Here is a 115,343-nt window from a genome sequence, read left to right on the forward strand (position 1 = left end):
TGGCGATGAGACGTATCTTCATAGGGGGGCACGCTGCCGGGGCGGGGCCCCGGCTTTGGGATCATACGATTTCCGTGAGAACCGGGCTGGCCCGAGGGCCAGCCCGATTGCGGCATGGTGAGGCGCTAAGGCCTCGTTAAACAAAGTGCTTTGTTAGTCCTTGGCGTGGCACTTGTTGCACAGGGACCGCTGGTAGGTGGCGTAGACGGTAGCCGGCCTCTGGTAGAAGGTTGCCTGGACTTCGTTCATGGTGCGACCAAGGCCGTAGGACTGTGCCGAGGTGTTGGTGGAGTCGGTGCCGGGGTAGGCGCCTGCCACGGTGAGGAACTCGGTCTTGTTGGTCCAGCGGGTCATGCTGTCCCAGCCGGAGGCATGGGCCCTGTGGCAGGAGAGGCACATGACGTTGGAGTTGCTGTCGGCGCCACCTTTCTGGGAACCGTCGTTGACGGCGTGCAGGGCCAGGTTGGCGCGGTTGTTGGTCCCCTCTTCGAAGGGCACCATGGAGGTGTAGGCGCCGGCCACGGTGCCGCCGAAGTTGCCGGAGCTTACGTAGGCGTTGTAGTTGGCAAGGATGTTCGCACCCAGGGTGGAGTCGCTGCTGGCCGGGTGGATGAGGCTGGTGCCGCCGTCATAGTTGGCGGTGGAGTTGTGGATGTTGGTATGGCAGTTGGCGCACCACTCGGACATACCGGTACCGTACGCCACACGGGTGTCGGTGCTCGCCTCGGAGCGGTTGTAGGTGGCCGGTGCGACGGCATACGGAGGCAGTGCTGCAAACGGCTGGATGCCGGCGACGCCCGCCACGGAATCCGGGAGGTATCCCGGGCCACCCAGCAGACGGTAGACGCCGACCGCCTCGGTGGTGGTCGGAGCAGCGCCGTAGGAGCCGGAGCCGTTGATCGGCAAGGAGACCGCTACATCGTTGGCTCCGTTGTAGCCGGTGCCCGCGACGACGGGGCGCTGCACGGTGCCCGCTGCGTCGACGATGCGGTACTTGCCGTGGGGATCGTGGCAGCTCGAGCAGGCCAGGTTCGCCGCGGGGTAGTTGCCGCCCGGGGCGGTGGTCAGTGTGGAGTCGGGGGTGATGCCGAAGTCGGCGGCGACCACGTTGTGGCCGTGGCGCTCGCCAAGGCTGGTGGTCGGGGTACCGTGGCTGTTGTAGTTGAAGGTCTCCTTCACCCAGGCGAAGTCGCCGCCGGGGGTGTAGTTGGTGGGGACCGTGCCGCCCGCGGCGGCGTCGGTGGTCATGATGTGGTAGCCCCCCGCCTTAGCGGAGGTGGTGGCGTGGCAGTTGAGGCAGGTCGAGCTCTGGTCGCTGCCCTGGAGCAGGTAGGTGACCCCTTTGAGCTGGGTGGCGTTGCTGCCGGTGCCCATCGCCTTGTTGCCGGAGGAGTTGTGCATGGTGTGGCACCCGTCACAGTACGCCACGCCGCCGTCATGGTAGGCGAAGGCGCTGCCGGAGGCCAGAAGGGTAAGGACCGCTGCTGCTGTCAAAGACTTAGCTGCTTTCATTGTGTCTCCTTTTCAATCCAAAAAATGCAAAGATTAAGTTACCAACTGCACCGTTTTGAGTACTGTTCGCTTCTTCTCACCCCCCCTTCGTGCTGGTCGCTGACGGCTGGGTCTGGAATACCCGGTAGACGCTGACGCCCCTGGCCCGGCTCTGGGCCACGTAAACCCGGTCATGGTTGACGACGAGTTCCATAGGAGCAATGAGGTTACCCGGCTCCAGCCCCCTAAAGCCGAACTCGGCCTGGAAACTGAAATCCCTGTCGAAGATCATCACCACGCAGCGCAGGGTGTCCGCCACGTAGATGTTCCCCCGCTCATCGGAGGCGATGCCGCTTACTATGTTGAACTTCCCAGGCGTGCTGCCGCGCATGCCGAAGGAACGTACTTGGTGGCCGGGGGTGACCAGGTAGGCGGAGAAGAAGACCGGCACCGTGAAGAGGAGATCCCCCTCGTTGTCCACGCTGAAGCCGACCATCCCGGATTCGCTTATTTGTTTCTTGCTAAACCCGAGGATGGTTCCCAGGTCGTACCCGGAATCGAAGCTCCCTTCCCGGTCGGTCAGCGCCACCTTCATGGTGTTCCTGTCGACTAGGTAGAGGTGATCCCCGTGCCAGCTGATGGTGTCCGGTACGAAGTCGGTTGCGTACTCGGGGGGGAGCCCCTTCATGGTAAGCCTCGCCTTTGGTTCCCCCCGGTAGTCGCAACGTGTCACCGCGTAGCTTGCGTTGGACCGGGATAGGACGAAGATCTCGCCGCTGTCTGCCACCGCCACCGCGGTTATGTTGCCGAAATCGCCGTTGTCGCCGAAGCGGTACACTTCCATGCCGCTGTCATTGAAGACCCGTACCGACCGGCCGGCAGGGTCCGCGACGTAGGTCTCCTCGCCGCGCCGGTCGACCGCGAGGTTGACCCAGTTGTATGGGATCGCCCCGTTGAAGTCCGAAAGCGTGTAGAGATAGGCCGCTCTGAAGAGAGCCGCCGGGGCCGGGGACGCCATGGCGGTCAGCAAGATGAGAGAGAGCAGCATGCCGTGGTAAATCTTGTACATGTGGAACCGATGATCATCCTGGGGACGACGCATGTGGCGGAGCACCACTGGTGTCCGAAGCATACGACACGCGCCATTTCCGGAGTGTTGCCGCAACGTTGCCATTTGGTAATGTGTGTTCTTTACCTAAAGAGTTGGGTTTGGTGGGGATAATAGCTGAAGAAGCCTTACCGGAATCTGTTGCCGACATTACCATTTGGTAAGGTTGCTGCGGGGCATGGCCCCGACGCGCAGGCATTACGGGCAGGAAAGAAATGGTGCGGCAGGGCGAGGTTACGGCAGGGCGAGGTTGACTGGGGAAGGTCGGGGCGGAACTAGGCGTCGGGCGGGGGAGGGGGGAAGCGGAGCAGTATGGCCGTGCCGTGATCCGGGGAGCTTTTGACGGAAATGGTCCCGTGATGCAGCTCCACGATGGATTTCACGATGGACAGGCCGAGTCCGGAGCCGTCCGGATGCAGGGTCCGGTGCCGGTCCCCGCGGTAGAACCGGTCGAACACGCGATCCACTTCCTCGGGCTTCATGCCGTGGCCTGAATCGCGCACCTGGACCTCCTGAGAGCCGTCCCTGGTGGTCAGCGTCCGGACCTCGACTACGCATCCGGGCGGGGAATACTGCAGCGCGTTCCCGACCAGGTTGCTGACGGCCCGTTCCAGCATCTGGGGAGCGCCGTACATGAGTCCGCTGCCGCTGTGGCTGATCACGATCCCTTTGTCTTCGGCGACCGGTTCGTAAAAAGCGCAGACTTTCTCAATCTCCTTGGTCGGATCGAAAAGGACGAATTTGAAGCGCTGGGTGGGGTGATCCGCGCGGGCCAGGAACAGCATGTCGTCGATCAGGCGCGACAGACGATGATACTCCTCGACGTTTGACTCGAGAGCCTTTCTGTATTCCTCCGGGGGGCGGTCGCGGGTAAGGGCGACCTCGGTTACTCCGAGCAGGTTGTTTATGGGGGTGCGCAGTTCGTGGGCAAGGTTGGAGGAGCTCTGGGAGAGCTTGGTGAACGACTCCTCGAGCCGCCCCAGCATCTCGTTGAAGGCCGATGCAAAGTGCCTCAGTTCAACCGGCCACTGCAGGGGGTCGAGGCGCTCGCTGATCCGTTCTACCGTTATCTGCTTTGCCACTCCAGTGATGTCACGCAGGGGCGACAGCGCCTTGCGTGCGACGAGGACTCCGACGCCGGTTGCCGCCACTATCCCACTTATGAAGATGATCACCAACTGGACCTGCTTCTTGCGGATGGCCTTTATTTCGGCGGTGACGTCGAGGCCTATCTGTATGATGCCGCCCGTAGGATGCCCGACAGGCTCCAGATCGCAGCTGATCAGGTATTCCCGCCCGTTGGCCGCATGCAGGTAGCGGGTGGTTATCTGGCGGGGGTGGGTCAGGACGCAGTGGAAGAGGCTCGACGGGAGTACCTGCGACATCCCCGGCGTCTCAACCAGAAGCCGTCCGGAGCTGTCCTCGATGCGGATGTAGTACTCCGGGGTGGCGACGTTGATCCCCTCCCACTCGATGTCCTTGCGGATGGTTTCCAGATCGCCGGGACGGTCGGAAAAAAGAGTACGGTAGGTTTGCAGTCGCGCCTGGACGAAGTCACTGTCGGCCTGTTCCATCACCTGGTACATGGACCAGGTGATATAGGCGATACCGCCCAGGAGGGTTATCACCGCGGACAGGATGTAGAGAAGGGTGAGCCTGCCGGTGATGGATAACTTTTTGAAGAAACTGCAGGGGCTGCTAGTGCTCTTCCAGGACATAACCGACTCCACGGATGGTGTGAATCAATTTTTGCGGGAACGGATCGTCCACCTTGGTGCGCAAGCGCCGGATTGCCACATCCACCACGTTGGTGCCGCTATCGAAGTTCATGTCCCATAACTGATCGGCTATGACGGTTCGGGTGAGCACCTCTCCCGCACGGCGGGCCAAAAGGGAGAGCAGGGAAAATTCTTTGGGGGCGAGGTCGAGGCGGGTCCCGGAGCGGAAGGCCCGGTGCCGGTTCAGGTCGATGGTCAGATCGGCGATCTGGAGGGTATCCTCGTTGCGCAGGGGGCCGCGACGCAGGATAGTGCGCACCCTGACCAGCAGTTCGGCAAAGGAAAACGGCTTCACCAGGTAGTCGTCGGCACCCAGTTCCAGACCTTTGATACGGTCGGTGACGGTATCTCTCGCAGTCAAAAACAGCACCGGGAGTCCCTTGCCGTGCTGGCGTATCTCCGTCACGACGGACCAGCCTGAGCGCTCGGGGAGCCCGACGTCCAGGATGACGAGGTCGTAGGTTCCCGTGAGGACCAGATGCAGGCCGTCCTCACCGTTATGCGCGGTGTCGACGACAAATCCGTTTTCGGTGAGTCCTCTTTTCAGGAATGTCGCTGTTTTTAACTCGTCTTCTACGATCAAGAGGCGCATGGATTATCTCACTGCCACATTGAATGTGGCTCAATCACAGGTGCCCTCCATCTGGTTGAGAAAATTACATTGTATGTCAGCCTTGCAAAACGCAGATACAGTTCAATTCGATTCTATCCTTTAAACAATATTTTTTTCAACGTGTTTGGAGCAAACAATGGCAGAGAGGTGCTATCTCTGTAAGAGGTGGCTAATGTTGAGGCGCTGGATTTTGCCAGTAGCCGGAAGGTCACACATTCAAATTCAGTCCCGGCAACCAAGCAATTACATCCGCGCATATCAGTTTTTTCCATTCTTTCGATTTGGTGACCCTGTCGGCACCGTAACCAGCTAGTTCTCCCCCGCTTTCTATATCGTGCGATATAGGAATTCTTCCCCTTCTGGTGTAGGAAAATATGCCTATCGAGTAATTGTGCCTAACTTGGTTTTATTGTTAAATAACAGGCAAATGCACCAGTAGGTATCTGCACGGACACCCGCATTTATATTTTTTCGAAAACTTTATATGACGTATGACAGCAGGGGATGCCGACTTGAGTTTCTCAGAGCAACGGAAGGCAACGCGGTTCGACGGCGGGATACTCCTTGGTTGATCGGGCAATGGATCATTAGTATTTAATTTCAGGAGGGGAAAATGAAGAAAAGGGTATCGTTCCTGCCGATGGCTGCCATACTTCTAGTTGCGGCTCCGGCACTGGCTGCTCCATCGACCTGCCAGAAGGCACAGGCTATTATTAATCCAGGCAACCAAGTAGGCGTCAAACCAGGTTCAACGGTTTTCCTTGATGGCACCAACTCAAACCCCAAGGACAACGTCGCCTGCGCATGGCGCTCGCTGGATTCCCCGGCGATAACGATCAGCAATCAGAACACCTGCAACGCAACGTTCACGGCGCCAGAGGTAGGCCCATCCGGACAGACATACAATTTTGAGCTGAAAGTCACTTCGCTGGAAACCGGTTGCTCGTCCCAGGTTGACACTAAAACGACCAGCGTTTCGGTCCTCAACACCAACCATCCTCCCGTGGCCTCCGCCGCGGTTGTTGGCGGTGTTCTCCCATACAGCGTGAACGAGGGGGCCCTGGTAACACTGGACGCCAGCGGTTCGTCGGATCCCGACGGCGGCGCCTTGTCCTATTCCTGGACACAGATAATTGATCCGGCCAATCCGGTTACGGCTGTGACCATCAACAACCCCGGGGGCATCTCGGCCACCTTCACCGCTCCGCCGGAGCAGTACCCCAACGGCGAAACCCTGAGATTCCGCTTGACGGTTTCGGATGGATACCTTAGCAACGCGACGGACGTTCTCGTTCAAATCGTGTCGGTCAACGTTGCGCCCACCGCAAAGGTGTCTTGTCCGGAAACGGTGAACGAAGGGGATCCCATCACCCTCAAAGGCCAGGACTCTTCCGACCCCGACGGCGGTCCCTTGACGTACCAATGGAGTCAGTTGGAAGGGCTCCCCAATGCCGACCTGAGCCAGACGGATCTGACCGCTTCTCAAATGGCATTTGCCGCGCCCAAATTAAGCTCCTTCCCCTATGACAAGATGTCTTTTGGACTGACAGTGACCGATAACGGGAAACTCACTGCCGATGCCTCCTGTCAGGTGAAGGTCAATGACATCACGCCGCCGGTGATCAATGGGGTCCCTGAAGTTGAGGTCGTCAAGGAAGCAACCTCGGCGGCGGGAGCGGCGGCAACCTTTGCCCCCACGGCGCACGATGCCTACTACGGTGACGTGGATGTCATCTGCGACCCCGTAACCGGCAGCACCTTCCCTCTCGATGTTACGACTACAGTGAAATGCAGCGCCAGCGACTTGGCGACGCCTCCCAACAAGGCGGAGGCTTCTTTCACGGTCAAGGTGGTGGATACCACCCCGCCTGAGCTGACCTTGCCCGGCAATATCGGACCGACTGAAGGCAACACCCTTGGGGGTGCTACCATCAATTACGCCGATGCCGTCTCGGCACTCGACCTAGTCGACGGGAAGGACGCGGTGAGTTGCCTGCCCACATCCGGAGCGGTTTTCCCGGTTGGAGCAACTACGGTGAATTGCAGCGCCAGTGATGTCCACAAGAACCAGGCAAGCGGAAGCTTCTTGGTGACCGTAAAGGATACAACGCCGCCTGCCGTCGCATTTGCAGGGAACATCGCCGACGGCGACAGCTTTTATTTCGGGCAAGTCCCGGCTGCGCCGACCTGCACTGCGAACGACATCGTTTCGGGAGCGGTGGAGTGCCAAGTTTCAGGCTACAGCACCTTAGTCGGTTCGCACACCATGACCGCAACAGCCAAAGACAAAGCCGGCAACACAGGAACATCGACTCGAACCTACACAACTGAACCCTGGACTCTCAAAGGGTTCTACAACCCGGTTGTGATGACCAGCGGCACCCTAAACACCGCCAAAGGTGGGTCGACCATCCCGCTAAAATTCGAAGTGTTTATGGGCTCGACTGAACTGACCAATATCTCGTCAGTTTCCAGCGTCCAGACACAGGTAATAGGCTGCACTACTGTTGCGGGTACGGAAGACCCTGTTGAAGCAACCACCACCGGCAGCACTGCGCTCAGATACGACACCACGGCAGGTCAGTTCGTTTTCAACTGGCAGACACCAAAAACACCTGGCATCTGTTATGCCGTTACCGTCACCACGCTCGATGGCTCGAAGATTATTGCCAACTTCAAGCTGAAATAACCATCGCTGTATCGATTGTAAAAACAGGAAAGGCGGTCGCCGGTATGTCGGTGGCCGCCTTTCCTGTTGTGCGCCAGGCAGCCATAGGCTTCGAATAATGCCCCCCTATCGGCGCCCAAAGATGACCCAGCTGCAGCATCGTGTCACCCGTTAGAGGCAGCAGGTGGGGCTCGGCAATGCCTGGGTTAAAGTGCTTTTTGCACAGAGACGTGTGGCCGCACACATCAACAATGCTCATTCTACCCATCTCTTCTCAATGCATGATAGTCTCCAAGGTTCTACCGTAGCCGTCATATGCAGTCAGGCTGATCCAACGATTGGTTATGGTGAAGGATTGGCCGCCCTCTGTTACCGGATTCAACATGAATGACTTGCTGTGTTCCGATGTTCTTAGGGAGAACTGTGCCTCGGCGAAACTGTCGGTATCATTTGAAATACGAACATACAACCAACCATTGGTAAACCCGGTAGGCAGAGTCCAGGCTATGGTGACGTTTCCGCCGTTGAAGTTCTTTAGTTGTTCCAGGGTCGGCGAGCTGATCGCTGGGAAGTCCGCTACCTTCAACTCCGTTGAGAGGTATGGGCGTTTCATGATCTTCTCGGTGTAGGTGGCAACCAGTGTGGCATCTTGATAAAGTTGAATGGTGTAGACCGCGCCACTATCAGGAATTTCTTCGATTGCTTCATCCGACATCGGGAATAGTTCTTGGGTGGAGAGGAAACCACTCGTCTGGTTAGACAAGGTGATAGGAGTGGTGAGTCCCGCGCCGCTGACTACTGCTGAGGTGATTCCTCTTTCTCCACTGTCATCCACGTATATGCTCAATCCTGTGGTATCTGAGGCGGTAGAGACATCGTAGGATGCTCCCGCCATGACACCGACGTCGGCAATTCGCTGGTCCCCCTGCATGAGCCATACGCCGTTCTTTTTCGTGACGTGCCACGGTCTCGGACCATCAAATATGGGTTTGCCGTCAATCACGACTTCAAAAGCGACTACGCAATTGTCCTGGGCTTCATTCATCGACTGCAGTGAAATGTTGGTGAACGAGACACCAACCATTTTCTGGTCCGTGGTCCGCTCTGCAAGGAACGCCGCCAGATTCCGGCCGGAATGCAGAAAAGTGGACTGATCGAACAGGTTTACCATGCCTGGGTTTGTGGCGTTCGGAAGGCCGGTTGCAAAGAACTCGGAAAATGCTTTGAACTTGTCGCTAATGGCTTGAATGGCAGTTACTCCCGAGGCTACCCCGGTCGTATCGCTAAGGCTACCCGTATATGTGCCTGAAGTGATGTCGGAAGTCATCGTCTGCTGCGTTATTGCGTTCGTGATAGTCGCCACCTTGGTGTCAGGATCCGTTGAAACTCGGATCACATCCAGAGCAGCATCAAGACCTGAGTGATCGGTACTAAAGGAAGTTCGCAACAAGTCGATTGAGTTTGCAACTCCCACTGCCTGGAGTGTTGGCAGTAGTTTGGCCTTAAGGGCCTCTGTCTCAGCGGTCAACCCGGAAGCCGTAATAGTTGAGAAGTTGCCGCTCTCAAAATACGTCTGCGGCATGGAGCCCGCTACGTTGGCAACGATAAGGTCGGTGAGCGGCGTGACGTTGGTGTTCTTATTCACGTCTTCCGCCGTTGCAGCCGAGTAGAGGTGATATTCCTGTTTACTTGCATAGCCGTCGGCGCGGACCATGAATGGGGCCTTCATCCCTGATACATCCACCGAGTACTTGCCGTTAGCGGCAATCGACACAGTTTTGGTGACAGCTGTGCTGTCTTTCAATGTCACCGTTCCGATGATCGGCACACCCGCTGCGGCTGTACCGGATATTCTTTCTACCGTTTCGTTTCCGCCTCCGCCACCACACCCTGCAACAATTGCCACCACCGTTACCAGTACGAACCACCCCCACGTTCTTTTCAATAGTGTTCGCATGCTGTACCTCCTGTTGTTGGTCCTGAACAAAAAGAAAGCGAGTCTGTAGTTGTCTAAGCAGTGTACGCAAAATGCACTTGCACCGACACAGGCGATAAAAGCTGCCTCTGCTAGAGGACATCCGTCCCCAAAGGGTTGCGCTCGCCGACATGCCGGCGAGCCGGGTTGACGATGAGGTTTCCCGTCGCAGTAACAACCTCCTTTCCAAGAGATAGCGGGCGCCTTTTGGCGCGGGAAGAAAAAATGCAGATCGGTGTTGATTCGCGGTGGATAACGGGCACGGATGAAGGGAGATGTGAGGAGGGATGGGTTCGGCTGTCGGATGTGCCCGGCGTCATGTTTGCTGCGTGCAAGTACGTGTCGGGAGACGGGGGAATGTGCAAGCGCGGCTGCCAAGACCGTGGTTGGTCAAGCAATGACGAATGGGTTGCCGGGCGGTTGTCGAAGCTTTATAGAGGGAGCAGGAGCAGGCTGCTCAGGCATTGCGTTCCCTCGAAAATTACATTGGCAGCTAGACACATACTCAGCCATCCTGACTGCGCAACCAGGTAAGTCTTCCATGTGTCAAACATTTGTCAAGTGTCGCTGGAACGGGGAGAACTGATTCAGTAAAAAGGCGCCTGGTTTCCACCAGACGCCTTTTTATGCTTTGCGGCCAATTGCAGCTACTCCACCGACTACGGTGGAGGTGTCCTTTACGCCGGGACTAATCCTGCACCGGCACGGGGACTAGCAGTGCGTCTTCATCTTCCGCCGTCTCCGGCTCCGCTCCAAGGTCTCCCTCCCACTTCGCGACGACGGCGGTGGCGATGCTGTTACCGATCACGTTGGTGGCGGTGCGCCCCATGTCGAGGAACTGGTCGATCCCTATGATGAGCAGCAGGCCCGCTTCCGGCAGGTTGAACATGGGGAGCGTCGCGGCAACGACGACCAGGGAGGCACGCGCAACGCCCGCCATCCCCTTGCTGGTCAGCATCATGACGAGGAGCAGGGCGATCTGCTTGGAGATGGAAAGCTCGATGTTGTAAACCTGGGCGATGAAGATGATGGCGAAGGCCTGGTACATCATGGAACCGTCCAGGTTGAAGGAGTAGCCAAGCGGCAGCACGAAACCGGACACCTTTTCCTTCACGCCGAAACGCTCAAGGGATTCCAGGGTCTGGGGATAGGCCGCCTCGCTGCTCGCGGTGGAGAAGGCGATCATCATCGGCTCGCGGATCAGCTTGAGGAGCGTCCAGGTGGAGTTGCGCAGGAACAGGTAGCCTGCCCCGATCAGCACGGCCCAAAGCACGACGAGCCCGATGTAGAAGCTCCCGATGAACTTGCCGTAGGTGGTCAGCACGCCAAGCCCTTGCACCGTGATGCAGGAAGCCATTGCGGCAAAAACACCGAGCGGGGCGAAGCGCATGACGTAGTCGGTGACCTTCAGCATGATGTTTACCAGCTCTTTTACGAAGGCGACGACGGTCTTGGTGGCGTCATCCTTGAACGAGGCGATGGCAAACCCGAAGAAAACCGAGAAGATCAGGATCTGCAGGATCGAGTTCTTCGCCATGGCATCGAGGAAGCTGGTCGGGAAGATGTTGGTGACGAAATCCTTGAAGTTGAGCGCGGCAACGTTGAGATTGGTGGTGGCACCGGCGGCCGGGGCAGGGAGGGACGTGCCGACGCCAGGCTGGAACAGGTTGACGAACGTCATGCCAAGCACGAGGGAGATCACCGAGGCACACAGGAACCAGCCCATGGCGCGCACACCGATCCGCCCGATGGCTTTCGAGTCGCCGTTGCCTGCGATGCCGGAGACGATGGTCCCGAAGACCAGCGGCGCGATGATCATCTTGATCAGACGCAGAAAGACCGACGATATGATGTCGAAGTACCCTGCAATGGTTTTGGCGGCCTTGGCGTCGGGCGCGTAAAGGTTACAGAAGTAGCCGACGACGATGCCGAGGATCATCGCCACCATAATGTACAGGGTCAATTTGTTCTTTTTCATACCGCGGTCTCCTTCAGGTTGAATTGCATTGTTTGTCCCCATGTCACTGCTTTACATAAAATACTTTTCTAGATCCTGCAGTACCCCACTGATAGCAAGAGAACTGCCAATATGGCGTCTAAAAGGTAATTTGCCGTAATTGCAGGAGTTACCAGGAACAGGGGCAGGGTAGGAGGTGTTCAGGGGGGTATAACCTGTGCGCGGCAGGGTGGCGTTTGCGGCTGATTTTATTTGCGATTACAGGTGGTTGAGGCGTATTTTGGAAGGTTATAGGAAAGGCGCAGGTTATAGGGGTTTTCGGGGGGGGATGGCCGCGGACTCCCTCGCGGCCGCTGAGGCGGCGCGAGAGGGTAAAACCACGTTGGGTGATGATGATTACGGTGCGGAATCTCCTGTCTTTTTAAGACGTTTGCTCAGTGCGGGTTGTGAGATGCCTATGAGCCGGCAGGCGATGGACTGATTTCCCTCAGCCCGGCGCATCGCTTCGGCAACCAGAAGATCGCTTACCTCGTGCAGGGGCGGCAGCGGTTCGGTAGGGACGAAAACGCTCCGTTGTCCATGTGCGTCAAGGCGCACCGGCCGGCTCTGGTCTTTGCCAAGCACCCGTTTGAAGGTCTCCATGGAGAGCATGTGCGCCTCGTGGCGGCTCATCGCGTCGTACACCAGCGCCCGCAACTCGCGCACGTTGCCCGGGAAGGCATAGTTCGTCAGCAGAACTGGGAGTTCTTTCGGGACGGTGGGCTTCTTCTTGTTGAGCTCCCGGGCTGCCTCGTCCAGGAAGTGGTCGAAGAGGAGCGGGATGTCGTCCGGGCGCTCCCTCAATGCCGGGATGTGTATGTGGTGACCGCACAGACGGTAGTAGAAGTCCTTGCGGAACTCTCCGGCGGCCTGCTTGGTGGCCAGGTCGTGATGCGTTGCCACGACCACCCGTGCGTTCATCCGCTTCGGCACGTCGCTGCCGAGGGAGAAGTATTCGCCTTCCTGCAGCAGACGCAGCAGTTTGACCTGCGAGGTGATGGCGAGGTCCCCGATCTCGTCCAGGAACAGGGTTCCGTCCGCCGCGCGCTCGATCATCCCGCTGCGAGGAAGTTCAGCCCCGGTGAAGGCACCTCTTGTGTGGCCGAAGAGCGTGTCGCTGAAAATCTGGTCGTCGAGCCCCGCCACGTTCACCGAGACCAGTTGTCCGGGGCGGCGGCTTACCTTGTGGACCGCCCGTGCGACGAGTTCCTTCCCCACGCCGCTTTCCCCTGTGATCAGAATCGGCTGGCTGCTCCCGGCCACCGCTTCGATGTAGCGGAAGATGGAGAGCATGGCGCGATCGGCCGTAAGGATATCGGCGAAGGCCTCGGCGTGCTCCAGCCGGTCGCTTAGAATCCGGGACTTCATCTCGGAGTTTTCCCGCTGCAGGTCGATCATGCGGATGGCGCGGTGGATCCCCTGGATCAGGCGTTCCTCCTCCACGGTCTTCACGAAGAAGTCGAAGGCCCCCTTCTGCATGCACTCCACGGCGACGGAGACCTGGTTCAGTCCGCTCAGCACGATGACCGGGACGTCCGGATGCTGCTCGATGATGGTAGGAAGCAGATCCTGTCCTGTGAGGTGCGGCATGTTCAGGTCGAGAAGCACGAGGCCGATGGGGCGTGACCGTAGCAGCTCCAGGACCTTCCTGCTATCCGAGCAGCGCACTACGTTGTTGATGCCTCCGGACATGGCGAGTGTCATGCTGATGCTGCGCAGCCATGCCTCTTCGTCGTCCACGAGAAGGATCTCGAAGGATGGGGTGAGTGACTCGATCATGCTCATGCTCCTTGCAGGGCGGGAAGCGCCACCCGCACAGTGGTCCCTTCGCCCGGCCGCGATTCGAATATCATGGTCCCCTCGTGTTCCTTGATGATGGACGCCGAAACCGAGAGCCCGAGCCCGGTGCCTCCCGTCTCACGTTTTGTAGTGAAGAACGGATCGGCGATGCGGGAGAGGTCTTCCTTAGGGATGCCGACTCCCTCGTCCCGGACCAGCAAAAGGACCTCTTTGCGTTCGGGATCGTAACCGGTGGTGAGGACGATCCCCTTTGACGGATCGGGGAGCGCCTGGCAGGCGTTGAGGATGAGGTTCACCACCACCTGTTCGATGCGCTGGGCGTTGCCCCGGACGGCCGGAAGTCCGTCGGCAAGATTGGTGACGACGTTGCCGGTAGTCTTGCGGATCGAGTTGTCCACGAGCCTTAGCGCCGCCCTGACTACGTCGTTTAAGAGCACCGACTGGTCCATCTCCGAGGTGTCCTTGCGGGCGAAGTCCTTCAAGTCCTCCACGATGCGCTTGATGCGCGTCGCCCCGTCCTGCATCTCGTCTATGAGCAGCGGGATGTCCTCGCGGAACTGTGAGTAGCGTAGCCCGCCGATCATGAAATCCCCTTCCTGCCGGAACCTTTCCTCAAGGTGCTCTTCGGCCGAACGGAAGATCTTCTTCAGTACCGGGAGGTTGTAGAGCAAAAGCCCGGTGGGGTTGTTGATCTCGTGCGCTATCCCGGACACGAGGATGCCAAGCGACGCCATCTTGTCCGCCTGAATCAGTTGCTGCTGCTGCAACTGCATCTCGCGGGTGCGGTGTGCGATCTCCTTTTTGAGCGTGCGGTTGATGTAACCGATGGCGCTCAATAGAAGTAAAAGCGGCAGCGCCGTGATGGCGGCGTATGTGACGATTTTGCGCCAGGAGACGGGGCTTGGTTCCAGCGCGCCGAGCCACTTGTCGTGGATCTTCTCGTAGCGCCCGGTGTTTTTCAGGATGGTGAGCCCTTCGCTGAACTGCGAAAGGATCTGGTCGTTACCCCTTTTGACCGCATAGGCATACGGCTGACCGGCGAAGAGCCTCCCCACCGGGACGATATTGGAGAGGCCGAACTCGCGGCTCAGGTATAGCCCGGGAAGGTTGCCGACCAGGGCGTAGTCGTGCTTTCCGGCGGCTAACTGGCGCAGGGCGTCCACGTGGGTGTCGACCGGGAAGATCCTGGCGCCGATGTTCTTTTCCAGGAGGTAGTCGTGCATCATGCCGCCGTTTTGTACGAGGACATCCTTTCCCTTCAAGTCGTTCAGGTCGCGGACCGGCTTCGTGCCGCGGCGGGCGAACACCGATTGGTTGATGATGGAGTGGGGTGGCGAGAACTCGTAATCCTTGGCGCGCACATCCGCCTGGACCATCCCCTGGAGGATATCCACCTCGCCCGTCTGCAGCGCCCGGCGCATCTCCTCCCAGCGGCCCAGGCGGATCTCCACAGTCATCCCCATCACCTCGGCAATGGCGCGGGTCAGGTCTACGTTGAAACCGGCAGGGTGGCCGTCCTTGTCGATGAACTCATAAGGGGGATAGTTGTGATCGCCGCCGACGACGATGGTCCCGCCTGCCGCAGCCCATCCGGAGCACGGCACGAGCAGTAGCAGGGCCGGCAAGAGAAGGGCCGGCAAGAAGCGTCGCATGTAAGATAGGAGGTAAGCCATCGTGTACCGGGAACGAATCAAGTGGAGCTGGTTCTCCTGAGTGAGGTGGAGCAAACAGTTCGTCATGAAGAGATAGAGGCGCTGACGAGCGTACTATCAACCGACGCGTCTGCGCAAGTAGAAACAACGGGGATTTCGGTTCCAGACGGGCATGATCTTCCGCTTTCGACGTCCATAGTTCCGAAGGGAGAGGGGAGCCGCTGTGCGCCGACCGCGGTCCGCTTTCCGGTTTCCGCTTGACAAAATATAGCTTGCTATATATTTCTATAGCCCGCTATGTATTTGCTGCCGTCCGGATCGGAAGGCAACCAGAACGAACCTAAAGGGAGGATGCGTGCAAGACTTTGATGTTGTCATTATCGGCGGAGGGCCCGGTGGTATAAACGCGGGGATCATGTTGAGCAAGGCGGGGAAAAGTGTCGCGTTGGTTCAGGAGGAACCGGAATCTTTCGGCGGCACCTGTCTGAACCGCGGCTGCATGCCGACCAAGTCGCTGCTGAAGGCCGCCACCGCTTACCGATATGCCAAAGATGCTGCGAAGTACGGCCTGGAACTGCATGTGGGGCCGGTCGACCTGGAAAAAGTGCGCGCGGTCACCGATGGGGATCTCGGCATGTTGCGCGGCGCGGTGCAGGGGATGCTCGACCAGGCCGGGATAACCGGTTTTCGCGGCAAGGGGTCTTTCGAATCGGACCGCGTGATCGCCGTTACCCGCAATGACGGCAGCAGGGAAATGCTTCATGGTGAAACGATCATCATCGCCACCGGCTCCAGGCCTAAGGAACTCTCCATCGCGCCCTTCGACGGAAAGCACATCCTTTCCAGCGACCAGATGCTGGTCAACACGGAACTGCCGGAGAGGCTCCTGATCGTTGGAGGTGGCGCAATCGGGTGCGAGTTCGCCACTCTTTACCACACTTTCGGAAGTGACGTCATCATCGCCGAGGCGATGGAATCGCTGCTGCCAAGGGAGGACTATGAGGCCGGCAAGGCCCTGCAGGCCGCCTTTGAAGCGCAAGGGATCAAGGTGAAGACGGGCACGGCCATAGAGCGGTTCACCGTCAAGGACGGCAAGGTCAGCGTGGCGTTTAAAAACGGCGAGGTCATCAACGGCATCGACAAGGTCCTGGTCGGTATCGGACGCAGCGCCAATGTCGAGGGACTGAACGTGGAAGCTGCCGGAGTTCGGACGGAAGGGGGCGCCATAAAGGTCAACGATCTGATGGAAACCGAGGTCCCCGGTATCTACGCCGTCGGCGATGTGGCCGGTGGACTGACCTTGGCGCATGCCGCGGAAAAGGAAGCCCAACTGTTGGTGCAGAACCTCTTAAAGGGAAGCCGTCGCGCACTGAACCAGCAGGCTGTGCCCCGGGTTGCCTTCACTCATCCCGAGGTGGCCGCGGTTGGGGCCTCGCGCGAAGGGAACGGGGTGAAAGCCTACACGTTCCCGCAGGTGCCCAATGGACGCTCGGTGGTGGACAAGGTCGCCCCTGCGTTCGTGAAGTTTTTCGTGAAGGAGCAGACTTCTGAGATCGCCGGAGCGGTCATCATCGGAGAGGCTGCGACGGAAATGATCCACGAAATGGCACTGGCGGTGGAAAACGGCCTGACCCTGCAGCAGGTAGGCGCCACGGTCCACGTTCATCCGACCCACTCGAAGAACATCCTGCAGGCCATTCACGGCTGCGTGTGAGAAATTCAAACCGTATGTCTTTAGGAAGCGCTCCCGGTATGGACGACTGGGGGCGCTTCTGTCGTGGGGGATGGCGGCAGGGGCATTGCTGAGGAAACGTATGTGTGTTGTCAAAAGACCCGCAGCGTTGATGTACTGGCAGATGTCTTCATAAATCAGCTTTGAAAAGGCTCGGCAACATGTTAGAAGAGGCGCAGGACCTGCTTTGCGCCGCATCTAAGCCACCTTTTGAACGGGCAGGTGCTCTCAAAGCGCTGCTTTCATGACGACCGGGGTGAAGGAGAATGACTGTAGTGGATAAAAATCTCTGTTACAAGATCAACCGACTGGCAAGGATGCTCATGGCGAAAGTCAATGAGCAGACAAAGCCGCATGGCGTTACACAGGGACAGCTTCCGGTACTCTGTTGTCTGGACGACGAAGGGGGACAGACGCAGGCCGAGTTGTGCAAAAACATCCAGGTCGAGCAGCCCACCATGGCGAACACGCTGAGCCGCATGGAGCGCGACGGGCTCATCTACCGGGTGGCATGCGATCAGGACCGGCGGCAGTCCAAGATCTTTCTGAGCGAGAAGACCCTTCCGACCGTGGAATTGCTGCAAAGAAAAAGTGACGAAGTGGTGGACCTGATGACCCGTGACATGTCCGAGGCGGATGTGGTGGAGTTCAAACGCCTGGTCAATATCGCGATGCGCTCCTTGGAGCGCTGAGGACGCACCTTCGTTTGGAACCTTCCTCCGTCCCTGCTCTTGCTGCGGCGACCGGGACGGCGGGAGATATCGCTGGTTGCTGCGATCCTGTCAGGGACTGCTTCAGCTCCAAGGGGTCCTTCTGGATTCTCATATTGAAACGCGGACGCACTCGTTGTGGCCCGCGTTTTTTTTAATCGGCGTTTCGGTTGCTTATGTCTATGCGGAATGTGAGCGAACAGATTTCTGTTGAATGTTCCGTTACTTGCTGATATCAGAATATTTGCATGTCTTCTGGCGCCGCATAACTCCCCACCTCCATACCAGGCGATATCGTCGTTGAACAAATACCAGTAGGAAAAGGAAGGCAGCCCGGATGCACCTCGATTTTCCCATAGCGGTAACAAGTGCCTGCCGCACTCCAGGCAGGCGTTTCAAAGCTCTCTCCCTTCAAGTCGTTATGGCGGCGCTTTTCCTCACGGCCCATGCCCATGCCGAAGAACCGCTCTCCCTGGATGAGGCGGTAGCCACCGCACTGAAAAATCACCCGCAAATCCTCGAGGCGAAGGCGAACCTTGCCGGTGCCGAGGCACGATCCGGCCAGGCCTTTGCCGGCTATTACCCCCAGGTAAGGATTTCGTCGGACTGGAGCAAGGGACGGTCCTATTTTCCGGTGAAGCAAAGCACCCTGGAGTCGGACGTCACCACCGCAACGCTCTCCGCCAGCCAGACCATCTACGATTTCGGCAGGACGGCCGGGGCGGTAGAGGCCGGCAGGTGGAATCGCTCCGCCGCATCCGATGCGCTTGCCGTGACGCGGCAGGATGTCTTGTTCCGGGTAAGAAACGGTTTTTACCTGCTGCTCGCCGCGGGAAAACAGGTTGACGCGGTGAACGAAACGGTTCTCGCGCGCGAGGCGGTCTTCAGGCAGGCACAGGAATTTTTCAAAGAGGGGCTAAAGGCCAAGGTGGATGTGGCGCGGGCCGAGGCCAACCTCTACGCCGCGAAGACCTCTCTGATCAGGGCGCAGAATAACCGCGACCTGGCCAAGGTCGAGCTCGCCAACGCCCTTGGAATTGCTTCCTTGGGAGAGCGTAAACTCGCCGCTCCGCAGGTCGCCCCGGCTGAGACGCCTGAACTGGCGGCGGCACAAAATGATGCCCTCGCCAATCGTCCCGAGTTGAAGCGCTTGGGCGCACTGGAAAACTCCGCCCAGGCCTCCCTCAAAACGGCGAAAAGCGGTTTTCTTCCCGTTCTCTCCGCGACGGCAAGTTTTGGCTACGCGGATCGGGACCTTCCCCCCTCCAGCAACGTGTGGGGCGTTGGCGTAAACCTGACCGTTCCGCTCTTTTCCGGATTCGCTACCATGGAGCAGGTCAAGGAGGCTGTAGCGCTAAGAAGCGCCGTCGCGGCACAGCAGGAGGGCGAACGGCTGCAGGTCGCCAGGGAGGTGGAAGCGGCTTGGCTCGGGGTCAAGGAGGCCGATGCCCGCATGGTATCGACGGGAAAAGAGGTTGCCGCGGCCGATGAGAGCAAGGCATTGGCTGAAGGGAGATATCAGGAAGGCGTCGGGAACATCATCGAGGTGACCGATGCGCAATCGCAGGCACTCGAAGCGAGGACGGCGCAGATCCAGGCCCTTTACGATTATCAGATAGCCCTTGCGCGTCTGGACAGGGCGGTAGGTAAAGACTGAGAAGAATTTCGAGAAGGAGTGGTATATGGCGCTGATGAAAACACTGGCCGCAAGGAAAAAGTACCTCTTCTGGGGCGGCTTCCTGGTCGGAGCGGTGGTACTGCTGAAACTGACGCTGCTCGCCCCTCGTAAGGTGCACGCCGTGAAACTTGAAAGGCGTGATCTGACGGAAGAGGTCTACGGCAACGGCACGGTCGAGGCAAAGGTCGTCATCCCCGTTTCCAGCAAGATCACCGGCCGGATCGTCGAGGTTTTCGTCGACCAGGGTGACCATGTCCGGCGCGGACAACTGCTGGCAAGGCTTGAGGATGGCGACTTCGTGCAGCAGCAGAACCAGTCCGAGGCGGGCGTTAAAAGGTCGGCCGCCAACCTGGACGTGGAGCAGGCCACGCTGAAGAAGGCGAAGGCAAACCTGGTCCTCGCGGAAAAGAACGCCCAGCGCTACAAGGCGCTGGCCGAAAAGAACCTGGTTTCCAGGCTCGAGGCCGAACAGTACGAGAACGCCTTCCTCGTTGCCAGGGAGGAGGTGGCCCGCAGCACCGCCGCACTCGAATCGGCGCGGATGGAGCAGTCGGTTAACCGGGCGGGTCTCGGATTTGCCAAGAGTAAGGTGGGCGACACCATGATCTACGCTCCGCAAGACGGCGTCATCATAACCCGGGACCTCGAGAAAGGAGCCACGGTGACCCCGGGGATGGCCATCTTCACCATAGCCGATCCCGGGACCGTCTGGGTGAAGGCGAACGTGGACGAAGCGCTGCTGAAGGGTATCGCCGTCGGCAACAGCGCCCTCATTACGCTTCGCTCCAGTGCCGGTCACCCCTGTGAGGGGAAGGTGGCGCGCCTTGGGCGGGAAAGCGACCGCGTGACCGAAGAGCTCGAGGTCGACGTGGCATTCTGCGAAGCGCGGCGGAGCTTCCGTCTCGGCGAGCAATCCGAGGTCTACATCGTCACGGGAAACAAGAAGGGCGCGGCCTCGCTCCCCTCCGCGACCTTGGTCTCCAGGGAACAGAAGCGTGGCGTCTGGGTGATAGCCAACGGCAGGCTCGTCTTCAAACCGGTCAAGGTGGGCATTGAGGACCGCAAGGGATTCTCCGAGATCGTGTCGGGGCTCGACGGGAGCGAACTGGTTGCCCTGGCGCCTCAACCGGAGATGGCGCAGTTTGCTGACGGCCGGAAGGTGACGCCGCAATGAACCTGGCGATCCGTGACATACGGTTTCACCGGGGACGTTTCATATTAACCTCGATCGGACTAGGCCTGCTGCTCGGGGTCGTGATGAGCATGGGAGGGATTTACCGCGGCCTCTTCGCCGACGCCCTCGCCGTGCTCCACTCCACCAAGGCCGACCTCTGGGTGGTGCAAAAGGATACGAACGGACCGTTCGCCGAGAGTTCACGCATCCCCGAGGACATCAAGTACCGCATCAAGTCGGTTCCAGGTGTGGCGGAGGCCTCGCCGCTCTCCTTTCAGACCATCCAGATCGAACGGCAGGGAAAACCTTTCCGCTTTTTCCTCATCGGCTACGATCTGCGCGGCATCGGAGGCCCCCCCGCGATCCTTGCCGGGCGCAACATCCGTCAGAAGCATTACGAGATGGTTGTCGCCAAGGCGATGAAAATGGCGCTTGGCGAGAAGATCCGCCTCGGTCTCCATGAATACACCGTGGTGGGCATCACCGGCAAGGTTGTCTCCTCAAGCGGCGACCCGGCGGCGTACGTGAGCCTCGCCGATGCTCAGGAGATCCAGTTCAAAAAGGACAACGACGCCATAAGGAACAACAGGGAACGTGTTGCGGCCGATCTGGACAGGATGCAGAACCTGACCCAGGCCCAGGCGCAATTACTCCAGAGGAACGTAAGCGATCTCACCGAATCCACCCATACTGTGAACACCGTGGTCGCCCGGCTCGCTCCAGGGGCCAGCCTGTACGAGGTGCAGCAGCGGATAGAGCGCTGGAATCACTACCGCGCCATCTCCGATGAGGGGCAGACCAAGATCCTCACCAAGGGGATGATAGAAAAGGCGCGGATGCAGTTGGGGCTTTTCCGCATCATCCTGCTGGTGATCTCGGCGGTCATCATCTCGCTCATCATCTACACGTCGACCCTCGACAAGATCAGGGTCATCGCAACCTTGAAACTGATCGGATCGCAGAACCGGGTCATTATCGGGATGATCCTGCAGCAGTCGCTTCTCATGGGCGTGATCGCCTACGCGGTCGGCTACGCACTGATCTCCCTTACTTACGAAAAATTCCCGCGACGCATCGTCCTTGAGGCGTTCGACCTGCAGGTGTTGTTTGCCATCGTCGTGGTTATCTGCACGGTTTCCAGTTTCGTCGGCATCCGCAAGGCGCTCAAGGTCGAGCCTGCGGAAGCGCTTGGTGGGTGAGCATGTACGCAATCGAAGTGGACAACGTTACGAAGATCTACGGCAAGGGCGATACTGCCGTTACCGCGATATCCCAGGCCTCCTTCCAGGTCCGTCCCGGGGAGCTTGTGGCGATCTTGGGGCCTTCCGGTTCGGGAAAGACCACCCTGCTGACCGCCATCGGCCTCATCAACGAACCGACGCACGGCAGGATCATCGTCGACGGCGTGACCGTCGCCGACGACGGCTGGGTGCCTGGGCTGGACTTGAAGCGCATTCGCAGAGAAAAGCTCGGGTTCATTTTCCAGGCGCACAACCTGATCCCATTCCTGACCGCGCTGGAAAACGTCATGGTGGCGCTCGAGATCAACAAGTTCCCGAGCGGCGAAGCGAAGGGGAGGGCGGAGCAGCTTTTGAAATCCCTGAACCTCGGGCATCGTCTCGGCAGTTACCCGATGGCGCTTTCAGGCGGCGAGGCCCAGCGTGTTGCCATCGCAAGAGCCTTGGCGAACAAGCCGAGGGTCATTCTCGCGGACGAACCTACCGCCGCACTCGACACCGAGAACGGGAAGAACGTCATGGCGCTACTCAAGTCCCTGGCGGTGGAGAATCATTCCGCGATTCTCGTGGTGACGCATGATCATCGCATGGTGGAGGGGTTCGACCGGATCTTCGAAGTGCGCGACGGCTCCATCATCCGGGAGACGTGCGGGGCGGGGTAGTTTGATAGGACTACAGTGCGGGAGTCAGGTGCCCGCGCGGCAAGTGGTGTTGATACCGGTAAAGCAGTCACATCATTATCCCGGAGGCGGAGGACCGCCTCCGGGAAGACTCGTTTTCTATTTCAATAAGCCGAAGGTCGGCTTCAGCGCGTACACCTTGCCACCTCTCCCCTCAAAACGCTGGTCCTCGAGATGGGGTTCCGCGTCTCCGAAACACAAGAGCCCGCCAGATTTCAACATCCCGGCCATCCGCGCCACCAAGGCCTGCTGGGTCCTGGGATCGAAGTGATCGAACACCTCCCGGCAGAAGACGGCATCGTACTTCCCCTTCAGGACCCACTCCGCGGACGCGAGGTTGAAGGGAAGGAAGGAAACCATGCGCCTGATTTCCGGAGCTATCTGGTAAACCTCTTCACGACAGGCAAGACGGGTGAAATATTTCTGCCTGAAGTGCTGCGGGACGTTGCGGAGGCGCTCCGCCGGGTAGTTGCCGGCCTCCGCAAAGGCCAGGGCGGAAAGATCTATGTCTGTGGCGAGGATCTTTACCGAACGGACGTCGCCGTTTAGTGCGTCGTGCGCGGTCATGGCCATCGAGTACGCTTCTTCGCCGGTTCCGGCGGCACAGCTCCAGAGCAGGGCTCCCGGGATGTGCAGCCCTTTGAGGTGCTCTCTCAACGCTGCGAACTGATGCTGCGCCCTGAAGAAAGAGCCGGATTGCGCGGCAAGCGCCCTGGTGAACTCGCCCAACTCGTTCCCGTCGCCGATCAGCACCCGGTCCAAGTATTGGGAGAAATCACGGGAGTAGGTTGCGTCGACGCGCTGCGACATGCGGTTATACACCAGGTCTCTCGTGTGGTGACCGAGCATGACACCGGTGCTGGAGCGGAACATGGCGCGGACGCGGTGAAAATCGTTGCTGGTGAATTCGTATTGGGTAGTCATGGCCTTTCCCCCTTGGTCGGACGACCAGTTGCTGTCGCTTAGCTTCATGGATGGTCAAGCGGTGTTTGTCGAAATGTTTACAAGATGCGCTCCCATGTTTACGGTGGCCGCAAAAAAACCTGCCGCAGCTGTGGGCTGGAGCGGCAACTCGTTGTAATGACGGCTTTCGTACAGTAAAAAAGTAGGGTGGGAGAGGTGGAGTGACGGCAGGACGGCCTTTTAATGATGTAGGAGAAACTGTGGCATGCCACAGCTTGCTTGCAACACTTTTGTGGCATGCCACACCCAGTTACAATGACTCACGGTCGGAAGCAGGGGGGGGATTGGTCAGTCATGGGGGGGAGCCGCGCGGTCGCGTAGTACCTGCCAAGCGGCGGGCGCAAGTTCTTTCAGAATCCCGGTGCGGCATAGCAAACCGGCGCATCAACGGGCGCCAACAGCGCTTCTGTATTCTGCTGCAATGGCCTACGGTCCGATCACGGACGTAACGCTTGCATTCGGCTTCGGGGTCTGATATAGCTCCGAGTCCCGAAATCCTGCAGATGCATGCGGCAAGGGGCTGCCCGCGTTGGGCAACCCCTTTTTACTGCCCGCTCCATGGAAGTGAAGCATGTCGAAAAACGGCAAGTTGAAGAAAGCGAAGAACGTGGAAAAACGCAAGCTCCAGATGGAAGAAGCGCTGGAGTGTATCCCCCTCAAAGAGGCCGCCCAGAGCGAACCGGTCCATGTCGTCCCCGTTACCACCGAAGCGCCCGTAGCGCCAGCGGGGAGGCAGCCAAAACAGTGCGTTTTCGAACCCTGCCGGCGTTACGTCGACGCATCCTGCACCGTCTGCCCCTACTGCGGAACCCCTCTCCCCGGCTAACGCTCCGTTATTTCCTTTCTCCTTCGCGTCCTACACTCGGGGGGCGGCACACCTCTCAGGCGAGCATGGCCAGCGCGCCGAGTTCACTGTCCGGCTCCTGGTCCTGATCCCTCAGGTTTTCCCTGATAGCGGCAAAGGCGTCGATGTGGCTGATGAAGTGATCGAGCAGTACGGGGTCGAAAAAGGTCCCCTTTCCCTCGCTCATGATCTCCAGCGTTTTCTCTCTCGAGAACGGCGGCTTGTAGGGGCGTTCGGAGGAAAGGGCGTCGTAGACGTCGACTATGGATACGATGCGGGCGAAGATGTGGATCGCCTCCCCTGCCATGCCGTTCGGGTACCCGGTGCCGTCCCATTTCTCATGGTGCTGAAGGGCGATGATGTGTCCCATCTCCAGGGAGGGGTAGCTTTTCGCGTGGCTCAGGATCCTCCCCCCGATCACCGTATGCAGGCGCATGATGTCCATCTCCTCCCGGGTGAGCTTTCCTGGTTTCAGCAGGATGCGGTCCGGGATCCCTACCTTGCCTACGTCGTGCAGTGGGGAGGCGAAACGCAAAAGCTCGCAATCCTCATGGCTTATCCCGGCTAATTGTGCCAGAAGCTCCGACATCTCGCTGATGCGCCTTGTGTGCAGTCCCGTTTCCATGTCGCGGAATTCGGCGGCCCGCCCAAGCCTCAGAGTGATCTCGTATTCCGCCTCCTGAGCTATGGCGAGCGCCTTCCTGAGGTCTGCTGTCTTGCGCAGCACTTCCGCTTCGAGGTGCCCGCTCAGGTCCTTGTAGAGGTCCTGGAGCTTCTTGCTCTTTAGCTGGTTCATCGCGCGCAGGCGCAGTTCCTCACAGTCGTAAGGCTTTGCCACAAAGTCGTTCGCGCCAATGGCGAGGGTCTCCTTCACGTCGGCCCTGCTCGTCGTGACGATGATGACCGGTATCTCGCGCCATGTAAGGTGCTTTTTCAGGGTCCGTAGCGTCTCGAAGCCGTCCATCTCAGGCATGTGCAGGTCGAGGAGCACCAGGTCGAAATCGGGACTTTTCTCGATCTCCAGCAGGGCAAGCTTGCCGTTTCCTGCCGTGACAACTTGGCCGAGGTCTTCAAGCAGGGCGACTAGCAATTCCCTATTCATCTCCTCGTCGTCAACTATCAGTATTTTTACCTTGTCGTACAAGTGGCACTCCAGTGGTATTTTCTGTACGTTATCCGATGGGAAGAGACGAAAGCACAGTCGGTAGTTTTATCGACGTTACGTGCGGCTTTCTTTAATGGTTAATGAATGCTTCACCCTAAACCGACGCAACGCGGCGCCCACGGCAACAGGAACCGGTGATGACTCAACAAAAAAGGGGGCGCCGTTCGGCGTCCCCTTTTCTTCGTCACGACTTGGACAGGAAACCTTAGATCCTGCCTTTACGGCTTCTTTCCACGTCCAGATCATCCTCTATGTTCTTTTCGGCCTTGCCGATGTTTTTCTGCACTTTACCGGCTACTTTTTCCCCCTTGCCTTCGGCTTCCAGAGAAACGTTCCGGAAGGCGCTGCCGATACTTTCCTTTACTTTGCCCTTTGCTTCGTGCAGGGCACCCTTTGTTGTATCTTTTGTACTGGATCTCATGATCCACCTCCGGGCTTACGCCGTTCGTGGTGCTTGTTTGCGTCCGTTCTCTCTTTTGCTACAAGAAAATTTTATCACGGAAGAACCATGAAGATACAGACCAATATGTGGATGTTACTGCGACGATTTTTGCTGAAGCTCACTCCTCTTTTTCAAAAACAGGTGGGACGGTGAAGATACTCCTCCAGGGGCGGGGCTGGACCTTGCGGAGGTCCATCTTGTAGTCGGAAGGGGTGGGGTCGCCTGAGCAGTCGTACGTCCCGCTGTCGCTGTTGGGCGTGCAGCAGACCCAGAGGCAGGCCCCCGCGGCGTTTCGGTACCCTAACAGCAGTTGGTTCCGGCTGCAGCGCAGCACGAGTGGCGGGGCGTTGCCGGGGCCGCACTGGTTGAGCCCTGTCAGTGCATCTCCGTTTGCGGTGAATGTCGAGAGTATGATGACGGTCATAAGCGCGCTCCGTGCGATGCGGTGCATGCGATACCTCCCTTGGCCGCCGTGCCGTAGCGGGTCACGGCAAGTATAGGCACAGGACTGGGTTAGGCAACCCTGCCTCCGGGGTGGGGCAGTACGAGTGGCCGGAATCCAATTCGACCCTGAACATTCGAAAGATCCCGAAAAGTAATTTTGACATTGAACTCATGATCAATTATTATTTTTGTTCGTTAATTCTAGAAGTGATGTGTGTTTGTGCCCTCTGAGAGTGGGATTCTTGTAATGCATTGGTTGAAATCACTACCGATTCATCTTCTGATTGTGTGCATGTTGATGATCATGGCGCTCCCCTCGGTCGCCCTGATTATCCATGCCGGGCTGCAGGGGCGCGCCGACGACCTGCGCCTCTCCACCCGTGCGACCACCTACCTCCTTGACAACATAGCCTCAGAGCTCAACAGCAAGGTCGAGGCGGCAGAGCAGACGATGGAGCTCCTCTCCCTCATGCCGCAGGTGCGTAGCAAGGAAGCCGCCGCAGTTGACCAACTGCTCGCCGGGCTGCAGAAAAAGTTCCCTATGTACGCGAACATCATGATAGTGGATCGCCAGGGGATGACCTGGGCGACCGCACTGCCCAGTGGCAGGCCGGTGTCCCTCGCGGACAGGAAGGCCTTCAAGGACGCCAGGGACAGCGGCCATTTCTCGCCCGGGGAGTACACCGTGGGGAGAGCCAGCAAAAAACCCATCATCAACTTCGCCTATCCGCTCAAGGACGCGACCGGCGCCTTTGACGGGGCGATCCTCTTCGGCATCGACCTCACCAACGTCGGCAACCTGCTGGAGGCGGCCAAGCTCCCGGCCGGCACCTCGTTCGGCATTTTTGACCACAAAGGTACCTTTCTCTATAGAACCATCGACCCCGAAAAGTTCATCGGCAAGTCGGACCGGACCAACCACTTCGAGAAGATGAAGAACGGGCCGGAGGCGGGGATCATCGACATCGTCTCAAACGACGGCATCCATCGTCTGTCTGCCTACCGTAAAATCCGGCTCAGACCGGAGCTTCCCCCCTACGCCTACATCAGGGGGGGGACACCGGTCGACATCATGCTCGAGGGGGCGAACCGGGAGTTCATCCTCAACCTGGGGGTCATGTTCCTGATCCTGGTCTCGGTATTCTGGCTCAACATCTGGCTCAGCAAACGGCTCATCGTGAACCGGATCAGCGCCTTGGAGCACGCCTCGCGCGCCCTGGCCGGTGGGGACCTGGAGGTCAGGGTCGGACAGGATGCGGGAGGGGGGGAACTCGGGAGGCTTGGGCTTTGCTTCGACGAGATGGCCGAGGCGCTTTGCTTCGAGCTGCAGGAACGGATGAAGAAGGAAGATGTGCTGCGGGAGAAGTCCGATCTGCTTGACCTTGCCCACGACGCCATCGTTTTGCTCGATATGCAAGGAACCATCCTGTACTGGAACCAGGGGGCGGCGGCCATCTACGGATACGCGCCGGAAGAGGCGATCGGTAAGGTGATCCACCCGCTTTTGGCGACCCGCTTCCCGAAAGCGCAGGAGGAGGTCTACGAGGAACTGCGCAGCAAAGGGCGCTGGGAAGGAAGGCTCACCCACACCACGGCTGCGGGCGCCGACATCGTCGTCAACAGCAGGTGGGTGCTGCAGGTCGACAGGGAAAACCGCCCGTGGCGCATCATGGAGATCAACAGCGACATCACGGAGCGTGAGAAGTCGCAGCAGGAACTCCTGAAGATGCAGAAGCTGGAATCGCTTGGGGTACTGGCAGGCGGTATCGCCCACGACTTCAACAACATCCTGACCGGCATCATGGGGAACATCACCCTGGCCCAAATGACCCTCGATGAGCCGGAGCGCGGGAAAAAGCTCCTCCAGCAGGCGGAGAAGGCGTGTCAGCGAGCCTCTGAACTCTCCACCCAGCTCCTCACCTTCGCCAAGGGTGGGAAGCCGATCAAAAAGTGTGTTGCTGCAAGGCACTTGATCGAGGAGGCGGTGTCCCTCGCGCTGCGTGGGACGAGCGTGCTGAGCGTCCTGGATATTCCGGGCAACCTGCACCTGATAGAGGTCGACGAGGGGCAGATGCACCAGGTCCTCAACAATATCGCGATAAATGCGGTGCAGGCGATGCCGCGGGGAGGTACCTTTACCGTGAGCGCCATGAACATCTCCCTGGCCGACGAAAACCGTTTCGCCCTTCCATCCGGGGCTTACGTCAAGCTACTGTTCACCGACACCGGGTGCGGCATCTCGGCAGAGGATCAGAAGAGGATCTTCGATCCCTATTTCACCACGAAGGGGGGAGGGAAGGGGTTGGGACTCTCCTCAGCACACTCGGTCATCACGAGGCATGGCGGTTACATCACCGTGCACTCGCAGCCGGACCAGGGAACCACCCTTGAGATACTGCTGCCGGCCGCCAGGACGGAGGCCGCAGCGAAGAAGGAACCGGCACAGGCGCAGATGGCCACGGTAAAGCACACGGCACGCAAGGTCCTCGTAATGGATGACGAGCAGATGATCCGCGATCTCATGGCCGAGATCCTCGCTGCTTTGGGATGCACGGTCATTACCTGCTGCAACGGCAGCGAGGCGGTGGAGTTCTACACCGCCGCCATTGAGGACGCTGCACCCTTTGATGCGGTGATCATGGATCTGACCATACCCGGGGGAATGGGGGGGAAGGAGGCGGCCGGGCACATCCTGGAGATCGACAAGAACGCCTGCCTCATCGTCTCAAGCGGCTACTCCAACGACCCGATCATGTCCGATTACGCCGCGTTCGGTTTTAAGGCGACCATGGCGAAACCTTACCGCGCCTCGGAAGTCGCCGCTGTGTTGGCCGACCTTCTCCCGTCTCTTCCTCACTGAGTTTACGCCATACCCCGCTCCTGCCCCGTGCATGCCTCACCCCTTGCCACATCGCACTCCTCGCGCTCTTTTGCGCCCGATCTTGGCTCCCTTGCCTTTTTGTAGTTGAAAAAAGAAACGCTTCTGCAAAACTCTGTGGTTGGAAAATTCCAATCTTTCAAGGGAGGCGTAAATGGCAAGCGCGATGTTTTGTCGGCAATGTGAGCAGGCGGCCCGCGGGGTGGGGTGTGACGTGATGGGAAACTGCGGCAAGGACCCGCAGGTTTCGGCACTGCTGGACCTGATGATCCACGGGCTGCAGGGGGTTGCACTCTACGCGAGCGGGGCGAGGGAACTGGGGGCGAAAGACCAGGAGGTGGATCGCTTCATGCTGGACGGACTCTTCACCAGGGTCACCAACGTGAACTTCGACCCCGAAGACATCGCCCGGCGCCTGCAGAAGTGCTACCAGATGAAGGAGAAGGCGAAGTCCCTCTACGAACAGACCTACCGGCAGCAAAAGGGAGGAGAGGCACCGCAATTGACCGAGGAGGCGGCCCTGTGGCAGCCCGCAGCGGGGACGCAGGCGCTAATCGATCAGGGGAAGGAGCACGGCGTCCTCACCTGGCACCAGGATCCTAATCTTCTCTCCACCATCGAGATCCTCATCTACGGGCTCTTGGGCATGGGAGCCTTCGCGTGGCACGCCGCCGAGATGGGGAAGGAGGACGATGGCGTCTACGAATTCATCCACCGCTCCCTCGCCGCGACGACGAACGGTGCGACGCCCCTCGAGGAGTTCGTCAACCTCTCCCTTGAGTGCGGCAAGTGGAACCTGCGCACCATGGAGCTGCTCTACGACGGCCACGCCGAGAACTTCCAGGCTCCCGAGCCGATGAAGGTGAACCTCGGGACGCGCGGCGGGAAGGGGATCGTCGTCTCTGGGCACGACCTCCCGATGCTGGAGGAGATCCTGAAGCAGAGCGAGGGGAAGGGGATCTACGTCTACACCCATGGCGAGATGCTTCCCGCCAACGGCTACCCCGGGCTCAGGAAGTACCCGCATTTCGCCGGACACTTCGGCACCGCTTGGCAGAACCAGGCCCGTGAGCTCCCCGACTTCAAGGGGGCCATCGTCTTCAACACCAACTGCATCCAGAAACCGGACCCCTCCTACACCGACCGTCTCTTCACCTGGGGCGAGGTGGCCTGGCCCGGCATCCCGCACCTCGAAGGGCACGATTTCACCCCGGTTATCGACAAGGCCCTCGCGCTACCCGACCTGCCTGAGAACCCGGGGCAGGAGATCCTCGTGGGATTCGGACACGAGGCGGTGTTCAAGGTGGCGGGGACCGTGGTGGATGCGGTGAAAAACGGCCTGGTGAAGCGCTTCTTCCTGATCGGCGGCTGCGACGGGGCGAAGGCGGGAAGAAACTACTACACGGAACTGGCTGAGAAGGTGCCCAAGGACTGCGTGATCCTTACCCTTGCCTGCGGCAAGAACCGCTTCAACCGGCTCGAGTTCGGCGATATCGGCGGCATCCCCCGCCTGCTCGACGTCGGGCAGTGCAACGACGCCTACTCTGCGATCCGCATCGCCGTTGCACTGGCGGACGCCTTTCAGTGCGAGGTGAACGACCTTCCGCTCTCCATGATCCTCTCCTGGTATGAGCAGAAGGCGCACGTGATCCTGCTCACCCTGCTCCATCTCGGCATAAAGGGGATCCGGCTCGGTCCCACGCTGCCGGCCTACGTCTCGCCGGCAGTGCTCGACTTCCTGGTGCAAAATTACGATCTCGGCCCGATCACAACGCCGGATGAGGATTTGAGGCACGCGCTGGGGCAATAACGAGGTGAGAATAGAGACGGAAAAAGGCGTCCGGCATCCCCGGGCGCCTTTTTCGTGCGGCGCGGCGATTATCATTAACGTTTTATCCTCACCGGCCGATACGATAGGGGTGTCTGATCCTGTATCGCGTGAGACTTCCCTATGCAACTTTGGCTCAAACTCCTATTTAGCTACCTGGCCGTCATCTGTGCCACCCTCATCCTCGCCGTTGGAGGTATCAGCGGCGCCCAGCATGTCAAAGACAGCTTCAATAAGGTAAACCGCGAGGTGATCCCGCATCTGCTCGCCTTGAAGGATCTGCGCTACGCCGGGTTGCGCATCGTCTCCTCCTCGATGGAGTACGCCTTTCTCACGACGGTGACGGGGGAGGAGCACGGGAAGCGTCGCGGTGACGCACGGCAGGAGGAGGTCCGGCTCATCGAGGAGGGGAGAGAGCGGTTCCTTATTAGCCTCGCCGCCTGCAGGACCATGCTGGCGCAGGGGAGGAAACCGCACCCCATCGAGCGGACCGGAAAGGCCCTGCTCGCGGCGTCCCGGGACTACCTCGCCGTCGTCGATGCGCGTTCTTCGTCGCGGCGTTTGCTCGACGCGAAGGAGCGTTTCGAACGCGCGGAACAGGAGTTCCTGAAGGAGGTGAACTCCGCGCACGACCAAGAGATGGGAACCCTCGGCCGCCATGTGGCCGGCACCTTCGAGAGCCTCACCAGTGCGCTCAAGTTGTTAGCGGTCCTTTCGATTGTCGCCATTATCGGCGCCCTTGCCTCGGGACTCGCCATCTCCCTCTCCATCTCCCGCAGGATGCGCCTCCTCAAGGAGGCGGCACTCCAGGTCGCCGCGGGGCGACGCGACATCGTGCTTCCCGTGACGGCGCACGACGAGATCACCTCCGTCTCCATGTGCTTCAATGCGATGGTGGAGAGACTCAGGGAGTACGACTCGGAGCTTGATGCCGCCAACAGCTATCTCGACAGCGTCATCGCCACCATGCCGGAGGCCCTGACCGTCGTTTCCGGCGACGGCATGATCCTCGACGTAAACCGCGCAACGGAGCTGATGTTCGGTTACGCGCGGGAGGAACTGGTCGGACGTCCGTTTGCGGACCTGTTCCTGGAGCGGCACAGGGGCGAAGCCCTGGTCGCCACGGTGACGGCGAGTGCGGGGCTGGTCGAGGAGGAGGCGATGCTTTCTTCAAGGGACGGCCGGCAACTGCACGTGAGCCTCAGCGCAACCATGCTCGACCACAACGGGGCGAAGGAGCGCTTCCTCTGCCTGAGCCACGACGTCACGAAGCGCAAGCAGGCGGAACAGGAGGTGCATAACCTCGCCTACTTCGACCAGTTGACCGGCCTCGCCAACCGGACCCTGTTCTACGACCGCACCGCGCAGGCCCTTGCGCGCTGCCGGCGCTACGGTGAATTCTTCGCCATCCTCTTCTTCGACCTCGATCACTTCAAAGACGTGAACGACACCATGGGACACCACGCCGGGGACGCCCTGCTCCAGCTCGTGGTGCACCGTATAAGCGGCATCGTGCGTGCAAGCGACACCTTCGCGAGGCTTGGTGGCGACGAGTTCGCCATCCTCTGCTCCTCGGTAACAGGCCCCGAAGGAGCGGCAACACTCGCGGAGAAGCTCCTCGCGCTCGTGAAGGACCCCTTCGAGGTCGACGGCCGCCAGATATACACCGGGGCGAGCATCGGCATAGTGCTCTTCCCCGAGGACGGCTCCGACATCGCCACGCTCCTTAAAAACGCCGACCTCGCCATGTATGCGGCCAAGGGGGCAGGGGGGAACCAGTACCAGTTCTTCTCCGAGACGCTGAACATGAAGGCGCAGGAGCGGGCCGCCATCGAGCGGGCGTTGCGCGAGGCGCTCGAGAAGGAGCAGATCTCAGTGCACTACCAGCCGCAGATTCAATTGAAAACTGGGAGGGTGGTCGCCATGGAGGCGCTCGCCCGCTGGTACGATGAGAACCTGGGCGCCGTGGCCCCCGCCCGCTTCATACCGGTCGCGGAGCAGACCGGTCTCATCAGGGAGCTGGGGGCGTGGGTGCTGAAGACGGCATGCGCGCAATGCAAGCAGTGGCACCTGAACGGGCACCCCATCGCCATCAGCGTCAACGTCTCGATAAAGCAGGTCATGCAGGAGGATTTTTCGGAGATGGTGGTGGAGACCCTGCTCGAGACCGGGCTGGAGCCCAGGTTCCTCGACCTGGAGCTCACCGAAAGCATGCTGATGGACAACGCCGCGGAATCGGTGGCGCTTCTGCGCATGTTCAAGTCGCTGGGTGTGAAGATATCCATCGATGACTTCGGGACCGGGTATTCCTCCTTGAGCTACATGAAAAACTTCTCCGTGGATCGTATCAAGATCGATCAGTCCTTCGTCCGCGACATCACCATTCGCGAGGACGCCGCCGGCATCGTGAAGGCCATCGTCGCCATCGGTCACAGCATGGGGGTAACCGTGATCGCGGAAGGGGTCGAGTCGAAGGAGGAGGAAGCAAAGCTCCGTGCGTGTCACTGCGACGAGGTGCAGGGGTACCTGTACGCGAGACCGATGCCCGCGGCTGAGGCCGAGGCGTATCTGCGGGCGACGGATCGGTCCATCTCTTAATGGCGTCCGCGCCTGATGGTAAGGGGTGCTGGGGGTAGCTGCAGGGGGAGTGGTATTTCCCTGCGCCGTAAATGCCCCGGCGCAAGGACGGATGGTATTGCTGCAATAATGACAAAGGCACCCACGATGGCGGGTGCCTTTGTTGTTTTCGGAGATTGGTCCTTCAGTCAGCGCATCAGGAACCTACGGCTTCAGCACGCTCGGCTCGAAGTTGTAGGTGGCGAAGTAGTCTTCCAGGGTCTCGGCACGGCGGATCAGTTCGACGCTGCCGTCGGCGCGCAGCATGAGCTCCTTCGGGCGCAGACGCCCGTTGTACTGAAAGCCCATGGCGTGACCGTGGGCGCCGGAGTCGTGGATCACCACCAGGTCGCCGTCCTCGATCGGGGGGAGCTCGCGCTGGATGGCGAACTTGTCGTTGTTCTCGCACAGCGAGCCGACCACGTCGTACACCTCGCTGCGCTCAACGCCTTCTTTGCCGAGGACGTCGATGTGGTGATAGGAGCCGTAGAGCGCCGGGCGCATGAGCGAGGACATGCAGGCGTCGAGGCCAATGTACTTTCTGTAGGTGTCCTTGCTGTTGATGGCGGTGGAGACCAGGGCGCCGTGCGGGCCGGTCATGAAACGGCCGCTCTCCATGAACATGGCAGGTGCGTGGCCGTGGCGCTCGCGGAAGGCGTTGAAGAGCGCGGTGATCTCGGCGGACATTGTGTTCAGGTCGAGCGCCTTCTGATCCGGGCGGTAGGGGATGCCGAAGCCGCCGCCGACGTTCACGAACTCGAAGGTGATGCCGAGGGCCGCCTCGACCTCAGCCGCCACCTCGAGGACCATGCGCGCCGTCTCGACGATGTAGGTGTAGTCGAGCTCGTTGGAGGCGACCATGGTGTGCAGGCCGAAACGGGTGGCGCCGCGCTCCTTGGCCTTGCGATACGCCTCGACCACCTGCTCGTGGGAGACGCCGTACTTCGCCTCCTCCGGGTTGCCGATGATGACGTTGCCGGTGCGGCGCGGGCCCGGGTTGTAGCGGAAGCAGATCAGCTCGGGGAAGACCGGCACCTTGTCCACGAGGGAGATGTCGTCGAGGTTCAGGATGCAGCCGCCGTCCTTGGCCGCGAAATCGAACTCCTCACGGCTTGTGTTGTTGGAGGTGAACATGATGTCTTCGGGCTTTGCGCCGAGCTCACGGGCGAGGATCACTTCCGGGATCGAGCTGCAGTCGAAGCCGAACCCCATTTCCTTCATGAGCTTCAGGATCTCGCGGTTCGGGAGCGCCTTGACCGCGAAGAATTCGCGGAAACCGGGGATGCCGGAGAAGGCCTTGACGAGGCCTGCGCCTGTCTCCCTGATGCCGGTTTCATCGTAGATGTGGAACGGGGTGTTGAAGTGCTTGTCGATCTCGGGGAGCCTGGGGAACAGACGGTCTTTGAAAGAAGCGGACATCGGCATGATCGTGATTCTCCTTCGCAGTATTTAGATGGTTTCTGTTGCGTTCGATATATCAGTGACGGCCGTTGCCGTTGTGTTCGGTAAGATCCACCCGCCTGGTCTCCTTCACCGTTTCCAGGACCACCTGAGTCCTGATCGACCTGACTCCCTCGAGGGCTCTGATCTCCCCGAGTATCCTGGCTAGGGTGGTGTGGTCGGCGGTTCTAAGCTTGACGAGGAACCCGTCCGGGCCTACCACCTGGTGCACCTCCTGGACCGAGGGGACCTCGGCGAGCGCCTGTGCCGTCGCTGCGCCGTCGCTTTCCACCTGCACGAAGGCGGATAGCCCCTGGTGGAAGCAGGCGGGGTTCAGCCGCACCTCGTATCCCTCGATGATGCCGCGCTCCTCCAGCTTGCGGATGCGCTCCAGCACCGCCGACGGCGCCATGCCGACCTGCCTTGCGACTTCGGCGTTGGGTATCCTCGCCTTCTCCTGAAGGATTTCCAGTATGTGGATGTCTATTTCGTCGAACATTCTTGTTTACACCTTTCTGGACGAATTTTATTCATATTTGTGAGTAGTGTAAAGAATTATTTTCGGATAGGGGCACGGCAGGCGTTGGTCGTGTCGTTTTGTGTAGCGCGACGGGAGCCGCGGCCGGTAAAATGGGGATATGCAGGAGGAAAATCAGCGGTATACGGCTGTTGAGGAGGCAATAGGAGGACAACATGAAAAGGATGATGTTACTTCTGGTGGTGATCTTCTTTTCGCTGGCCGGAAGCGGTGCCGCGCACGAGAAGAAGATGGCGCAGTCGGCGGTAAAAACGATCATCGTCGTACCGAACGACATACAGTGGCAGGCAGGTCCCCCGGCCATGCCAGGCGCGCAGATGGCCGTGCTTGAGGGGGACCTGTCCAAGCCCGGATTCTTCGTGGCGAGGCTCAAACTGCCGGCGGGGGCGCGGATAGCGCCGCATTTCCATGACAACGTCGAGAGGGTGACGGTGATTTCCGGGACCATCAAGCTGGCAATGGGCGCGACGCAGGAAAATCCCGTCCTGCTCCCGGCGGGGAGTTACTTCTCGATCAAACCGAAGACGGTCCACAACGCCTGGGTCGAAGAGGAAACCGTTGTGCAGATCTCAACGCGCGGGCCATGGACGATGCACGCGGTGAAGGGGAGTAAATAGAAGACATAACCTCCATGGAGGCATGAATGAAGAAGGGACCAGCCTGCGGGTTGGTCCCGTGCTTCGTTACGCCTCGATCACAGTGTCCGCCAGGGGCAGATCTTCAGTCTCGGCCTCAGGGTCGGTGTCCTTCTGCTGCTTGCGCAGCACTTTTTCGTCCTGTTTCTTCTTCCGGTCCAATTCTTTTTGACGCTTCTGAAACTTGAAATTCGTGTGTGCCATGGGCGCTCCTTCACAAAAAAGATGCGCTTCGTGTCGCGCGGACAATGTTTTTTTCTGCACAGCTTTTGAATCAAGCCGTCGGGACATACTGAATTACCGTCATTGAAATAGCAAGCAGTTTCAATTTTTTCAGAATCGGATCATATGTTTATCTCTCAAGTTGCTGTTTGCATAGGGTATTATACAAGGCCAAGTCCGTATTACTCTTTATCGCTTCGTATGCAAAAGCATAAAAATGGTTACCGTTGACGAATTTATTTCGTAAACACAGGTATTAAATAGCTTGCTTAAGTTATCCATAGCTGTTACGGTGGCTTTTAAATTCGGCACGTTGCCGAACACAATCAGCAACACTTGGAGAAAGAATCACATGGCAAACGGTACTGTAAAATGGTTCAACGACAGCAAGGGGTTTGGTTTTCTGGAGCAGGAGAACGGTGACGATGTTTTCTGTCACTTCTCCGCGATCAGCGGCGACGGGTTCAAATCCCTGGCGGAAGGCGATAGCGTGACGTTCGACGTCGTGAAGGGACCGAAAGGTCTTCAGGCCGCCAACGTGCAAAGGGTTTAACCGCACGATCAAGCCTATGTCCAAAAGAAGTGGCCCCAATGGTTTAATGCCAGGGGCCACTTTTGTTGCAAGCCTCTCCGCACCGCCCTCCCGGCTCAACCGCCGATTCGACTTTCCTGGCCACTCCTGAACCCGGCGTATCCTTCTGCCGTCACAACTCAAGTGGCACGATGCCTCCCGAAAATGTCCTTGGGGAATAGGGGGTACCACGCAGTCGGGTAATCGTTGATTGGGTGCTGCCCCGTGGCCGTAAGTTGCCTTTCATGCTGCAGACAAAAAGGGGAATAAGATGTCAATCAAACGCGGGGATGTCGTGGGTCATTGCGCAGCTGTCGAGTGGGGCTCGGGCAAGGTCGTCGAGGTCACGGCGAAGTGGGTCTCCATCCATTTCAACGACGGGGTGGTCAGAAAGATCGCATGTTCCCACTTCGAAAAATTGACGCCGGCGGAGTCAAGCTCATTCAAGCCGGTTCCGTCGGTGGCGCCCAAAGTCGCCGTCGAGGCTGTAGGCAAGGTGAAAAAGCGTGCGGGGCGCAAGGCAGCCTGATAAGCGCCAGGCGAGAAGACGCAGGGCGACTTTAACTAAAGCAAAAAAACGAGAGGGATCAGCCATGACGGTGATCCCTCTTTGCGTTATGGGTGAGGGTGCGGTTACGCTGCTAACCGGTGGCGTGCCGCGAGCGCACCTGCCGTGCGGCGTCCACCATGTTGGCAAGTGACGCCTCGATCTCTGGCCAGCCTCGGGTCTTCAGGCCGCAATCCGGGTTGACCCAGAGCCGTTCCACGGGAAGGACCTCGCAGGCGAGCTCCAGCAGCGCGACCATCTCCTCGATGGACGGGACGCGCGGGGAGTGGATGTCGTAGATGCCGGGACCCACGTCGTTTGGATACCCCTGCTGCCGGAAATTCCCCAGAAGCTCCATCCGTGAGCGGGACGACTCGATGGAGAGGACGTCGGCATCCATGGCGACTATGGAGGCGAGGATGTCGCCGAACTCTGAGTAGCACATGTGGGTGTGGATCTGGGTCTCGTCCCTCACCCCGGAGGTGGCGAGACGGAACGCCTCCACCGCCCACTCGAGGTATGCGGACCACTCGCCGCGCCTAAGCGGCAGCCCTTCCCGGATGGCAGGCTCGTCCACCTGGATCATCGCGATCCCCGCCTGTTCCAGGTCGGCCACCTCGTCGCGCAGCGCAAGGGCGATCTGCCGGCAGGTTTCCGAGCGGGGCTGGTCGTTGCGTACGAAGGACCACTGTAGGATGGTGACTGGGCCGGTGAGCATCCCCTTCACCGGTCGATCGCTCAATGACTGGGCGTAGCGGCTCCAGTCTACGGTCATCGGGCGGGGGCGCGCCACGTCTCCGAAGAGCACCGGAGGCTTCACGCAGCGCGACCCGTAGCTCTGGACCCAGCCGTTTTGCGTGAAGGCGAACCCTTCCAGCTGCTCTCCGAAATATTCCACCATGTCGGTGCGCTCGAACTCACCGTGTACAAGCACGTCGAGCCCGAGTTTTTCCTGTTTCTCGACGCAGAGCCTGATCTCTTCCTTCATGAAGACCTCGTACCCTGCACCGTCGAGGGAGCCGCTGCGCCACTTGGACCGCGCTTCGCGCACCTGCTTTGACTGCGGGAAGGAGCCTATGGTGGTGGTGGGGAGAAGCGGCAGGCCGTAATGTTCCTTCTGACGGGCGATTCGAACAGAGAACGGAGAAATGCGCCGCAGCATCCCGTCGGTCACCTGTTCAGCCCGGCGCCTGACTTCCGGGTTGGAGGTCGCCGCGGCCGCGCGCCTTCTTGCCAGCGCCGAGGCGGCCTGTCCCCAGAAAGCGTCTTCAGGTTTTTCGCATTCCGCCGCGTCGGCCAGGGCACGGACCTCGGCCACCTTCTGCGCCGCGAAGGCCATCCAGCTCTTAAGCTCCGGGTCGATCTTCATTTCCGCGTCCAGATCGACCGGAACGTGGAGCAGCGAGCATGAGGTGGCGACCATGACGCGCTCGCTTCCAAGCTTCGTTACGGCTTGCCGGATCGTCCTGTGTGCCTGATCCAGGTCGCAGCGCCAGACGTTGCGGCCGTCGACCACGCCAAGGGAGAGTTTCATCTGCGTGGGGAGCGCGGCAAGCACGGCATCGAGCTCGGCCGGGGCGCGGACGAGATCGATGTGCAGCGCCTCGCATCCCGATGCCGTGACGAGGGAGAGGTTGTCACCGATCGAGCCGAAGTAGGTGGCGATCAACAGCGCCGGTCGTTTCGGGCAGGCGCCGAGGCGGGCGAGGGCGGAGCTGTAGGCTTCCCGGCTTTTGGCGTCCAGGTCGAAGCAGAGGCCAGGCTCATCCAATTGAAGCCAGGAGACCCCGTGACCGGCAAGCAGCGCGAAGAGCTCCTCGTACACGGGCAGGAGCCGCTCCAGAAGGTCGAGCGTGTCGCTTCCGGCGGGAGCTTCTCCTGCGAACTTGGAGAGCTTCAGGAAGGTGACCGGCCCCGGGATGACGGGGCGTGCCGCGATGCCGAGCGCCTGCGCCTCGGTGAGCTCCGCCATGATCTTGGTGGGATCCAGTTTGAAGGCCTGGTTCGGTTCTAGTTCCGGGACGATGTAATGGTAGTTCGTGTCGAACCACTTGGTCATCTCGAGAGGGGAAAGGTCGATCCCGGCGCCGCGGTCCTGGATGCCGCGCGCCATGGCAAAGTAGCGGTTCAGTGGCGTGGCGATTCCGGCAAAGCGCGGGGGGACCGCTCCGACCGTTACCGCCATGTCCAGCATGTGGTCGTAAAGGGAGAAGTCGTTGCACGGAATCTGGTCGACCCCGGCTTCCTTCATGAAGTGCCAGTGACGGCTGCGGATCTCCTGGGCCGTGGCAAGGAGCGACTCTGCCGGAGTGGCGCCGCTCCAGTACGCTTCGAGCGCCTTTTTCAGATCCCGCGTTATACCGATTCTCGGGTGACCTAACACAGTTGCAAGCACCGCCATAATTTGTTTCTCCTATTGTCTGTCTATGACTGGTAACAAGGTGCCGTTGTCCGACAAGTTGAACATTTTAACAGCTTCGGCGCGATGTGCAGCTTAAAGAGGGGGAGCACTGCTTCGTTGTCAGATTCTACACTGGCAAGCCCGTACACGATGGAAGGCACTTCTGCGGCTTATGACCACTGCGGCGCAATTTGTCATTGACTACGTCCGGCATCAAATATAATGTGTTCCCGGTTCTTTACCGTCCGCATGCCTCGGGCGGGCGGGTCGCCAATCATACAGATCGCGGGGTCCAATACATCATGAGGAAATACCTGCTGCTGCTTCTGGTGCTGGTCTGTGCTTCCACCTCGGATGCCTCGTTGAAAGGGACGCATCGCTTCTTCTCCGAACCTTTCAAGAGCGGCCCCGAGGTGACCAAGACCTGCGCCGGTTGCCATGACAAGCTGACCAAACAGATCATGCAGACGGTGCACTGGAACTGGGGCAAGAAGCAGACGATCAACGGCAAGACCGTCGACTTCGGCAAGAAGAACGCCCTCGGTAATTCCTTCTGTCTTGCCGTCCCGTCCAACCTGTCCGCATGCACCAGTTGCCACGCCGGTTACGGGTGGAAGGACAGCACCTTCGATTTCGGCAACACCGACAATATAGATTGTCTCGTCTGTCACGAGACGAACGGCGCCTACAAGAAGTTCCCGCTGGGCTCGGGACACCCGGTCTACCAGGGGGAGAAAAAGGAATTCCCGCCCGGAAAGGTGTGGGAGCCTGTCGATCTCCTCGCAGCGGCGCGTTCCATAGAGCGGCCCTCGCGTGCGGCGTGCGGCGCCTGCCACTTCTACAGCGGCGGCGGTGATAACTACAAGCACGGCGACCTCGACTCGACCCTTGCCAATCCGAGCGGCGACTACGACGTGCACATGGGGGCAAAGGGGCTCACCTGCGAGTCTTGCCACAAGGCGCCTGACCACGACGTGAAAGGGGAGGCGCTTTCCGTTTCGCCCGGCTCCGGTCCCCGCGCCATGGGGTGCACCGACTGTCACAAGGGCGACGTTCATGCCATCAGGATCTTGAACATACACATGAGGCGCGTCGCCTGCCAGACATGCCACATCCCGACTTACGCCAAGGGAAGCCCGACGGTGCTGTCGTGGGACTGGTCGGCCGCTGGTAAGAGCGCCCCCGAGGGGGCAGACCCGCTCAAGATCTACGACAAGGCGCGCGGCGAGCTGGTGCTCGGCAAGGACCTCGTGCCGACCTACATGTGGTACAACGGGACGGTGGAGCGGGTCTTCATGGGTGACAAGATCGATCCCGGCAAGGTGGTGCGGCTTTCCGCCCCTCGCGGCGACCGCTCCGATCCGCAGTCGAAGATCTTCCCGTTCAAGGTGCTGAAGGCGAAACAGCCTTATGACCTGGAAAACCGTATCATAGCCGTCCCCAACATCTTCGGCCCTGCCGACAGCGAGACGGCATATTCCGCTACTTTCGACTGGAACAAGGCGATCGAGGCGGGGATGAAGGCGGCCGGGCTTCCCTACAGCGGGAAGTACGGCTGGGTGGAAACAACCACGGTCTGGTCGCTGAACCACATGGTGGTGCCGAAGGAAAAGGCGATCAGGTGCCGGCACTGCCACGGCGAGAACGGACGCATCGACTGGAAGGGACTCGGGTACCCGAAGGACCCGCGCGGTTAGCCGTCAGGATATGCAAGGAAACGAAAAGGGATCAGCCGGAAAGGCTGATCCCTTTTTTTATCGCCACAGATCTTGCGGGAGCTTTCCTCCGTTTAGAAACAGCTCCCGGTACTCCGGGTTTTCGAGAAAGGCAATGACCCCGGTGCCGAGCTCGATGCTGCGGTCGTCAAGACCGCATGAAAGAAGTCCAGCGGCAAGGGAGGTGAAAGCGGCATCATAGGCCGCCTTGCGTAATAAGTCGGTAGGCACCAGGCGGTCCTCGTCACTTACCACCGGGGCGAATGCTTCGCGACAGCATTCGCTGTCCAGAGACGTTATGGCGCGGCAGGCGAGGGGGCGTACCGGATGAACGCCGCAGGCGCCGTACTGATCCAGCAGCGGGCAGGACATCCTCTTCAGTATCCGCTCTTCGTCGTCCATCCATCGCGTCCAGGAGCGGTGCTGCCCAAGCCGTTTGCGCAGTTCGTCCAGTTCCCTTTGAGGAGTCTGCTCTACCAGCCGTTGTGCGATGATCATCGCCTCCGGAAGCAATATGGCGACGTTCAAGACGCAGCAGTAGGGACAGCCCGCGGTGCAGGCCATGGGGCGATCGCTGCAGATCGCTTCTGCTTCCTCGGCGCAACCCGAAACGGCGGCAGCCAGGGTGGCTTCTGTCGGAGTGCCATCCAGTAGCCGCAGCACCTTTTCCGTCGTCAGGCGGCGAAACTCCTCTTCATGCCAGCGGTCGATATCTCTCATACCGGATGATTCTACAGGAAGAATCCGCCGTGTCACCTTGTGAAATTTCATTGTGCAGGCTGGAGGCGCTAGACCTCTTCTGTCATAGAATACTTATAAATATTCTTTGACTTTATTCCTTGGCTAAATTAATCTTTCGCCAATTTATGGCGGTTTCCGGTTTCTGTCTGAGACTCGGGCATAACCAGAGAATTTATTGCAACGTGAGGTCTTGAATGAGCGCTGTTCGCATTCTTTTAATGGCTGTTGTGCTGACATGTTTCACTTTCTCTTCCGCTGCGTTTTCCGAAACAGATGAAGCGGCGATGTTCGCCCAGGCGAAGAACCACTACCAGGAAAAGGGGTACTACTACGCCTCGACCTGGCTTGAAAGGATCCTGAAGAAATACCCGAAGACGCCCCAGCGCGAGGAGGTACTCCTGATGCTGGTGAAGTGTTACACGGCGACTTCACGCGATGAGAAAGCCGTCCGGGCCGTTAACACGCTTCTGAAGGATTACCCGAAGGCCGCCGACAAACTCGATCCTGATGTCCTGAAACTGGTTCAAGAGAGGGCGCAGCAGGAGCCGCCCAGGCTTGCGGAGCCCCAGGAAGCTCCGAAGCCTGTGGCCAAGGTACAGCCATCGCCTTCCGGCGCGGCTAAATTAGCTGTTCCGGCTGTTCCCGCAGCATCGGTTGCCGTCTCTTCCTTGAAAGCACCAGTCGAGGGGGCACTTCTGGGTGTTGGCGGTGTCGTGCCGGCGGAACAGAAAAGGGATGATAACGCAAGGGCTGAAGCTGAAGCCAAGGCTGAGGCCGCCGCAAAGGCCGCGATGGCAAAAGCGGAACAGGCCAGGTATGAGAAAGCCCGGGCCGAAGCGGCTGCCAAGGCGGAGCAGGCAAAGGCCGAGAAATCCAAGGCTGATCCGGTTGCCAAAACTGAAGCAGCGGCCAAGGCTGAACAGGCGAGAATGGAGAAAGAGAAAGCCGAAGCGGCAGCAAAAGCTGTGGCCGCCGCAAAGGCTGAACAGGCAAGGGTCGAGCAGGCTAAAGCGGAGAAGGCTAAGGCCGAGGCTGCGGCCAGAGCTGAAGCAGCGGCCAAGGCCGAACAGGCGCGAATAGAAAAAGAGAAAGCCGAAGCGGCAGCAAAAGCCGCGGCCGCCGCAAAGGCTGAACAGGCAAGGGTCGAGCAGGCTAAAGCGGAGAAGGCTAAGGCCGAGGCTGCGGCCAAAGCTGAAGCAGCGGCCAAGGCTGAACAGGCGAGAATAGAAAAAGAGAAAGCCGAAGCGGCAGCGAAAGCTGAGGCCGCTGCAAAGGCTGAACAGGCAAGGGGCGAGCAGGCTAAAGCGGAGAAGGCCAAGGCCGAGGCTGCGGCCAAAGCTGAAGCAGCGGCCAAGGCCGAACAGGCGAGAATAGAAAAAGAGAAAGCCGAAGCGGCAGCAAAAGCTGAGGCTGCCGCAAAGGCAGAACAGGCAAGGTTCGAGCAGGCTAAAGCCGAGAAGGTTAAGGCTGAGGCTGCGGCCAAAGCTGAAGCAGCAGCCAAGGCTGAAGCAGCGGCCAAGGCTGAACAGGCGAGAATAGAGAAAGAGAAAGCCGAAGCGGCAGCGAAAGCTGAGGCGGCTGCAAAGGCTGAACAGACAAGGTTCGAGCAGGCTAAAGTCGAGAAGGTTAAGGCTGAGGCTGCGGCCAAAGCTGAAGCAGCAGCCAAGGCTGAAGCAGCGGCCAAGGCTGAACAGGCGAGAATAGAGAAAGAGAAAGCCGAAGCGGCAGCGAAAGCTGAGGCGGCTGCAAAGGCTGAACAGACAAGGTTCGAGCAGGCTAAAGTCGAGAAGGTTAAGGCTGAGGCTGCGGCCAAAGCTGAAGCAGCAGCCAAGGCTGAAGCAGCGGCCAAGGCTGAACAGGCGAGAATAGAGAAAGAGAAAGCCGAAGCGGCAGCGAAAGCTGAGGCGGCTGCAAAGGCTGAACAGGCAAAGATCGAACAGGCCAAAGTTGAGAAGGCTAAGGCCGAAGCGGCCGCGAAGGCTGAAGCGGCCGCGAAGGCTGAAGCCGTGGCCAAGGCTGAAGCCGCTGCCAAGGCTGAGCAGGCCAGGATAGAGAAAGAAAAAGCCGAGGCGGCAGCGAAAGCTGAGGCGGCTGCAAAGGCTGAAAAGGCAAAGACCGAGCAGGCCAAAGCGGAGAAAGCTAAGGCTGAGGCTGCGGCCATGGCTGAAGCAGCGGCCAAGGCCGAACAGGCGAGAATAGAGAAAGAGAAAGCTGAAGCGACAGCAAAAGCCGCCGAGGCGGCTGCAAAGGCAGAGCAGGCAAGGATCGAACAGACGAAAGCCGAGAAGGCTAAGGTTGAAGCAGTGGCGAAGGCTAAGGCCGTGGCTCAGGCGGAGGCAGCAAAGGCTGCAACCCTTGCAGTTCCCATGGAGGATCCTGCCTTGGCAGCAATTCCGGAGCCTCCCACAGCACCTCCTGTTGCCGTGGCAGCACCTGTGGCTGTTGCTGGGGGCGAGTCGGCAGCGGCTACGTACACCCTCGATTTCGGCTCCTTCGTGCTCAAAAGGGACATGATCGAGATCAAGAAGAAGATCAGGAAAGCAGGAATGGTACCTGTTGTAGTGCCTGGTCCCAGGAAAAAGGAACAGATGAGCCGGATCTACGTCGCCGAGTACACCGAGAAGAAGGCGGCGGACCATATGATACAGAAGCTGCGCAAGGCGAAGGCGGACTGTTTCATACTTCAGGATCGCCGGGGAAAATTCAACCTCTACGCAGGCTCTTACTTTGACAAGCCGAGCGCCATCGAGGAACAGGTGCGTCTCGCCCGCTTCGGCATCACCACTGAGTTAAGGCAGCTGTCGGTTCAGGTCCCGACCTTGCAGCTTACCGCCGGTTCCTTCGAAAGCGAGGACGCCGCTGCGAGAAGTGCAGGTGAACTGGAGAGGGCAGGAGCTAAGGCGGTCGTGGTGCCGCGGCCGCGCTAAGCCGTGACTTACTTCGGATCGAGGAGAGGCAGCCGGTTGGCTGCCTTTTTTCGTTGGTAAGGCTACGGTTCGCTCAGGACTTCTCTTACCTTGCGGGCCAGCGCCTTCATGTTGAATGGTTTCTGGATGTACTTAACATCGGGGTCGAGAACGCCGTGCTGAGAGATCGCATCGGCGGTGTATCCGGACATGTAAAGGCATTTCAAGCCGGGCCGCGCGGTGAGCAACCGGTCGGCAAGCGCCCGGCCGTTCATACCTGGCATGATGACGTCCGTTAACAGCAGGTCGATCTCTCCCGGATGCTGCTCGGCGGCTTTGAGCGCCTCATCAGGGGATGAAGCTGCGATGGTGCGGTATCCCTGCAGTTTGAGCATGTCGGTTGTCATCCGCAGAATCTCGGGCTCATCTTCCACTACGAGGATCGTCTCCTCTTTCCCCTGCGAGGGCTCCTCGCTTGCTTCAACTCCGATCGGCATCTCTTCTCCGCCATGGCGCGGCAGATAGATGGCGAAACTGGTACCTTGGCCAGGCTCACTGTACACGTGGATGGTCCCCTGGTTCTGCTTGACTATGCCGTAGACGGTGGAGAGCCCAAGTCCCGTTCCCATCCCCGGCCCCTTCGTTGTAAAGAACGGTTCGAAGATCCTCTCGACCGTCTCCTTTTCCATCCCACAGCCGTTGTCGGTAACAGTGAGGCTCACGTAATCTCCAGGATGAAAGTCCGGGTACTCCTGGCAGTAGGTCCGGTCGAGGGAGATGTTGGCGGTCTCTATGACCACTTTGCCTGATCCCGTTATCGCATCTCTTGCGTTGACGCACAGGTTTGCAAGGAGCTGGTTCAACTGCGACGGGGCCATGAGCACCGGCCATAGTTCTTGTTGTGGGAGCCACACCAGTTCGGTCTCTTCTCCGATCAGGCGCTTTAGCATCGCGATGGTGTCGCCTATCTGCGCGTTCAGATCGACCACCTTCGGGGAAACTTTCTGCCGTCGGGCAAACGCCAAGAGTTGCTGGGTCAGGTTCGCCGAACGCTCGGCAGCCTTGACGACCTCGTTCAGCATGCCCGATACCGTCTGCTTGTCGTCGCCTAGCTCGTGCAGTGACATTTCTGCGAAACCTATGATGACAAGCAGCATGTTGTTGAAATCGTGAGCGATGCCACCCGCCAGTCGGCCGATTGCCTCCATTTTCTGCGCCTGCAGGAATTGCTCTTCCAGCTTTTTCTGTACGGTAAGGTCGGTGTGGGTGCCGGTCATCCGCAGGGCGGCGTTCACCTCGTTACGCAACACCACCTTCCCTCTGGTGAGTACCCATTTCCAGTCGCCTGACTTCGTGAGAAGGCGCTGCTCCATTTCAAAGATCTCGGTTTCGCCTTCCATGTGTGCCTGCAAGAGTTCGCGGGTGCGTGGGAGATCGTCCGGGTGCAGCAGGTCTGTCCACACCGGCCGTGAAAGCTCTCCCTCTCCGGGGGCGTAACCTAGGATCTCCCATCCCCTTGGACTCAGGTACGTCGCCCCGGTCACCATGTCGATATCCCACAGGCCGTCGTTGGTCCCCTCCAAAGCGAAGCGCAGTCTGCTTTCGCTTTCCCTAAGGGCTAGCTCCGCTTTCCTGCGCTCAGTCATGTCCATGACGCTTGTGATGAAATAGAGCGGGGCACCGCCGGCGTCCCTGAGCAAGCTGGAACTTCCCATGCCCCAGAGGATCGAACCGTCTCGGTGCAGGTAACGGGCTTCAAACCGGAATGACTCCTGTTTACCGTTCACGGTCAGCCGTCGCTGTTCCAGGAACTGGGCGAAGTCGTCCGCCTGCATGAAGCTCGACAGCGGGTGTCCCGGCAGTTCCTCCGGATCGTAACCAAGCATCTGGGCGAAAGCGTCATTCACCATCAGCAGCACCTCGTCAGTCGTCGACAAGGAGTATCCCGACGTCGTCCTCTCGAAGATGGTGCGAAAGCGGTTCTCGCTCTCGCGCGAGGAGGCGTAGAGTCGATCCCGCGCCCGCCCGGCCTGGTACACCACACCGCAGAGGGCGGACAAAAAAAGCGCCGCGGCAAAAATTGTCCAGCCGAAACGGCGGTCCAGTTGCTGCGATATCCTCCTTAGCCTTTTCTGCGAAAGGGTGTCTATTTCGTTTGCCTGCAGCTCCAGTTGCTGGAAGGAGACCCGCAGCGCCACCTCGTGGGCGGCACGTGCCGTTCCTCCTTTTTGCCACTTTGCCAGGATGGTCTCGAATCTGCTGACGCTGTCGTTGAAAGAAGCAGCGGCGTCCTTATGGTCGGCGCCGAGCCGCATGGTTGCCCGGTCCAGGGAGGAGATGGACTGGCGCAGCAGGGCAAGCCCCTCGGCTTGGCCAAAGGAGGAACCGGGCTGGCCGGCGAGCGTCAGGTGCAGAAACCCCTTGCTTAGGTCGATGCGGGCCTCGCGCAGGTCTTCCACTTCGGTCAGGGCAGCGCGCAGGGTCTGTCGTTGTTGAAGGTCGAGCCAGTAGACGGTGGTGCAGACGAGAATGGAGAGGAGTACGGCGCTCCCGACCGATAGCCAGGAGTGCGAGCGGATGCGCTGATGCAGAGGTGCGGCCGTCATGGCCTCGGCTCCGATTTCCCCTTTGCCGTGGGGGGGAGTTCGTCCGCGGTGAAACCAAAGCGTGAGACCAGTGCGAGATGTTCTTTGGTGCCGATGTAACCGTCGAGCGCCCGGTTCCAGGCCTCAAGCAACGCCCGGTCCTCTTTCCTGAAGGCGAAGGCGCCAAGGCCAAGCGAGTCGCTATCCACCCTTGCGGGTGCCTCTGCCGCTTCGACCTGCTCCTTTGAGTGCTGGGCGATCCACCGTGCCGTAGGAGATGAAATTGCCATCCCCGCGGCGAGGCCAGACGTCACTGCGGCGAGGCCGGTGAGTGTATCGGGAACGGCAAGGAGTCTTCTTGATGGAACGCCTAGACGGCGCAAGGTGTTTTCTTCAACGGATCCGTTGAGGACGGCAATGGTTACGTCGTGTGTCGCAAGCTCTTTGTAGGAGTACAGTCGGAGGGGATTGCCGGCAGGAACCAAAAGCCCCGGCCTGACCTGGAAGGTCGGCGCGGAAAAGGCAACCTGCATTTTTCTTTCCGGTGTGACGAACATGCCCGCAGCCACAACGTCGATGCGGCCGGCTTCCAACTCGGTAATGAGGGAACCGAACTCGGCCTGGCGCCAGGTAATCTGATCAATACCGATGGTCTTCGCGATGTGTTTCGCGATCTCGGGCGATTCCCCGGTCACCGTGCCGTCTTGGGTAACGAAGGCGTAGGGAGCTTCCACTGCATAACCGATCCGGATGGTCCCGGCGTTGCGCAGCCGGGCGAGGGAGTCATCCCTTGATACGTTTACCAATAGCCACACCGCTGCAATCGCAACGATCAACACGAGAGGAATGCTGTATGAGTATCCGCGCTGTTTCAAGGGAATCCCCGCCGCAGATGTGTTGAGACAGGGCGGCCTGGATGGCGGCGTCTCTGTATCTGGCTCTGGTGCAGAGTGGGCAACAAGGGATGATTATCGCACCAGTTGGGAGTAAATCAAACAGGTGGGCGGGTGATGAGCAAAGCGGGCGAGGTGCAAGGCGAAAGGTGTGGAACTCGAAGGGGGCTGGCTCCGAAGGTGCCTGCCCCTTGCTGTGGGGTTACAGGAAAAAATCCGGTTCCTTGCGGCGCGAACAACTGTCGACAAGCATCTGCCGCCTCTCCGCAACCGACGGGTGGTTCATGGTCCGCGCACCGGGGGGACATACCCGTGTGCAGGCGCAGCACTTGATGCAGCCGGCGGCGTTGGTCCTGACGGCATCGCCGACCTCTATGACGAAGGTCGGGCAAATCTCGGCGCAGGCACCGCAGAGGGTGCATAGACCTTCATCGGTGTCGGGGGCGGCACCGCCTAGTGGCGGCCTTTCCTTGTACGGGAAAGCTCCGGGGATTTGCGGTTCACGCCGGGAGGGATCGGCCGCGGCGCGTGAGGCGAGGGTGCCGAACTCGACGGCCCGGCCCAGGTCGTCGCGGTCCGGGCGGCCCAAGGCCACGGGGTGGGAGTCGGTTGCATAGGAGTGTTCGCCGATGAATGCCCCCGCGGCTGATACGCTGAAGCCCTTGGCGCGACAGACGTCGGCCATCTCCAGGAGGGCGTCCTCGAAGGCCCGGTTGCCGTAAACTGCGGCGATGACGACGGGCATGCCGGCGGCCTGGAGCCGCTCGATGCGCTGCAGGAAGAGCTCGGGCACCCTCCCGGCGTAGACCGGAAAGCCGATGACGGCGATTCCTTCGTCCAGGGTAAGGTCGATCCCTTCCCGTACCCGGGTGAGGTCGTGATGGAGTACCTTCCCCGTACCGAGCCCCTGCGCGATTGCTGTCACCGTTTTGCGCGTGGCCCCGGTCGGGGAGAAATATATGAGGTGGATGGTCTGGTTCATTTTATCTGTGCTAAGGACGGGACCCCGCCCTTTACTTTCATCAGGCTTGGCGTGCCCCGGCAGCCTCGGCAGCCTCGGCGTTGCAGCGTTCGACGGAGTCCCTGAGCCAGGCAATCTCCTCGGGGTGGAACTCCTTGGAATATTCGGTGCCGACGTTCAGAGCCCAGTGCAGGGGCGGGGTGGTGCTCAGTGCCAGCAGGTGGCCGGGGACCTCTATGTACGGGGTCTCGGCGTCCCAGGCCTGGAGGCGCTCCAGGGTGCTGAAAAGCATCAGGTAGTCCTTGCCGTCCGCCTCGGTGATAAGCGGCAGTACGCCACCGGACTTTTCTACCTGTTCACTCTGCTTGAGGATGGGGACGAAAAAAGCCGAGTTAAGGAAGAGGTCGTAAAACTCGGACTGCTTCTTGCCGTCCCTTAAGTTCTGGCGCAGGTTGACCAGCGCCTCGTCAAACTTTTCCATGCAATTTCCTTTTGCGTTTCGGTTGTGGTCAATTGGTCACGGGCACCATACCGGATGGGGTGGATCATTTCAAGGTTTATATGGATACTTCGATGGTTCAGCCATCCCCCAGCCGGTCGAGTAGCATGCCCTGGTACTCTTGCAAGAGAACGTCCCACGTGAAGTGAACTCCGCAGTTTTCTTTATGGCGGACGGAAGGCGGATGCGGCGGGTAGCTGTGGCGGGAACGGTGGGGGAGACCTGCGTGCTGCGCCCCGTGCGGTGGTACGGCTTGGGCTCCAGGATAGGTGCCGCCGTCAGTCGGGATTCCGGATGTTAAAACCAGATGGGATCGCTTACAATTAGTCTGGATGAAATGCAAAGCTTGGAGCGGGGGGCATGCACGTCGGATGAAACACCGTCATCTGAAGATCAGGCTGGTCAAGAGCGAGTGGCTTCGTTACCTGCTCATCGGCATCGGGCTTCTCTCCCTCGCCGGCGGCGTTGTCGGGCTTTTTCTTCCTCTGGTCCCGAGTGTCCCCTTCCTGCTGGTCGCGGTCATCTGCTTTTCACGCAGTTCCGAACGATTCCATACCTGGCTTGTGGAACACAAGCACTTCGGGCCGATGCTCAAGGAGTACCTGCTGCACGGCTCGATCCCGCTGCGCGCCAAGTGCCTTGCCATCGGCGCGATCTGGATCTCGTTTCCCGTTACCACCTTCCTGTTCGTGGACCGCATCTGGCTGAGAATCGTGCTCCTGTCCATCGCCGCATGCGTGACCATCTACCTCGCGGTGCTGCCGACCTCCGCCCGGCGCGGCGCTGAGCGCCGGCCGGGAAAGAAGGCTGGCAGAGGGGACGGGTAGTGTGAGGTTAGAGTTCAGTCGATCTTGAACTGCCGGACCCTCGACTGCAGTTGCGCCGCGTTCTGGCTCAGTTGCTCAGCCGCTTCCGCCGAGTCGTGGGCTGCCTGGGTGGTCTGCTGCACCACGTAGGTGATCTGCTGCATGTTGCCGGAAATCTCGCGCGTGGTCGCCGTTTGCTCTTCCGCCGCGGTGGCCACCTGGTTTATCTGCTGGGTCACCTCGCCGATGCACTCCATGATCTCGCGCAGCGCCTGCTGCGATTTCCCCGCCTCGGCGCTTCCCTTTTCCACCTCGGCCACCCCGGCCTCCATGGAGCTCACCGCGGTCCTCGTTTCCTGCTGGATCACCTTGATCATCTCGGCGATCTCCTTGGTGGCGCGGGTGGTGCGCTCGGCAAGGGCGCGCACCTCGTCGGCGACCACTGCGAAGCCGCGGCCCTGTTCGCCGGCACGCGCCGCCTCGATGGCGGCGTTCAGCGCAAGAAGGTTCGTCTGGTCGGCGATGTCCTCTATGGTTCCAAGGATCTCGCCGATCTGCTCCGAGCGCACCCCGAGGCCGCCTACCGTCTGAGCAGATTCCTTTACACGCTCAGCGATGTGCTGCATCGCCTCGATGGCCCCGGCGACAACCCCCGCACCCGATGAGGCGGTGGTGTTCGCCCGGCGTGCGAGCTCCGCGGCACCGGCACAGTTGTGTGCGATCTCGCCGGAGGTCGTTGCCATCTCCTCGCCTGCCGTGGCGACCGAACCGATCTGCCCGTGCACCTTGTCCGCGCCGTCCGCCATCACCGCCGCGGTGTCCGATAGCCTGTTCGAGGCCATCGCCACCTCCTCGGCCGAATTTCTCACCTCGGCTACCACGTCCTTCAGTTGGGCGGCCATGCGGTTCATGTCGTCGGCCAGCATGCCGAGCTCGTCGTCACCAGCATGGTCGATGTACGTCCCAAGGTTTCCCTCTGCGATCAGGTTGACGCCGCGCGCCAGTTCGCTGACGGTCCGCTGCACCGACCGCACCAGCACCAGCATGACCGCCCCGCCTACCACGAATACGATAAGAGCGATCACCAGGCAGTTCACCAGCACGCCGCGCAGGGCCGAATCGATGCGCTTCATGGAGATGTCCGCCCCCATCACGTACTCGGTGCCGTCCGCACCGCGCGCCGGCACGAACAGGGAACGGAAGACGCCCCACTTGTCGGAATACTGGTCGTAGTGCGGCTTGCCGTCGGCAAAAGCCGCCTTTAGTCCCGCGCTTGCGTCCTCATAGGCGTCGAAAAGCTTGCTCTGTTCTCCCTTTTCCTTTTCTTCGCGCGTGTAGCTGGAGGAGGAGAACACAATCTTGCCGTCCTTTTTCACTGTCGTGTAGATGTAGTTGAGTCCGGCCCCGTTTGCGTAAGTGGTGAGCCGATCGCTCAGTGCCTGGAACTCTGCGGGGGTAGGTGGGGTCGTTGCCATCCTGGCGTGGTATCCGTCCGCGACCATGCGCACGCCTTCGACGCAGGTGCGCAGTTCGCGGTCGATGTCCCCCAGGATCTCCTTCTTCTCCGCATAATAGGTATGTACCGTGAAGGCCGTCGTGGTGAGGAGATTGAGGACGATCATGGCGCCGAAAAACTTGGTGGATAACCGCGTCGAGGTGAAACCTTTCATGCTATCTCCTGTGCCTTGAGTGGTCGATGGCCACCTTATCGGTCGCGGGAAGATCAATCTTTAACTATTCGATCGAGGAAAGTGAGGGGAGGAAAGGGATGGAGCCGGGGGAATGGAAGGGGGACCGTACCCGGTCCCCCCGCTGCCTTACTTTTTGTGCTTCATGGCTACCTTGATCTTTTTGATGTCCTTGCGCATCATCGCCACGTCCCTCTCCACGGTGAGCATCTTCAGGCGCAGGTCGGTGATCTGCATGGCGAGCTTCTCGTTGGAAGGGACTTCCTTTACCGGTTCGGCGGCCGGGGCGGGCGCGGAGACCGCGACCGGTTCAACGGATGCGACCATGACCGGAGCGGCTGCAAGAGCCCAGCCTCCGACATAGCCGGCCATCTTGCCGTCTTCGGAGGAAACCTTCACCCAGCCTCCTGAGCACTTCTCTGCGCTTACCTTGGTTTCCTTCTTGAGGATAGCCACCACTTTCGCCTTCTTGCTGGGGCTCTTGCGCAGACGGATTTCGGGCGCGGTCACCGTGCAGTTGGTGCTTTCTGCCAGTGCCGGGGCGGCGAACGCGGCTATCGCCGTTGCTGTGAGGATGATGCTGCGGATCTTGATGCTCATGACGTCTCCTTTGGGTATCGGATTTAGGACCTCTACGGTCGAAGTAAGCGGTACTGCATGAAGTGCTGTTTTGGGGGGCACACACTCAGGTAGGATAATACCTTGTCGTTAAAAATATTCAATAAAAAAGTATCAATTTGATGCGGAGTGTTTCTCAGTCAGTGCCAACTCTGTTTGAGCAGACATCCTTCTCGCCTGCTTCAGTTTTGCGAGTTCCACCTTGCGCATGATCTCGTTGTACTGCGAGATGCTGACGTACTCCCCTGTCAGATCGCGTCTGGCTGTGTCTGCAACCTCGGGGAAGAGGCTCATCGCCGAGTGCAGTTGACCATACTGGTAACAGGAGATCTCACAGCTGTTCGCTTCTTTATCCTTTCTGAAGCCTGGGTTTGCTGCGAAGAGGGCGATAATTGCGATACAGAGGAAGAGCAAGAAGGGGGTCTTTTCCATTGAACTCTCAATGCCCCTGCTGCAGGGCTCCTTTCGGAAGTGTCTGGCCGGTCTGTTTTGTATCGGCACAGGGGGGGGCTTCTAAAGCAAAAAATAAGGGCAGCATCGGAATAGTTCCGGTGCTGCCCTTGTCAGTCAGAGCTGCGCTTCTGCTAGAACCTTTCGAAGTCCGGGTCCTCATGCTCCATCTCGAGGGAGAGTCCGGCGCCGGCTGCCTTGCGCCTTGCGGCGGGGGGGAGGACCTTGGCCGATTGTGTGAGCGGTTTCTTCGTTTGCACCTGCTTCACCTTCGGCTTCCCCGCCTTGGGTGCTGCATGCTCACCACCTTCCATCTTGAAGAAGCCGATGACGTCCTGCAACTGCTCGGCCTGGCTGGAAAGTTCCTCCGCGGTGGAGGACATCTCTTCGGCAGCCGAGGCGTTTTGCTGGATGACCTGGTCTAGCTGCTGGATCGCCTTGTTGATCTGCTCGGCGCCGGTATCCTGCTCGCGGCACGCCGCCGAGATCTCCATGACCAGCTCCGCGGTCTTTTGAATGTCGGGTACCATCCGGTTCAACATCTCCCCTGCGCGCTCCGCGATCTCGACGCTGCTGGAGGAAAGGTTGGAGATCTCGGCCGCTGCCTTCTGGCTCCGCTCGGCGAGTTTTCTCACCTCGCTTGCCACAACCGCGAACCCTTTGCCGTGCTCGCCGGCGCGCGCCGCCTCGATGGCGGCGTTCAAGGCGAGAAGGTTCGTCTGCCGCGCGATCTCCTCGATGATGGAGATCTTACCGGCGATCTCCTTCATGGCGCTCACGGTATGGGTTACCGCTTCGCCCCCCTCCTTGGCGTCCTTGGCCGACTTGGAGGCGATCTTCTCGGTCTGCAGCGCGTTGTCCGCGTTCTGCCGGATGTTGGAGGTCATCTCCTCCATGGAGGAGGAGACCTCTTCCGCGGCGGCCGCCTGCTCGCTCGCCCCCTGTGACATCTGCTCCGAGCTGGAGGAGAGTTCCTGGCTGCCGGACGCGACGTTGTCGGCGGCTCCCTTCACGTCGGTCACCACGTAATTCAGCTTGTCCAGCATCGCCTTCAGGGCGATCAGCAGTTCGTCCTCCGGGGAGCGCTCCGTGAGCTTCAGCGTGAGGTCGCCTGCGGCGATTTTTTGCGCCACCTCGGCGATGTCGCGGTTCGCCTTGGCCGAGCTGTTCACCGCGGCCGCGATGGTGTCGAAGGTGTGCTTTACCTCCGAGGTGTCGCTGTCGGCGGGCTCGGTGGTGAGGGCGACGTTCACGTCACCCTTCGCGAGTTTTGCCAGCCCGTCGACGAGTTTCTGCGTCTCCTTGTCCTGGTAATCGGCGATCTTTTTCGCCTGGCGCGCCGCCTGTTTCACCGAGGTGAGGTCGGTCACCACCTCGAAGGCCCCGATCACCTTGCCGTCCTTGTCCTTGATCGGGACGCCGGTGTAGCTTATGTCGAGATCCAACCCGCCGGGATGTGCGTCGGTCTCGCGGGTCGCATCGAGCGCGGTAGTCATGGCCTGGGCGCAGGCACAGTTGGCGCTCTTACAGTCGGAGGTTTTGAAGTGGTCATAACACTTGGTCCCGAGTACCTGCTCCTGGGTTTTTCCGCCTACCTTGGCGCCCAGCTGGTTCATGTAAAGGACGTTGAAGTCCTTGTCGATGATCATGGCGGGAGCCGGCATGTTGTCCATGAAGCCGACCATCGTGGTCAGGGAATCGTTCACCCCTTGGATGATCTCGCGGTAGGCACCCTGATGCTTCCCGGCATCGGCGCGGGCGGTGAGCCTCCCCTCGGTCGCGGCCTGTGCCAGATCGACCGTGTCGCCGTTAAGGGTCTTGATGACTTCGGCACAGTGGTTCACCGCACCGGCCAGCGCATCGAAGATCTCTTTGGCTCCGCCGGTATCCGCGTCGCCCTGTGCGGTCGCGATGGTGAAGTCGACCTCACCCTTCGAGAGCTTCTCCAGGCCGTGCACCAGTTTCCTCGTTTCCTCCTCCTGGTAATCGCTGATCTTCTTCGCCAGCCGTGCAGCCTGCTTCACGGCGGTCTGGTCGGTCACCACCTCGAAGGCGCCGATGATCTTTCCGTCCTCGCCGTGCAGCGGCAGCCCGGTGTAGGCGATGTCGAGATCGAGACCGGCAGACGGGTGTGCGTCGGTCTCGCTGCTTGCCGCATTGCCGCCCTGCATCGCACGCCCGCACGCGCATCGGTCCGTCTTGCAGTCACCGGTCTTGAAGTGGTCGTGACATTTGGTGCCGACCACCTGTGCCTGGGTCTTGCCGCCGACCTTCGCACCCACCTCGTTCATGTACATGACGGTGAAGTCGCGGTCGATGATCATGGCCGGCGCTGGCATGGTGTCGAGAAGACCGACGAGACGTGCGATGGTGGCGTTCACCCCTTCGATGATCCTGCGATACTCACCGCGGTGTTTCCCCGCGTCGGCGCGCTCGAGGAGCTTGCCGTCGACGGCCGCTTTTGCGAGCATGTTCGCGTCGGCGGCCATCGCCTGGACCGCTGCGATGGTGACGTTCAGGTTCTTCGCCAGGATGTCCTTTTCGGACTTGGCCTGTAACTGAATGGAAAGATCGCCCGCCGCGATGCGCTCCGCCGCCCTGGCGGCCTCGGCGATGTTGGCGACCATCTGCTTGAACGCTTCGGCAAGCTGGCCGGTCTCATCCTGGCTGTTGACCGCTATGGCTGCTTCCACGTCCCCCAGGGCAAGGTCGTTTGCCGCGGCTATGACCTGCCTTATGTTCTTGCTGATCCTCGAAGCGACCAGGTAACCAAGGAGCAACACCGCGGCCGCGATCGCCAGGGTGATGATCGTCATTTTCCAGCGCATGTCGTTGATCACCTGTTGCAGGTCGTCCATGTAGAGGCCGCTGCCGACGACCCATCCCCAGGGCTTGTAAAGTTTCACGTAGGAGAGCTTCTGCACCGGGATCGTCGAGCCGGGCTTGGGCCAGAGGTATTCGACGATGCCGGCCCCCTTGCTCTTCGCGACGTTTGCCATCTCAACGAAGATCGCTTTTCCTTTGGAATCCTTCGAACCGCCCTGGTCCTTGCCGTCGAGTTCCGGCTTGATGGGGTGCATGATCATGACCGCGTTCAGGTCGTTGATCCAGAAATACTCGTTGTCTGCGTAGCGCATCTGCCTGATGCGGTCCATCGCCCGCTTTTTCCCTTCTTCCAGCGTGAATTCGCCCTTTTGCACCCTCTGGTCGTACTCCGCGATTATTTCGACCGGTATGTCCACCACCGACCGCAGCGTATCCTCCCTTTCGGCCAGTATCCTCTGGTCCAGTGCGGGTAACAGGTAAAAGAAGTTCACCGCCGCTATTATCACGACGGTGCTGAGCGATACGCTCAGGACCTTCGCCGCAATGCTCCAATCTTTGAAACTTTTGATCTTCATCTCATCTCTCCCCTTGTAAGCCAAATGGTAAAACTGGCTATGGAACACGCATAGTCATAGATAGGACAACCATGGATGATTCATCGGTTATCTGTGGGGGAATTGAATAGGAGAAACAATATGGAGATCTGCGAAAAGGAAGGTAGAATGATCGTGCTGTGCGGTTGTGACGGAGGAGAGTAGAGGCTGTGAGCATCCGTTGCGCGGCAGGTATAGGAGTAGTGGCAGACAAAGAAACGCTAACAGTGATTTAGCGGTACAACGAGGGACGGCGGCGCGTTCGCGCCGCCGCTCAGAGATCTACTTCCCGGGGATGGTGATGCACAGGCACTGGGCCTCGGCGTAGGTGGTGTCGCCGCGAAAGATGCGGCCGTGCACCATGATCTTTCTCCCTTCCACGGATACGACGCGGCTCTCCACGGTCACCACCTTTTTCAGCGGGAGCATGTTGCGGAAACTCACGTTCAGGTTCCCAACGACGATCGGGTACCCGGCCGCCCATGCGGCAAGCCCCAGTGCCTCGTCCATGATGGCGGCGACCGCGCCGCCGTGGGCGTGTCCCGGCGGACCCTCGGCTTCAGGGCCGAGCCAGAAGTGGGCGTGCAGGTGCTTCTCCGCATCGCGGTAGTAGCGGGCCCGGAAACGGTCTCCCCGGGCGTCGCCGGAAACGAAACGAAGCGAATCCCCTACCAGTGCAGGTGCGTCGAAGGGGACCCAACCCTCGGCGCCGCTCAAATCTATCTCGGTCTGCTCACAGGCCTTCAGTACGGTTGAATTGGACACGGTGTTTTTCTCCTCCCGGTATTTTACGTATACGTAAAGGGCGTGGGTACCATAACAGACTTTGCCGCGGAAATAAAGTGGGCGTTGCGTCGCACGTCGGAAATATGATGACGTCGGCATAAGTTTAATGGTATCAAACGTTTGCCGCGTAGGCTGGTGTGGTTTCTCGTCAGTGGAATTCAGTTGACAATCTCACCGTATACATCGTAAACAACGTCTCACGGGGATGCAGCGCCCCATGGAGCGGACATGCAAGAAGACGTAATGACAGAAAACCTTCGCACCGAACTTGCCCGAATGCAGGCGGAGAACGCAAGATTGCGACGGCTTTGCGACGAGCAACAAAGCGAGCTGAAACGCCTGTCCAACAGCGAGCGGCGTTTTCGTCACCTGTACAACGAGACGCCGGTGATGCTGCATTCGATCGACCGAAACGGTCTCCTGCTCGACGTCAGCAACCACTGGTCCGAGGTGCTGGGGTATTCCCGTGACGAGGTTGTAGGGCGTCGCTCGAGCGACTTCCTCACCTCTGAGTCGCGGCGCTACGCGTTGGAAGAGGTGTTGCCGGAATTCTTCCGTACCGGGTCTTGCCGCAATGTGGAGTACCAGGTGATCAGTAAGAGTGGCGGCATCATCGAGGTGCTGCTCTCTGCTTCGGCGGAGCGCGACGCCGCCGGGGAGATCGTGAGGTCGCTGGCGGTGATGACGGATGTCACAGAGTGGAAGAAGGCGAAACAAGCGCTCAAGGATAATGAGGCGCGTTTCCGGATGATCGTCGAGACCTCGCAGGAGGCGATCGTCGCCGCCGATTGCCACGGCCGGCTTACTTACATCAACCGGCAGTTTGCCGACATGCTCGGGCGCGAGGTGCCCGAGGTGATCGGTCACCCCTTCCTCGAGTTTGTCGACGAGGCGCTGCACGACGAGACCGCGGCCCGCCAGAAGAGCCGGGAGCATGGGGTGGCGGAACATTACGAGACCATCTTCGTGCGCAAGGACGGCTCCAAGGTATGGGCCAGTGTCTCTGCGAAACCGATTCATGACGGCAAAGGTGTATTCGGCGGTTCCTTCGCCATGATCTCCGATGTCACCCGCAGAAAACAGACCGCGGAGGAGATCGAGGTGCTGCACACGCACCTGTCCGCGCGCGCCCTCGAAATGGAGACTGCCAACGAGGAGTTGGAGGCCTTCAACTACACCGTTTCACACGATCTCAGGCGCCCTTTGACCGCCATCAACGGCTACAGCCAGATCATCCTCGAACTCTTCGGTGGGAACCTCGACCCGCAGTGTCGCGACTACGTTCAGGAGATCCTGAACGGCAGCATCAAGATGAACCACCTGATCGACACACTGCTCAACTTCTCGCGCCGCTACTGCGGCACGCTGCAGCGGGAAACGGTCGACGTGACCGGCCTTGCCGAAGAGATCCTGGCCGAGTTGAGGCTGTCCGACCCGCAGCGGCGCATTAGCTGCCTGGTGGAGCCGGCGATGACGGCACAGGCCGATTCCCAACTCCTCCGCGTGGTGCTCGACAACCTTCTCGGCAACGCATGGAAGTATTCGGCGAAGAAGGAGCAAAGCTGCATCGAGATCGGTGTCGATCGCTCGCAGGGGAAGGACGTATTCTTCATACGCGACAACGGCGCGGGGTTCGACATGAGCAAGGCCGCGCAGCTTTTCAAGCCCTTCCAGCGCCTGCATGATGCCGACGACTTCAAGGGAACCGGCATCGGCCTGGCGAGCGTGCAGCGCGTCATCCAGCGTCACGGCGGCCAGATCTGGGCCGAGGCGCAGCCGGGAGAGGGGGCGACCTTCTTTTTCACGCTGGGGGACCAGCAAAACCACAACGGGGGACAGGCATGCTGACACGGCAGGAAGCGCTGACAAGGATAGGGCGGCTGCAGCTTAAGTTGCAGGGAAAAGGGATGGACGGGGCGCTCTTCATCTACCCGATCGACGTCTATTACTTTTCCGGCACCAGGCAGAACTCGACCCTCTGGGTTCCCGCTTCGGGTGAGCCGCGCCTTTTCGTGCGCAAGAGCTACACACGGGCCAAGGCCGAGAGCTGCATCGACGACACGAGGCCCTTTCCCTCCAGCAAGGAATTTCCAGGCGCGTTCGGCGAGGAGGTCAAAAAGATCGGCTTCACCTTCGACGTGGCACCGGTGCAGCAGTACCAGTACTACCAGAAGCTGCTTCCGGGATGCGAGTTCGTAGACATCTCCGCGGTGAACCGCGAGATACGCTCCGTGAAGTCGGCCTGGGAGCTGGAGCAGATCCGGCACTGCGGCGTCGAACTCGGGCAGGTCTTCCGCGCCGTGCCGCAGTTTTTGAAGGAAGGGATGCGCGAGGTGGATCTCGCCGCCGAGTTCGAGTACCGGCTGAGAAAGGCGGGCGGGGAGGGGTACGTAAGGATGCGCGCCTTCAACCAGGAACTCTTCCAGGGGCTTGCCGTCTCCTCCGCAACGGCGGGCGATACCGGCTTCTTCGACGGTGCCGTCACCGGCCAGGGGATGTCCGCGGCCTCGCCCCACGGCGCATCTGCCGCTCTCATCCCAGCCGACGCGCCCATCCTGATCGACTACACCGCGGTCTTCAACGGCTACATCATCGACATGACCCGCTTTTTCGTGATCGGAAAGCTCGACCCGGAGCTAGAGCATGCCTTCGGTGTCGCCGTTGCCATTCAGGATTACCTGGCGCAAAACCTGAAGCCCGGTGCCATCTGCGAGGAGCTCTTCCTGAAGGCCCTGGAGATGGCGACGGACGCGGGGCTCGCCGAGCATTTCATGGGGGCGCCGGGCGAGAACGCGCGCTTTGTCGGGCACGGCGTGGGCCTGGAGCTGGACGAATTCCCGGTGCTGGCCCAGGGTTTCAAGGTGCCGCTGCAGGTGGGACAGACCCTCGCCATAGAACCGAAGTTCGTCTTCCCCGGCAAGGGGGTGATCGGCATAGAGAATACCTTTGCTGTCACCGAAAACGGGGGGGAGAAGCTCAGCGAACTGCCGGACGACATCGTCTATCTCTGAGTTTGTCACGGGTAAAGAGACGGGAAAGGGCAACGGTCACAGCGTTGCCCTTTTTCTTTTGATCACTCGCGACATTCTCTTAGGCTCCTCTCCCCTCTGGAGAAGGTGCCCAAAGAGCGGGTGAGGGCGTTGCCACGAAGTGGGAAACTGCAGCTGACGACGCCCTGACCCTTACCCTCTCCCGGAGGGAGAGGGTATGTGGATGTTATGTGACGGAAGATAATGACTACTTGAGTTTTGCAGTTTTACCGCCTTTCGGTTCAGATATTCCCTTTCCTGTATGGCACGCTGGCGTTATAGTAAAAATATTGTAGATTTATCTCTCCTGTGACTGTCTGCAGCAGCCCGGACACAGAGTAACTGACGCGTGGGGAGGGGGCATGAGGGATGTGTTTGTCGTCGAGGCGTTGAGGACGCCGTTCGGCTCCTTCGGAGGAGTCCTCTCCGAGCTGGAGGCGTATGCCCTGGCGGGGACGGTAATGCAGGCGCTTCTCGAACGGAGCGCTCTGGAGCCCGCGGCCGTGGACGAGGTCATCGCGGGGCAGGTCCTCACAGGCGGGTGCGGACAGGCCCCGGCAAGGCAGGCGATGCGCCGGGCGGGGATTCCCGACAGCACCCACGCCATGACCATCAACAAGGTGTGCGGCAGCGGTCTGAAGGCGATCATGCTGGCGGCCGGCTCCATCATGCTCGGCGACGCAGAGGTGGCCATCGCCGGTGGCATGGAGAGCATGTCGCAGGCCCCCTTCGCCCTCAAGAAGGCCCGTTACGGCTACCGGATGGGGCACGGGCAACTGCTCGATTTGATGCTGTACGATGGCCTCCAGGACCCCTACTCGGGGCGTCACATGGGGGAGATCGCCGAAGAGGCGGTGAAGCGGCACGCCCTCGGGCGCGAGGCGCAGGACGAGTTCGCGCTCCGCTCCTACCAGCTTGCCCAGGAAGCGGTGTCAGAAGGGATCTTTGCCGACGAGATCGTCCCGGTGGTGAAGAAGGGAAAGCACGGCCACGGCAGGGAAACGGTGAGCGAGGATGAGGAGCCGTTCCGGGTGGACATAGCGACGATCGCCGACCTCAAACCCGCCTTCGGCCGTGACGGCGCCACCATCACCGCCGGGAACGCCTCGACCATCAACGATGGTGCGGCCTTCGCGCTGCTGGCCGGTACCGAGGCGGTCGAGCGTTACCGGTTGAGACCGAAGGCGCGCCTCGTTGCGTATGCCACCTGCAGCATGCATCCCGACCAGTACACCGACGCGCCGGTCGGCGCCATCAAGGCAGTTTGCACGCGGGCCGGGATCGACCCCGACGAGATAGATCTTTTCGAGATCAACGAGGCCTTTGCCGCCGTGCCGCTGATCGCGATCCGTGAGCTTGGGCTCGACATGAAAAAGGTGAACGTGAACGGCGGGGCCTGTGCCCTCGGGCACCCGATCGGTGCAAGCGGCGGGAGGCTCGCCGCGACCCTGGTGCGCGAGCTGCAAGCTAGCGGCAAGCGTTACGGCCTCGCCTCGCTCTGCATCGGCGGCGGCGAGGCGGTGGCCGCAATTTTCGAGCGGGTGTAGGGGCGGAGGGGAGCATGTTCAAGACAGTGGGGGTGGTAGGCATCGGCCAGATGGGAAGCGGCATAGCGCACGTCTTCGCCCAAAACGGCTGCCGGGTCGTCGCCTACGATCCCTCCCCGGCGCAGGCGGCCAAGGGGCTTGCCGGCATCGCGCAGAACCTCGAGCGCCAGGCGAAGAAAGGTGTCGTCTTCGACGCCGGCATCGACGAAATCCTTGCACGCATCACGGTCGCTTCCTCGCTTGATGAGTTCGGTACCTGCGAACTGATCGTGGAAGCGGCCACCGAAAACGAGCCGCTCAAGCTGGAGCTCTTCCGCACCCTGGATGGCATCGCCCCCGAGCACGCCATTCTAGCCTCCAACACTTCTTCCATCTCCATCACGAGAATCGCCGCGGCGACCGCGCGTCCGGACCGCGTCATCGGCATGCACTTCATGAACCCCGTGCCGGTCATGACCCTGGTCGAGGTGATCCGTGGCATCGCCACCAGCGAGGAGACCTTCCAGGCCGTCGCGGAGGCGGTCGCCTTCCTCGGGAAGGAGATGGCGACCTCAAAAGACTACCCCGGCTTCATCGTGAACCGCATCCTCATTCCGATGATCAACGAGGCGGCGTTCGCGCTTTACGAGGGGATCGCCTCGGCGGAGGACATCGACCGCGGCATGAAGCTTGGAACCAACCAGCCGATGGGGCCACTGCAACTTGCCGACTTTATCGGGCTCGATACCGTGCTCGCCATCGGCAACGTCCTCTACGACGGCTTCAAGGACCCGAAATACCGCCCTTGTCCCCTGCTGGTGCAGATGGTCGACGCGGGTTACCTCGGACGGAAATCGGGCCAGGGCTTCTACCGCTACTAGTCCCTCCCGTCAACGGAGTCTCCACCATGTTTCTTGAGCTCACCGAAGAACAGCGGCTCATCCGCGACACGGCGCGTGCCTTCGCCGCCGCCGAACTGGCGCCGCTGGCGGCCAGGCTCGACCGGGATGGGGACCGTCCCGCCTTCGTCGCGAACCTGAAAAAACTGGCCCAACTGGGTTTCATGGGGCTGGACGTTTCTGCGGCCTACGGCGGTTCCGAGGCGGGCGCCGTCGCATTTTCCGTCGCCATGACCGAGATCGCCCGCGCCTGCGCCTCGACCGCGGTCACCGTCTCGGTCAACAACATGGTCTGCGAGGTGATCGAGGCGATCGGCTCGCAGGAGCAGAAGGAACGCTACATCCCCTGCATCTGCTCAGGCGACTGCATCGCCGCAAGCTTCGCCCTCACCGAACCCGGCGCCGGGTCCGACCCTGCCGCCATGGTGACCACCGCGCGCCGCGACGGCGACCACTTCATCCTCGACGGCACCAAGGCCTTCATCACCAGCGCCCCCTACGCCGGCGTCTTCGTGGCCTGGGCGGTCACCGACCGGGACGCCCCCAGGGGGGAGGGGATCAGCTGCTTCCTCGTGGAGTCCGGGACTCCGGGCCTCATCATCGGGAAGGAGGAGGATAAAAGCGGCCAGCGCGCCTCGGCGACCTGCAGCGTTACCTTCGAGGCGTGCAGGATACCGGCGTCCGCCCTGATGGGCGAGCTGAACCGGGGCTTCAGGGTGGCGGTAGGGGAACTAGCCGGCGGCCGCATCGGCATCGGGTCGCTCGCCCTCGGCATCGGCCTCGCCGCGATGGATTTTGCCACCTCGTATGCCGCGCAAAGGTCCCAGTTCGGCCAGAAGATCTCCAAATTCGAGGCGATCCGCTTCATGATCGCCGACGCCTATACAGAACTTGAGGCCGCGCGCCTTCTGCTCATGCAGGCCGCCTACCGTAAGGAGGCGGGAAAGAGTTTCGCAAAAGAGGCATCCATGGCGAAGCTCTACGCCACCGAAGCCGCCAACCGGGCGTGCTATAAGGCGGTACAGATGCTCGGCGGCTACGGCTACCTGGGCGACTTCCCCGTCGAGCGCTACGCCCGTGACGTCCGGGTCACCTCGATCTACGAGGGGACGAGCGAGATCCAGCGCCTCATCATCGCCCGCGCCATCCTGGACGGCCTCTCCTGACGCCTTACTCCTCGCGTTATAAAGCACCACGTTTCCCTTGACTTCTACCGCCCAAGCAGCGACACTCCCGGACGGCGCCGGAGTGCTTCCGGCCGCCAAATTACTCACGTGTAAAGGGCAAAAACATGCAGCTTAACCCCATGGAGGATTTCCAGCGGGACATCTCCTACCGCTTGCTCAAACAAAACGACGGCACGGCGCTGCTCGCCGCGACCATGAAAGACCGCTTCCACGACCTGGTCATCGAGGTGAAGGTCGAGGTGGCGACCCTGAAGATCCTCTCGGCGTGGGCCGAGTTCCGCAAGTCCCCGACGTGCGACTGCTGCAACGCCACGGCTAAAATGGCCGGTTTGAACGGATTCGTCATCGGCCGCGGCCTCCAGCGCAAGCTCTCCGACGTCCTTGGGGGCTCGCACGGGTGCGGCAACCTGCGCACCGTCCTCATGGGACTGCTCCCGCTCGCCCTCAACCTGGGTGCTGCCGCCGGGGTGACCGACGAGAGTGAGATGATGGACGCCATACACGAGAAACTGGTCGGCACCTGCGCCGGCTACGTGACCCCTCCTGCCGGGCGCAAAGGGGACGCCGCATGAACTGGTACCTGCTGACGCTTTTACCTGATGCGGTTGCCGCCGGAGTGCCCGCTCGAGTGAAGGACGATTTCACGGCGGCCTTCCGCGCCGCGGGCGGCCCGCGCACCATGGCCCTTTTCCGCCGTGAGTCGGAAGGGGCTTTGGAGCTCTTTTTCACCCCGGAGTGCCCCCGTCACGCCATGGACCTCCTCGAGCGCTACGGCGCCACCCCCTGCGACGCACCATCCCTGCTCGGACTCGAACTCCTGGTCGGCCATAACGAGATCACCTACTACCTCACCACCTGACAAGCCCCGCCGCCACCCCGGCACTTTCTTGAAAAGGAAGGCCGCTCCGGTACAATGTGAAGGTTTTTTAACCGATATCATTAAAGGAGCGTGCCATGGGAGAAAGGCTGAAGACGTTAGGCGTACTGACCGGCGGCGGCGACGTGCCGGGACTCAACCCGGCGCTGAAGACCCTGGTGACCCGGGCCTCGGAAAAGGGGTACCGCGTCATCGGCATCCGGCGCGGCTGGGGCGGCCTTTTGGCCTACGATCGCGACGACCCGGAGTCTTGGGAAAAGACGATCATCCCGCTTGACCGCCAAGAGGTGCGCACCGTCGACCGCACCGGCGGCACCTTCCTGCATACGAGCCGCACCAACCCGGGCAAGGTGGCGACGGCCGACGTACCCGCTTTTCTACGCGGTGCCGATTTCGACCCCGCCGCACCCGTCCACCACGATTTCACCCCCACATCCTGAAAAACCTGGAGCACCTGGGGATCGATGCGCTGATCCCGATCGGGGGCGACGACACCCTGAGCTACGCCGAACGGCTTAACCGCGAGGGGGTTCCCATCGTGGCGATACCGAAGACCATGGACAACGACGTCTTCGGCACCGATTACTGCATCGGCTTTTCCACCGCGGTGACGAGGAGCGTCAACTTCATCCACAACCTGCGCACGAGCGCCGGTTCCCACGAACGCATCGCGGTGGTCGAGCTCTTCGGGCGCAATTCCGGGGAAACCTCGCTCATCTCGGCTTACCTGGCCGGCGTGGACCGCGCGCTCATCTCCGAGGTCCCCTTCGATATCGAGCGGCTCTCCGCGCTTTTGCAGGAAGACAAGCAGGGGAACCGGAGCAACTACGCCATGGTGACCATCTCGGAAGGGGCCTCCATGGTGGGGGGGCAGATCGTCGAGTATGGCCAGGAGGACGCCTACGGCCACAAGAAACTCGGCGGGATCGGCGTCGTGGTGAGCGAGGCGGTGAAAAAACTCACCGGCTCCCACATCATCTACCAGCAGCTCTCCTATCTCATGCGCAGCGGGGCGCCGGACTCGCTCGATCTCATGGTCGCGTACAACTACGCCAATATGACCATGGACCTCATCGGCGATGGGATGTCCGGGCGGATGGTCGCCATGCAGGGGGGGACCTACCGGCACATCCCGATCAGCACCATCATGCAGGGGGAGAAACGGGTGGACGTAGCGGAGCTGTACGACACGGCGGAGTACCGCCCCAAGGTGCGGCACGTGCTCGGCAAGCCGATGTTCCTTTACTGAGGGGCTTTAGGAAATGCCGGTGAAGCATGCGTGCCTTGGTCTCGAAGCAGTGAGCATGACATCACGTCCCCCCCTTTGCGAAGGGGGGGCAGGGGGGATTTGCTTTTTGAACCTTTACTGAGAAGGATGCGCGATGATCGAGATCGACGGGAGTATGGGCGAAGGGGGAGGGCAGGTGCTAAGGAGCGCGCTGAGCCTTGCCTGCCTGACCGGCCAGGGCTTTCGCATCTTCAACATCAGGAAGAACCGCGAGAAGTCCGGCCTCATGCGCCAGCACCTGATGGCGGTACAGGCGGCGGCACGCATCGCCTCGGCCAACGTCGCCGGTGACCGCCTAGGCTCTCCCGAACTGAGCTTCCTTCCCGACGGCATCGCGCCGGGAGAATACAGCTTCGACATCGGGACGGCAGGGGCGGCGACCCTGGTGCTGCAGACCTTGATCCCGCCGCTTGCCTCGGCACGAAAGACAAGCCGCGTCATGGTGACCGGCGGCACCCACGTCCCCTTCAGCCCTTCCTGGCACTATTTCTCCGAGATATTCTGGCCCTCCATCACGGTGCTCGGCGTGAGGGGCGAGCCGCTTTCACGCTCCTTCGGTTTCTATCCCAAAGGGGGAGGGCGGATCGGCTGCACCGTGGAACCGGAGGTTGAGCACGCTCCCATGACCTCCACGGAAAGAGGAAAGTTGACCGGCATCCGCATCGTCTCGGCGGTGGGAAACCTTGCGAGGAGCATCGCGGAGCGGCAGCTTAAGTCCGCGCTTTTGGTCCTGCGCGGGAAGGTGGAGCGTGGCATTCCCATGGACATCGAGGTGATCGAGCCGCAGGTGTTCGGGCAGGGGACCTTCCTCTTCATCAAGGGGGAATACGAGCATGGCACCGCAGGCTTCACCGCGCTCGGCGAGCGTGGCAAACCGGCGGAACAGGTGGGGAGCGAGGCCGCGCTGGAGTTTCTGGCACACCACGAAAACGGGACGCCCGTCGACCCGCACCTGGCCGACCAACTCATCATCTACCTCGCCCGTGCCCACGGGAGGTCGGTGTTCCGCACCTCGCGCATCACCAGGCACCTCACCACCAACCTGAGCGTCGCCGGCCTCTTCCTGGAGCTTGCAAGCAGCATCGACGGCCGCGAGGGGGAGCCCGGGACGGTGACCATCACCCCGACAGTCCCGAGGGATTGAACGAGAAAAGGCGGCCTCCCGGCCGCCTTAACTTTTGTTCTCACGCGGTGATGATCTCTCGCAGACTCTCCTCTAGTACCTCTCGAACCCCGCCTGCAGCAGACTCTCGTTGGCCGCCATGTCGAGGCTTACCCCCGGGTACTCCCGCACCTGGATACCTGCGCGCGTGAGCTTCTGCGTGTTCTCCTTCCGAGGCGCCTGCTGCTTCGCGGTCCCCGGTCTCCTGATCTGCTGTTCTCCCCCCGCGCCCACCTTGAAGAAGGCGATGGTGGTCTGCAGCTGTTCCGCCTGGGAGGCGAGTTCTTCCGCGGTTGACGCCATCTCCTCGGAGGCACCGGCGTTTTGCTGGATTACCTGGTCCAGTTGCTGGATGGCGCGGTTGATCTGCTCCGCTCCGGAGTCCTGTTCCTTGCACGCAGCCGAGATCTCCTGCACCAGTTCCGCGGTCCGGTGGATGTCCGGTACGAGCGCCTGCAACAGGTTCCCGGCATGCTCGGCCACCTCCACCGAGGTGAGCGACAGATCGCCGATCTCCCCCGCCGCTTTCTGGCTACGCTCGGCGAGCTTTCTCACCTCGCTCGCCACCACCGCGAAACCCTTGCCGTGTTCCCCGGCGCGCGCCGCCTCGATAGCCGCGTTCAAGGCGAGCAGGTTCGTCTGACGCGCGATCTCCTCTATGATCGAGGTCTTGGACGCGATCTCCTTCATGGCCGCCACCGTTCTCGCCACCGCCTTGCCGCTTTCGCTCGCATCGCCGGCAGATTTCACCGCGATCTTCTCGGTCTGCATCGAGTTGTCCGCGTTCTGGCGGATGTTCGAGGTCATCTGCTCCATCGAGGCGCTCGCCTCCTCGGCGCTCGCTGCCTGCTCGCTTGCCCCCTGCGACATCTGCTCCGAGGTGGCGCTCAACTCCTGGCTGCCGGTGGTCACGTTGTCGGCGGCATGCTTTACGTCGCGCACCACCCGGGTCAGGTTCTGCACCATGTTGGAGAGTGCCTGCATCAGCCCGTCGTTCTCCGAGCGCTGCTTCACCTCGAGGAGAAGGTTGCCGTCGGCGATCTCGCCGGCGAGCCTCGTTGCGTCGTTGTTCGCGTCGATCAGCAGGTTCAGGCTGTGCTTGATGTCGTTGAAGTCGCCGTAGTAGGTCTCGGTGATCTTCTCGGGGATGTCACCCTTGGAGATGCGCTCGAGGTTACGGGAGGTGACGTCGATCGGCTGGACGAACGCCTCGATGAGTCGGTTCTGCCCGGCGATGAGCTCGCCCCACGCCCCCTGGAACTGGGCCGCGTCGCCGCGCGCCGCCAGTTTCCCTTCGCGTACCGCCTGGATCAAATCGTTCATCGCCACGCTCATCCTGCCGATGGTGGCGATCATGACGGAGAGGTTCTTGCCCATCAGGTCGTGCTCCGACTTTTGGCTGACCTGTACGGTGAGGTCGCCGTGCGCCACCCGTTCGGCAGCGAGGGACGCCTCCTTTATGTTGTCCGCCATGTTCCTGAAGGAGCGCGCCAGCGTGGCGATCTCGTCTTTGCCCTCGGTGTCGATTACCACCTCGACATCACCGAGCGCCAGGCGGTCGGCGCAGGCCGACAGGGCGCCCACCGGACGGCTTATGCTGCGGGTGATGCAAAAGGCGATCAGGCTACCGATGGCGATGGCGAGAAAGGCGAGCGAAACGGCAAAGGTGCGGGCGCTGGAGGAAACCTTGACCGCAGCCAGGTAGCGATCGTCGATCCCCTGTTCCTGGTATTTGACCAGTTCGTTGAAGGCGCCCTGTATGGCCGCACAAAGGGGCGCCCCCTCCTTGTCGAAGGTAGTCGCCGCGCGGGTGCTGTCCCCCGCCATGGCGAGATCGATGGCCTGGTTATTCGCCTTGCGGGCGTTGTCAAGCGACTGCTTAGCCTTCGCGATCAGCGCCTTCCCCTGCTCGGTCTGTTCCAACTTTTCCAGCTGGTCCATCGCAGTTTTGTACTGTTGCCGCGTGAGCTCGATCTTCTTGTTCTCCTCCCGTCGCGCGGCCGGGTCGGAAGCGAGGACCATGCTCTGGATGCTGGAGACGATCGCGGTTACGTTCTTCGTGGCCTCATTGGCCAGCTTGATCTTGGCATAGTCCTTCTTGACGATGGTTTCCATGCCACGGTCCATTCTGAGCATGCCGAAGACGCTGATGGCACCGATGGCAAGGAGCAGCAGAAGGATGATGCCGAAACCGACGCTCAGTCGTACCCCGATCTTCATGTCCTGGATCTTCATACCTTTCTCCTGTTCTACTTTTTCGTGTATTTGCGCTGTCTTGTACAAACCTCGACCGGGTGGCTATGGCAAGTAAAACTCTTCAAGTGGCGAACTGTCTATACCTATCGTCAGTGTTGTCGGCGACTTGAGTGTATACGACAAAATAAGTAAGGAAAAAATGTGAAAGCGACGAAGAGGATCGGTTTTATTTCAGGAGGTTCTTGTTTTATAAGATTGGCTGCAGCGACTTGAAAGGAAATGGGGTCAGATGAGGGTGGCGAGCTGGTCGATCAGGGGAAGCTGGCTGGGGAGTATCTTCTCTCTTGCGGCGACGAAGTCGAACCACCCGGCGCGGTCGACTTCCGGGAAGGTGGCTTCTTTTCCGGAGCGAGGCGGCCACTCCATGGTGAAGGTGTTGCTGACGATGAGTTCCGGATTGCAGTCGCCGGTGAAAGCCCATGCCCGCACCAGTTTCCCCCCGGCCTGTGTGATCCCGGCCAGTTCCAGAAAGGGGCCGGTTGCCTCGAGTCCGGTTTCCTCGAGGAATTCTCGTTGTGCCGCAGCGAGAGGATCTTCTCCTTCCGGGTACTCACCCTTGGGGATGCTCCAGGCGCCCGCGTCCTTTTTGGCCCAGAACGGGCCGCCGGGGTGCACGAGGAGCAGTTCCGCTTTTCCTTCGCGGAAGCGGTACATGATCAGTCCGGCGCTTCGCTTCGCCACCGGCTAGAACGCCTGCCCGCGCGGCAACTGCCACCCCTTGACGATGGCGGTGACCCTGATGGCGATCACGGTGACGGCCGAGACAGTCAAGTTGACAGGAGTGGGGACGGCGGTGTGGTGCAGGAAATAGAAGAGGGCCCCGCCGACCACGCAGGCCGAGGCGTAGATCTCGCGCTGCAGGATGAGCGGGATCTCGTTACTGAGCGTGTCGCGCACGAGCCCCCCGCAGGTAGCTGTCATCACCCCCATGATGATCGCCCCCATGAGCCCCAGATTGAAATGGAGCGCCTTGGAGGTGCCGATGACGAGGAAGGTGCCGAGGCCAAGTGCGTCCAGAAGGAGCATGGCCCGGTTCATCCTTTCGAAGCTCGTGGGGGTCATGAAGACGATCACCGAGGCGGCGACGGCGAGGTAGAGGTAGAGCTCGTTTTTGAAGCAGAAGGGGGGAGTGTCGTTCAATAGCACGTCGCGGATGACGCCGCCACCGGTGGCGGTGACGATGCCTAGGACGATGACGCCCAGGAGGTCCATGCCGCGGCGCACGCCGGCAAGTGCGCCGGAGGCGGCGAAGGCGACGGTCCCCAGGAGGTCGAGGGCGTAGATGATCGCTTGCTGGTCCATGTAAAGAGCGGTTCTCCTTCGGAATTTACGGCGCTGCGCTTGGGGCTACTCCTCGGGCTCCTCGTAGTGCTGCCCGGGCGCCTGGTAGTCCTCGACGTCATGCCAGAAACGATGCTGCAACTCCTTCATGAGCGGCTCGAGGCTCTTGCGGTCCGCGGCGCTTATGGTGATCGCGCCGTACTTGCGCGTTAGCTGCCGCACCTTCATGAAGGCGAGGGGATCTCCCTTTTTCAGCTCGGGGAGGAGGTCCATCTTGTTGAAGACGAGCAGCATCGGCTTCTGGCTCAACTCCAGCTCGCCCAGGATGGTGTTCACCTGGTTTATCTGCTCCTCCATGCGCGGGTTTGAGCAGTCGACGAGATGGATGAGAAGATCCGCGTCCTTCAACTCCTCCAGGGTCGCCTTGAAGGCCCCCATGAGCGACTTCGGGAGGCTCCTTATGAAACCGACCGTGTCGGTGATGATCACCTCGCGGTCCATCGGGAAGCGCAGGCGGCGCGAGGAGGTGTCCAGGGTGGCGAAGAGGAGGTCCTCGGTGAAGACCTCGCTTTTTGTCATCGTGTTCAGCAGGGTCGACTTGCCCGCGTTCGTGTACCCCACGATGGAGATGATGGGGATCCCAGCCTTCACCCTTTTCTGGCGCCGCTGGTAGCGACCGTTGGAGAGCTCCTTCAGCTCGCGCTCGAGGTGCGCGATCCGGTCGCGGATGCGGCGGCGGTCGATCTCCAGCTTGGTCTCACCGGGGCCGCGCCCGCCTATCCCCCCCATGAGCCGCGACATCTGCACGCCGCGTCCGGAGAGTCGCGGCATCAGGTACTTTAACTGGGCGAGTTCCACCTGGACCTTGCCGTCCTGCGTTGTGGCGCGCCGGGCGAAGATGTCTAAGATGAGCTGGCTGCGGTCGATGACTTTCAGTTCGGTAAGCTCCGAGATGGAGCGGACCTGGGTCGGGGAGAGTTCCTGGTCGAAGACGAGCATGGTCGCGCCGAACTGCAGCGCCTTGATCACCACCTCGCGGATTTTCCCTTCGCCCAGGAGGTAGCGCGGGTTGAACTCCTTGGGACGCTGGATGACGGTATCGAGGACGCCCACCCCGGCGGTACGAGCGAGTTCCTTCAGCTCCTCTACGGAGTCGACCGCCTCCTCGAGCGGGCGCTGGGTGACCGAGATGAGGATGCCGCGCTCCTCGCCGGTCCCCACCATCTTACCTTCCTTGAGGCCGCGCTCCATGGTCTGTTCGAGGGTCTCCACGAAGCTGCGGAAATCGAGGTCGAACTTCTGGAACGGTACCGAGGCCTCCACGTGGTAGGGGAGGGTGCCGCCGTTGGCCGGGGTGAGCGCCGCGGTCTGGATGGAGAAGCGGTCCGGGTTCTGGGTGAGCTGCAGCGCGGCGATCAGGTCCAGACGTAAAAGCGAGAGGTCGGTCAGGTCGTCGTCGGTGAGCGTTTCCCCCTTAAGGTGCGTGTGCACGAGGCGCACCCCGCGCAGAAGCCTTCTGCCGAGCGGGTATTCGTCGAGGGCGGGGATCATGATGCCCCGCTCGTCCCCGACCACTACATAGGCGACCTCGCCGATGCGGCTTATGAGGATGCCCAGTTGGCGCCTGATCTCCAGCGAGATGTCGGAAAGCTCGCGGGCGAGCTCCAGCGAGATCACCTCGCCCGGCTTGACCCTGCGGCGGTACAGCCTCTCGAGCCTCTTCACCTGGCTTGCTTTCAGTCCTGTCAGATTACCGTGCAGTCCTTTGATGGTGCGCCTCCGCTACATTCCGATGATGTTGTAGCCGCAGTCGACGAAATGGATCTCGCCGGTGACCCCGCTTGCGAGCGGGCTGGCAAGGTAGAGGACGGCGTTGCCGACCTCCTCCTGGGAGATGTTGCGCCTAAGCGGCGCCTTATCCGCCACGTGACCGGCGATCTGGCCGAAGCCGCCGATGCCGGCGGAGGCGAGTGTCCTCAGGGGACCGGCGGAGACGCCGTTGACTCTGGTGCCTTCCGGCCCCATCGCCTCGGCGAGGTAGCGCACCGTCGCCTCGAGGGCCGCCTTGGCAACCCCCATGACGTTGTAGCTCGGAAATACCTTCTGCGCGCCGTAGTAGGTCATGGCGACGATGCTGCCGTCGCGCCCCTGCATGAGCGGCGCCGCTTCGCGCGCCATGGCGATCAGCGAGTAGGTGCTGATGTCGAGTGCGGTTTGAAACCCCTCGCGGGTGGTGTTCAGGAAGGAGCCTTTCAGTTCCTCCTTGTTTGCGAAGGCGACGGAATGGACCAGGATGTCGAGCCCCCCCCATGCCTCGCGGATCTCGCCGAACAGGCGGGAAAGTTCCTCGTCGCTGCGCACGTCGCAGGGAAGAACCAGTTTGCAGTCCAATTTTTCCGCGAGCGGCGCCACCCTCTTGGCGACCGCCTCGCCCGCGTAGGCAAGGGCTATCTCGGCTCCCTCGCGGTGCATCGCCTCCGCCGTGGCCCAGGCGATACTCTTGTCGTTGGCGACTCCGAAGATGAGCGCCTTTTTCCCTTCCAGTAAACCCATGAACTCTCCTTGCAATATCGCGCGGCAGATTAGACTTCTCTATTCTACCGGCGAACGTATAGCGGCCCATAATAATGAAAAAAGCGGGGGTTGGCAAGCGATATGACTGTTTCTTAAGGAAGCCGCGGCGGAGTGCTGCCGCTGTGGAGGCGTGCCTGACGCAGGTGTCGTAGCGATTCAGGAGATATACAAGCGCCCGCCCCCGCCTTCGGGCGAAGCCGAGCTGGCGGACCGAAGCCCTGCGGTGGGCGTAGGCCCGCCGGCGGACCGCAGCCCATGTGGGCGAAGGCCGGGACGGGGAGGGGGAAGGGGGATAAATGGGAGGCGCCGGTCCCGTAGCTGCTACAGTTGCCGGTTGATCGAATCTTCTTCTTTCTCGATGGTCGCCTCGCGGGTCTCCCGCACGGACTGCTCGATCGATTTCAGGCGCCGGTCCATATCTTCCAGCATGGCGACGGCGCGGTCCACCCGCCCCTTGATGTTGAAGATCACGAAGGGGAGGATGAACCAGATCACGACCAGGAAGAAGCCGATGATGCTCATCATCATCATGAATCCGCCGAAGATTTCCATAGGGCCCCCGTTTAGGAAGGGATGGTGCTGCATTGTGCCTGCTCCAGTGCCCGGGCGAGCTGGTCCGGGCAGGATGTGTCGCCCTGGCAGGCGATCCCCTTGAGGCGCTCGATGGCCTCGGTTACCGCCATGCCGCGAACGAGTGCTGCCACCGCCTGGGTGTTGCCGGCGCAGCCGTCCACGAAATGGGTCGAGACGATGACGCCGTCTTCGATCTCTATGTCTATGCGGGAAGCGCAGCTCCCGGAAGTCTTGTAGCTTACCTTCATCTCTGTTGCCTCTCCTTTTACAGCACAAAATTTATATGCACGGCGACGCGCGCGGCGCATCTTAGCCCCGGCCATATATGCCTAACTTTGGGGAAATGTCAATCGGGGATAGTCAGCGCTTCGGCAAGGGTGAGCCGTTCCGGGCCCGGATGTTCCTGTAAAAATAGCGCGTTGACGGTGGCGAGCATGGTGTTCAGCCGTTCCAGGTCGATGACCGCACTTCCGGGGATGCTGGGAAGCCCCTGGAAGTTTTCGGGGCAGAAGTCGACCGACCTCTCGCCTTCGCGTTCGAGCAGAAGCGGCAGGCCATGGGTGCGGCAGATGATCGGGCGTGCGTTATAGAGAAGACAGAGACCGTCGTGGAGCAGCGGGCAGGGGGAGTTTTCGTCCGAGCGTGCGGCCTTCGAGCGGATCAGTGCGGCTTTTTCCGGGGGAAGTTCACGGAGCGCCTCTCTGAGCGCGGCGGCCTCGACGGCGAAGATGGATAGATGGCGGCAGCATGCGTCGCATCCGGCACGACAGGCGATGTGGTCACCAAGGGCAGAGAAGGTACGGTCGCACAACTCGTCCACGCGCGCGACCAAGGCGCGGTAGTTCGCAAGTCCGGTCATGCTCACTCGGTGCCGCGCAGGCTCTTGCTGAAATCTTCCATGAGCTGCTTGTTCAGGTAGAAGTAGGGTTTTTCGATGGTGCCGCTGAAGCCGAAGCTCTGGTAATTCATCATCACCGGATCATCGGTGCGGCCGCTTGAGACGTAACCCTTGGCGTCCGGGTCGATATCCAGCAGGAGTTTCATCGCCTCCTGCCCACCCATGCCGCCCGGGATGTTCAGGTCCAGGATCACGGCTGCGAAGGCGTCCCCTGATTGGTGCCGTTCGCGGTACAGTTCGACGGCCTGCGCACCGTCATTGGCGAACTCGACTTCGAAACCGTAACGTTTGAGAGTTTCGCCCGCGACGAATCTCACCATTTCGTCGTCGTCCATGACTAATACTTTGGCCGCTCGCGTTTCATTTCCCATAGTAAGTTACCCTGGTTAGCCCGTTGTTAAGATGGCGGAGACGTGCTATTAATCTATAGCCGGTATGTTAGGAACTGGCAAGCGACTTTTTTAATAAAGCTAGCAAATCTGCTGAAGGAGAACGAAATGGCCAAGGTGAAGTCGCCGGTGACCGCCGCCATCCGGGTTTTGCGACAGGCCGGAGTGTCATTCGGCGAGCATCCGTATCAATACGAGGAGAAGGGGGGCACCGCCGTCTCTGCGCGTGAGCTGGGCGTGGAGGAGCACTGCGTCATCAAGACCCTCATCATGGAAGACGAGAGCAGGGCCCCGCTGGTGGTGCTGATGCACGGCGACCGCCAGGTCTCGACCAAGGAGCTTGCGCGCGCCATCGGCGCAAAGAGTGTCGCTCCGTGCACCCCCGACACCGCAAACCGCCATTCCGGGTACATGGTGGGGGGGACCTCCCCGTTCGGGACCCGGAAGCAGATGCCGGTCTACGTCGAGGAGACGATCCTCGAGCTGCCGCTTATCTATATAAATGGTGGACACCGCGGTTTCCTCGTATCCATGCCTCCCGCCGAACTGGTGCGGGTGCTGAAACCGGTAACGGTAAAGGTGGGGATCTAGCTGTGGGAGGCAGTCTCGCCGCAGCCTTCCGGGAAGGTGCCGCGCTGCTCGCCGCCGCCCAGGCCTTGGTGGTCACCGCCGGGGCCGGCATGGGAGTCGATTCCGGCCTTCCGGATTTCCGGGGGGACACAGGCTTCTGGCGCGCCTACCCACTTTACCAAAGGCTCGGCATCAGTTTCGTCGACGCCGCCAACCCCGATCACTTCGAACACGATCCCGCTTTCGGATGGGGCTTTTACGGGCACCGCGCCAACCTCTACCGGGACACCGTCCCCCACGCCGGTTTCGCACTGCTTCTCGAGTGGGCCGGTCGTTACCGGCTCGATCTCTTCGTCGCCACCTCCAACGTGGACGGGCAGTTCCAGAAGGCGGGCTTTGCCGAAGAGAATATCCTTGAATTCCACGGTTCCATCCACCACCTGCAGTGCACCCGTCCCTGCTCGGAGCGCATCTGGGACAATAGCGAGACCTTCCGCATCGACGAAGCGACCATGCGCTCGGACCACGTCCCGCTTTGCCCCCGCTGCGGCAGCGCCGCGCGCCCGAACATCCTCATGTTCGGCGACTACGCCTGGGTGGGGGAACGCACGAGACGCCAAGAGGAGCGCTTCCGGCAGTTTCTCTCCCGCCAGTCGGGAAGGCGCATCGTCGTCGTGGAGCTGGGCGCCGGTACCGCGATCCCCACCGTGCGCGCCGCGAGCGAGCGGATCGGCTCGCTTTCCGGCGCGCGCGTCATCCGCATCAACCCGCGCGAGCCGCAGATCCAAAGACCTCACCTCTCGCTCCCCTGTGGGGCGCTTGAAGGGCTCTCCGGTATCGAGGATGCGTTGAGCGACGCTCGCGGCTGAAGTTCCACCCTTTACGAAGGTTCATCGGAGAGTTTGGGAAGTTGGGATATCGCGGCCCACGAGGCGCTGCATCAGCCCAGGCGTTCCCCCCTTTGCGAAGGGGGGGCAGGGGGGATTTGCTCTTGTTGGCGCCCACTCATCCTAGCCAATCGTCCATTTCCATTTTCAGCCACTCAACCCTCTATTTCCCGTATACGCCCATCATAAAAAACCCTTGCGTTTTAAATTCTTAGTTGTTAGTATGCACAATTTTTAGGCAGACAAGGAAGTTTTAAGATATGCAAAAGACGGTGGCCATCGGCTCCCTTACCTTGAAGAATCGGGTATTTCTGGCCCCCATGGCCGGTATCACCAATCTTCCCATGCGCATCATCGCGCGCGGGGAGGGGGCTTCGCTCACCTTCACCGAGATGGTCAGCGTGAACGGCCTAACCCGTGAAGGGCAAAAGAGTTTCGAACTGTTGAAGACCACCCCCGAAGACCGTCCCATCGGGATGCAGCTCTTCGGCGACGAACCCGAGATGCTGGCCGAGGCCGCGCGTCTTGTCGAGGGGTATGGCGAGCTGATCGACATCAACATGGGATGTCCGGTCAAGAAGGTCGTCGGCACCGGCGCCGGCAGCGCGCTCATGAAGGATCCGCTCAAGGTTGCGCGCATCGTAAGAAGCGTGCGCAAGGCGACCGTGCTTCCCTTCACCATAAAGATCCGCACCGGCTGGGTCTGTGGCGATGACACCTTCCTCGAGGTCGGCAGGATCGCCCAGGAAGAGGGGTGCGACGCCATCACGCTGCACCCGAGAAGCCGGGCCCAGATGTTCGAGGGAACGGCCAACTGGGACAAGATCGGCGAGCTGAAGAGCACCCTTACCATCCCGGTGATCGGCAGCGGCGACCTCTTCAGCGCGGTCGACGTGGTCCGCATGCTTGAAATGACCGGCTGCGACGCGGTCATGGTGGCCCGCGGAGCGATGGGGAACCCCTGGCTTTTCCGCGAGGCGCTCGCGCTTTTGGCAGGTGAAGAGCCGGTGCCGCCGACGGTGGCGGAACGTCTCGCGCTGGCCCGCAGGCATTTTGAACTCTTCGCCGAGTTCGCGGGGGGCAGAGTGGCCCTGATGGAGATGCGCAAGCATCTGTCGTGGTACTCCAAGGGGCTTCCAGGCGCCGCGCAGTTTCGTGCTGCGGTGAACCGGATCGAAACTGCTGCCGAACTTGTCGGGGCGATGGAGGAGTTCTTTAATGGCTGAGCGGCTGGAGAACTATTACGCGAACGTGGTCGATAGCGTGGGCGATGGCGTCATCGTGCTGGACAACACCGGCGCGGTGACCCTCATGAACCCCGCTGCGGAGGAACTGGCCGGCGTCTCGAAGCGCCAGGCGATGGGGAACCTGTTCAGCGATATCTTCAAGGACGATGCCGCCCTTAACGAACTGGTGGCGAAGACGGTGGCGACCGGGATGTCCGTCGCCGACCACGAGAACATCGTGCTGAAGCGCTCCGGGAGGGTGACCCCGGTAGGCACGAGCACCTCTCCGCTACTTAGCTCCTGCGGCGAGAGGATCGGTACGGTAGTTCTTCTGCGTGACCTGACCAACGTGCGGGAGCTTGAGAGCGCGGTACGCCAGGCGGACCGTCTTTCCTCCCTGGGGGCCTTGGCCGCGGGACTTGCCCACGAGATCAAGAACCCGCTCGGCGGGATCAAGGGGGCGGCCCAACTCCTCGAGATGGAGTTTCCCGACAACGAGGACCTGCGCGAATACGTGCGGGTCATGTTGAAGGAAGTGCATCGCGTCAACCTGATCGTCGAGGAGCTTCTGGGGCTTGCCTCGCCGGGACGGCTGAAGCTCGGGAAGGTGAACCTGCATCGGGTGCTCTCCGACATCGTGCTGCTGCAGAAAAACGCCTGCGAAGGGAAGGAACTCTACCTGCAGCAGTATTTCGACCCGAGTATCCCCCCGATTCTGGGCGACGAGTCCCTACTTACCCAGCTCTTCTTGAACCTGATCAAGAACGCTATGGAGGCCGTCGGGACCGGCGGCGTGGTAAAGGTGACGAGCCGTGTCCTTGCCGACTACGCCATGACCCAGAAGGGAGAGCGGCGTGCGCGCATGGTCGCCATCGACATCTCCGACAACGGCCCAGGCATCCCGCCGGACGTCCTGAAGGACATGTTCACGCCGTTTTTCACCACCAAGTCGCAGGGGACCGGTCTGGGACTCGCCATCTGCCAGAAGATCGTCTCCGAACATCGCGGCATGATCCGCGTCGATTCCGACCCCGCGCGCGGCACCGTCTTCACCGTAATGCTGCCGCTCATTCAGTAACGGCCGTTCTACGTTTTATTAACCAGCCGTTCTACGTTCTATGTTCTACGTTCTACGTTGGAAGCAAAGAGGCTTCTTGCGGACTTACGGAACTTGGTATATGAGCGAGGACCGGCAACTTTATACTCAAACGTCCTGTGTTCTCCCGTTTTGAAGCATCGTTGCTTCAAGGTTTCAACTTAGAACGTAGAACATAGAACGTAGAACCGGTTTCAGGGAGTTTTCATGTCCATTAACAACATCCTCGTGGCTGATGACGAAGAGAGCATGCGCTGGGTCCTTTCCAAGGCCCTGAAAAAGAAAGGCTTCAACGTCGAGCTCGCAAAAGACGGCAACGAGGCGCTCAAACTCATCAAGGACAACAACTACGACCTGGCGCTCATCGACATCAAGATGCCGGGGGTGACCGGCCTCGAGCTTTTGGACCGGGTCAAGGAGGAGCGCGCCGACCTCATGGTGGTGATCATGACCGCCGAGGCGAGCATGAAAAACGCCGTCGAGGCGATGAAGCGCGGCGCCTACGACTACCTCACCAAGCCCTTCGACCTGAGCGTCGTCGACGCAGTGGTGGAGAAGGTGAGCCGGGCCCGCGAGATGACCTCGCAGGTTTCCCTCCTTAAGGAAGAGCTTGCGGACCGCTACCAGCTCGAGAAGACCATCATCGGCAACTCTCCAGCCATGCGCGAAGTGTACAAGACCATCGGCAAGGTGGCCCCCTCCGACGTCACCGTGCTGGTGCAGGGTGAGTCGGGGACCGGCAAGGAGCTCATCGCCCGCGCCATTCACTACAACTCCAAACGGCTGGGTAAGCCGTTCGTGCCGCTCAACTGCGCCGCCATCCCGAAGGAGCTTCTGGAGAGCGAGCTCTTCGGCTTCGAGAAGGGGGCCTTCACCGGCGCCACCGAGCGCAAGCTAGGCAAGTTCGAACAGGCCAACGGCGGGACCATCTTCCTCGACGAGATCGGCGACATGCCCATCGACCTGCAGGCGAAGATCCTCCGGGTGCTGCAGGAACGCGAGATAACGAGGACCGGAGGCAACCAGAGCATCCAGGTCGACGTGCGCGTCGTGGCGGCGACCAACCAGGACCTCGAGGAGAGCGTCCGGAACAAGCAGTTCCGCGAGGACCTCTACTACCGCCTGAACGTGATCCCGATCCAGCTCGTGCCGCTGCGCGACCGCAAGGAGGACATCCCGCTCCTCGTGCAGTACTTTCTGAACAAGATCTGCGCTGAGCTGGAGGCGCCGCTCAAGCGCTGCTCCTCCGACACCGTGAAGCTTCTCACCGGCTACAACTGGCCCGGCAACATCCGCGAACTGGAGAACACCATCAAGAGGGCCGTGATCCTCTCGCCGGACCCGCTGCTGGTCGCCTCCGATTTTCCCGGACTCAGGAGCCGTCCGAGCGAAGGAAAGGGGGAAGAGCTGTCGCTTGAAGGGATCGTCGATCTGAAGCTGCGTACCTGTTTCACCAACATGGAGAAGATGGAGAGCGGCGACGTGCACGCCATGGTGCTGGAGCAGGTGGAGCGTCCGCTGATCCGTTTCGTGCTGGAGAAGACGCGCGGCAACCAGGTGAAGGCCGCCGATATCCTCGGCATCAACCGCAACACCCTGAGGAAGAAGATCACCGAGCTCGGTATCGAACTGCGCAAGGATTAGCGATAAAGAGTAACCTCAACCCGCTTAAAGGAGGCTGCCGTGACCCTGATGGAAAGGTTCTTTCTGGAGAAAGAGAGCGCACAACTCGTAGTCGTGGACGTACAGGACAAGCTCTGCCGGGCCATGGACGAAAAGGTGCTCGGTAAACTGACGGGCAACATCTCGATCCTGCTTGATGCGGCGGCCGAATTGGGGATTCCCGCCCTCGCCACCGAGCAGTACGTGAAGGGGCTCGGGGAGACCGTCCCCTCCCTGAAGGAGAAGCTCTGCACCCCGAGCCTTGAGAAGATGACCTTTTCCTGCTGCGGCGGGGAGGGGTTTCTTGAGACGCTGGAGAAAACCGGCCGGCGCCAGATCATCCTGACCGGGATGGAGACGCACGTTTGCGTGCTGCAGACCGCGCTCGAGCTCTTGTCGCGCGGCTACGTAGTGCACCTCGTCGTGGACGCGGTGATGAGCCGCAAAAAGCACAACTGGGAGATCGCACTGCAGACCATGACCCAGGCCGGTGCGGTGATGACCTCGACGGAATCGGTCCTCTTCCAGCTTCTGCGCGTGGCGGGCACCGAGGAGTTCAAGAAGCTTTCTAAGCTCGTGCGGTAGGCGGCAGCGTGCTGACGTAGTGGTCGATCCGTTGCCGGTCGACTTCGGAGATGTCGACGAACTGGATGCCGAACCCCTCGTCGATAGTGGATTTCTTGCGGGCTTTGGTGGTGTTTAGCCAGGCGACGCGTCCCTTCGCCTGGACGATGGTCCCCACCGGCTCGGGAAGAACGAAGATCAGCTCCAGCATGGTGTCGAGCTCTAGGTCCACGTCGGCGGCGAGGTAAAGGCCGTTCTGACTCAGGTTGATGCAGTAGCCGGAGAGGGTGAGGTTGAAGGCGCGGAACTTTACGTTGAAGCGGCAGCTCCCCCTCCTGTCGCGGCGGTCCACGGCAGGGAGCCATTTGCGGGCCGCTTCAAGGAAAATCATGCGATCCAGCGGTTTGGTGAGCACATCGTCGCACCCTGCCCCGAGGCAGAGCTGACGATCGGCCTCCTTCCCTTCAGAGGCGATGAGAATCACCGGACTGGAGAGATGGGGGTCTTTTTTTATGGCGCGGCAGCACTCGGCGCCGTCCATGAGGGGCATGTGCAGGTCCATGACCACCAGGTCCGGACGCTCCTGACGGCATATCTGCAGGGCGTCCTGTCCGTTTCTGGCGGTGGAGATGTCGACTGCGGAGAGGGAGAGGAACTCCTTCTCGAGTTCCAGGAACATGCTTACGTCGTCGACCAGCAGGACCTTGTGCGCCACGGGTGCTCCTTCTTCAGGTACAGGGGGATTTGAAAGGTGCGGTCTTGCCTTGATGGTTCTTCGAATACTTGGGACGTGGAGCAGCCACTGCCGCTGCACGAGCCCCAGAGTCCCCCCCTTTGCGAAGGGGGGACAGGGGGGATTTAGCCGCGGTTAGCCCAAGCATGCAGTTAAGCCACCGCGTCAAATCCCCCCACTCCTACCTTGCCAAATGTAAGCTGACCCGAGCTGAGACCAGCCCGTGTTCGGTTACTTTTTCGCCAGGACCTTGGCGATCATGTCGTGGTTCAGCCAGAAAACCGGCGCCTTCGGATCCCAGGAGCTGTTGAACATGAGCGCCCCAACGCCGGTGAAGACGGCGCGGGAGAGAACGGCGCAAACGATCTCCTTCGGGTCGGCGTTCATGCCGATCAGTTCGGCCGAAGTGTTCAGCATGTACTCCTGCTGCGCGGGGCTGTTGTGCTGCGGCCAGCTGTCGAAATCGCGGGTGCTGGTGATGAGCTCGGAGGTGAGGTAGGTGTTGGCGATCTCCAGCAGCTGGTCGACGGTAGTCCCTTCGTGCAGCAGTGACTGGCACTCCGCGACGACCGAATCGACCCCTTCGTTTCTGAGCGCGCCCATGAGGGGGTAGAGCGAGTTCTCGACGCCGAGAAATAGGGCGCTCGAGTTGGTGAGGATTTCCGGGCAGTTGTACACGGTCGCCTTGATACCCTTCTCCCACGCCTCGATGGCGATGTCCTCAAGGCGGATCTTGGCCCACCCCTGCAGGTAAGGGGTGTAGGACTGCCAGGTGCTGACGCCGTCGATAAGCACTGCGGTGCCGTGGTAGCCGTATGCCGCGTAAGTCACCGGGAACTTCTCCCTAAGCCCTGTGGTTGCATCGATCAGGTAGCGGAAGGTGTCCGCGGTCACCTCGTTGAAGCTCGCGTCGCACAGTTTACCCATGTCGGAGGTCCAGAACGACTCGGAGGAGAGGAAACGGTCACCCTGTCCCTTGAAGAGCTTGTTCAGGATCGGCATGAAGACGCGGGCGCGCGGGATGCCGCCGGCCATGGTGTGCACCACGAGGAGGTTGCACCCGGCGGGAAGCATCTTCTCGAGTTCGGCGACGACGGCGGCGAGATTTTTGCAGAAACGCTCGGTCCCTTTTTGCTTGGAGTAGGCGATCTCGGAAGGATCGAGCTTGACCGAAGCGAAGTCGTCCGGCTTGACCCCCTTGAAGCGGTCCACCGGCGCCACGCCGTCCTTGCCCGGCTCCATGTCGAAGCCCGCCTCAAGCGGGATGTTGATGATCTTGCCGCCGAGGTTTTCCTCGGCCGTCGCCAGTTCCTCCGCGTTGAGCGCGCGCAGCGTGTTGTCCGCGTCGCGCCGCCCCACGGTGGCGCCGATGATGGTCATCCCCTTGGCCTTTGCCTCGTCCACGATGCCGTTTGCGTAGCCGCGACCGAACAGTTCGCCGCAAAGAAACAGTACGTCCCCTTCCTTGAATCCGGCCGTTGCCGGTACCTCGGTCATTGCATGGTATCTGCTCATTTGGTTTCCTTTCCTTGCGTAGTATGCTCCTCCCCGGATGGGGGAGGCGAGGAGGGGGGATCGATGCTTCGGACCGCTCCCACTCCCTGATCCTCCCCATCCCGGCCATCGCCCACCGTAGGGCTTCGGCCCGCAGGCGGGGGAGGGAATCTGCTGAAGACTAATATTCTTCCCTGTTGCTGAGATTGTCGAAGCGGGTGAACTCGCCGCGGAAGGCGAGATCGACCGTGCCGATCGGACCGCTCCTGTGCTTGCCGATGATGATCTCCGCCTTACCCTTCAGGTCCTCGTTCTCCTTGTCGTAGACCTCGCCACGGTACACGAACATGATGATGTCGGCGTCCTGCTCGATAGCGCCCGACTCCCTCAAGTCGCTCATCATCGGGCGTTTGTCGGTTCTCTGCTCCAGGCCGCGGTTCAGCTGCGAAAGGGCGATCACCGGGATGCTAAGCTCCTTGGCGAGCCCCTTGAGCGAGCGGGATATCTCCGATATCTCCTGCTGCCTCGATTCGCTGTTGGCGCCGCCGCGCATGAGCTGCAGGTAGTCGATCACGATGATGCCGATATCGTGCTCGGCCTTGAGTCGCCGCGCCTTGGAGCGGAGCTCCATGACCGAGATGGAAGGGGTGTCGTCGATGAAGATCTTGGAGTTGTGCAACAGGCCGGCCCCTTTGATCAGCTTGGGCCAGTCGTTCTCCTGCAGGTGCCCGGAGCGCAAACGGGTGAGGTCTACGCGCGCGGCCGAGCACAAAAGCCTCTCCACCAGCTGCTCCTTGGGCATCTCCAGGGAGAAGATGGCGGCCGGGTACTTCTTGTCCGCGTCCACCGACGCGTACTGGGCGACGTTCAGGGCGAAGGTGGTCTTGCCCATCGCAGGGCGTCCCGCGATGATGACGAGGTCGCCGGCGTGGAAGCCTGCGGTCAGCTTGTCGAGGTCGGTGTAGCCGGTCGGGACGCCGGTGACGAGCTCCTTCTTCTCGTAGAGAAGCTCGATGTTCTTGATGGTGTCCTTGAGGATGTCGCTGACCTTGTAGTAGGAAGGCTTCAGCTTGTTCTCGCCGATCTCGAAGATCACCTTCTGCGCCGTGTCGAGGAGGCTTTCGACCTCGACTTTGTCCTCGAAGCCCTGGCTCACGATGTCGGTCGCCGCGGTGATGAGCTTGCGCGTGATGAACTTCTCCTTCACGATCTTGCAGTAGTAGGAGATGTTCGCCGCCATCGGGACGAAGTCGACCAGCGTGGCGAGATATGCGCCGCCACCCACCTCGTCGAGTTCCCCCTTCTTGCGGAGGATCGTGGTGAGCGTGATCAGGTCGCACGGTTCGTTTCGCTCGTTAAGCTCGATCATGGCGCGCATGATCTTCCGGTGGCTCTCCCTGTACAGCTCGTCCGGGGTGAGCACCTCGAGCACGCGGTTTATAGCCTCGTTGTCCACCAGGATGCCGCCCAGGATGGACATCTCGGCTTCGATGCTCTGGGGCGGCAGTTTTCTCATGTCAGCTTGGTTCATGCAGGTCCTCAAAAACAAAAAGCAAAAGCGGTGCGTCCCGGGCGGCAGGGCCGGACGGGGGCGCCGGAGCCGGTTAGGCCCAAAGGCGGAATACTACCTGTTAGCGACGCTTGGGTCAACAAAATTAATGGTTTGCGGCAGGTTTGTCGTGGCGGTTTCGCAAGCTATTACGGCGTGTTGCGCTCAGACACCGCACTCCTTCAGGAAGGCGAGCGATTTAAGTTCCCGATCGAGGTGCAGGTCGATGGCGGGGTTAAGGAGGAGGTCCGCCTCGCGCAGGAGGGGCTCGGGAAAGATCACGGCGCCGAAGCGGCCGGTCTGCATGGCGCGGGCGAGGAGCGAGGCGGTCTCTTCCGACACGCCCCTTACGCGCAGATCGGGCTGGTATCCGAGGATCTTGAGGAGGTTCACCGCGAAAAAGCGCCGGTCCGAAGGGGAGGCCTGGTCTTCGTTCAGTCGTTCCAGGTAGCAGTAAAGCAGGCGGAAAAGGCGCGGGCTCGGCTCGTCTTCCGGGGTGAGGCGTTCGACGAGTTCGCAGGCGTAGGCGGCGCAGCCGATTCTATTCAGGTCGGCCCGGATGCCGGAGAAGACGTCGATGATGTCCGCGCTGGAGAGGGTGGCGAGGCCGGTTCCCGTGTGCAGTTGGAGTTTCAGGTGCGCGAACGGCTCGAGGGCGCCGGCGAAGCGTTTCTTGCTCCGTTTTGCTCCGCGCGCCACCCCCTGCATCTTCCCATGTTCCAGGGTGAACAGGGTGACGATGCGGTCCGCCTCCCCGAAGTCGGTGAGGCGCAGCACTATCCCTTCAGCCTCGGTGTTTTTCATCGCCGGAAAGGTAACATGCGGTGCATGGGAGAGTCAATGGGCTCATACTCCTCCCCCCGGAGGGGGGAGTCCGGATGCTATTGCCCGCGCAACCTGTGCATCAAAATCCCGAGGTAGCGGTTCAGGGGATGGCTTCTCGGGAGCGACTTGATGGGAGGGGTGCCGCGGGTGCCGCACCGGGCGAGTTCGGAGAGGAATTCCTGCCCGCCCCCCATCTGCACCCCCTTGCGCAGCGTCTCGAGCCCCTGTCCCTTTTCACCGTTCAGGATCTGGATGCGACCGAGGTTCAGACGGATGCGCAGGTTGTCCGGGTCGTCGCGCAGCGCCTTTTCCGCGAGCTTTTGCGCCGCGGGGAGTTCTCCTCCGCTCTTTGCCTGGCTATAGGCGAGGTCGGAGGCTGTTTCCGGGGAGTCCTCGATCGCCTGGGCCTGTCCGAAGCAGCAGCGCGCCAGGAAGTAGAGCCGGCGGTGCAGCGCCTCGATACCCTTCTGGCGCAACTCCTCGGCGTCGCCCCCCGGTTCGAAACGGTCCACCTTCTCCATGACCAGGAAGGTGGTCGGTGGTGTTCCGTCCGTGAAATCCTCGCGGTGCAGCTCGGCGAACGAGCAGGGGGGCTGCGGGAAGTTCACGTCCCCCTCGTAACGGCCGTGCACCACGGTGAGGTAGATCCGCTGGCAAAGGGGGAGCGCCTCCCTGAACACCGCTTCACCCCCGCAGATGAAGAGCTCCTCGTCACCATCTGCCGCGGCGATCCCCTCCTGCAGCGTGCGCGCCACGATGACCCCTTCGGTCTTCCCCATGGTCCTGCTCACTACGATGTTCCTGCGCCCCTCCAGGGGATGACCTATCGATTCGAAGGTCTTTCTCCCCATGAGGACGGCATGCCCCAAGGTCAGGTTGCGGAAACGGGCAAGGTCGGCGGGGATGTCCCACGGGAGCTTTCCGTCGACGCCGATTACCCTGTTGTCCGACATGGCCGCGATGATGGAGATGATCATGGGACCTCCGGTGCTACTTGAGTCGTCTTAGCGCAGCGTCACCACGGTCACGCCGTCGCCACCCTCGAAACGCTCGCCGGTGCGGAAGGATGAGACGAGGGGGTGGTCGGAAAGGAAATTCCGCACTCCCTTCATGAGCGCGCCGGTACCCTTGCCGTGCACCACGCGCACCTCGGACATCCGCTCGAGCGAGGCGTGGTTCAGGAAGGGCTCCAGTTCGCCTATCGCCTCTTCGACCCGCATGCCGAGGAGGTTTATGTTGCTTGCGGCCTCGGCCTGCTCCGTTTCCTGTTTGGCGCGCTGCTTCCGTACCTTCTTCGGCTCTTTTCCCTTGGGCTTTAACAGGGAAACCATGGCGACGTCGAGCTCCATGCTCCCGGCCCGCACGCGCACGCGCTCCCCGCGGCGGTCTACGGAGAGGATGGTGGCGTCGCAGTTGAGCGGCTTCACGAAGAGGACGTCCCCTGCCGCGATTGCATCGGGATCGACGCTCTCCTCCGGGTGGAGGCGGTCGAGTGCCTCCTCCACCTCGCGCGCCGCTTGGTCCAGCTTTTCCTTCGCCTCGCGCGCCTTCTCCCTTTTTGCCTGGTCCAAGAGGGAGGCGACCTCCCGTCTCGCTTTTGCGATGATCTCCTGTGCTTCCAGAAGCCCCTTCTCGCGGGCGTCCTGCACGAGTTTCGCCGCCTCGTCGCGCCGGTCCACGAGGTTTCGTTCGGACGCGGCCACTTTCTCCTCACGCTCGTCGAGCTCGCGCAGGGTCAGCTCCAACTGCTCGCGTTTCCCTTTGAGGTCGCGCAACAGCGCGTGGAAATCGGCCTCCATGGTGCCGATCATCCCGCGGGCGAAGGCCACAACCCGCTCGGGGAGACCATAGCGGCTGGCGATCTCGAGCGCGTGCGACTCGCCCGGCTCTCCCACCACGAGCCGGTAAAGCGGCGCGAGCCGGTCGCGGTCGAAGGCCATGGCGGCGTTCACCATCCCTTCCTCGCGCTGCACAAAGCCGATGATCTCGGTGAGGTGCGTGGTGGCGACGACGAGCGCTCCCTTGTCGTGCAGCTCCTTAAGCACGGCACAGGCGATCGCCGCACCCTGTCCCGGCTCCGTGCCGGTCCCAAGTTCATCCAGAAGGATAAGGGTGCCACGGTCGGCGCCTCGTAAAATGCTCGATATCTTGGAGATGTGGGCGGAGAAGGTGGAAAGGCTTTCCTCGATGGACTGCTCGTCGCCGATGTCGACCAGGATCTTTTGCACAAGCGGCAGCACCGTACCGGGGTGGGCCGGGACCGGCATGCCGCAAAGCGCCATCACGCTCAGAAGACCGGCGGTCTTGATGGCGATGGTCTTGCCTCCCGTGTTCGGCCCGGTGACGACCATGACGCTGTTGTCAGAGGCGAGCTCCAAGTCTAGCGGCACCACATCCTTTCCCAACAGGGTGAGAATCGGGTGGCGCGCCGACTTTAGCAGGATCCCCGGGGTCTCGGCGATGACCGGCGTCTCGCACCTTAATTTGTCGCTCAAAGTCGCGATGCAGTTCAGGATATCGAGCCGTACCAGCGCCTGAAACTGCTCGAGGAGTTCCTCGGCATCCTCGCGTATCCAGTCGCAGATCTGGCGCACGATGCGGATCTCCTCGGCGCGCTCGTCGGCCACCAGGTTCTCGAGTTCGTTGGCAAGGCCGATGATCTCCAAGGGCTCCATGAAGGCGGTCTCGCCCGAGTTCGAGACGTCGTGCACCACACCCGGCACCATCCCCTTGGAGTCCATGCGCACCGGAATGACCCAGCGCCCGGACCTCTGGGTGATGAAGTCGTCCTGCAAAAAGATTGCGGTGTGCCGCTCCCGCACGATCTCCTCCAGGCGCCGCTTGATGCGCGCGGTGATTCCCTTCTTCTTGGAACGGATATCGGAGAGCAGCGTCGACGCGGTGTCGAGGATCTCCCCATCCTCGTTCACCGTATGCTCCAGGGGTTCCAGAAGGTCGGGGAAACCGCTTATGGAGCCCGCCGCGGCGAAAAGGAACGGGACGTCGTTTCTGAAGGCAAGCTGCTTCGATATCGCCGTCATGACGCGCAGGGTGGGGATGAAGCGCTGCAGGGCGATCGGGGCGATGACGGCACCTTTCGGACGCACCGCCTTCACTTGCGGCGTGATGTCCTCGAAGGGGGAGAGCTTCAGCGAGATGCCTTGCCTGGTCAGCCTGCGGATCTCCTCCACGAGTCCCAGGCGCTCCTCTATGGCGCGGCGATCGGAGAGGGGGGTGACGGAAGATACGCCCAGGTGCGAGGCTTCGCAGTGGGCAAAGGCGGCGGCGGTATCGAGGATCTTGTCGAATTCCAGCCGCTTGAGGGTGTCCTTGTCGATCATGTAGATAACTCCGGGTAGATAACAGGCAAAGGCCAAGGGGATGAGCTGTGGCGCTCAGCCTCCTTGGCCTCTTGCAGATTTTGTTGATGTGCCGGCCTTTTAGTGCCTACAAAAACCAGGCGACCGGGCTGAAAAGCCGCTCAAGAAGCCGCACGGTCCAGCCCCGCTTCTCGTGTTCATGCAGCACGATGCGGCGCGTGCCTGCAAAGTCGGCTTCGAGCATTTCCGCGACTTGGCTCCCGAAATCGCGGCTGTCCACCACCACGTTCAGCTCGTAGTTGCGGTGGAAGCTTCTAAAATCCATGTTCGCCGAACCGACCATGGCCCAGTCGCCGTCGATTAAGAGCACCTTCGCGTGCAGCACGGCGCTGTCCAGTTCATGGATCTCGACCCCGTTTTTCAAAAGCTGCGCGTAGTAGGTCCGGCTCACCAGACGCACCAGGGGGACGTCGTTTTTATACGGCAGGAGCAGTCTCACAACCACGCCGCGCCCAGCGGCACGCAGAAGCGAGCGCATCACGCGAGGCCCGGGTACGAAATAGGGGCTCGCGATGGTGACGCTCTCGGATGCGCCGGCGATGGCGACGCGGAAGGCGCTCCTGATGAAGCTCCGCTTGTGATGCGGTCCGCCGTTCACCACCATGACCTTGGCGTCGCCGGTTATCTCCGGCATCGGCGCCGGATCACAGCCGACCGGGGGGATGCCGGTCTCCTCGGTCCAGGTCTCCCGGAAAAGCCGGAGCAGTTCGATCCCCGCCTCACCCTCGATCTTCAGCCCCACGTCGCGCCACTTCGTCTGCTTTTTGCCGAGTCCCGAGTAGACGTCGGCGATGTTCATGCCGCCGGTGAAGACGCACCATCCGTCGATGATGACGATCTTTCTGTGATCGCGCTTGTCGAACCAGGCGATCCCGCGGCGAAATGGGGGCGGGTTGAACGGGGCACAGTGCACACCCCGCTTCGTGAGGTGCTTGAAGAAGGATGCGGGTGTTTCAAAGCAGCCGATGTAGTCGTAGAGCACATGTACCCGCACACCTCGCCAGGCCGCTTCGATCAGCGCGTCCGCCACACGGCGTCCGGTCTCGTCGTCGGCTATGGCGTAGAACTCGAGGCAGATGCTCGTTTTCGCCCGGGGGATCGCTTCCAATAGCGCGGGGAAGAACTCGGAACCGTAGCGGTACAGCGTGGCGCGGTTGCCCAGAAATGACACCGCCTCTGTGTTCTTCCTGAAGAGATCGAAGAACCTGGCGGTCCGGAACAGGAACTGCTTTCTTTTGCGGCGCACGCTGGTCATAGATCGGGAACCTGAAAGCGAAAAAGCGCGGAAATAACGTCGAGCATTACTTCCGCGCTTCGGGTGCTGCGGCTAAGGGGAAGACCCGTTAGACGGAGACGACTTCTTTTACGGCGGGGATCTTTTCCTTGATGGTTCTCTCGATCCCCATCTTGAGTGTCATGGTGGACATAGGGCAGTGGCCGCATGCGCCGACCAGGCGCACTTTCACCACGCCGTCATCGGTTACTTCTACGAGTTCAACATCGCCGCCGTCCGCCTGAAGCGCCGGCCTGATGTTTTCCAGAATGGCTTTGACTTCTTCTGTCATTTACTCCTCCATTTCTCTGTGGTTTACAACACGTATGAGTCTATAGGATTTTAGTGATAAATGCAAAGCTCCAGTTAGGCTCCGTACTTACTCCTTGCCGTGCACGCCAGGCGTGGTGAGCGGGTAGGGGGAGAGTACCTCTTCCAACTCCTCCTCGGTCAGGATGCCGCGCTCCAGGATCACCTGGCGGATGCTGTTACCGGTCTTGGCCGACTCCTTGGCCACCTCGGCCGCCGCCGCGTAACCGATGCTAGGCGCGAGCACCGTCGCGAGGCCGACCGACTGGTCGAGGTAGCTGCGGCAGCGCTCTTCGTTCGCGCTGATCCCGGTGATGCAAAGCGTCGTCAGCTGGCGCAGGCAGTTTTTGAAGATCTCCATGGAGAAGAGCGTGTTGAAAGCGATCACAGGCATCATCACGTTCAGTTCCAGCTGTCCGGCCTGCGCTGCGAGGGATACGGTCAGGTCGCATCCCATCACCTGGAAGCAGACCATGTTGGTCACCTCGGGGAGCACGGGGTTTACCTTGCCCGGCATGATCGAGGAACCGGGCTGCATGGCCGGGAGGTTGATCTCGGCAAGACCGGTGCGCGGCCCCGAGGAGAGAAGCCTCAGGTCGTTGGCGAGTTTGATCACGTTCACCGCGGCCCCCTTCACGCTGGAAGAAAGCGCCACGAACGGGTCCATGTTCTGCATCCGCTCAACGAGACTCTCGCCTCGTGTGAGCTCTTCGCCGGTTTCGCGCGCGAGCCCCTCGACGATCAGGTCGATGAAGGCCTCTTCCGCGTTCAGGCCGGTGCCGACCGCGGTGCCGCCGATGCCGAGCTCCCTTAAGCCGGGGAAGGCACGCTCTATCCCGGCGCGGTTGTTCTCGACGGCGATGCCCCAGGCCGAAAACTCCTGCCCGAGGCGGATCGGTACTGCGTCTTGCAGGTGGGTGCGTCCCGACTTCAGGATGTGATCGAATTCCATCCCCTTGCGTGAGAGTGCCTCGGAGAGGTGTCTCAGCTCGCCGTCCAGCTCCTGGGCAAGTTCAAGGGCGGCCAGACGCATTGCCGTCGGGAACACGTCGTTGGTGGACTGCGCCATGTTGACGTGGTCGTTCGCGTTCACCCTGCCGTACTCGCCGAGCTTTCCTCCCAGGATTTCGTTCGCCCGGTTTGCCAGTACCTCGTTCACGTTCATGTTGTGCGAGGTGCCCGCGCCGGCCTGGAAGGGGTCGACGACGAACTGGTCCGTAAGCGCGCCCGAAAGCGCCTCGTCGGCCGCCTTTACGATGGCCTCGCCGAGCTCGCGGTCAAGCCTCCCCGTGGTCATGTTGGCCTGCGCCGCGCACTTCTTGATCCTGATGGTCGCGCGGACCAGCGCCCGGTGCGGCTTCAGCCCGGAGATGGGGAAGTTGTTGATCGCCCTCTGTGTCTGTGCGCCGTAATAGGCGCCTTCGGGGACCTCTACCGTCCCCATGGTGTCCTTTTCGATGCGGTTTGCCATGAACAGCTCCTTGTTCGATGGAGCACAGGTGACATAGGTGCGTCCCTGTCTCGCAGTCTGGTGTATCAGTGTACCAGATCTGCCAGTGTCAGCAGCTCTTCTGTGGTTCTTGTTTCAAGGACGGCGCACCCTAATGTCTTGGGGACGGCAAGATCGACGTCATAGCGGTCACCGACAAAGAGCGTCTCGGAAGGAAGGCAGCCGATTTGGGAAAGGATGTCGGTGATGATGGCGCGGTCCGGCTTCGGGATCCAGTAATCCTCGATGGTGAAGACCCGGTCCATCAGGCCGGTGATGCCGATCCGTTCCATGATGCGCCCGGAAAGGTCACGGTTGTTGTTGGTGTAGAGGTGCAGCCGGTAACGCTTTTTGAGTGCGCGCAAAAGTTCCTGTACGCGCGGGTCGGGCTTTAGCAGCGTTTCCGGTGTGCAATTGGCGGCGAAGCGGCGGTGCAGCTCCTTCAAGGTCCCCCCGAGGGCGACCACGGCGCGGCTCAGGGTGCCGCCTTCCTGGTCCTGCTCGCGTGTCTGCTGCAGCAGCTTTTCCGCCTCTTCGGGCGGGACTCCCTTGAGGTCGGCCACGTAGTTGATGGCGCTTTGGTTCACCTGCTCACCCAGGCGCTCCTCCTGGTACAGGGTCCCGTCGAGGTCGAAGACGATCGCCTTGAGCGCGGTGGTCACAGCCCCATGCCCCATTTCCTCATGCAAAGAAGCTGCGGCTTCTCAACCCCCTTTGCCTGGATGAGGACCTTGAAGGTATCTCCCATCCCCCCCTCCGGGAGCATGAGTTTCTTGATGGCGAGACGGTGCTTCAGGCTTTCCTGCTCGTCCTTCGCCTTGGCCTCGAGTTTCATCAGCTCCTCGATGAGCCCGACGCCGAGCAGGAAGCGGTACTGTTCGCCGTACCAGGCGCTTGCAAGACCCGCCTCGTTCCCCGCCTCGATGAGGGCGCTGAAGTTGATGTGGGTGGTGATGTCCTGCTCGCCGACCTGGCGGTACGGGTCCTCGTTGGTGGAGTGCTTGTAGTAGCAGAGCAGGGTGCCGTTACGCCGCTGCGGCGTGTAGAGTTCTTCGGCTAGATAGCCGTAGTCGACGGTGAGCACGAAGCCGCGTTCCAGTGCCTTCGCGGCGGAGGCGATCCAGGCGGGCGCGGCAAGGTTAATCTCGGCCCGCTGTCCAGGCATGAGCCTCACTTCGAACCGCCGCAGGTAGTTTTCCAGTTCGGCGGTGGACGGTGCGAGGAGCTTTTCGCGGAACCCCTCCCCGTCGGCCGAAACGAAGATCTCCTTGAGGCCCGACTCCGTCATCTCGACGAGGTGCACCGGCATGGCGTCGAAGAGCTCGTTGGAGATGATGCAACCGGTGAAGGAAAGCTCGCCCTTAGCAAGCTCCTCCGGGGTGCTCCAGGCGAGATGCTCCGCATGGCGCTCAAGACGCGAGGCCTGTGCCTCCTTGAGGGAAGGCTCCTTCTCGATGAGGCGGTAGGTCAGTGCGGCGTAGAGTGCCGGGTTTTCCTCGGCGGCGGCGTCGAGGATGTCCTGGGCCAGTTGCCCCCCGCCGGCGCCCGCCTCGGCCACGGTGAAGGAGGCGGGGGTGCCGAGCAGTTCGAAGAACCTTCCGATCTCGCGCGCGATGAGGCGGCCGAAGGCGCTGTGGACGTTCATGCTGGTGTAGAAGTCCCCCTCGGCGCCCACCTTGCGTCCCGGCGAGGTGTAGTAGCCGAGGTCCGGCTCGTAAAGAGCGGACTCCATGAATGAAGCGAAGGTGATGTCACCGCGGGTGCGGATACGTTTGAGGATGAGTTCGGCGAGTTTGGTCGTTGCAGCGGCGTCAGCCATCAAAAGCCCTCCTGAATCTGAAGGTCTTTTTATATACGGAACGAAAATGCTTGTCAACGCGGGAGGGGGAGGGGGTGAATCAGGCACCGCGGTAGAGGAGGGCGGTGGCTTGCGCCATGCCTGCCAGCTCTTCCCGAAGTTCGGCAGGTGAGATGAGTTCGGCGTGCGCGCCGTAAGAGAGAAGCCAGGAGAGAATCTCCATCTTGCCGCCGGCATGAAAGCTAAGGAGGATCGATCCGTCCGCCTGCTCATCGATCTTCTGCGAGGAGTGCCAGATGCGGTCCTTTATCGCGTGGGCGATGGAGGCGGAGAAGCGGACCACCACGTCCATGGGAGACTCTGCCACGATGCCGAAGGCCTCGCCAAGCGCCTGTCCGGGGCGGTACCCCTCCGGGATCTCGAAGCGCTCCTTCAGCGTTTCGACGCCGCAGATGCGCTCGATGGCGAAGGTGCGCAGCGCATCGCGCTGCTGCGCGTACCCCATAAGATAGATGCCCCCCTTCTGGAAGAGCAGGGTGTACGGATCGACCTTGTAGTCGGAAGGCTCGGCGCGACCGGGGGAGCGGTAGGAGATGACGATGCTCTGCTGGTAGAGGAGGGCGTTGCGGATCTCTCTTAGGTGGTGGGCGCAGCGCGAGTAGTCCCGCTTCCCCTGTAAAAGGGGGAGCGAGACCTCGGCGATGCGTTCCATGTGGGCGGCAAGGCGCGGCGGCAGCACCGAGTTCACCTTGCCGAAGACGCTCTGCATGTCTTCCATGAAGGGGGTTCCCTTCAATGGGTCTAGTTGTGAGCGGAGCAGGGACAGGGTCATCAGCTCCTGGAGCGTGAAGCTGATCGGGGGGACGTCCTTGAAGCGGGTCAGGAACCGGTACACCTTCTCGCCGTCCTGCCAGTCGGAGATGAGCGGATAGCCCGCCTCCTGTATGGCGACCAGATCGCGGTGGATGGTGCGCTTGTTGACGCCGGCCTCCTCGGCGAGTTCGGCGACGGAGATGCCGTGGCGCGCCTCGATGAGCCGGATCACGTCGTGGACCCTTCCTGCCTGGGAGTATTTGCGCGGCGGACGTCCCTTTCCGGTCACGGCTGCTCGGGCTGCTGTTCCGTGGTCTTCGCCTTCGGCTTGCGGCGACGGCGCTTCTTTTTCGCCGCTGCATCCCCCGTAACGGCTGCCTCACCTGACGGCGCTTTCTCCTCCGCGGCGGGCTTGGCCACCTTCTGCTCCGGTTTCTCCTTGTCGGAACCGGACCTGCCCCTGCCGCGGGACTCTCCGCGCCCGGGCTTACCCCCGCGCTCGCCGGACTTGCCGCCACGGCCGCCGGGCTTGTCATCGGTGCGGCGCGGAGGCCTGGCCGTCCTCTTGTAGTCGTGGACGAACATGTCGTCCTCGGCCCACTCGGTGGGGATCTTCTGCTTGATGAACTCCTGGATCGCCTCGATGAAGAAGGCGCCGTCCTCGTCCGCCAGCGAAATGGCCATCCCCTCGGCGCCTGCGCGTGCGGTGCGCCCGATGCGGTGCACGTAGTCCTCGCAGTCCTGCGGCAGGTCGTAGTTGATGACGTGGGAGACACCTTCGATGTGGATGCCGCGGGAGGCGACGTCGGTGGCGATCATGATCGGGAGGAGGCCCGCCTTGAAGTCGGAAAGGATCTTCATGCGCTTTCGCTGTTCGACGTCTCCCGAGATGACCCGGCAGGGGAACTCGTTGGCGTTGAGGCGATCCTGCAGGTACTCGGCTTCGCGCTTCGTGTTCACGAAGATCATGGTCCGGTCCATCCCCTTCTTCCTGAGCAGCCCCAGAAGCAGCGGGAACTTTTCCTTGCGGGATACGTGATAGAGCACCTGCTCGACGCGCTCGGCGGTCATCTGCTCGGGGGTCACAGAGACCTTCTCCGGCATGTTCATGAACTCGTAGGCAAGTTCCATCACGCGGGTGTTGAGCGTCGCGGAAAAGAGGAGGTTCTGGCGCTTGTCGTAGGAGGGGAGCCTTCTAAGGATGAAGCGGAGGTCCGCGATGAACCCCATGTCGAACATGCGATCCGCCTCGTCGATGACGAGCGCCTCGACGTCCTTCAGGGAGTAGACCTTCTGCTTCAGGTAGTCGATGAGGCGGCCCGGCGTGCCGATGACGATGTCGGCGCCGGCCTTCAGCGCGTCGCGCTGCTTCATGTAGTCGACGCCGCCGTAGATCGCCTGGATGTTGAAGCCGGTGTGCTTACCCAGCGTCTGGGCGTCCTTTTCGATCTGCACAACCAGTTCGCGGGTGGGGGCGAGGATCAGGGCGCGGGGATGATGCTCGGCGCCGGTTTTCTGCTGGTTTAGCAGGCGGGTGAAGATGGAGATGAGGAAGGTGGCGGTCTTGCCGGTGCCCGTCTGGGCCTGTCCCGCTACGTCCTTGCCCGAGAGGGCAAGCGGCAGCGCCTTTTCCTGGATCGGTGTGCAGTCTGTGAAGCCGGTCTCCTCGATCCCCTTCAGGACCACTTCCGGCAGGTGCAGCTCGGTAAATTTCATGCTGTTGTTTTCCTTTTTTTGCCTTATTTCAACCGCATATAATTAACATGCCGTGGAAAAAATGGCAAGGAAAGCGTCGGAAAACTGTGAGAGACCGGGTTTGGCTTGCAGTGGGACGCTGAGCCTAACCTGATTGTGTGCCACGCGAGGTAGGAAAAACATGCCGGCCTTTCCCTATGGTTGTCTTTGCACCTTTGCGTCTTTGCGTGACAGCGCTTTTTGTGCTATGTTCCCGGCGACAAAATACGCAAGAGGTACCGATGACGCAATCCTTCATCCACATCGACTCCCCCAACTACCTGAAACTCGAAGATCTCCCGAACCCGCCCAACTGGCCGGGCATCTTCGGCAACGACAACAAGCTGGCCCTGGAAATCGGCTGCGGCGTGGGGGACTTCATGCTGAAGACCGCGCTGGATAAGCCCGACACCAACTTCATTGCCATCGATTTCTACAACAAGGGGTGCGACAAGACCTGCCGCCGCATGGACCGCCACGGGGTCACCAACGTACGCGTGGTGCGTGACGAGGCCCGTGCCTTCGTCACCGAGCGCATCCCCAAGGGGAGTCTCTCCGCGGTCTACATCAACTGCCCCGATCCCTGGCCCAAGAAGCGCCACCGCAAGCGGCGCCTGGTGAACCGCGAGTTCATCGAATTCCTGCTCGACTACATGGTGCCGGGAGCCGACTTCTACTTCGCCACCGACTTCGACGACTATGGCCTCGACGTCGCCAACGCGCTCCCGGAGATCGCCGCGCTTGAGAACCAGTTCGCCCCCGATCTCTACCGCCACGAGTTCCCCGAGTACCACCTCTCCAAATACATGCGTAAATTCATGGCCGAGGGGAAGCAGATCTACTTCATGCACTACAAGGTCAAGTAGTACGCCTGCTCAGAACGCGAAGAGGGGGACCCAGCAACAGGGCCCCCCTCTTCGTATTTAATGCATCAAAGCTCCTACCCTACCATCCGCGCCAGGTGCCCCTTTAGCGTTGCTTCGAAATCCGCCTCGCGGTCGCCGTGGTAGACAAGCGACGAGCCGATCTCGGCGGCTAAGATGGCGAACAGGTACTTCTGCGGCAGGCGCGAGATCCTCTTCGCGTACCTAGGTTCCTCCCGGAGCATCCTGGGGAGGTGGGAGAGGATCGCCTTTTTGTAGATGGGCTGCATGCAAAGCTGCGGGCGCTTCTGGAAGAAACGGTAGATGGTGGCGTAATGCTCGTTTATCTCGCCGCTTAGCGCGTCGGAGATCTCGGTGCACAAAAGCCCGGGCTGCTCGCGGTGCCGCTTGAGGATCAGCTTCGCCTCGTCCGCCGCCCGCTGCTCGAGGATCTCCAGGACGTCCTGCACGTAACGCTCCTTGTGTGCCAGGAACTCGGCCTCGCTCAAAAGCAGGTTAGCGATGATCTCGTAGGAGGACGAGATCACCCCGCACTTGTTGGCGGAGGCGTCGCGCATGATGATGACCCCCTTCTTCTGCAACTGAACGCGCGCCTCGGGGGTGATGAACGAGTTGGCTCCCTCGACGATGGCCCCAGCTGACGGGGCGCCGCTCGGCAGGAAGTAGTTCTGCCAGTTGTCCTTGTCGATGGTTTCGGGACGTCCCCCCGCCGGGATGAAGAGGTCGGTCTTCACGGTGAAGGGGAGGCTTGCGTACACCCTCGAGAACTCGTCGGTTGAGATCCACTCCTCGCGCAGCCCGTCGTTTGTCTGCGAAACCTTGCGGTAAAGCTCGCGCAAACCTTCGCGCCGGCTGCCGCTTCGGTAGAGCAGGAAGCCGCCCGGGTGCAGCGCCTGCGGATCAAAGGCGTCCAGGTCCTGCTTCAAAAGGATCCGCGAGAGCTCATGGCGGTCCGCGCCGTCGGGATCGCACAGGGCGGCGGTGCCGTCCAGGATGAGCTTTATAGCCACGTTGGGTGTGCGCTCCAGCATGATGCGCATGGCGTTTCCCGCCACGTCGCCGTTCGGGCCGCCGGTGAACTTCACGCTGAAACGGTCGCGATAGATGTCGGTGCCGAGCTCCGCCATGGTAATCTCGGCGAACTTCACCACACCGGTTGACGTGACGCCGTATTCCTTGTGGTTTATCCCGACCTCCTTGCTCGACATGATGCCGATCCCGAGGATGTAGCCGCGCCGCTTGGACAGGCGGGCGATGTTCTCGATCATGGAGTCGTGCATGTTCTCATCCGGGCCCAGTTCGATCGGCTCGTCCTCGCGGTAGTAGTCGACCACCGCAGGGGAGCGGGCGATCCCGTGGTCGGTTACGAAGATGTCCAGGAAGGCGTGGGTCACGCCGTGCTGCAGCTTGTAAAGACGCCACGTCTCCATCTGGCGCTCGCTTCCCCTCTGGAGGTCGGAGGCGTCGAGGATGAGGACGAGTTTCGATCCCCCTTCGTAGATGTCCTTGTTCTTTAGGTGCTGGGTGTGGGCGAGGACGAAGTTCTCGCGGAATATGGTGTTCGCGTTGGTGATGAAATCGTCGCCGTTTCTAGCGATGACCGTGCGCCAGCCGCCGCGGGCGATGTCGGAGAAGCCTATGTGGTAGCCGAAACCATAGCGGCTGAAGAAGAAGGTCACCCGGAATGGGGTCGCCTGCGGCAGGTCGCCGGTGAAGGCCGCCCCGAGCTCGGTCAGGTAGGTGGGGGAGAGGCGGAAGGCGATCGCCTGCTTCTCGAGGACGAAGAAGTTGGTCTTCAGCGTGTGGGTGATGAAGATGAGGCAGCAGCGATAGATGGCGCGCCGCACCTCGTCCAGGTAGCGATGCCCGGTGTTGTAATCGTTCACCGCCTGCAGTGTCTCCTGGAGCGTGGAGCCGTAGATCTGGCTGCTCTCTGTGATGGCCGGGTCGAAACGGGCCTTGAAGAGCTTCACCATTTGCAGCGACATCTCCGGGTGCGCATGGAAGGCGCTCTGCACGTCGTCCAGGCCAAAACGGTCCGGCTGGTTGTGGGCGAGGTTCGTGTGGCAAAAGGCGATGAAGGCGTTGACGAGGGAGGCTTCCTCGCCGGTCATGAGCCCCGCGGTCACGAACTCGCGGTAGGTGTAGCTCTTCGTCGAGACGATCTGGGTGTTGTAAAGCTCCTGCTGCAGCTTGCGAAAAAGCTCCGATCCCGGCTCCAGGGTCTCACCGGAGCGCCGGTTCACGAGGAAGGTTCCCAGGAAATAGGGGTGGACGCCGTTCGATATGGTGAGGCAGTAGGCGCGGTTCACACCAAGGTCGAGCCGGTTGAACACCTCCATGAGCTGCAGGAGGAATTCCTTCTGGGGCGGGTTCGCCACCGCGAAGTGCACCCGCGATATCTTCACGTCCGGGGTCGACTCGACGTACAGGTACAGGCCACCGCTTCTGGTCGCCTTTTGCTGTAATTGCAGCACCTGGGCCACGCGCAGGGGAGAAGATATCCTCACGTAGTTCTCGTTGTTTAGCCAGAGTATCTTCAGGAGCCGGTCGAACTCCTTCATGTCGAACTCGGGATAGCTGCGGCGCAGTTGTGCCGCCACCTTGCGGGTGAGGGACGGGGGAAGCTGCACCTCTCGCCACGCCTTGATGTCGTCGTTCGCCTTGCGGTCGAACTCGAAACGCTGGATCTCGAGCGCCTGCGTCATCTCGGGCATCGGGCCGTCGGAGTGGGTGATCATGGCATAGGAGATCTCCCGGTCCTGGAAATGACGCAGCGAGTCGTAGAGCGACCCCGGCTCGTTGACCCGGGCAAGAATCAGGCTCTTGTCACGGTCGGCCAGGATCAGGCGCCGGTTGGTTTTCAGGGAACGGAGCTCACGCTCAAGGAGCTCCAGCGCCTCAGGCTCGTCCTGCATCGAGTTGAAGAAGAATGGTGTGATCTGCTCTTTGAGCCATTTGCGGTTCTCAATAAGCTCATTGGCCCTGATCGTTCTGGCATTGGCCTTGCTGCTCATGCTTCATTCCCCTTTGAATGAGATATAAGAGATATGCGTCACAAGTATATCAGCGGGTAAAACGTTTGCTCGACCTTTTTACCGACTCCGGGTGTGGCTTATTGCTTCCACCGCAGCCTGGTAGTTATTCTCGATAAAGTCGCACCTTGGAGGCGCCGGCGCTCGCTTCACGAACCGAGTGCTACGAAAGCAGTTGAAACAGGTATCTCTACTGGGTATGATGCTGCGGTTGATAAAACGCTGGACGGAGGGGTAGTGCAGAGATATCTGACCGCAGAGGTGCCGGGAACGGGCGGCATCATCAAGAACAGCCCGGAAGACTTCATCGTGGAGGAGGTCCCGGCCTATCAGCCGAGCGGGCAGGGGGAACACTGCTTCGCCACCGTTGAAAAGCGTGGCATCACCACCCTCGAGGCCGTGCGCCGCCTCTCGAAGGCCCTCGGCGTGCAGGAACGCGACATCGGCTACGCCGGCATGAAGGACGCCGTAGGCATAACCAGGCAGGCCATCTCCATCCCGCGCGTCGCCCCGGAGAAGGTTCTCGCCCTCGACATCCCCGGTATCAAGGTGCTCGCTGCGGTGAAACACGGCAACAAGTTGCGCCTTGGGCACCTGAAGGGGAACCGGTTCGAAATAAGGGTACGCGACGTGGCCCTGGGGGCGCTGACAAACGCCGAGGCAGCCTTGAAGGTGCTTGTCGGGCGCGGGGTTCCCAACCGTTTCGGCGCACAACGCTACGGCGTGCAGGGAAACACCCATGACATCGGCGCCGCCATGCTGCGGCGAGATTTCAAGGCCGCCATCGACATCCTGATCGGGGACCCTGAACAGGTGAGCGACGAGCGTTGGCGCGAGGCGATAAGCGCCTACCGTGCCGGCGACCTGGCCGGGAGCCTCGCGCTCTACCCCGGCCACTTCCGCGTTGAGCGGGAGCTCCTCTCACGTCTGCTGCAGCGCCCGGACGCCTTTGAACGGGCTTTCCATGCGGTGCAGCCGCGCATGAAGCGTCTTTACCTCTCCGCCTTCCAGTCCTCGCTGTTCGACGCAGTTTTGGAACAGCGGCTCGAGACCTTCGACCGGGTCGAGGTGGGGGACGTCGCTTTCAAGCACGAAAACGGTGCCTGCTTCCTCGTTCAGGATGCCGCTGTCGAGGCGCCGCGCGCACTCTCTTTCGAGATCTCCCCCACCGGCCCCATGTTCGGGTGCACCATGATGGAGGCGCAGGGACTCCAGGGGGACCTCGAAGCCCGGATCCTGGCGGGGGAGGGTCTCACTCCGGAGAGCTTCAACCTATCCGGCGGCCTGCGCATGGAAGGTGAGCGTCGCCCACTCAGGGTACCGCTCTCCTCGGCTTCGGTGCGTGAGGAAGGAAAAGATCTGCTGTTCGACTTCTCGCTGCCGCGCGGCGCCTACGCGACCTGCGTGCTGAGCGAGGTTATGAAGGACCACTAAAGACAAACCCGTACTGGGTGAAGGAGTATTCCTGTGGCAAAACTGCACCTGTTGGCACCAGCCAAGGTGAACTACCGGCTGGACGTGCTGGGGAAGCGGCCGGACGGATACCACGATCTGCGCATGGTGATGCAGCGGGTCGACCTGTGCGACGAGGTCATCATCTCCCTCAACGATGTGCCGGGGATACGCGTTACCTGCGGCAAGAAAGGGGTTCCTGACGGTCCGGGCAATATAGCCTGGCGCGCGGCCGATGCGCTTTTGCAGCTCTCCGATAAGGCCGTGGGGATTGACATTGCCATCAACAAGCGGATTCCCGTTGCGGCCGGACTGGGAGGGGGAAGCAGCGATGCCGCCACCGTACTCATGGGGGTGAACGACCTGCTCGACCTCAATCTTTCCGACGAGCGCCTGATGGAGATCGGCGTGAAGCTTGGGGCCGACGTCCCGTTCTTCATTTTCAAGAAAACAGCGCTCGCCGAAGGGGTCGGGGAAAAGCTGACCGCGATGGAGTCCATGCCTGCTCTCTGGGTGGTGCTGGTGAATCCAGGAATCCATGTTCCTACCGCTTGGGTGTACCAAAATTTGAGGTTGACAACAAAGCAGGCCGACTTTATAATCCGCGGTTCATACAGCAGCGCCGCAGAAGTTGCCGAGCTTCTTTCCAACGACCTTGAGCCGGTCACCTGCGGTAAGCATCCCGTTCTGAACGAATTGAAGGCGATGCTGCTTGAAGCCGGAGCGGCCGGTTCCCTCATGTCGGGAAGCGGCGCCACTGTCTTCGGAATCTTCGAAGAAGAAGCGATCGCCCAGAAGGCCGCGACGGAGATAGCCGCGGCACAAGGTTGGTTCTCCGTAGCTGTGAAAACGATTTAGCAAAACCGAATATTGGGGCGTCGCCAAGCGGTAAGGCAACGGGTTTTGATCCCGTCATTCCCAGGTTCGATCCCTGGCGCCCCAGCCAATACTCTAACTAGCTAGAATTGCTAGAGAAAAACAAGACCTTTTACTCCTGTGTACACAAGTGGTTACACGGAGGTAAGAGGTTTTGTCATATCCAACCCACATAATATGCCGTGAAGGCTTCTTCTACTACAGAATGAAGGTGCCGGTAGACCTGCAGCCACATTTCCCCACCAAGTTTATCACGAAGTCCTTAAAGACTAGGGACCTATCTGTAGCCAAGACCATGTTGGTCAACCTTGAGTATGCGGTAAAGCGAGTTTTCACCCTCTTGCGTACGGGTATTCTCGATGAGGCCATGGCTAAGGAGCTAGTCAAAGAAGTATCTCCCACCAAACAGCCGATAGCAGCATACACACAGGCCTTGGGCAAACCCGCAGGTCCTTGCCTATCCAAGATAATCGAGCAGTACATGCTGGAGAAGCAGTCAGAGTGGACACCTAAGACCAAAATGGAAATGGATGGGGTATTCAAGCTCTTGCTGGATATCCAGATGGATATCGACGTAACGACAATAACGAAGCAGACGATGCTTGACCTAAGATCAAAGCTAATGCGGCTCCCTGCAAATCGGTACAAGCGGTACCCAGACCAGACAATTCAGCAGTTGCTTGAGATGTCAGATATCACCCCCATGAGCACCAAGTCTGTCAACAAGCATATAGGCGGGATGGCGGCATTGCTCCGATATTGCACAGATGAGGGCATAGTCCCAGTAAACAATGCTACCGGATTGAAACTGTCGGAGAAGAAACGAGCAGACGAGGACCGGAGCACCTACAGCGTAGAGGACCTGAAAAGAATAGTTGCTAACCTGCCTTTCGACCAAACCACACCTGAGCGGTACTGGATACCCTTGATAGCCTGCTACTCAGGTATGCGCTTAAATGAAATCTGCCAGTTATACGTAGCGGACGTTCAAGATGTTGATGGCGTATGGTGCTTTAGCGTCAACGACACCAAGGACAAAAGGCTTAAGAACCAAGCCAGTGAAAGGATGGTCCCTATGCACCCGAAGCTACTAAAGCTCGGGATGCTGGAATACGTCGAAAAGTTGCGACGGTCTAAGGCTCCAAGACTATGGATGAACCTTACCTGGATGGACATCCACGGCTACAGTAACGGATTTGGGAAGTGGTATCAGCGGTTTAACAGGGAGTATGTAACGGATGATGCCAAGAAGGTCTTCCACTCGTTTCGACATCTTGTGACAGATACCCTGAAGCAGGCTGGGGTCCAGGATACAGTAATCGCAGAGTTGGTAGGGCACAGCCACGGTAGCCATGCAATGACGATGAGCCGGTATGGTAAGAGGTATCAACCCAAAGTGTTGTTAGAGGCATTGAATCTCATAGATTACGGCGTCGAGATTAGACCCTGGAAGGGGTAGAGGTGTTTGGAGAAGTGATGCTCAATACAGCTAAGATGCTCACGTGACTAAAGCATTGAAAGTCTTGGATAAATGTCAACTTTACAGGGTGATAATAGTTGACGAATGCATCGCCATGTATGAGGTAATTACCGCGCCTTGTCGGTAGTACCAAAGGGAACGTCTGCCAACTCTCGTAAGAGAGCTTTTACTTCATCGGTGGGGGCAAGGGGAGGAGTGCTGTCATCGTGTTGCTAGCAAGGAAGCAGAGAGTATGAAAGGCAAATTCCCACTGGGAAATAGAATGCATAATATAGTACCAGGAGAGTCAAGGGATATGGGGCTTCGGAAAGTAAAAGATAACCGACCCCGGGGTACCTTTTGCGGCATGAGTGGCCAAGTGTTCAGGTGAACAGAAACCGTTTCGGTCACTCAAGATCATTTTGTAAAAGGCACAAAACGATCTTTCGTGATCCGAGCCTAAAAGACTCAAGTATCTGTTGTTGCAAGGGGAATTGTATGATAGAAGTTAAGCGTTTTGCCGCAGAATATGCAACACTTTCAGGTTTGCGGTTGTAAGTGCTTAAATAACTCAATCATTTTGAATAGCGCAAGGGATTGTGAATCCCATGCCTTAACTCGACAGCATGTTTCATGCTTACTGATGTTCAATCAGGCACTAGGTGGTGATAATGGACAGCACTGAAAAACTAGCATATACACAACCAAACTATGACTTAATAGTGAAAAAAGCCTATTGGACTATTAATGAGGCGCTGGTTTATCTTGCTTTTTACTATTTAAGACACAAGTCTTACAAGACAGAACAAGAAGCAGAGGCTGAACGTGTAACTGTAGGAGATAACATTTATCATATAATTCAAACAGGTATCAAAGCCAAAGAGTTGCTACTAGCTGAAACTGTTTATGATTGTGAGAATGATAAACAGTGTGACGAAATAAATATACACAAATCCAAAATCAATCCCATATACTTTGTGGTATGGGCTTTGAAAAACAACATTGATATACCAATAGAGTTTATAAACATACTTTTAGATCTTGGGGGGAAGTTTGATAAACGTAGAGATTTGCATACGCATACTGAATCTGACATAGTATATGACGTTGAAGAAGTTAAGTATCCGATATACAAAGGTGTTGAGTTAGAAGATTTGTCAAAAGAAAAGTTCGATGATATTAAAAAATACTATGGGATGTTGCAGGAAGAAGTGAAAAAATTAAATAAAACAATTGGAATAGCAACCAGGATAGGTTTGTTGTTTTATGAGAATAACTTACCTAAGCCTGCCAATGCACCTATTTTCCGAGAAGCTTATAACAAGGCATTCGATGGTATTCCTATGCGCTTAGTGGAGAGAATATACAATTCCCTGCCGGAAGAATACAAAAGTTACACGGATAGATCAGTTAAACCGGATATAAATGAGGACACCCTTGCATCTATCATTGATGCATCTGTTGCGGCCGGATTGATTCGTAGTAAAGGCGAGTTAGCAAATGTCAAGGAACTTGAGCAGAAACTAATAAACTTTGAGCTTGAGGCATTGCCAACTGAGCATCTAAAAGGGATTTCCGGTGCTTGTAGGCGCCTTTATAAAAAATTTAAAGCAGAAGAAGTCTGATAAAAGGTTAGTGTCTTGGTAGTTAGCGGGGAGGTCTCTTGTGGCCTTCCCGTTTTTTATATCAGATCTGCATGCCGGTATCTTTCCAGCTTTCCACCTACCTCCACCCTACACCACCTTTGCAAAATACTCACCCCACCTTGCACCACCTTTACCCACCTTGTCTTCTGAAATCCCCTGTTAACTCCGGTATGTTCCTGACCACCTAAAGCGGCACGAGCCGCAAATCACATCAATACCAAAAGGAGAAAGACATGGAAACAGAAGTGCATAAGTACACGGTGGCAACTGAGGTAGTGGCTGGAGCGGAGCAGCTGATTCAGGTTCAGGCCGAGGTGCAAGGTGAAGTGGCCGTTGCCCAGGAGGTAATCGTAATAGCCCCTCCCCAATCGGCAGAGCCTGCCGGGAATGTTGATCTGGCGAGGCAAGCGAACATGAAGTCCAAATTCCTGGATACTCTTGCAAATCCGAGGTTCTGGTTGAAGGAGAGCAGGGTCAAGGCTCTTGAGGATGCCTTGGTTGTACCGGTTTTCGATGACAAGTCTTTGCAGCAGTTCTTTAATCATGCCATGGATGATCTGACCACCGAGGCGGCCATAAAATCAAGCAGGGAAGGTAAACCAGCCATTCTGCCGACGGAAGAGGAAGGCAAGGCGGAGGCATGGAGCAGGTTCATTGCCCAGGAAAAAAGGCTTATCACCAAGCAACTCAAGAAGGATGGCACAAAGATCACCGAGCAGATCATTGAGGAAATGCTACAGGCCAAACTGGCCACCTTAACCGATAAGCAGGGGCAGTGAATAACCATCTGAATAGCAAGGGGACCGCAATGGTCCCCTATGTCTAGTTCTCAACCTCTAATCAGAAATAGGAGTTTCGATATGACGACCGGTCTTGAAATAAACGTTACGTTGGGAAAAATATTCGGGGAAACATGGGCACGGGTAAGGACCGTAGAGCATGATGGGCGGGTTATGCACATGGCTCATGACATCTGCGGTATCTTGGGCATCAAAAACGTAACTGTTGCGATCCATGGGGTCGATGGCGCGTACAGGGTTGACCTTGAGAACAGAGACAAGGTGTATGTCCCTGAATGGACAACGAGGAGGAGGGTTCACGTCCTCTCCATCGAAGGGGTTTTTCAACTCATCTTTAACAACACCCGATCTGTCAGGTGCAAGGAGATTAAGAAGTACATTGCCTGCCACCACCTCCCTCGTGTTCGCTTTCTGAAGCTTCATCAGTCCACTGAGCGCGATACGGCGTTACTGAGGTGAAGGCATGGAAAAGACCACAGACATCGGTAATGTCGAAAGATTCGTCACCCTATATGGGGACGTCGCCAAGTATTGCAGTAAGATGAAGTCCTGGTATCTCTGGACGGGGAAGCTCTGGAGGCTAGATGAATCTCAGAAGGTGTTGCTCCTTGCCCTGGAAACCGCAAGGAGTATATCCCAAGAAGCAGCCGCCGAGAAGGACATCAATGAGGCAAGGGAATTAAACGACTGGGCCAAAAAGAGCCTTCAGCGGAATAAGCTTACCAATATGCTTGCCTTAACTCAGCCCCGTCTACCGATTAGCCAAGACGTTCTCGACTCCAACCCTTGGCTGCTCAACGTCCAGAACGGGATTGTTGACCTCAAGACTGGTTCACTGTTGGAGCACAGCCCAATTCACTACATGACGAAAATAGCCCCGGTAGAGTATTCACCCGAGGCGGAGTGTCCATTGTGGGAAGCTACCATAAATACCCTCTTCGCTGGTGATCGTGACCTGCTCCGGTACATACAGAAGGTCATTGGCTATTCTCTTACCGGAGAAACGAGGGAGAAATGCTTCTTTGTCTTGCATGGTAGCGGCGACAATGGCAAGACCCTCTTCATCAATGCAGTTATGAGCCTGTTGGGGGACTATGCCGGATCGACAATGATGGAAACATTCATAGTAAGCTTGCCTGGTGCAGCCAGCAGCGACGTGATGAGGCTTAAAGGGGCAAGGTTAGTAATGGCCTCCGAGGCGGAAAAGCAGTTCGCCCTTGCTGAGTCGAAAATCAAGAGGTTGACTGGAGGGGACAAATACACGGCTTGCTTCAAGTTCAAGGAACCGATCGACTTCTACCCGACGTTCAAAATATTCCTGCTGACTAATCAGATTCCTAGGTTTAATGTTACGGATGTTGCCCTAATGAATCGAATCCACCTGATACCATTTGCTGTTACCATATCAAAGGAGGAGCAAGATAAAGACCTCCTGGACAAACTGAAGCAAGAAGCATCTGGTATCCTGAATTGGGCCATCAGGGGATGTCTGTTATGGCAGCAGGAAGGGCTGAAACCTCCTGCTATAGTAGTAAATGCCCTTGAGGACCACAGGTTAGAGATGGACCCTGTAGCACGATTTTTAGGCGAGTGTTGTGTTATGGAACCCAACAGCAAGGTAGGCGTTGATGCGTTACACAAGGCATACAAGACCTGGGCTGCTGATAATGATCTAGATGCCATCGGTCGCAAAGCGTTCACCGCAACGCTGACATCTCGTGGTTATGTTAAAGCGCGAGAGGGCAGTGGGTACGCTTGGTCTTGTGTCAGGCTGAATGATCAACCAACGGAGGATGCTGCTTCTCCTCAGGTGACAGTGTAGTTATGTACATTATGTAGTTTCCATGTTTAAGTTTATATTTTTATAAGGAATTGGAACTTTAATGTAATGAAAGTACATAACTGCATGGACCATTGTTTTTGCGCGCCAGGAGAACGATTCTCCTCTGTACATTGTTAGTGGAAGACGACGCCCCAGTCCTATCAAGAGGATCGGGGCGTTTCCATTTGTATCGGGTGGACAGCCCAGCAACTCCGCCTGCACAGTAAAAGCCGAACGTGCTTGGTTTTTCACCACAAGGTCATCCATGCGCCGGTATTGAGTGGCGTCCAAACGTTAAATTTGATATATAAGAGCTTTCTTGTGTCGGAGGTGCCGTGAACAATCCTCTTAGGATTTGTCTCATTTTCTTCGTGTTTGCAGTGATCCTGGCTCCTGATTGGGTAAGCGCAAAGCGACCTATCCGCTCGATTGACGGCATGGTCACTAAGGCTTCAGATGGAGACACCATCAGAGTATTGGACCCGCTGGGGACTAAGCTGAGAGTTAGATTGTATGGCATAGATGCCCCCGAAACAGAAAAAGCAAGCAAGCGGACAGGACGAATCAGTAAGGTTGGTCAAGCACACGGTGATGAGGCATGGAAGGCCCTCACTGGTAAGGTATTGGGGCAAAGAGTAAAGCTCGACGTCATGGGTATTGACCGCTACAAAAGGCTGGTCTGCTTAGTCTGGCTCGGAAGCAGGAATGTCAATAAAGAGATGGTAGCTGAAGGGTGGGCTTGGGCTTATCGTCATTACCTCGATACACCTTATGCGTCAGAGTTCATAGCAGTGGAAGAAACTGCACGGCAACAACACCTTGGCCTCTGGAAGACGTATAACCCTCAACCGCCATGGGAATTCAGGCGAGTTACGAGAACGAAAAAAGGAATTGGCAATGACCACTTTTGATTTTTCAGGGATTAAACCACCAAAACAGGAAGTTGCACCTGTAGACCCTATTGAGCTCTTCATCAAGGTAAAAGTAACTGATCCAGCAATAAATGACCTCTGGTTAGCGCAAGGAGATGCTCTGAGAGAGTGGCATAAGAACCGGAGTCGCGGAGATATAGGACTCGTGCTTAATACTGGTGCCGGTAAAACCCTAGTTGGGCTTTTAATGGCACAGTCCCTAGTAAACGAAACAAAAGGGAAGGTGATTTATGTTTGCAGCTCCATTCAACTGGTGGAGCAAACGGCAGGGAAGGCTAAAGGGTATGGGTTGCAGTGTACGACGTACTTCAGAGGAGGGTTCAGCAACGACTTGTACAGTAGGGGAAAGGCCCCTTGTATTACCACCTATCAAGCGGTGTTCCGAGGTGGTTCTAAATTTGCCCGAGAAGATGTCGATGCCGTTATATTTGACGATGCTCATGCCGCTGAACATATTATACGAGATCATTTTTCTCTTAAAATAGACCGAAAAGAAAACGCTGCTCTTTACTCGACTTTGATCGCATTATTCAGGGAGTATTTTTACAATATTGGTAAATCTGGAACTTTTGAAGAGCTAGCAACACCCGGATGCCAAAAGCTTCTCTTCGTACCTCCATTCGAGGTTCATCGTCAGTTTAGTGAAATAGTGAGAGTGCTGACTTCGGCAAAACTGTCAAGCAACATTGAGACTGCTTTCCCTTGGGAGTACCTGCGTGACCGGATTGATCTATGTGCATTTGTTATTTCAGGAGGCAGTCTCACCATAACTCCTCCATTTATTCCAATCAGACAGTTACCTTACTTTCGAAAAGAGGTGAGGCGAATCTACCTCTCAGCAACTTTGGGCGCTCCTGATGCATTTACTAGGACTTTCGGAAAAGTTCCAGAAATTATTATAGCTCCTGAGACAAAAGCTGGGAAATGCGAAAGATTAATTCTCTTTCCATCAAATGTAGATGAAAACGATGTGGCGGTGGCTAAGGAGGCAATCAAAGGTAGGAAAACTTTGATTCTTGTACCGACCCGTAAGCGTTCCAAGCTGTGGGATGACATTGCCTACATTCCCGAACAGGAGAAGGTGACGGAATCAGTAGATATGTTTAAGAAAGATAGTAGCACTCCAAAGCTTGTCCTTGCTGCACGCTATGATGGTGTTGATTTGCCAGGGGATACTTGCCGAGTGATGGTTATTGATGATTTGCCCACTGGTCTCGGGCATCTTGAACGGTATATGTGGGAGAGCCTTAACCTCAATAAAACTCTAAGGTCAACTGTTGCCTCCAGGATCATCCAAAGTTTTGGCAGGATATCCCGAGGACTAAGTGATCATGGTGGGGTTCTAATCACTGGGAAAAAACTGGTGGATTGGCTGCTGACTCCTAAAAACCAAGCTTATCTACCACGATTTCTGACTATGCAGATAATGCTTGGGCAGGAGGTTTCTAAAAACCTGAAGAAGGCAGAAGATGTTGACTCTGCCTTAACAGGGTGTCTTGGCAGGTCAGAAGGATGGCTGAAAGCTTATGAACAGTTTATGAATACCGACGTGGAACTAAATGGTGTGGACTCAGAAGAGGAGTCAGTCGCTATCGCAAGTGCTGAAGTTACTTTTGGAGCCATGATGTGGGATCGTAATTATGCAGGTGCTGCTAAGGTCTTTGCTGAGTCTCTTGAATCGACCTTCGCGGTTTCATCGAATACGGGGGCTTGGCATTCACTGTGGCTGGGAATGGCTTATGAATTAATGGGGGATTCGGAACGGGCAACTGGTATGTACAGCAAAGCTCATCAAGTTCAGAAAAATATTCCACAGATATGCACATTTGCTAAGGCTATGTCCGGTAAGGCTTTCACAGATCAGGTGATCGAGGTAGCAAGTCAGTTTAAAATAAATGAAGAAGGTAAGATTTCTCTTCCCAAAACCATAGCTAGTGATCTATCTGCTCTTGATGGGGCTGGAACAAGTAGCCAAACTGAAGAAGCTCTGAGAGCTCTCGGGCAGTACCTAGGGCTTCAGGCTTTGCGGCCGGATAATGAATGTAATACAGGTCCTGATGTGTTGTGGTTGCTACCGGGATGTCCGGCATTATGCATGGAGGTAAAGACGGATAAGAAGGAAACCTCCAATTATACTAAAGGGGATATCGGCCAAATGAATGACCACTTGCAGTGGGTATATGACAACACGGAGAGTAAAGATGTAAGGTTGCTCTTCGTTGGCCCAATATCACCAGCAACCCATGCCGCCAATCCATCTCAATTTGTTTATGTTTGCCAGCTCGAAGAATTTTTGATTTTGGGTAAAAGGCTCATAGCAGCTTTAGAGGACGTTAAAAATTATGCTTTGCCCCTTACGTTACCACAGTGTGTTCAAGATGTCTTTGCCGCAAGAAATCTGCTATGGCCTGACTGTCTTGGATCATTTAAGGTATATAAACTTAAAGATATCAAATAGCCGAGGGAACAACAAGTGATAGCCAAGCCTGAGCCAAGTGCAAACAGCACCTTGATCCTGTACGAAGACTACGATCGAAAAGATGTTCATGACATTCTTGCCCCTGATGATAGCTTTACTCCCCAAGCTGGAACATGGGGACTTCAGGGGCCGATTGGGTTGAAGGATAGACCAGGGGATTACGCCTTCTTTGTGACCCTGGGAAAGGTCCAGCATACAGGGAAAGTCTATGATGACGGACTTACTGAGCAGGGAGTTTTGGCCTGGGATACCCAGGCTCGTCAGGGGTTTGCGTCGCCTGATGTAAAAAAATGGATACGACATGATTCAGACAGGAATTCGATTTATCTGTTCCTAAGGACGTCGGGAGATAAAAAATACACCTACCTCGGACGGTTACATTACATTACACATGATAAGGATAGAGAAAAGCCGGTTCATTTTAAGTGGCAGATTTTGGATTGGGATATCCCTGAATTAGTAGTGGCAAAGATGGGGCTAACCTTCACAGGCTCGGAATTTATTGAACCTCATAAGCCTAAGGTGCTGAACACCTTGCAGATGTCCTCGCCTCCTAAGCCGTCATCGAGAACGGGAGTTGGAACACCTACATTTAAGGGGAAAAGGGATGTAGATTACTCCCAAAAGGATGCTAAAAATAAGAGGCTTGGAAGACTAGGGGAGCTTTTAGTGATCGAGTATGAAGCCAATACTCTAAGGGGGATTGGCCGTCACGACTTGGCTGACCGTATAAGACATGTCGCAGAAATTGAGGGCGATGGTGTAGGCTATGATGTTGAGTCATATGACGAAAATGGTAATAAAAAGTTTATAGAAGTTAAAACTACAAAGGGGGGCATCTCGACGGCCTTTTTTATTTCAGCCAATGAGGTGGCCTTTGGTGAGTTACATCCTGATAGGTTCTTTATCTATAGGATTTATGAGTACAACGAGGAATGCAACTTTGGTCAATGTTTCATAGTTGAAAATCCAGCCGTTGAGAATTTACGACTCACCCCCGTAAATTACCGGGCTGAGTTTTAACATGTGGTGTAACGGGGAGCAGGCTTGTGAACGATTGGATCTTTCAGGAAAATCCCAAAGACTTTGACATAGACGGTTACCTTAGTGCTTTCGACAGGGTAGCGTGGACTATAAGGCAAAGTCATTATAAAGATCAGATTGAGATCGGTGATCGTGTTTTCTTCTGGAGGTCAAAAGGCGGCCAAAGTGGACCATATGGTGTTGTGGCTGTAGGTAAAATAGCGTCGAAGCCAACAAAAATGTTCGACCATCCTGAGGCACTGCCGTACTGGAGGACTAACCCAGAAGAAGAAGTTGCCTTACGTTGCTGGATCAACGTTACCCACTGTGCAATACGAGAAGGCAAGTTGCTTCCTGCTGAGGTCATAGCATCGGATGATGTCCTTAGAAGTCTCAGGATATTACGGCTCCGACAGAATACGAATTACTTGATAGGGGCAGACGAGAGTAACCGCTTAAATGACCTGTATAATAAGGTGATTGACCACCAGGAATCAAGAGTTTCGTCCTTTTCATGGACAATAGAGAGTGAGGACGTTGCTTGGAAGGTTCTGGACAAATCAGCGTTCATACATTGGGGCACAGGAATACCGATAGCGATCAGATCGTTTTTCATAGAAGGGGAGATGGCACCTGGTGAGAAGAGAAATGTTACGCTGTTGCTCAAAGACTCAGAATACCCGGCCCACATAGACTTGGAAACGCCCTCCACTGGAAGGACACGCCTGTTCTGGAACTCAGAGTTCTCCAAGGCCATGAAATCGTCTTTCCCATATCACTATCAGAAATACAACCAAAATCATGAGCCGGAATCTAAGCTAATTATTAGATTCTACCGTCTCGACGGGTATAAGAAGTATAAGGTGTCTTTTGCGGGAGAGGTGACAGAGGCGAGAGCTGCCAAAGATGTAAATGCTGAGGAAGTGGAAGAGAAAGGCCCAAGACTTGAGGGGGGAGTAAGAGAGTACTTTGGGAAGAGGTATGAACGCGATCCTCGCAACAGGCGGGAGGCCATCAGATATCATGGCTTAGCTTGTAACGTATGCGGGTTTAATTTTGAAGAGGCATACGGTGAACGTGGAACCGGATATATTGAAGTGCATCATCTGAAACCAATCAGTACCTTCGATGAAGTGCAGCATGTGGACCCTAGAACTGACCTGGTAACGCTTTGCTCGAACTGTCATCGGATGGTGCATAGAAAGACAGACTCAATTCTCACTCATCAGGAGCTGCAAAAAATCATAAGACGCTAAGGTTCTTTAAGTTAATAGTGCCCATGTGCATTTGAGGTTGCAAAGGAATGAAGGCACTGTCAATAGAGGAGCAAGTTGACGATTTGTGGAAGAAGATATTCCACATCAAATAAAAAGGGTGGTGTGTGTAAACATGTCTATAGAATGGAATGACTTGATACAGATTAGCCCCGATTGGCATGAAAATACGTTAAAGTGTCATTTTAACGAAGATAGTAACAAGCTAACAATTCGGGCATTTACGCTTAAGTTCTCTGGAACTATAAATGATCTTACGCCTTTAGCCGACTCCTTAAGCCAGATCATCCATAAATATGTGTTCGGTAAAGATTATATAGACAAAACAGGAGATATAAAAGCTTTCTCAGCTGCACAAAAAGTATTTGGAAAGATAAATCCTGTCATTGATGGTAAGTACGGGGAACTGCTGCTATTTGCCTTAGT

At 59.2% G+C, this 115,343-nt stretch carries 97 protein-coding genes and 1 tRNA gene (2 of these 98 cut by a window edge); 47 read left to right on the plus strand and 51 right to left on the minus strand.

Annotated elements, in window-relative coordinates; translation table 11 throughout:
• From E4633_RS14600 to E4633_RS14620, 5 genes are all read right to left on the minus strand, one after another.
• On the minus strand, positions 1 to 22 hold the 5' end (the start) of the coding sequence (locus tag E4633_RS14600; RefSeq protein WP_135871226.1) for a YncE family protein. 1,376 nt of this gene lie to the left of the window's left edge; only the first 22 of its 1,398 coding nucleotides appear in the window; its start codon is at positions 20 to 22; the stop codon falls past the left edge of the window.
• Between the two features lie 131 nt (positions 23 to 153).
• Positions 154 to 1,512: a cytochrome C gene (locus tag E4633_RS14605; protein WP_135871229.1), complete on the minus strand. Its 1,359-nt coding sequence runs from the start codon at positions 1,510 to 1,512 to the stop codon at positions 154 to 156.
• Between the two features lie 76 nt (positions 1,513 to 1,588).
• Positions 1,589 to 2,560 carry an NHL repeat-containing protein gene (locus E4633_RS14610; RefSeq protein ID WP_135871231.1) on the minus strand — a complete coding sequence of 324 codons (972 nt, stop codon included), beginning with the start codon at positions 2,558 to 2,560 and terminating at the stop codon, positions 1,589 to 1,591.
• Positions 2,561 to 2,874: 314 nt separating this feature from the next.
• Complete coding sequence (locus tag E4633_RS14615; RefSeq protein WP_135871233.1) at positions 2,875 to 4,317, minus strand: heavy metal sensor histidine kinase; 1,443 nt, start codon at positions 4,315 to 4,317, stop codon at positions 2,875 to 2,877.
• The gene (locus E4633_RS14620; RefSeq protein ID WP_135871234.1) at positions 4,298 to 4,969 is read right to left on the minus strand and encodes a heavy metal response regulator transcription factor; all 672 of its coding nucleotides are present in this window, start codon (positions 4,967 to 4,969) and stop codon (positions 4,298 to 4,300) included. The genes E4633_RS14615 and E4633_RS14620 overlap by 20 nt, the downstream gene beginning before the upstream one ends.
• Before the next feature lie 634 nt (positions 4,970 to 5,603).
• Between E4633_RS14620 and E4633_RS14625 the strand changes: the two genes are divergently transcribed.
• A complete protein-coding gene (locus tag E4633_RS14625) occupies positions 5,604 to 7,679 on the plus strand; it encodes a PxKF domain-containing protein (RefSeq protein WP_135871236.1) in 2,076 nt (691 codons plus the stop codon).
• Here the strand turns inward: E4633_RS14625 and E4633_RS14630 are convergent.
• The 5 genes from E4633_RS14630 to E4633_RS14650 form a co-directional block, all read right to left on the minus strand.
• The gene (locus tag E4633_RS14630) at positions 7,666 to 7,917 is read right to left on the minus strand and encodes a hypothetical protein (RefSeq protein WP_135871238.1); all 252 of its coding nucleotides are present in this window, start codon (positions 7,915 to 7,917) and stop codon (positions 7,666 to 7,668) included. The two genes, E4633_RS14625 and E4633_RS14630, sit on opposite strands and share 14 nt — an antisense overlap.
• Positions 7,918 to 7,932: 15 nt before the next feature.
• A complete protein-coding gene (locus tag E4633_RS14635; RefSeq protein WP_135871240.1) occupies positions 7,933 to 9,615 on the minus strand; it encodes a hypothetical protein in 1,683 nt (560 codons plus the stop codon).
• A gap of 706 nt (positions 9,616 to 10,321) precedes the next feature.
• On the minus strand, positions 10,322 to 11,611 hold the full coding sequence (locus tag E4633_RS14640; protein WP_135871242.1) for a dicarboxylate/amino acid:cation symporter: 1,290 nt from the start codon (positions 11,609 to 11,611) through the stop codon (positions 10,322 to 10,324).
• Positions 11,612 to 11,986: 375 nt separating this feature from the next.
• A complete protein-coding gene (locus E4633_RS14645) occupies positions 11,987 to 13,408 on the minus strand; it encodes a sigma-54-dependent transcriptional regulator (RefSeq protein ID WP_135871244.1) in 1,422 nt (473 codons plus the stop codon).
• 2 nt (positions 13,409 to 13,410) lie between these two features.
• A complete protein-coding gene (locus tag E4633_RS14650; protein ID WP_246038150.1) occupies positions 13,411 to 15,123 on the minus strand; it encodes a transporter substrate-binding domain-containing protein in 1,713 nt (570 codons plus the stop codon).
• Between the two features lie 313 nt (positions 15,124 to 15,436).
• Here E4633_RS14650 and lpdA point away from each other — a divergent pair, with 313 nt between their 5' ends.
• The 6 genes from lpdA to E4633_RS14680 all read left to right on the plus strand — a co-directional run bounded on the left by lpdA (position 15,437) and on the right by E4633_RS14680 (position 22,275).
• Positions 15,437 to 16,795, plus strand: a complete 1,359-nt coding sequence (gene lpdA / locus E4633_RS14655) for a dihydrolipoyl dehydrogenase (protein ID WP_135871246.1) — start codon at positions 15,437 to 15,439, stop codon at positions 16,793 to 16,795.
• Between the two features lie 293 nt (positions 16,796 to 17,088).
• On the plus strand, positions 17,089 to 17,505 hold the full coding sequence (locus E4633_RS14660) for a MarR family winged helix-turn-helix transcriptional regulator (protein ID WP_135871248.1): 417 nt from the start codon (positions 17,089 to 17,091) through the stop codon (positions 17,503 to 17,505).
• A 355-nt stretch (positions 17,506 to 17,860) separates the two neighbouring features.
• On the plus strand, positions 17,861 to 19,180 hold the full coding sequence (locus E4633_RS14665) for a TolC family protein (RefSeq protein ID WP_162605000.1): 1,320 nt from the start codon (positions 17,861 to 17,863) through the stop codon (positions 19,178 to 19,180).
• A 25-nt stretch (positions 19,181 to 19,205) separates the two neighbouring features.
• Positions 19,206 to 20,375, plus strand: a complete 1,170-nt coding sequence (locus E4633_RS14670) for an efflux RND transporter periplasmic adaptor subunit (RefSeq protein ID WP_135871250.1) — start codon at positions 19,206 to 19,208, stop codon at positions 20,373 to 20,375.
• Entirely contained in the window at positions 20,372 to 21,574 is a 1,203-nt protein-coding gene (locus E4633_RS14675; RefSeq protein WP_135871252.1) for an ABC transporter permease, read from the plus strand. Before E4633_RS14670 ends, E4633_RS14675 begins: the two co-directional genes overlap by 4 nt.
• Positions 21,575 to 21,576: 2 nt before the next feature.
• Positions 21,577 to 22,275 carry an ABC transporter ATP-binding protein gene (locus E4633_RS14680; protein ID WP_135871254.1) on the plus strand — a complete coding sequence of 233 codons (699 nt, stop codon included), beginning with the start codon at positions 21,577 to 21,579 and terminating at the stop codon, positions 22,273 to 22,275.
• Positions 22,276 to 22,392: 117 nt separating this feature from the next.
• Here the strand turns inward: E4633_RS14680 and E4633_RS14685 are convergent, their stop codons facing one another.
• Positions 22,393 to 23,217 (minus strand): CheR family methyltransferase, encoded by an 825-nt coding sequence (locus tag E4633_RS14685; protein ID WP_162605001.1) that lies wholly within the window; start codon positions 23,215 to 23,217, stop codon positions 22,393 to 22,395.
• 610 nt (positions 23,218 to 23,827) lie between these two features.
• Between E4633_RS14685 and E4633_RS14690 the strand changes: the two genes are divergently transcribed.
• Entirely contained in the window at positions 23,828 to 24,082 is a 255-nt protein-coding gene (locus tag E4633_RS14690; RefSeq protein ID WP_135871258.1) for a hypothetical protein, read from the plus strand.
• Positions 24,083 to 24,137: 55 nt separating this feature from the next.
• Here the strand turns inward: E4633_RS14690 and E4633_RS14695 are convergent, their stop codons facing one another.
• The 3 genes from E4633_RS14695 to E4633_RS14705 form a co-directional block, all read right to left on the minus strand.
• The gene (locus E4633_RS14695) at positions 24,138 to 25,244 is read right to left on the minus strand and encodes a response regulator (protein ID WP_135871260.1); all 1,107 of its coding nucleotides are present in this window, start codon (positions 25,242 to 25,244) and stop codon (positions 24,138 to 24,140) included.
• A gap of 226 nt (positions 25,245 to 25,470) precedes the next feature.
• On the minus strand, positions 25,471 to 25,686 hold the full coding sequence (locus tag E4633_RS14700) for a CsbD family protein (protein WP_129126465.1): 216 nt from the start codon (positions 25,684 to 25,686) through the stop codon (positions 25,471 to 25,473).
• Between the two features lie 139 nt (positions 25,687 to 25,825).
• Positions 25,826 to 26,158, minus strand: a complete 333-nt coding sequence (locus E4633_RS14705) for a hypothetical protein (RefSeq protein WP_135871262.1) — start codon at positions 26,156 to 26,158, stop codon at positions 25,826 to 25,828.
• Positions 26,159 to 26,443: 285 nt separating this feature from the next.
• Here E4633_RS14705 and E4633_RS14710 point away from each other — a divergent pair, with 285 nt between their 5' ends.
• The 3 genes from E4633_RS14710 (at position 26,444) to E4633_RS20895 (ending at position 33,455) form a co-directional block, all read left to right on the plus strand.
• A complete protein-coding gene (locus tag E4633_RS14710) occupies positions 26,444 to 29,011 on the plus strand; it encodes a hybrid sensor histidine kinase/response regulator (RefSeq protein ID WP_162605002.1) in 2,568 nt (855 codons plus the stop codon).
• Between the two features lie 172 nt (positions 29,012 to 29,183).
• Positions 29,184 to 30,839, plus strand: coding sequence for a hydroxylamine reductase (hcp, locus tag E4633_RS14715; protein ID WP_135871266.1), 1,656 nt, complete (start codon positions 29,184 to 29,186; stop codon positions 30,837 to 30,839).
• A 141-nt stretch (positions 30,840 to 30,980) separates the two neighbouring features.
• Positions 30,981 to 33,455 (plus strand): putative bifunctional diguanylate cyclase/phosphodiesterase, encoded by a 2,475-nt coding sequence (locus tag E4633_RS20895; RefSeq protein ID WP_135871268.1) that lies wholly within the window; start codon positions 30,981 to 30,983, stop codon positions 33,453 to 33,455.
• A 183-nt stretch (positions 33,456 to 33,638) separates the two neighbouring features.
• Here E4633_RS20895 and E4633_RS14725 read toward each other — a convergent pair whose 3' ends face one another.
• Both E4633_RS14725 and E4633_RS14730 read right to left on the minus strand, forming a co-directional pair.
• Positions 33,639 to 34,898, minus strand: a complete 1,260-nt coding sequence (locus E4633_RS14725) for a diaminopimelate decarboxylase (RefSeq protein ID WP_135871270.1) — start codon at positions 34,896 to 34,898, stop codon at positions 33,639 to 33,641.
• A gap of 52 nt (positions 34,899 to 34,950) precedes the next feature.
• A complete protein-coding gene (locus tag E4633_RS14730) occupies positions 34,951 to 35,412 on the minus strand; it encodes an Lrp/AsnC family transcriptional regulator (protein WP_135871272.1) in 462 nt (153 codons plus the stop codon).
• A gap of 194 nt (positions 35,413 to 35,606) precedes the next feature.
• On the opposite strand from E4633_RS14730, the gene E4633_RS14735 reads away from it, so the two are divergent.
• Entirely contained in the window at positions 35,607 to 36,068 is a 462-nt protein-coding gene (locus tag E4633_RS14735; protein ID WP_135871274.1) for a cupin domain-containing protein, read from the plus strand.
• A gap of 66 nt (positions 36,069 to 36,134) precedes the next feature.
• Here the strand turns inward: E4633_RS14735 and E4633_RS20630 are convergent, their stop codons facing one another.
• Entirely contained in the window at positions 36,135 to 36,290 is a 156-nt protein-coding gene (locus E4633_RS20630) for a hypothetical protein (RefSeq protein WP_198419452.1), read from the minus strand.
• A gap of 370 nt (positions 36,291 to 36,660) precedes the next feature.
• On the opposite strand from E4633_RS20630, the gene E4633_RS14740 reads away from it, so the two are divergent.
• Entirely contained in the window at positions 36,661 to 36,861 is a 201-nt protein-coding gene (locus E4633_RS14740) for a cold-shock protein (RefSeq protein ID WP_135871276.1), read from the plus strand.
• Positions 36,862 to 37,150: 289 nt separating this feature from the next.
• Complete coding sequence (locus tag E4633_RS14745) at positions 37,151 to 37,408, plus strand: DUF3553 domain-containing protein (protein WP_135871278.1); 258 nt, start codon at positions 37,151 to 37,153, stop codon at positions 37,406 to 37,408.
• A 112-nt stretch (positions 37,409 to 37,520) separates the two neighbouring features.
• On the opposite strand, the gene metE is transcribed toward E4633_RS14745, so the two are convergent.
• A complete protein-coding gene (gene metE, locus E4633_RS14750) occupies positions 37,521 to 39,827 on the minus strand; it encodes a 5-methyltetrahydropteroyltriglutamate--homocysteine S-methyltransferase (RefSeq protein WP_135871280.1) in 2,307 nt (768 codons plus the stop codon).
• Positions 39,828 to 40,129: 302 nt separating this feature from the next.
• Here metE and E4633_RS14755 point away from each other — a divergent pair, with 302 nt between their 5' ends.
• Positions 40,130 to 41,524, plus strand: a complete 1,395-nt coding sequence (locus E4633_RS14755; protein WP_135871282.1) for a tetrathionate reductase family octaheme c-type cytochrome — start codon at positions 40,130 to 40,132, stop codon at positions 41,522 to 41,524.
• 57 nt (positions 41,525 to 41,581) lie between these two features.
• Here the strand turns inward: E4633_RS14755 and E4633_RS14760 are convergent, their stop codons facing one another.
• A complete protein-coding gene (locus E4633_RS14760) occupies positions 41,582 to 42,262 on the minus strand; it encodes a YkgJ family cysteine cluster protein (protein ID WP_135871284.1) in 681 nt (226 codons plus the stop codon).
• A 215-nt stretch (positions 42,263 to 42,477) separates the two neighbouring features.
• On the opposite strand from E4633_RS14760, the gene E4633_RS14765 reads away from it, so the two are divergent.
• Positions 42,478 to 45,210: a tetratricopeptide repeat protein gene (locus tag E4633_RS14765; RefSeq protein ID WP_135871286.1), complete on the plus strand. Its 2,733-nt coding sequence runs from the start codon at positions 42,478 to 42,480 to the stop codon at positions 45,208 to 45,210.
• Positions 45,211 to 45,272: 62 nt separating this feature from the next.
• Here E4633_RS14765 and E4633_RS14770 read toward each other — a convergent pair whose 3' ends face one another.
• The 4 genes from E4633_RS14770 to E4633_RS14785 form a co-directional block, all read right to left on the minus strand.
• Positions 45,273 to 47,795, minus strand: coding sequence for a hybrid sensor histidine kinase/response regulator (locus E4633_RS14770; RefSeq protein ID WP_135871288.1), 2,523 nt, complete (start codon positions 47,793 to 47,795; stop codon positions 45,273 to 45,275).
• The gene (ehuB, locus tag E4633_RS14775) at positions 47,792 to 48,613 is read right to left on the minus strand and encodes an ectoine/hydroxyectoine ABC transporter substrate-binding protein EhuB (protein ID WP_281276788.1); all 822 of its coding nucleotides are present in this window, start codon (positions 48,611 to 48,613) and stop codon (positions 47,792 to 47,794) included. The genes E4633_RS14770 and ehuB overlap by 4 nt, the downstream gene beginning before the upstream one ends.
• 256 nt (positions 48,614 to 48,869) lie before the next feature.
• Positions 48,870 to 49,649 carry a 4Fe-4S binding protein gene (locus E4633_RS14780; RefSeq protein WP_135871290.1) on the minus strand — a complete coding sequence of 260 codons (780 nt, stop codon included), beginning with the start codon at positions 49,647 to 49,649 and terminating at the stop codon, positions 48,870 to 48,872.
• 40 nt (positions 49,650 to 49,689) lie between these two features.
• The gene (locus tag E4633_RS14785) at positions 49,690 to 50,109 is read right to left on the minus strand and encodes an SseB family protein (RefSeq protein ID WP_135871292.1); all 420 of its coding nucleotides are present in this window, start codon (positions 50,107 to 50,109) and stop codon (positions 49,690 to 49,692) included.
• Positions 50,110 to 50,498: 389 nt separating this feature from the next.
• Here E4633_RS14785 and E4633_RS14790 point away from each other — a divergent pair, with 389 nt between their 5' ends.
• Positions 50,499 to 50,954 carry a YbaN family protein gene (locus tag E4633_RS14790; protein WP_135871294.1) on the plus strand — a complete coding sequence of 152 codons (456 nt, stop codon included), beginning with the start codon at positions 50,499 to 50,501 and terminating at the stop codon, positions 50,952 to 50,954.
• A 14-nt stretch (positions 50,955 to 50,968) separates the two neighbouring features.
• On the opposite strand, the gene E4633_RS14795 is transcribed toward E4633_RS14790, so the two are convergent.
• The 5 genes from E4633_RS14795 to E4633_RS14815 all read right to left on the minus strand — a co-directional run bounded on the left by E4633_RS14795 (position 50,969) and on the right by E4633_RS14815 (position 57,873).
• Positions 50,969 to 52,603: a methyl-accepting chemotaxis protein gene (locus E4633_RS14795; RefSeq protein ID WP_246038152.1), complete on the minus strand. Its 1,635-nt coding sequence runs from the start codon at positions 52,601 to 52,603 to the stop codon at positions 50,969 to 50,971.
• 147 nt (positions 52,604 to 52,750) lie between these two features.
• Positions 52,751 to 53,221 (minus strand): SH3 domain-containing protein, encoded by a 471-nt coding sequence (locus E4633_RS14800; RefSeq protein ID WP_135871296.1) that lies wholly within the window; start codon positions 53,219 to 53,221, stop codon positions 52,751 to 52,753.
• A 132-nt stretch (positions 53,222 to 53,353) separates the two neighbouring features.
• Positions 53,354 to 53,671 carry a hypothetical protein gene (locus E4633_RS14805; RefSeq protein ID WP_135871298.1) on the minus strand — a complete coding sequence of 106 codons (318 nt, stop codon included), beginning with the start codon at positions 53,669 to 53,671 and terminating at the stop codon, positions 53,354 to 53,356.
• A gap of 152 nt (positions 53,672 to 53,823) precedes the next feature.
• A complete protein-coding gene (locus E4633_RS14810) occupies positions 53,824 to 57,090 on the minus strand; it encodes a cache domain-containing protein (RefSeq protein ID WP_135871300.1) in 3,267 nt (1,088 codons plus the stop codon).
• Between the two features lie 300 nt (positions 57,091 to 57,390).
• Complete coding sequence (locus E4633_RS14815) at positions 57,391 to 57,873, minus strand: PaaI family thioesterase (protein WP_135871302.1); 483 nt, start codon at positions 57,871 to 57,873, stop codon at positions 57,391 to 57,393.
• Between the two features lie 264 nt (positions 57,874 to 58,137).
• On the opposite strand from E4633_RS14815, the gene E4633_RS14820 reads away from it, so the two are divergent.
• The 10 genes from E4633_RS14820 to rtcA all read left to right on the plus strand — a co-directional run bounded on the left by E4633_RS14820 (position 58,138) and on the right by rtcA (position 67,844).
• A complete protein-coding gene (locus tag E4633_RS14820) occupies positions 58,138 to 59,742 on the plus strand; it encodes a sensor histidine kinase (RefSeq protein ID WP_246038155.1) in 1,605 nt (534 codons plus the stop codon).
• Positions 59,736 to 60,905: a M24 family metallopeptidase gene (locus tag E4633_RS14825; RefSeq protein WP_135871306.1), complete on the plus strand. Its 1,170-nt coding sequence runs from the start codon at positions 59,736 to 59,738 to the stop codon at positions 60,903 to 60,905. The genes E4633_RS14820 and E4633_RS14825 overlap by 7 nt, the downstream gene beginning before the upstream one ends.
• A gap of 380 nt (positions 60,906 to 61,285) precedes the next feature.
• On the plus strand, positions 61,286 to 62,470 hold the full coding sequence (locus tag E4633_RS14830) for a thiolase family protein (RefSeq protein WP_135871308.1): 1,185 nt from the start codon (positions 61,286 to 61,288) through the stop codon (positions 62,468 to 62,470).
• A 14-nt stretch (positions 62,471 to 62,484) separates the two neighbouring features.
• On the plus strand, positions 62,485 to 63,330 hold the full coding sequence (locus tag E4633_RS14835; protein ID WP_135871310.1) for a 3-hydroxybutyryl-CoA dehydrogenase: 846 nt from the start codon (positions 62,485 to 62,487) through the stop codon (positions 63,328 to 63,330).
• Between the two features lie 26 nt (positions 63,331 to 63,356).
• Positions 63,357 to 64,514 (plus strand): acyl-CoA dehydrogenase family protein, encoded by a 1,158-nt coding sequence (locus E4633_RS14840; protein ID WP_135871312.1) that lies wholly within the window; start codon positions 63,357 to 63,359, stop codon positions 64,512 to 64,514.
• A gap of 125 nt (positions 64,515 to 64,639) precedes the next feature.
• Positions 64,640 to 65,107, plus strand: a complete 468-nt coding sequence (locus E4633_RS14845) for a DUF2889 domain-containing protein (protein WP_135871314.1) — start codon at positions 64,640 to 64,642, stop codon at positions 65,105 to 65,107.
• Positions 65,104 to 65,394, plus strand: a complete 291-nt coding sequence (locus tag E4633_RS14850; RefSeq protein ID WP_135871316.1) for a hypothetical protein — start codon at positions 65,104 to 65,106, stop codon at positions 65,392 to 65,394. The genes E4633_RS14845 and E4633_RS14850 overlap by 4 nt, the downstream gene beginning before the upstream one ends.
• Before the next feature lie 95 nt (positions 65,395 to 65,489).
• Positions 65,490 to 65,852 carry a 6-phosphofructokinase gene (locus tag E4633_RS21020; protein WP_281276786.1) on the plus strand — a complete coding sequence of 121 codons (363 nt, stop codon included), beginning with the start codon at positions 65,490 to 65,492 and terminating at the stop codon, positions 65,850 to 65,852.
• Between the two features lie 32 nt (positions 65,853 to 65,884).
• Complete coding sequence (locus tag E4633_RS14855) at positions 65,885 to 66,661, plus strand: 6-phosphofructokinase (protein WP_281276789.1); 777 nt, start codon at positions 65,885 to 65,887, stop codon at positions 66,659 to 66,661.
• A gap of 133 nt (positions 66,662 to 66,794) precedes the next feature.
• On the plus strand, positions 66,795 to 67,844 hold the full coding sequence (gene rtcA, locus E4633_RS14860) for an RNA 3'-terminal phosphate cyclase (RefSeq protein WP_135871318.1): 1,050 nt from the start codon (positions 66,795 to 66,797) through the stop codon (positions 67,842 to 67,844).
• A 72-nt stretch (positions 67,845 to 67,916) separates the two neighbouring features.
• Here rtcA and E4633_RS14865 read toward each other — a convergent pair whose 3' ends face one another.
• The 9 genes from E4633_RS14865 to E4633_RS14905 form a co-directional block, all read right to left on the minus strand.
• On the minus strand, positions 67,917 to 70,097 hold the full coding sequence (locus tag E4633_RS14865; protein WP_135871320.1) for a methyl-accepting chemotaxis protein: 2,181 nt from the start codon (positions 70,095 to 70,097) through the stop codon (positions 67,917 to 67,919).
• 246 nt (positions 70,098 to 70,343) lie between these two features.
• Positions 70,344 to 70,799 (minus strand): NUDIX domain-containing protein, encoded by a 456-nt coding sequence (locus tag E4633_RS14870; RefSeq protein ID WP_135871322.1) that lies wholly within the window; start codon positions 70,797 to 70,799, stop codon positions 70,344 to 70,346.
• A gap of 3 nt (positions 70,800 to 70,802) precedes the next feature.
• A complete protein-coding gene (locus tag E4633_RS14875; protein WP_135871324.1) occupies positions 70,803 to 71,420 on the minus strand; it encodes a trimeric intracellular cation channel family protein in 618 nt (205 codons plus the stop codon).
• 45 nt (positions 71,421 to 71,465) lie between these two features.
• Positions 71,466 to 73,139, minus strand: coding sequence for a GTPase HflX (gene hflX, locus E4633_RS14880; RefSeq protein ID WP_135871325.1), 1,674 nt, complete (start codon positions 73,137 to 73,139; stop codon positions 71,466 to 71,468).
• A 42-nt stretch (positions 73,140 to 73,181) separates the two neighbouring features.
• Entirely contained in the window at positions 73,182 to 73,952 is a 771-nt protein-coding gene (locus E4633_RS14885; protein ID WP_135871327.1) for an enoyl-ACP reductase FabI, read from the minus strand.
• 342 nt (positions 73,953 to 74,294) lie between these two features.
• Positions 74,295 to 74,525: a hypothetical protein gene (locus E4633_RS14890; RefSeq protein WP_135871329.1), complete on the minus strand. Its 231-nt coding sequence runs from the start codon at positions 74,523 to 74,525 to the stop codon at positions 74,295 to 74,297.
• Positions 74,526 to 74,536: 11 nt separating this feature from the next.
• A complete protein-coding gene (locus tag E4633_RS14895; protein ID WP_129126426.1) occupies positions 74,537 to 74,794 on the minus strand; it encodes a TIGR03905 family TSCPD domain-containing protein in 258 nt (85 codons plus the stop codon).
• A 98-nt stretch (positions 74,795 to 74,892) separates the two neighbouring features.
• A complete protein-coding gene (locus tag E4633_RS14900) occupies positions 74,893 to 75,405 on the minus strand; it encodes a YkgJ family cysteine cluster protein (protein ID WP_135871331.1) in 513 nt (170 codons plus the stop codon).
• A gap of 2 nt (positions 75,406 to 75,407) precedes the next feature.
• Positions 75,408 to 75,779 (minus strand): response regulator, encoded by a 372-nt coding sequence (locus E4633_RS14905; protein WP_246038156.1) that lies wholly within the window; start codon positions 75,777 to 75,779, stop codon positions 75,408 to 75,410.
• Positions 75,780 to 75,941: 162 nt separating this feature from the next.
• Between E4633_RS14905 and ybaK the strand changes: the two genes are divergently transcribed.
• From ybaK to E4633_RS14935, 6 genes are all read left to right on the plus strand, one after another.
• Entirely contained in the window at positions 75,942 to 76,424 is a 483-nt protein-coding gene (ybaK, locus tag E4633_RS14910; RefSeq protein WP_135871335.1) for a Cys-tRNA(Pro) deacylase, read from the plus strand.
• A 2-nt stretch (positions 76,425 to 76,426) separates the two neighbouring features.
• Positions 76,427 to 77,272, plus strand: coding sequence for an SIR2 family NAD-dependent protein deacylase (locus E4633_RS14915; RefSeq protein ID WP_135871337.1), 846 nt, complete (start codon positions 76,427 to 76,429; stop codon positions 77,270 to 77,272).
• Positions 77,273 to 77,550: 278 nt separating this feature from the next.
• Positions 77,551 to 78,516, plus strand: a complete 966-nt coding sequence (gene dusB / locus E4633_RS14920) for a tRNA dihydrouridine synthase DusB (RefSeq protein ID WP_135871339.1) — start codon at positions 77,551 to 77,553, stop codon at positions 78,514 to 78,516.
• Positions 78,509 to 79,594, plus strand: coding sequence for a two-component system sensor histidine kinase NtrB (locus E4633_RS14925; RefSeq protein ID WP_129126420.1), 1,086 nt, complete (start codon positions 78,509 to 78,511; stop codon positions 79,592 to 79,594). Before dusB ends, E4633_RS14925 begins: the two co-directional genes overlap by 8 nt.
• Positions 79,595 to 79,819: 225 nt before the next feature.
• The gene (locus E4633_RS14930) at positions 79,820 to 81,256 is read left to right on the plus strand and encodes a sigma-54-dependent transcriptional regulator (RefSeq protein WP_135871341.1); all 1,437 of its coding nucleotides are present in this window, start codon (positions 79,820 to 79,822) and stop codon (positions 81,254 to 81,256) included.
• Positions 81,257 to 81,295: 39 nt separating this feature from the next.
• Positions 81,296 to 81,859 (plus strand): hydrolase, encoded by a 564-nt coding sequence (locus E4633_RS14935; RefSeq protein ID WP_135871342.1) that lies wholly within the window; start codon positions 81,296 to 81,298, stop codon positions 81,857 to 81,859.
• On the opposite strand, the gene E4633_RS14940 is transcribed toward E4633_RS14935, so the two are convergent.
• The 13 genes from E4633_RS14940 to E4633_RS15000 all read right to left on the minus strand — a co-directional run bounded on the left by E4633_RS14940 (position 81,843) and on the right by E4633_RS15000 (position 97,217).
• Entirely contained in the window at positions 81,843 to 82,553 is a 711-nt protein-coding gene (locus E4633_RS14940; protein WP_135871344.1) for a response regulator, read from the minus strand. The genes E4633_RS14935 and E4633_RS14940 overlap by 17 nt on opposite strands.
• Before the next feature lie 249 nt (positions 82,554 to 82,802).
• The gene (locus E4633_RS14945) at positions 82,803 to 84,086 is read right to left on the minus strand and encodes an enoyl ACP reductase FabMG family protein (protein WP_135871346.1); all 1,284 of its coding nucleotides are present in this window, start codon (positions 84,084 to 84,086) and stop codon (positions 82,803 to 82,805) included.
• 160 nt (positions 84,087 to 84,246) lie between these two features.
• Positions 84,247 to 85,596: a replicative DNA helicase gene (gene dnaB / locus E4633_RS14950; protein WP_135871348.1), complete on the minus strand. Its 1,350-nt coding sequence runs from the start codon at positions 85,594 to 85,596 to the stop codon at positions 84,247 to 84,249.
• Positions 85,597 to 85,779: 183 nt separating this feature from the next.
• Complete coding sequence (gene recO, locus E4633_RS14955; RefSeq protein WP_135871350.1) at positions 85,780 to 86,418, minus strand: DNA repair protein RecO; 639 nt, start codon at positions 86,416 to 86,418, stop codon at positions 85,780 to 85,782.
• A gap of 77 nt (positions 86,419 to 86,495) precedes the next feature.
• Entirely contained in the window at positions 86,496 to 87,416 is a 921-nt protein-coding gene (locus E4633_RS14960) for a dihydrofolate reductase (RefSeq protein ID WP_135871351.1), read from the minus strand.
• A 27-nt stretch (positions 87,417 to 87,443) separates the two neighbouring features.
• Positions 87,444 to 89,780 (minus strand): endonuclease MutS2, encoded by a 2,337-nt coding sequence (locus tag E4633_RS14965; RefSeq protein WP_135871354.1) that lies wholly within the window; start codon positions 89,778 to 89,780, stop codon positions 87,444 to 87,446.
• A gap of 106 nt (positions 89,781 to 89,886) precedes the next feature.
• Positions 89,887 to 91,074 carry a phospholipase D-like domain-containing protein gene (locus tag E4633_RS14970; RefSeq protein WP_135871356.1) on the minus strand — a complete coding sequence of 396 codons (1,188 nt, stop codon included), beginning with the start codon at positions 91,072 to 91,074 and terminating at the stop codon, positions 89,887 to 89,889.
• Positions 91,075 to 91,162: 88 nt separating this feature from the next.
• Positions 91,163 to 91,384: a NifU family protein gene (locus tag E4633_RS14975; protein ID WP_129126410.1), complete on the minus strand. Its 222-nt coding sequence runs from the start codon at positions 91,382 to 91,384 to the stop codon at positions 91,163 to 91,165.
• 87 nt (positions 91,385 to 91,471) lie between these two features.
• Positions 91,472 to 92,872, minus strand: a complete 1,401-nt coding sequence (locus tag E4633_RS14980; protein ID WP_135871358.1) for an aspartate ammonia-lyase — start codon at positions 92,870 to 92,872, stop codon at positions 91,472 to 91,474.
• A gap of 65 nt (positions 92,873 to 92,937) precedes the next feature.
• Positions 92,938 to 93,552, minus strand: a complete 615-nt coding sequence (locus E4633_RS14985) for an HAD family hydrolase (protein ID WP_162605003.1) — start codon at positions 93,550 to 93,552, stop codon at positions 92,938 to 92,940.
• The gene (locus E4633_RS14990) at positions 93,549 to 94,709 is read right to left on the minus strand and encodes a class I SAM-dependent methyltransferase (RefSeq protein ID WP_135871362.1); all 1,161 of its coding nucleotides are present in this window, start codon (positions 94,707 to 94,709) and stop codon (positions 93,549 to 93,551) included. Before E4633_RS14990 ends, E4633_RS14985 begins: the two co-directional genes overlap by 4 nt.
• 79 nt (positions 94,710 to 94,788) lie before the next feature.
• Positions 94,789 to 95,790, minus strand: a complete 1,002-nt coding sequence (locus E4633_RS14995; RefSeq protein ID WP_135871364.1) for a helix-turn-helix transcriptional regulator — start codon at positions 95,788 to 95,790, stop codon at positions 94,789 to 94,791.
• Positions 95,787 to 97,217, minus strand: a complete 1,431-nt coding sequence (locus tag E4633_RS15000) for a DEAD/DEAH box helicase (RefSeq protein WP_135871366.1) — start codon at positions 97,215 to 97,217, stop codon at positions 95,787 to 95,789. The genes E4633_RS14995 and E4633_RS15000 overlap by 4 nt, the downstream gene beginning before the upstream one ends.
• Before the next feature lie 260 nt (positions 97,218 to 97,477).
• Here E4633_RS15000 and trmB point away from each other — a divergent pair, with 260 nt between their 5' ends.
• Entirely contained in the window at positions 97,478 to 98,101 is a 624-nt protein-coding gene (trmB, locus tag E4633_RS15005; RefSeq protein ID WP_135871368.1) for a tRNA (guanosine(46)-N7)-methyltransferase TrmB, read from the plus strand.
• A gap of 74 nt (positions 98,102 to 98,175) precedes the next feature.
• Here trmB and E4633_RS15010 read toward each other — a convergent pair whose 3' ends face one another.
• Entirely contained in the window at positions 98,176 to 101,136 is a 2,961-nt protein-coding gene (locus tag E4633_RS15010) for an NAD-glutamate dehydrogenase domain-containing protein (protein WP_135871370.1), read from the minus strand.
• 255 nt (positions 101,137 to 101,391) lie between these two features.
• On the opposite strand from E4633_RS15010, the gene truD reads away from it, so the two are divergent.
• From truD to E4633_RS15075, 13 genes are all read left to right on the plus strand, one after another.
• Entirely contained in the window at positions 101,392 to 102,588 is a 1,197-nt protein-coding gene (truD, locus tag E4633_RS15015; protein ID WP_135871372.1) for a tRNA pseudouridine(13) synthase TruD, read from the plus strand.
• 33 nt (positions 102,589 to 102,621) lie between these two features.
• Positions 102,622 to 103,464 carry a 4-(cytidine 5'-diphospho)-2-C-methyl-D-erythritol kinase gene (gene ispE / locus E4633_RS15020; protein ID WP_135871374.1) on the plus strand — a complete coding sequence of 281 codons (843 nt, stop codon included), beginning with the start codon at positions 102,622 to 102,624 and terminating at the stop codon, positions 103,462 to 103,464.
• A 13-nt stretch (positions 103,465 to 103,477) separates the two neighbouring features.
• Positions 103,478 to 103,552, plus strand: a tRNA-Gln gene (locus E4633_RS15025).
• An 84-nt stretch (positions 103,553 to 103,636) separates the two neighbouring features.
• Positions 103,637 to 104,941 carry a site-specific integrase gene (locus E4633_RS15030; RefSeq protein ID WP_135871376.1) on the plus strand — a complete coding sequence of 435 codons (1,305 nt, stop codon included), beginning with the start codon at positions 103,637 to 103,639 and terminating at the stop codon, positions 104,939 to 104,941.
• Between the two features lie 671 nt (positions 104,942 to 105,612).
• Positions 105,613 to 106,566 carry a hypothetical protein gene (locus E4633_RS15035; RefSeq protein WP_135871378.1) on the plus strand — a complete coding sequence of 318 codons (954 nt, stop codon included), beginning with the start codon at positions 105,613 to 105,615 and terminating at the stop codon, positions 106,564 to 106,566.
• A gap of 254 nt (positions 106,567 to 106,820) precedes the next feature.
• Positions 106,821 to 107,366: a hypothetical protein gene (locus E4633_RS15040; protein WP_135871381.1), complete on the plus strand. Its 546-nt coding sequence runs from the start codon at positions 106,821 to 106,823 to the stop codon at positions 107,364 to 107,366.
• Between the two features lie 81 nt (positions 107,367 to 107,447).
• Complete coding sequence (locus E4633_RS15045; protein ID WP_162605004.1) at positions 107,448 to 107,846, plus strand: BRO family protein; 399 nt, start codon at positions 107,448 to 107,450, stop codon at positions 107,844 to 107,846.
• 4 nt (positions 107,847 to 107,850) lie between these two features.
• The gene (locus E4633_RS15050) at positions 107,851 to 109,209 is read left to right on the plus strand and encodes a DNA primase family protein (RefSeq protein ID WP_135871385.1); all 1,359 of its coding nucleotides are present in this window, start codon (positions 107,851 to 107,853) and stop codon (positions 109,207 to 109,209) included.
• A gap of 335 nt (positions 109,210 to 109,544) precedes the next feature.
• Positions 109,545 to 110,120 carry a thermonuclease family protein gene (locus E4633_RS15055; protein ID WP_246038158.1) on the plus strand — a complete coding sequence of 192 codons (576 nt, stop codon included), beginning with the start codon at positions 109,545 to 109,547 and terminating at the stop codon, positions 110,118 to 110,120.
• Positions 110,107 to 112,599, plus strand: a complete 2,493-nt coding sequence (locus E4633_RS15060; RefSeq protein WP_135871387.1) for a DEAD/DEAH box helicase family protein — start codon at positions 110,107 to 110,109, stop codon at positions 112,597 to 112,599. The genes E4633_RS15055 and E4633_RS15060 overlap by 14 nt, the downstream gene beginning before the upstream one ends.
• Positions 112,600 to 112,614: 15 nt before the next feature.
• On the plus strand, positions 112,615 to 113,643 hold the full coding sequence (locus tag E4633_RS15065) for a DUF3427 domain-containing protein (RefSeq protein WP_135871389.1): 1,029 nt from the start codon (positions 112,615 to 112,617) through the stop codon (positions 113,641 to 113,643).
• A gap of 26 nt (positions 113,644 to 113,669) precedes the next feature.
• A complete protein-coding gene (locus tag E4633_RS15070) occupies positions 113,670 to 114,899 on the plus strand; it encodes an EVE domain-containing protein (protein ID WP_135871391.1) in 1,230 nt (409 codons plus the stop codon).
• A gap of 85 nt (positions 114,900 to 114,984) precedes the next feature.
• Positions 114,985 to 115,343 carry the beginning of a Hachiman antiphage defense system protein HamA gene (locus E4633_RS15075; RefSeq protein ID WP_135871392.1) on the plus strand. It continues 613 nt past the right edge of the window, so the window shows 359 of its 972 coding nt (coding positions 1-359); its start codon is at positions 114,985 to 114,987; its stop codon lies beyond the right edge, outside the window.

The organism is Geomonas terrae, from assembly GCF_004791675.1.
In the GTDB taxonomy this organism is placed as follows: domain Bacteria; phylum Desulfobacterota; class Desulfuromonadia; order Geobacterales; family Geobacteraceae; genus Geomonas; species Geomonas edaphica.

Bases quoted from the DNA above. Each gene is read 5' to 3' on its own strand.
- E4633_RS14885 (WP_135871327.1), bottom strand. From the start codon at position 73,952: ATGGGTTTACTGGAAGGGAAAAAGGCGCTCATCTTCGGAGTCGCCAAC.
- E4633_RS14805 (WP_135871298.1), bottom strand. From the start codon at position 53,671: ATGGAAAAGACCCCCTTCTTGCTCTTCCTCTGTATCGCAATTATCGCC.
- E4633_RS14635 (WP_135871240.1), bottom strand. From the start codon at position 9,615: ATGCGAACACTATTGAAAAGAACGTGGGGGTGGTTCGTACTGGTAACG.
- E4633_RS14680 (WP_135871254.1), top strand. From the start codon at position 21,577: ATGTACGCAATCGAAGTGGACAACGTTACGAAGATCTACGGCAAGGGC.
- E4633_RS14790 (WP_135871294.1), top strand. From the start codon at position 50,499: ATGAAACACCGTCATCTGAAGATCAGGCTGGTCAAGAGCGAGTGGCTT.
- E4633_RS14850 (WP_135871316.1), top strand. From the start codon at position 65,104: ATGAACTGGTACCTGCTGACGCTTTTACCTGATGCGGTTGCCGCCGGA.
- E4633_RS14865 (WP_135871320.1), bottom strand. From the start codon at position 70,097: ATGAAGATCCAGGACATGAAGATCGGGGTACGACTGAGCGTCGGTTTC.
- E4633_RS14770 (WP_135871288.1), bottom strand. From the start codon at position 47,795: ATGACGGCCGCACCTCTGCATCAGCGCATCCGCTCGCACTCCTGGCTA.
- E4633_RS14725 (WP_135871270.1), bottom strand. From the start codon at position 34,898: ATGCCGATGTCCGCTTCTTTCAAAGACCGTCTGTTCCCCAGGCTCCCC.
- E4633_RS14740 (WP_135871276.1), top strand. From the start codon at position 36,661: ATGGCAAACGGTACTGTAAAATGGTTCAACGACAGCAAGGGGTTTGGT.
- E4633_RS14685 (WP_162605001.1), bottom strand. From the start codon at position 23,217: ATGACTACCCAATACGAATTCACCAGCAACGATTTTCACCGCGTCCGC.
- E4633_RS15060 (WP_135871387.1), top strand. From the start codon at position 110,107: ATGACCACTTTTGATTTTTCAGGGATTAAACCACCAAAACAGGAAGTT.
- E4633_RS14975 (WP_129126410.1), bottom strand. From the start codon at position 91,384: ATGACAGAAGAAGTCAAAGCCATTCTGGAAAACATCAGGCCGGCGCTT.
- rtcA (WP_135871318.1), top strand. From the start codon at position 66,795: ATGATCGAGATCGACGGGAGTATGGGCGAAGGGGGAGGGCAGGTGCTA.
- E4633_RS15040 (WP_135871381.1), top strand. From the start codon at position 106,821: ATGGAAACAGAAGTGCATAAGTACACGGTGGCAACTGAGGTAGTGGCT.
- E4633_RS14965 (WP_135871354.1), bottom strand. From the start codon at position 89,780: ATGATCGACAAGGACACCCTCAAGCGGCTGGAATTCGACAAGATCCTC.
- E4633_RS20895 (WP_135871268.1), top strand. From the start codon at position 30,981: ATGCAACTTTGGCTCAAACTCCTATTTAGCTACCTGGCCGTCATCTGT.
- E4633_RS14730 (WP_135871272.1), bottom strand. From the start codon at position 35,412: ATGTTCGACGAAATAGACATCCACATACTGGAAATCCTTCAGGAGAAG.
- E4633_RS14990 (WP_135871362.1), bottom strand. From the start codon at position 94,709: ATGGCTGACGCCGCTGCAACGACCAAACTCGCCGAACTCATCCTCAAA.
- E4633_RS14765 (WP_135871286.1), top strand. From the start codon at position 42,478: ATGAGCGCTGTTCGCATTCTTTTAATGGCTGTTGTGCTGACATGTTTC.
- E4633_RS15050 (WP_135871385.1), top strand. From the start codon at position 107,851: ATGGAAAAGACCACAGACATCGGTAATGTCGAAAGATTCGTCACCCTA.
- trmB (WP_135871368.1), top strand. From the start codon at position 97,478: ATGACGCAATCCTTCATCCACATCGACTCCCCCAACTACCTGAAACTC.
- E4633_RS20630 (WP_198419452.1), bottom strand. From the start codon at position 36,290: ATGGCACACACGAATTTCAAGTTTCAGAAGCGTCAAAAAGAATTGGAC.
- E4633_RS14930 (WP_135871341.1), top strand. From the start codon at position 79,820: ATGTCCATTAACAACATCCTCGTGGCTGATGACGAAGAGAGCATGCGC.
- E4633_RS14615 (WP_135871233.1), bottom strand. From the start codon at position 4,317: ATGTCCTGGAAGAGCACTAGCAGCCCCTGCAGTTTCTTCAAAAAGTTA.
- recO (WP_135871350.1), bottom strand. From the start codon at position 86,418: ATGAAAAACACCGAGGCTGAAGGGATAGTGCTGCGCCTCACCGACTTC.
- E4633_RS14780 (WP_135871290.1), bottom strand. From the start codon at position 49,649: ATGAACCAGACCATCCACCTCATATATTTCTCCCCGACCGGGGCCACG.
- E4633_RS14735 (WP_135871274.1), top strand. From the start codon at position 35,607: ATGAAAAGGATGATGTTACTTCTGGTGGTGATCTTCTTTTCGCTGGCC.
- E4633_RS14645 (WP_135871244.1), bottom strand. From the start codon at position 13,408: ATGATCGAGTCACTCACCCCATCCTTCGAGATCCTTCTCGTGGACGAC.
- E4633_RS21020 (WP_281276786.1), top strand. From the start codon at position 65,490: ATGGGAGAAAGGCTGAAGACGTTAGGCGTACTGACCGGCGGCGGCGAC.
- E4633_RS14970 (WP_135871356.1), bottom strand. From the start codon at position 91,074: ATGACCAGCGTGCGCCGCAAAAGAAAGCAGTTCCTGTTCCGGACCGCC.
- E4633_RS14605 (WP_135871229.1), bottom strand. From the start codon at position 1,512: ATGAAAGCAGCTAAGTCTTTGACAGCAGCAGCGGTCCTTACCCTTCTG.
- E4633_RS14670 (WP_135871250.1), top strand. From the start codon at position 19,206: ATGGCGCTGATGAAAACACTGGCCGCAAGGAAAAAGTACCTCTTCTGG.
- E4633_RS14690 (WP_135871258.1), top strand. From the start codon at position 23,828: ATGTCGAAAAACGGCAAGTTGAAGAAAGCGAAGAACGTGGAAAAACGC.
- metE (WP_135871280.1), bottom strand. From the start codon at position 39,827: ATGGCGGTGCTTGCAACTGTGTTAGGTCACCCGAGAATCGGTATAACG.
- E4633_RS14745 (WP_135871278.1), top strand. From the start codon at position 37,151: ATGTCAATCAAACGCGGGGATGTCGTGGGTCATTGCGCAGCTGTCGAG.
- hcp (WP_135871266.1), top strand. From the start codon at position 29,184: ATGGCAAGCGCGATGTTTTGTCGGCAATGTGAGCAGGCGGCCCGCGGG.
- E4633_RS14630 (WP_135871238.1), bottom strand. From the start codon at position 7,917: ATGAGCATTGTTGATGTGTGCGGCCACACGTCTCTGTGCAAAAAGCAC.
- E4633_RS15010 (WP_135871370.1), bottom strand. From the start codon at position 101,136: ATGAGCAGCAAGGCCAATGCCAGAACGATCAGGGCCAATGAGCTTATT.
- E4633_RS14675 (WP_135871252.1), top strand. From the start codon at position 20,372: ATGAACCTGGCGATCCGTGACATACGGTTTCACCGGGGACGTTTCATA.
- E4633_RS14905 (WP_246038156.1), bottom strand. From the start codon at position 75,779: ATGGACGACGACGAAATGGTGAGATTCGTCGCGGGCGAAACTCTCAAA.
- dusB (WP_135871339.1), top strand. From the start codon at position 77,551: ATGCAAAAGACGGTGGCCATCGGCTCCCTTACCTTGAAGAATCGGGTA.
- E4633_RS14665 (WP_162605000.1), top strand. From the start codon at position 17,861: ATGCACCTCGATTTTCCCATAGCGGTAACAAGTGCCTGCCGCACTCCA.
- E4633_RS14900 (WP_135871331.1), bottom strand. From the start codon at position 75,405: ATGACCGGACTTGCGAACTACCGCGCCTTGGTCGCGCGCGTGGACGAG.
- E4633_RS14825 (WP_135871306.1), top strand. From the start codon at position 59,736: ATGCTGACACGGCAGGAAGCGCTGACAAGGATAGGGCGGCTGCAGCTT.
- dnaB (WP_135871348.1), bottom strand. From the start codon at position 85,596: ATGAACCAAGCTGACATGAGAAAACTGCCGCCCCAGAGCATCGAAGCC.
- E4633_RS14760 (WP_135871284.1), bottom strand. From the start codon at position 42,262: ATGAGAGATATCGACCGCTGGCATGAAGAGGAGTTTCGCCGCCTGACG.
- E4633_RS15000 (WP_135871366.1), bottom strand. From the start codon at position 97,217: ATGAAATTTACCGAGCTGCACCTGCCGGAAGTGGTCCTGAAGGGGATC.
- E4633_RS14890 (WP_135871329.1), bottom strand. From the start codon at position 74,525: ATGGAAATCTTCGGCGGATTCATGATGATGATGAGCATCATCGGCTTC.
- E4633_RS14705 (WP_135871262.1), bottom strand. From the start codon at position 26,158: ATGCACCGCATCGCACGGAGCGCGCTTATGACCGTCATCATACTCTCG.
- E4633_RS14895 (WP_129126426.1), bottom strand. From the start codon at position 74,794: ATGAAGGTAAGCTACAAGACTTCCGGGAGCTGCGCTTCCCGCATAGAC.
- E4633_RS14925 (WP_129126420.1), top strand. From the start codon at position 78,509: ATGGCTGAGCGGCTGGAGAACTATTACGCGAACGTGGTCGATAGCGTG.
- E4633_RS14785 (WP_135871292.1), bottom strand. From the start codon at position 50,109: ATGGAAAAGTTTGACGAGGCGCTGGTCAACCTGCGCCAGAACTTAAGG.
- E4633_RS14795 (WP_246038152.1), bottom strand. From the start codon at position 52,603: ATGAAAGGTTTCACCTCGACGCGGTTATCCACCAAGTTTTTCGGCGCC.
- E4633_RS14835 (WP_135871310.1), top strand. From the start codon at position 62,485: ATGTTCAAGACAGTGGGGGTGGTAGGCATCGGCCAGATGGGAAGCGGC.
- E4633_RS14640 (WP_135871242.1), bottom strand. From the start codon at position 11,611: ATGAAAAAGAACAAATTGACCCTGTACATTATGGTGGCGATGATCCTC.
- E4633_RS14875 (WP_135871324.1), bottom strand. From the start codon at position 71,420: ATGGACCAGCAAGCGATCATCTACGCCCTCGACCTCCTGGGGACCGTC.
- E4633_RS14700 (WP_129126465.1), bottom strand. From the start codon at position 25,686: ATGAGATCCAGTACAAAAGATACAACAAAGGGTGCCCTGCACGAAGCA.
- E4633_RS14840 (WP_135871312.1), top strand. From the start codon at position 63,357: ATGTTTCTTGAGCTCACCGAAGAACAGCGGCTCATCCGCGACACGGCG.
- E4633_RS15045 (WP_162605004.1), top strand. From the start codon at position 107,448: ATGACGACCGGTCTTGAAATAAACGTTACGTTGGGAAAAATATTCGGG.
- E4633_RS14620 (WP_135871234.1), bottom strand. From the start codon at position 4,969: ATGCGCCTCTTGATCGTAGAAGACGAGTTAAAAACAGCGACATTCCTG.
- E4633_RS14820 (WP_246038155.1), top strand. From the start codon at position 58,138: ATGACAGAAAACCTTCGCACCGAACTTGCCCGAATGCAGGCGGAGAAC.
- E4633_RS14710 (WP_162605002.1), top strand. From the start codon at position 26,444: ATGTTGATGATCATGGCGCTCCCCTCGGTCGCCCTGATTATCCATGCC.
- E4633_RS14800 (WP_135871296.1), bottom strand. From the start codon at position 53,221: ATGAGCATCAAGATCCGCAGCATCATCCTCACAGCAACGGCGATAGCC.
- E4633_RS15035 (WP_135871378.1), top strand. From the start codon at position 105,613: ATGGACAGCACTGAAAAACTAGCATATACACAACCAAACTATGACTTA.
- E4633_RS14830 (WP_135871308.1), top strand. From the start codon at position 61,286: ATGAGGGATGTGTTTGTCGTCGAGGCGTTGAGGACGCCGTTCGGCTCC.
- E4633_RS14610 (WP_135871231.1), bottom strand. From the start codon at position 2,560: ATGTACAAGATTTACCACGGCATGCTGCTCTCTCTCATCTTGCTGACC.
- E4633_RS14960 (WP_135871351.1), bottom strand. From the start codon at position 87,416: ATGATCATCTCCATCATCGCGGCCATGTCGGACAACAGGGTAATCGGC.
- E4633_RS14945 (WP_135871346.1), bottom strand. From the start codon at position 84,086: ATGAGCAGATACCATGCAATGACCGAGGTACCGGCAACGGCCGGATTC.
- E4633_RS14980 (WP_135871358.1), bottom strand. From the start codon at position 92,872: ATGGCAAACCGCATCGAAAAGGACACCATGGGGACGGTAGAGGTCCCC.
- E4633_RS14755 (WP_135871282.1), top strand. From the start codon at position 40,130: ATGAGGAAATACCTGCTGCTGCTTCTGGTGCTGGTCTGTGCTTCCACC.
- E4633_RS14810 (WP_135871300.1), bottom strand. From the start codon at position 57,090: ATGAAGATCAAAAGTTTCAAAGATTGGAGCATTGCGGCGAAGGTCCTG.
- E4633_RS14845 (WP_135871314.1), top strand. From the start codon at position 64,640: ATGCAGCTTAACCCCATGGAGGATTTCCAGCGGGACATCTCCTACCGC.
- E4633_RS14625 (WP_135871236.1), top strand. From the start codon at position 5,604: ATGAAGAAAAGGGTATCGTTCCTGCCGATGGCTGCCATACTTCTAGTT.
- ybaK (WP_135871335.1), top strand. From the start codon at position 75,942: ATGGCCAAGGTGAAGTCGCCGGTGACCGCCGCCATCCGGGTTTTGCGA.